Source organism: Gluconacetobacter tumulisoli (assembly GCF_014174155.1).
Classification (GTDB): Bacteria; Pseudomonadota; Alphaproteobacteria; order Acetobacterales; family Acetobacteraceae; genus Gluconacetobacter; species Gluconacetobacter tumulisoli.
In genome coordinates, this window is record NZ_JABEQM010000012.1 from 1 (window position 1) to 100,344 (window position 100,344).

At 67.4% G+C, this 100,344-nt stretch carries 99 protein-coding genes, 2 tRNA genes, 1 other RNA gene and 3 pseudogenes; 66 read left to right on the forward strand and 39 right to left on the reverse strand.

Going from position 1 to position 100,344, the window contains the following annotated elements; translation table 11 throughout:
• Positions 1-146 (reverse strand): annotated as a pseudogene (gene glyA, locus HLH28_RS18165) (serine hydroxymethyltransferase); the annotation flags it as partial.
• Positions 147-903: 757 nt separating this feature from the next.
• On the opposite strand from glyA, the gene HLH28_RS13785 reads away from it, so the two are divergent.
• From HLH28_RS13785 to HLH28_RS13820, 8 genes are all read left to right on the forward strand, one after another.
• The gene (locus HLH28_RS13785) at positions 904-1,623 is read left to right on the forward strand and encodes a GntR family transcriptional regulator (protein ID WP_182960189.1); all 720 of its coding nucleotides are present in this window, start codon (positions 904-906) and stop codon (positions 1,621-1,623) included.
• A complete protein-coding gene (locus HLH28_RS13790) occupies positions 1,620-2,531 on the forward strand; it encodes a dihydrodipicolinate synthase family protein (protein WP_182960191.1) in 912 nt (303 codons plus the stop codon). Before HLH28_RS13785 ends, HLH28_RS13790 begins: the two co-directional genes overlap by 4 nt.
• Positions 2,524-4,017: an aldehyde dehydrogenase family protein gene (locus HLH28_RS13795; RefSeq protein ID WP_182960193.1), complete on the forward strand. Its 1,494-nt coding sequence runs from the start codon at positions 2,524-2,526 to the stop codon at positions 4,015-4,017. The genes HLH28_RS13790 and HLH28_RS13795 overlap by 8 nt, the downstream gene beginning before the upstream one ends.
• A 20-nt stretch (positions 4,018-4,037) precedes the next feature.
• Entirely contained in the window at positions 4,038-5,384 is a 1,347-nt protein-coding gene (locus tag HLH28_RS13800; RefSeq protein WP_182960195.1) for an NAD(P)/FAD-dependent oxidoreductase, read from the forward strand.
• A gap of 213 nt (positions 5,385-5,597) precedes the next feature.
• Positions 5,598-6,929, forward strand: coding sequence for an MFS transporter (locus HLH28_RS13805; RefSeq protein WP_182960197.1), 1,332 nt, complete (start codon positions 5,598-5,600; stop codon positions 6,927-6,929).
• 286 nt (positions 6,930-7,215) lie between these two features.
• Positions 7,216-7,833 (forward strand): dimethylsulfonioproprionate lyase family protein, encoded by a 618-nt coding sequence (locus HLH28_RS13810; protein WP_182960200.1) that lies wholly within the window; start codon positions 7,216-7,218, stop codon positions 7,831-7,833.
• Between the two features lie 480 nt (positions 7,834-8,313).
• On the forward strand, positions 8,314-8,790 hold the full coding sequence (locus HLH28_RS13815) for a low molecular weight protein-tyrosine-phosphatase (protein ID WP_182960202.1): 477 nt from the start codon (positions 8,314-8,316) through the stop codon (positions 8,788-8,790).
• 45 nt (positions 8,791-8,835) lie between these two features.
• Entirely contained in the window at positions 8,836-9,954 is a 1,119-nt protein-coding gene (locus HLH28_RS13820) for a PQQ-dependent sugar dehydrogenase (RefSeq protein ID WP_182960204.1), read from the forward strand.
• A 107-nt stretch (positions 9,955-10,061) separates the two neighbouring features.
• Here the strand turns inward: HLH28_RS13820 and HLH28_RS13825 are convergent, their stop codons facing one another.
• Complete coding sequence (locus tag HLH28_RS13825) at positions 10,062-11,159, reverse strand: NADH:flavin oxidoreductase/NADH oxidase (RefSeq protein WP_182960206.1); 1,098 nt, start codon at positions 11,157-11,159, stop codon at positions 10,062-10,064.
• 218 nt (positions 11,160-11,377) lie between these two features.
• On the opposite strand from HLH28_RS13825, the gene HLH28_RS13830 reads away from it, so the two are divergent.
• Positions 11,378-12,226, forward strand: coding sequence for an ABC transporter permease (locus HLH28_RS13830; protein WP_246396199.1), 849 nt, complete (start codon positions 11,378-11,380; stop codon positions 12,224-12,226).
• 4 nt (positions 12,227-12,230) lie between these two features.
• Positions 12,231-12,986: an ABC transporter ATP-binding protein gene (locus HLH28_RS13835; protein WP_182960209.1), complete on the forward strand. Its 756-nt coding sequence runs from the start codon at positions 12,231-12,233 to the stop codon at positions 12,984-12,986.
• 211 nt (positions 12,987-13,197) lie between these two features.
• Here the strand turns inward: HLH28_RS13835 and HLH28_RS13840 are convergent.
• The 3 genes from HLH28_RS13840 to HLH28_RS13850 all read right to left on the reverse strand — a co-directional run bounded on the left by HLH28_RS13840 (position 13,198) and on the right by HLH28_RS13850 (position 14,617).
• Positions 13,198-13,274: transfer RNA gene (locus HLH28_RS13840), tRNA-Asp, on the reverse strand.
• A 155-nt stretch (positions 13,275-13,429) separates the two neighbouring features.
• Positions 13,430-13,972, reverse strand: coding sequence for a carboxymuconolactone decarboxylase family protein (locus HLH28_RS13845; protein WP_182960212.1), 543 nt, complete (start codon positions 13,970-13,972; stop codon positions 13,430-13,432).
• A 102-nt stretch (positions 13,973-14,074) separates the two neighbouring features.
• A complete protein-coding gene (locus HLH28_RS13850) occupies positions 14,075-14,617 on the reverse strand; it encodes a peroxiredoxin (RefSeq protein ID WP_182960214.1) in 543 nt (180 codons plus the stop codon).
• Between the two features lie 132 nt (positions 14,618-14,749).
• On the opposite strand from HLH28_RS13850, the gene HLH28_RS13855 reads away from it, so the two are divergent.
• The 3 genes from HLH28_RS13855 (at position 14,750) to HLH28_RS13865 (ending at position 16,639) form a co-directional block, all read left to right on the forward strand.
• Positions 14,750-15,682 carry a hydrogen peroxide-inducible genes activator gene (locus HLH28_RS13855; protein ID WP_182960217.1) on the forward strand — a complete coding sequence of 311 codons (933 nt, stop codon included), beginning with the start codon at positions 14,750-14,752 and terminating at the stop codon, positions 15,680-15,682.
• 121 nt (positions 15,683-15,803) lie between these two features.
• Positions 15,804-15,929, forward strand: a complete 126-nt coding sequence (gene ykgO / locus HLH28_RS13860) for a type B 50S ribosomal protein L36 (protein WP_012223099.1) — start codon at positions 15,804-15,806, stop codon at positions 15,927-15,929.
• 32 nt (positions 15,930-15,961) lie between these two features.
• Complete coding sequence (locus HLH28_RS13865; RefSeq protein WP_246396201.1) at positions 15,962-16,639, forward strand: tetratricopeptide repeat protein; 678 nt, start codon at positions 15,962-15,964, stop codon at positions 16,637-16,639.
• Between the two features lie 225 nt (positions 16,640-16,864).
• On the opposite strand, the gene HLH28_RS13870 is transcribed toward HLH28_RS13865, so the two are convergent.
• From HLH28_RS13870 to HLH28_RS13895, 6 genes are all read right to left on the reverse strand, one after another.
• Positions 16,865-17,845 carry a peptidoglycan -binding protein gene (locus tag HLH28_RS13870; protein ID WP_182960219.1) on the reverse strand — a complete coding sequence of 327 codons (981 nt, stop codon included), beginning with the start codon at positions 17,843-17,845 and terminating at the stop codon, positions 16,865-16,867.
• Positions 17,846-17,972: 127 nt separating this feature from the next.
• Positions 17,973-19,061, reverse strand: coding sequence for a flagellar motor protein MotA (locus HLH28_RS13875; protein WP_182960221.1), 1,089 nt, complete (start codon positions 19,059-19,061; stop codon positions 17,973-17,975).
• Positions 19,058-19,873 (reverse strand): OmpA family protein, encoded by an 816-nt coding sequence (locus tag HLH28_RS13880; RefSeq protein WP_182960223.1) that lies wholly within the window; start codon positions 19,871-19,873, stop codon positions 19,058-19,060. Before HLH28_RS13880 ends, HLH28_RS13875 begins: the two co-directional genes overlap by 4 nt.
• 256 nt (positions 19,874-20,129) lie before the next feature.
• The gene (locus HLH28_RS13885) at positions 20,130-20,960 is read right to left on the reverse strand and encodes an inositol monophosphatase family protein (protein ID WP_182960226.1); all 831 of its coding nucleotides are present in this window, start codon (positions 20,958-20,960) and stop codon (positions 20,130-20,132) included.
• A gap of 163 nt (positions 20,961-21,123) precedes the next feature.
• The gene (gene efp, locus HLH28_RS13890) at positions 21,124-21,690 is read right to left on the reverse strand and encodes an elongation factor P (RefSeq protein WP_182943617.1); all 567 of its coding nucleotides are present in this window, start codon (positions 21,688-21,690) and stop codon (positions 21,124-21,126) included.
• Between the two features lie 40 nt (positions 21,691-21,730).
• Positions 21,731-22,849 (reverse strand): lysine-2,3-aminomutase-like protein, encoded by a 1,119-nt coding sequence (locus tag HLH28_RS13895; RefSeq protein WP_182960228.1) that lies wholly within the window; start codon positions 22,847-22,849, stop codon positions 21,731-21,733.
• A gap of 47 nt (positions 22,850-22,896) precedes the next feature.
• On the opposite strand from HLH28_RS13895, the gene epmA reads away from it, so the two are divergent.
• The 3 genes from epmA (at position 22,897) to HLH28_RS13910 (ending at position 25,382) form a co-directional block, all read left to right on the forward strand.
• Positions 22,897-23,925: an EF-P lysine aminoacylase EpmA gene (gene epmA, locus HLH28_RS13900; protein WP_182960230.1), complete on the forward strand. Its 1,029-nt coding sequence runs from the start codon at positions 22,897-22,899 to the stop codon at positions 23,923-23,925.
• A 95-nt stretch (positions 23,926-24,020) separates the two neighbouring features.
• On the forward strand, positions 24,021-24,452 hold the full coding sequence (locus HLH28_RS13905) for a hypothetical protein (RefSeq protein WP_182960347.1): 432 nt from the start codon (positions 24,021-24,023) through the stop codon (positions 24,450-24,452).
• Positions 24,453-24,500: 48 nt separating this feature from the next.
• Complete coding sequence (locus tag HLH28_RS13910) at positions 24,501-25,382, forward strand: fasciclin domain-containing protein (protein ID WP_182960232.1); 882 nt, start codon at positions 24,501-24,503, stop codon at positions 25,380-25,382.
• Here the strand turns inward: HLH28_RS13910 and HLH28_RS13915 are convergent.
• Positions 25,311-26,291 carry a LysR family transcriptional regulator gene (locus HLH28_RS13915; RefSeq protein ID WP_182960234.1) on the reverse strand — a complete coding sequence of 327 codons (981 nt, stop codon included), beginning with the start codon at positions 26,289-26,291 and terminating at the stop codon, positions 25,311-25,313. The two genes, HLH28_RS13910 and HLH28_RS13915, sit on opposite strands and share 72 nt — an antisense overlap.
• 87 nt (positions 26,292-26,378) lie before the next feature.
• On the opposite strand from HLH28_RS13915, the gene HLH28_RS13920 reads away from it, so the two are divergent.
• The 4 genes from HLH28_RS13920 to HLH28_RS13935 are packed head-to-tail and all read left to right on the forward strand — an operon-like array spanning position 26,379 to position 29,579.
• Positions 26,379-26,816, forward strand: a complete 438-nt coding sequence (locus HLH28_RS13920) for a hypothetical protein (RefSeq protein WP_182960236.1) — start codon at positions 26,379-26,381, stop codon at positions 26,814-26,816.
• Positions 26,816-27,727: a sterol desaturase family protein gene (locus tag HLH28_RS13925; protein ID WP_220790100.1), complete on the forward strand. Its 912-nt coding sequence runs from the start codon at positions 26,816-26,818 to the stop codon at positions 27,725-27,727. Before HLH28_RS13920 ends, HLH28_RS13925 begins: the two co-directional genes overlap by 1 nt.
• The gene (locus HLH28_RS13930) at positions 27,724-28,269 is read left to right on the forward strand and encodes an NADPH-dependent FMN reductase (protein ID WP_182960238.1); all 546 of its coding nucleotides are present in this window, start codon (positions 27,724-27,726) and stop codon (positions 28,267-28,269) included. The genes HLH28_RS13925 and HLH28_RS13930 overlap by 4 nt, the downstream gene beginning before the upstream one ends.
• Positions 28,266-29,579: an alpha/beta hydrolase family protein gene (locus tag HLH28_RS13935; protein WP_182960240.1), complete on the forward strand. Its 1,314-nt coding sequence runs from the start codon at positions 28,266-28,268 to the stop codon at positions 29,577-29,579. Before HLH28_RS13930 ends, HLH28_RS13935 begins: the two co-directional genes overlap by 4 nt.
• A gap of 25 nt (positions 29,580-29,604) precedes the next feature.
• Here the strand turns inward: HLH28_RS13935 and thiE are convergent, their stop codons facing one another.
• Both thiE and HLH28_RS13945 read right to left on the reverse strand, forming a co-directional pair.
• On the reverse strand, positions 29,605-30,231 hold the full coding sequence (gene thiE, locus HLH28_RS13940; protein WP_182960242.1) for a thiamine phosphate synthase: 627 nt from the start codon (positions 30,229-30,231) through the stop codon (positions 29,605-29,607).
• A gap of 10 nt (positions 30,232-30,241) precedes the next feature.
• A complete protein-coding gene (locus HLH28_RS13945; RefSeq protein WP_182960245.1) occupies positions 30,242-30,730 on the reverse strand; it encodes a hypothetical protein in 489 nt (162 codons plus the stop codon).
• 108 nt (positions 30,731-30,838) lie between these two features.
• Between HLH28_RS13945 and HLH28_RS13950 the strand changes: the two genes are divergently transcribed.
• The 5 genes from HLH28_RS13950 to HLH28_RS13970 all read left to right on the forward strand — a co-directional run bounded on the left by HLH28_RS13950 (position 30,839) and on the right by HLH28_RS13970 (position 33,002).
• Positions 30,839-31,051, forward strand: a complete 213-nt coding sequence (locus HLH28_RS13950; RefSeq protein ID WP_182960247.1) for a hypothetical protein — start codon at positions 30,839-30,841, stop codon at positions 31,049-31,051.
• A gap of 3 nt (positions 31,052-31,054) precedes the next feature.
• Positions 31,055-31,396: a cell division protein ZapA gene (locus tag HLH28_RS13955; RefSeq protein WP_182960249.1), complete on the forward strand. Its 342-nt coding sequence runs from the start codon at positions 31,055-31,057 to the stop codon at positions 31,394-31,396.
• Between the two features lie 9 nt (positions 31,397-31,405).
• Positions 31,406-31,562: non-coding RNA, 6S RNA (gene ssrS, locus HLH28_RS13960), on the forward strand.
• The gene (locus tag HLH28_RS13965; RefSeq protein WP_182960251.1) at positions 31,549-32,148 is read left to right on the forward strand and encodes a 5-formyltetrahydrofolate cyclo-ligase; all 600 of its coding nucleotides are present in this window, start codon (positions 31,549-31,551) and stop codon (positions 32,146-32,148) included. The genes ssrS and HLH28_RS13965 overlap by 14 nt, the downstream gene beginning before the upstream one ends.
• Before the next feature lie 38 nt (positions 32,149-32,186).
• A complete protein-coding gene (locus HLH28_RS13970; RefSeq protein ID WP_182960252.1) occupies positions 32,187-33,002 on the forward strand; it encodes a TIGR00282 family metallophosphoesterase in 816 nt (271 codons plus the stop codon).
• A gap of 85 nt (positions 33,003-33,087) precedes the next feature.
• On the opposite strand, the gene HLH28_RS13975 is transcribed toward HLH28_RS13970, so the two are convergent.
• Positions 33,088-34,194, reverse strand: coding sequence for an Mrp/NBP35 family ATP-binding protein (locus HLH28_RS13975; protein WP_182960253.1), 1,107 nt, complete (start codon positions 34,192-34,194; stop codon positions 33,088-33,090).
• A 246-nt stretch (positions 34,195-34,440) separates the two neighbouring features.
• Here HLH28_RS13975 and HLH28_RS13980 point away from each other — a divergent pair, with 246 nt between their 5' ends.
• From HLH28_RS13980 to HLH28_RS14000, 5 genes are all read left to right on the forward strand, one after another.
• The gene (locus HLH28_RS13980; protein ID WP_182960254.1) at positions 34,441-35,691 is read left to right on the forward strand and encodes an OpgC family protein; all 1,251 of its coding nucleotides are present in this window, start codon (positions 34,441-34,443) and stop codon (positions 35,689-35,691) included.
• Positions 35,688-36,353 (forward strand): SGNH/GDSL hydrolase family protein, encoded by a 666-nt coding sequence (locus HLH28_RS13985; protein ID WP_182960255.1) that lies wholly within the window; start codon positions 35,688-35,690, stop codon positions 36,351-36,353. The genes HLH28_RS13980 and HLH28_RS13985 overlap by 4 nt, the downstream gene beginning before the upstream one ends.
• 125 nt (positions 36,354-36,478) lie before the next feature.
• Positions 36,479-38,074 carry a DegQ family serine endoprotease gene (locus tag HLH28_RS13990; RefSeq protein WP_182960256.1) on the forward strand — a complete coding sequence of 532 codons (1,596 nt, stop codon included), beginning with the start codon at positions 36,479-36,481 and terminating at the stop codon, positions 38,072-38,074.
• Between the two features lie 4 nt (positions 38,075-38,078).
• A complete protein-coding gene (locus tag HLH28_RS13995; RefSeq protein ID WP_182960257.1) occupies positions 38,079-39,242 on the forward strand; it encodes an FUSC family protein in 1,164 nt (387 codons plus the stop codon).
• A 100-nt stretch (positions 39,243-39,342) separates the two neighbouring features.
• Complete coding sequence (locus tag HLH28_RS14000) at positions 39,343-40,806, forward strand: mannitol dehydrogenase family protein (RefSeq protein WP_182960258.1); 1,464 nt, start codon at positions 39,343-39,345, stop codon at positions 40,804-40,806.
• 136 nt (positions 40,807-40,942) lie between these two features.
• Here HLH28_RS14000 and HLH28_RS14005 read toward each other — a convergent pair whose 3' ends face one another.
• Positions 40,943-41,464, reverse strand: a complete 522-nt coding sequence (locus tag HLH28_RS14005; RefSeq protein WP_182960259.1) for a GNAT family N-acetyltransferase — start codon at positions 41,462-41,464, stop codon at positions 40,943-40,945.
• 91 nt (positions 41,465-41,555) lie between these two features.
• On the opposite strand from HLH28_RS14005, the gene HLH28_RS14010 reads away from it, so the two are divergent.
• From HLH28_RS14010 to mdoH, 3 genes are all read left to right on the forward strand, one after another.
• Positions 41,556-41,906 carry a winged helix-turn-helix domain-containing protein gene (locus HLH28_RS14010; protein ID WP_182960351.1) on the forward strand — a complete coding sequence of 117 codons (351 nt, stop codon included), beginning with the start codon at positions 41,556-41,558 and terminating at the stop codon, positions 41,904-41,906.
• Positions 41,907-42,026: 120 nt separating this feature from the next.
• Positions 42,027-43,559 carry a glucan biosynthesis protein gene (locus HLH28_RS14015; protein WP_182960260.1) on the forward strand — a complete coding sequence of 511 codons (1,533 nt, stop codon included), beginning with the start codon at positions 42,027-42,029 and terminating at the stop codon, positions 43,557-43,559.
• A complete protein-coding gene (gene mdoH, locus HLH28_RS14020) occupies positions 43,547-45,712 on the forward strand; it encodes a glucans biosynthesis glucosyltransferase MdoH (protein ID WP_182960261.1) in 2,166 nt (721 codons plus the stop codon). Before HLH28_RS14015 ends, mdoH begins: the two co-directional genes overlap by 13 nt.
• Before the next feature lie 62 nt (positions 45,713-45,774).
• Here the strand turns inward: mdoH and HLH28_RS14025 are convergent, their stop codons facing one another.
• Together HLH28_RS14025 and HLH28_RS14030 are read right to left on the reverse strand one after the other, a co-directional pair.
• A complete protein-coding gene (locus HLH28_RS14025; RefSeq protein ID WP_182960262.1) occupies positions 45,775-46,260 on the reverse strand; it encodes a hypothetical protein in 486 nt (161 codons plus the stop codon).
• Positions 46,261-46,517: 257 nt separating this feature from the next.
• The gene (locus HLH28_RS14030; RefSeq protein ID WP_182960263.1) at positions 46,518-46,958 is read right to left on the reverse strand and encodes an Ivy family c-type lysozyme inhibitor; all 441 of its coding nucleotides are present in this window, start codon (positions 46,956-46,958) and stop codon (positions 46,518-46,520) included.
• 130 nt (positions 46,959-47,088) lie between these two features.
• On the opposite strand from HLH28_RS14030, the gene HLH28_RS14035 reads away from it, so the two are divergent.
• A complete protein-coding gene (locus HLH28_RS14035; protein ID WP_246396203.1) occupies positions 47,089-47,364 on the forward strand; it encodes a hypothetical protein in 276 nt (91 codons plus the stop codon).
• 26 nt (positions 47,365-47,390) lie between these two features.
• Here the strand turns inward: HLH28_RS14035 and HLH28_RS14040 are convergent, their stop codons facing one another.
• Together HLH28_RS14040 and HLH28_RS14045 are read right to left on the reverse strand one after the other, a co-directional pair.
• The gene (locus HLH28_RS14040) at positions 47,391-47,858 is read right to left on the reverse strand and encodes a YbaK/EbsC family protein (RefSeq protein ID WP_182960264.1); all 468 of its coding nucleotides are present in this window, start codon (positions 47,856-47,858) and stop codon (positions 47,391-47,393) included.
• A 172-nt stretch (positions 47,859-48,030) separates the two neighbouring features.
• Positions 48,031-49,242: a cation:proton antiporter gene (locus HLH28_RS14045; RefSeq protein WP_182960265.1), complete on the reverse strand. Its 1,212-nt coding sequence runs from the start codon at positions 49,240-49,242 to the stop codon at positions 48,031-48,033.
• A 221-nt stretch (positions 49,243-49,463) separates the two neighbouring features.
• Here HLH28_RS14045 and HLH28_RS14050 point away from each other — a divergent pair, with 221 nt between their 5' ends.
• Both HLH28_RS14050 and HLH28_RS14055 read left to right on the forward strand, forming a co-directional pair.
• On the forward strand, positions 49,464-50,195 hold the full coding sequence (locus tag HLH28_RS14050) for an SDR family NAD(P)-dependent oxidoreductase (protein ID WP_182960267.1): 732 nt from the start codon (positions 49,464-49,466) through the stop codon (positions 50,193-50,195).
• A 289-nt stretch (positions 50,196-50,484) separates the two neighbouring features.
• A complete protein-coding gene (locus HLH28_RS14055; protein WP_182960269.1) occupies positions 50,485-50,889 on the forward strand; it encodes a hypothetical protein in 405 nt (134 codons plus the stop codon).
• Between the two features lie 122 nt (positions 50,890-51,011).
• On the opposite strand, the gene HLH28_RS14060 is transcribed toward HLH28_RS14055, so the two are convergent.
• The 3 genes from HLH28_RS14060 to HLH28_RS14070 form a co-directional block, all read right to left on the reverse strand.
• Positions 51,012-52,805, reverse strand: a complete 1,794-nt coding sequence (locus tag HLH28_RS14060) for a DEAD/DEAH box helicase (RefSeq protein ID WP_182960271.1) — start codon at positions 52,803-52,805, stop codon at positions 51,012-51,014.
• Between the two features lie 150 nt (positions 52,806-52,955).
• On the reverse strand, positions 52,956-53,942 hold the full coding sequence (locus HLH28_RS14065) for a zinc-dependent alcohol dehydrogenase family protein (RefSeq protein WP_182960273.1): 987 nt from the start codon (positions 53,940-53,942) through the stop codon (positions 52,956-52,958).
• An 89-nt stretch (positions 53,943-54,031) separates the two neighbouring features.
• The gene (locus HLH28_RS14070; RefSeq protein WP_182960275.1) at positions 54,032-54,280 is read right to left on the reverse strand and encodes a hypothetical protein; all 249 of its coding nucleotides are present in this window, start codon (positions 54,278-54,280) and stop codon (positions 54,032-54,034) included.
• Positions 54,281-54,495: 215 nt separating this feature from the next.
• On the opposite strand from HLH28_RS14070, the gene HLH28_RS14075 reads away from it, so the two are divergent.
• Complete coding sequence (locus HLH28_RS14075) at positions 54,496-55,719, forward strand: NADP-dependent isocitrate dehydrogenase (RefSeq protein ID WP_182960277.1); 1,224 nt, start codon at positions 54,496-54,498, stop codon at positions 55,717-55,719.
• Between the two features lie 72 nt (positions 55,720-55,791).
• Here the strand turns inward: HLH28_RS14075 and HLH28_RS14080 are convergent, their stop codons facing one another.
• The 3 genes from HLH28_RS14080 to HLH28_RS14090 form a co-directional block, all read right to left on the reverse strand.
• Positions 55,792-56,955 (reverse strand): GNAT family N-acetyltransferase, encoded by a 1,164-nt coding sequence (locus HLH28_RS14080; RefSeq protein ID WP_182960279.1) that lies wholly within the window; start codon positions 56,953-56,955, stop codon positions 55,792-55,794.
• 68 nt (positions 56,956-57,023) lie between these two features.
• Positions 57,024-57,491: a RidA family protein gene (locus HLH28_RS14085; RefSeq protein WP_182960283.1), complete on the reverse strand. Its 468-nt coding sequence runs from the start codon at positions 57,489-57,491 to the stop codon at positions 57,024-57,026.
• A gap of 45 nt (positions 57,492-57,536) precedes the next feature.
• Positions 57,537-59,102 (reverse strand): TSCPD domain-containing protein, encoded by a 1,566-nt coding sequence (locus HLH28_RS14090; RefSeq protein WP_220790101.1) that lies wholly within the window; start codon positions 59,100-59,102, stop codon positions 57,537-57,539.
• 199 nt (positions 59,103-59,301) lie between these two features.
• Here HLH28_RS14090 and HLH28_RS14095 point away from each other — a divergent pair, with 199 nt between their 5' ends.
• From HLH28_RS14095 to HLH28_RS14125, 7 genes are all read left to right on the forward strand, one after another.
• On the forward strand, positions 59,302-59,670 hold the full coding sequence (locus HLH28_RS14095; protein WP_182960287.1) for an NADH-ubiquinone oxidoreductase subunit NDUFA12 family protein: 369 nt from the start codon (positions 59,302-59,304) through the stop codon (positions 59,668-59,670).
• A gap of 130 nt (positions 59,671-59,800) precedes the next feature.
• Positions 59,801-60,373, forward strand: a complete 573-nt coding sequence (gene mlaD / locus HLH28_RS14100) for an outer membrane lipid asymmetry maintenance protein MlaD (RefSeq protein ID WP_182960289.1) — start codon at positions 59,801-59,803, stop codon at positions 60,371-60,373.
• Complete coding sequence (locus HLH28_RS14105; RefSeq protein WP_182960291.1) at positions 60,370-60,591, forward strand: hypothetical protein; 222 nt, start codon at positions 60,370-60,372, stop codon at positions 60,589-60,591. The genes mlaD and HLH28_RS14105 overlap by 4 nt, the downstream gene beginning before the upstream one ends.
• The gene (locus HLH28_RS14110; RefSeq protein WP_338029745.1) at positions 60,588-61,490 is read left to right on the forward strand and encodes a DUF2155 domain-containing protein; all 903 of its coding nucleotides are present in this window, start codon (positions 60,588-60,590) and stop codon (positions 61,488-61,490) included. Before HLH28_RS14105 ends, HLH28_RS14110 begins: the two co-directional genes overlap by 4 nt.
• Before the next feature lie 73 nt (positions 61,491-61,563).
• On the forward strand, positions 61,564-62,322 hold the full coding sequence (otsB, locus tag HLH28_RS14115) for a trehalose-phosphatase (RefSeq protein WP_182960293.1): 759 nt from the start codon (positions 61,564-61,566) through the stop codon (positions 62,320-62,322).
• A complete protein-coding gene (locus HLH28_RS14120; protein WP_182960295.1) occupies positions 62,310-63,668 on the forward strand; it encodes an alpha,alpha-trehalose-phosphate synthase (UDP-forming) in 1,359 nt (452 codons plus the stop codon). Before otsB ends, HLH28_RS14120 begins: the two co-directional genes overlap by 13 nt.
• On the forward strand, positions 63,665-64,192 hold the full coding sequence (locus HLH28_RS14125) for a disulfide bond formation protein B (protein ID WP_246396208.1): 528 nt from the start codon (positions 63,665-63,667) through the stop codon (positions 64,190-64,192). The genes HLH28_RS14120 and HLH28_RS14125 overlap by 4 nt, the downstream gene beginning before the upstream one ends.
• Here HLH28_RS14125 and HLH28_RS14130 read toward each other — a convergent pair.
• Positions 64,146-64,322 (reverse strand): DUF1328 domain-containing protein, encoded by a 177-nt coding sequence (locus tag HLH28_RS14130; protein ID WP_182960297.1) that lies wholly within the window; start codon positions 64,320-64,322, stop codon positions 64,146-64,148. The genes HLH28_RS14125 and HLH28_RS14130 overlap by 47 nt on opposite strands.
• Positions 64,323-64,503: 181 nt before the next feature.
• On the opposite strand from HLH28_RS14130, the gene HLH28_RS14135 reads away from it, so the two are divergent.
• Complete coding sequence (locus HLH28_RS14135; protein WP_182960299.1) at positions 64,504-66,561, forward strand: NAD(+) synthase; 2,058 nt, start codon at positions 64,504-64,506, stop codon at positions 66,559-66,561.
• A 254-nt stretch (positions 66,562-66,815) separates the two neighbouring features.
• Entirely contained in the window at positions 66,816-68,999 is a 2,184-nt protein-coding gene (locus tag HLH28_RS14140) for a beta-glucosidase family protein (protein WP_182960301.1), read from the forward strand.
• Positions 69,000-69,153: 154 nt separating this feature from the next.
• Here the strand turns inward: HLH28_RS14140 and HLH28_RS14145 are convergent, their stop codons facing one another.
• Positions 69,154-72,063, reverse strand: coding sequence for a glycosyltransferase (locus tag HLH28_RS14145; RefSeq protein WP_182960303.1), 2,910 nt, complete (start codon positions 72,061-72,063; stop codon positions 69,154-69,156).
• A gap of 188 nt (positions 72,064-72,251) precedes the next feature.
• Here HLH28_RS14145 and HLH28_RS14150 point away from each other — a divergent pair, with 188 nt between their 5' ends.
• Both HLH28_RS14150 and HLH28_RS14155 read left to right on the forward strand, forming a co-directional pair.
• Complete coding sequence (locus tag HLH28_RS14150) at positions 72,252-73,604, forward strand: calcium-binding protein (protein WP_182960305.1); 1,353 nt, start codon at positions 72,252-72,254, stop codon at positions 73,602-73,604.
• 23 nt (positions 73,605-73,627) lie between these two features.
• Positions 73,628-76,381, forward strand: coding sequence for a glycosyltransferase (locus HLH28_RS14155; RefSeq protein ID WP_338029746.1), 2,754 nt, complete (start codon positions 73,628-73,630; stop codon positions 76,379-76,381).
• A 25-nt stretch (positions 76,382-76,406) separates the two neighbouring features.
• Here the strand turns inward: HLH28_RS14155 and HLH28_RS14160 are convergent, their stop codons facing one another.
• Complete coding sequence (locus HLH28_RS14160) at positions 76,407-77,309, reverse strand: rhamnan synthesis F family protein (protein WP_182960307.1); 903 nt, start codon at positions 77,307-77,309, stop codon at positions 76,407-76,409.
• 256 nt (positions 77,310-77,565) lie between these two features.
• On the opposite strand from HLH28_RS14160, the gene HLH28_RS14165 reads away from it, so the two are divergent.
• Positions 77,566-77,835 carry an HU family DNA-binding protein gene (locus HLH28_RS14165; protein ID WP_182944817.1) on the forward strand — a complete coding sequence of 90 codons (270 nt, stop codon included), beginning with the start codon at positions 77,566-77,568 and terminating at the stop codon, positions 77,833-77,835.
• A gap of 333 nt (positions 77,836-78,168) precedes the next feature.
• On the opposite strand, the gene HLH28_RS14170 is transcribed toward HLH28_RS14165, so the two are convergent.
• The 5 genes from HLH28_RS14170 to HLH28_RS14190 form a co-directional block, all read right to left on the reverse strand.
• A tRNA-Gln gene (locus HLH28_RS14170) sits at positions 78,169-78,243 on the reverse strand.
• Positions 78,244-78,330: 87 nt separating this feature from the next.
• A complete protein-coding gene (locus tag HLH28_RS14175) occupies positions 78,331-78,993 on the reverse strand; it encodes a TetR family transcriptional regulator (RefSeq protein ID WP_182960309.1) in 663 nt (220 codons plus the stop codon).
• Positions 78,994-79,140: 147 nt separating this feature from the next.
• Positions 79,141-79,974: a pyrroline-5-carboxylate reductase gene (proC, locus tag HLH28_RS14180; RefSeq protein WP_182960311.1), complete on the reverse strand. Its 834-nt coding sequence runs from the start codon at positions 79,972-79,974 to the stop codon at positions 79,141-79,143.
• Complete coding sequence (locus HLH28_RS14185) at positions 79,971-80,474, reverse strand: type III secretion system chaperone family protein (protein WP_182960313.1); 504 nt, start codon at positions 80,472-80,474, stop codon at positions 79,971-79,973. Before HLH28_RS14185 ends, proC begins: the two co-directional genes overlap by 4 nt.
• 200 nt (positions 80,475-80,674) lie before the next feature.
• The gene (locus HLH28_RS14190; protein WP_182960315.1) at positions 80,675-80,998 is read right to left on the reverse strand and encodes an accessory factor UbiK family protein; all 324 of its coding nucleotides are present in this window, start codon (positions 80,996-80,998) and stop codon (positions 80,675-80,677) included.
• A gap of 163 nt (positions 80,999-81,161) precedes the next feature.
• Here HLH28_RS14190 and rfaD point away from each other — a divergent pair, with 163 nt between their 5' ends.
• The 14 genes and pseudogenes from rfaD to HLH28_RS14260 all read left to right on the forward strand — a co-directional run bounded on the left by rfaD (position 81,162) and on the right by HLH28_RS14260 (position 93,533).
• Entirely contained in the window at positions 81,162-82,142 is a 981-nt protein-coding gene (rfaD, locus tag HLH28_RS14195; protein WP_182960317.1) for an ADP-glyceromanno-heptose 6-epimerase, read from the forward strand.
• Between the two features lie 57 nt (positions 82,143-82,199).
• Entirely contained in the window at positions 82,200-83,045 is an 846-nt protein-coding gene (lgt, locus tag HLH28_RS14200) for a prolipoprotein diacylglyceryl transferase (protein WP_182960319.1), read from the forward strand.
• Between the two features lie 32 nt (positions 83,046-83,077).
• A complete protein-coding gene (locus tag HLH28_RS14205; RefSeq protein ID WP_182960360.1) occupies positions 83,078-84,085 on the forward strand; it encodes a class I SAM-dependent methyltransferase in 1,008 nt (335 codons plus the stop codon).
• Positions 84,082-84,894, forward strand: a complete 813-nt coding sequence (pgeF, locus tag HLH28_RS14210) for a peptidoglycan editing factor PgeF (RefSeq protein ID WP_182960321.1) — start codon at positions 84,082-84,084, stop codon at positions 84,892-84,894. Before HLH28_RS14205 ends, pgeF begins: the two co-directional genes overlap by 4 nt.
• The gene (locus tag HLH28_RS14215; protein ID WP_182960323.1) at positions 84,891-85,838 is read left to right on the forward strand and encodes a hypothetical protein; all 948 of its coding nucleotides are present in this window, start codon (positions 84,891-84,893) and stop codon (positions 85,836-85,838) included. The genes pgeF and HLH28_RS14215 overlap by 4 nt, the downstream gene beginning before the upstream one ends.
• Before the next feature lie 126 nt (positions 85,839-85,964).
• Complete coding sequence (locus tag HLH28_RS14220; RefSeq protein ID WP_182960325.1) at positions 85,965-86,945, forward strand: ribose-phosphate pyrophosphokinase; 981 nt, start codon at positions 85,965-85,967, stop codon at positions 86,943-86,945.
• A gap of 174 nt (positions 86,946-87,119) precedes the next feature.
• A complete protein-coding gene (locus tag HLH28_RS14225) occupies positions 87,120-87,728 on the forward strand; it encodes a histidine phosphatase family protein (protein ID WP_182960327.1) in 609 nt (202 codons plus the stop codon).
• A gap of 152 nt (positions 87,729-87,880) precedes the next feature.
• Positions 87,881-88,495: a 50S ribosomal protein L25/general stress protein Ctc gene (locus HLH28_RS14230; protein ID WP_182960362.1), complete on the forward strand. Its 615-nt coding sequence runs from the start codon at positions 87,881-87,883 to the stop codon at positions 88,493-88,495.
• A 39-nt stretch (positions 88,496-88,534) separates the two neighbouring features.
• Positions 88,535-89,113 carry an aminoacyl-tRNA hydrolase gene (pth, locus tag HLH28_RS14235; RefSeq protein WP_182960329.1) on the forward strand — a complete coding sequence of 193 codons (579 nt, stop codon included), beginning with the start codon at positions 88,535-88,537 and terminating at the stop codon, positions 89,111-89,113.
• Entirely contained in the window at positions 89,113-90,207 is a 1,095-nt protein-coding gene (gene ychF / locus HLH28_RS14240) for a redox-regulated ATPase YchF (protein WP_182960331.1), read from the forward strand. Before pth ends, ychF begins: the two co-directional genes overlap by 1 nt.
• Positions 90,208-90,478: 271 nt before the next feature.
• Positions 90,479-91,744: a glutamate-5-semialdehyde dehydrogenase gene (locus tag HLH28_RS14245; protein ID WP_182960364.1), complete on the forward strand. Its 1,266-nt coding sequence runs from the start codon at positions 90,479-90,481 to the stop codon at positions 91,742-91,744.
• Between the two features lies 1 nt (position 91,745).
• A pseudogene (locus HLH28_RS14250) lies at positions 91,746-92,339 on the forward strand (nicotinate-nucleotide adenylyltransferase); the annotation flags it as partial.
• Positions 92,340-92,399: 60 nt separating this feature from the next.
• A complete protein-coding gene (gene rsfS / locus HLH28_RS14255) occupies positions 92,400-92,954 on the forward strand; it encodes a ribosome silencing factor (RefSeq protein WP_408869853.1) in 555 nt (184 codons plus the stop codon).
• A gap of 120 nt (positions 92,955-93,074) precedes the next feature.
• On the forward strand, positions 93,075-93,533 hold the full coding sequence (locus HLH28_RS14260; RefSeq protein ID WP_182960333.1) for a 23S rRNA (pseudouridine(1915)-N(3))-methyltransferase RlmH: 459 nt from the start codon (positions 93,075-93,077) through the stop codon (positions 93,531-93,533).
• Positions 93,534-93,674: 141 nt separating this feature from the next.
• Here the strand turns inward: HLH28_RS14260 and HLH28_RS14265 are convergent, their stop codons facing one another.
• The 4 genes and pseudogenes from HLH28_RS14265 to HLH28_RS14280 all read right to left on the reverse strand — a co-directional run bounded on the left by HLH28_RS14265 (position 93,675) and on the right by HLH28_RS14280 (position 96,860).
• Positions 93,675-94,400 carry a CHAP domain-containing protein gene (locus HLH28_RS14265; protein WP_182960335.1) on the reverse strand — a complete coding sequence of 242 codons (726 nt, stop codon included), beginning with the start codon at positions 94,398-94,400 and terminating at the stop codon, positions 93,675-93,677.
• 307 nt (positions 94,401-94,707) lie between these two features.
• Positions 94,708-95,058, reverse strand: a complete 351-nt coding sequence (locus HLH28_RS14270; RefSeq protein WP_182960368.1) for a RidA family protein — start codon at positions 95,056-95,058, stop codon at positions 94,708-94,710.
• A 198-nt stretch (positions 95,059-95,256) separates the two neighbouring features.
• A pseudogene (locus HLH28_RS14275) lies at positions 95,257-95,787 on the reverse strand (nucleotidyltransferase family protein); the annotation flags it as partial.
• Entirely contained in the window at positions 95,784-96,860 is a 1,077-nt protein-coding gene (locus HLH28_RS14280) for an XdhC family protein (RefSeq protein WP_182960337.1), read from the reverse strand. The gene HLH28_RS14280 and the pseudogene HLH28_RS14275, both read right to left, overlap by 4 nt.
• 121 nt (positions 96,861-96,981) lie before the next feature.
• Here HLH28_RS14280 and HLH28_RS14285 point away from each other — a divergent pair, with 121 nt between their 5' ends.
• From HLH28_RS14285 to HLH28_RS14295, 3 genes are all read left to right on the forward strand, one after another.
• Complete coding sequence (locus HLH28_RS14285; protein ID WP_182960339.1) at positions 96,982-97,344, forward strand: host attachment protein; 363 nt, start codon at positions 96,982-96,984, stop codon at positions 97,342-97,344.
• 133 nt (positions 97,345-97,477) lie between these two features.
• Positions 97,478-98,143, forward strand: a complete 666-nt coding sequence (locus HLH28_RS14290) for an MBL fold metallo-hydrolase (protein WP_275943736.1) — start codon at positions 97,478-97,480, stop codon at positions 98,141-98,143.
• Between the two features lie 46 nt (positions 98,144-98,189).
• Positions 98,190-98,693 carry a DUF192 domain-containing protein gene (locus tag HLH28_RS14295; protein WP_182960372.1) on the forward strand — a complete coding sequence of 168 codons (504 nt, stop codon included), beginning with the start codon at positions 98,190-98,192 and terminating at the stop codon, positions 98,691-98,693.
• A 28-nt stretch (positions 98,694-98,721) separates the two neighbouring features.
• Here the strand turns inward: HLH28_RS14295 and HLH28_RS14300 are convergent, their stop codons facing one another.
• A complete protein-coding gene (locus tag HLH28_RS14300; RefSeq protein ID WP_182960341.1) occupies positions 98,722-99,873 on the reverse strand; it encodes a patatin-like phospholipase family protein in 1,152 nt (383 codons plus the stop codon).
• Positions 99,874-100,344 lie beyond the last annotated feature (471 nt).

Consider the following 100,344-nt stretch of genomic DNA (forward strand, 5'->3'; position numbering starts at 1 on the left):
ACCATGTTCTCGCTCGCGATCAGCTCGATCCCCTCGCGCTGGCGCACAAGCTCCCCGCCGATCATCGCCGCAACATCGGGATCGCGCTCGGCAAGCGTCGATCGGAAAAAGTCGGTTCTCTGGGGGTCGATGGGGGCAATTGACATTCTGGTCTTCCTACTGGGAGCAATGAGTCCCGCCACGCTGAAGTGATGTGCCGGTTATCCTGATCGTCGATGCAACAGGGGTATCAAAGTGGTGTGTCGAGAACCGATCTACCGAACAGGCAAATGAGCCATCTTCAAAAAACTGGAATTATCCCACACTGATACAGTGTCCTCCTGAGTCCGAACGCCATTGTTTTGGCGAATTTGTCAGACATTGGTCGGCAGGCGGCACACCTTCTCTGGATCAGCAATCGCCATCGTTTCGAATCTTGCACAGATCCAAGTCAAGAAAACGATTTCGCGATTGGATTCATGGCGTGATGATAACGGCCCTCCTGCGTCAAGCACCGCACATTTCTCGTGCAAGCTGACTAAGGAGATTGGCGTTTCTTTGATTGGATGCTGTCGTCCGTGCCTTGTTCGAATGCGACATCCCGTCGAACTTTGTCGCTCCCCTTTTGCTGCAGCGTTTCCGCAGGGCGCCTGGCAGGCCTGCTGTCGTCCGAAGCCATGCGCATCTTTCCGCCGAATAACATGGACACCGGCAAGCCCTGCGGACGACGGTCCATATGGATCTTGCCGTGGTCGGTGATGCCCGGATGAGAGGCTGTGGCCGTCCCTCTCCTGGGCGCGGATTCCGTCGCCCGGCACATTGTGCACATAAAAAATACAATATGGTTGACTCCTTCCATGACGTATGCCACGGATTGAGCGTAATGATGCGGAAGCAGGCATCTCAGTCGGCAATGCGGGAGTAATGCGATTGAAGGTCGGCAAAGGTAATCTGTACGATGATCTCAGGCGTCAGATCCTCACGATGGAGCTCGATCCCGATCAAGACCTCGATGAGGTGATCCTCAGCGAACGTTACGGCTTGTCGAGAACCCCTGTCCGAGACGTATTTCGTCGTCTGGCGGGAGAAGGCTATCTGGACATCAAGGAAAATAAGGGAGCCCGCGTCGCCCCGATGAATCACGCGACGCTGCGCAACTTCTTTCTTGTGGCACCGATGATTTACGCCGCGGTTGGACGTCTGGCCGTTCAGAACTTCAAGGCAGATCAACTCGAAGAGTTGGCCAGGTGTCAGGAGCGCTTCCGCGCGGCGAGCGAGGATGCAGACGTTACCGCGATGGTTCTGGAAAATAATCGTTTCCATGAAATCATCGGAGAGATGTCGGGGAACGTCTATCTACGCCCCAGCCTGAACCGTCTCTTGATCGATCATGCCCGTATAGGAAACACGTTCTATCGTCCGCAGAGTAAGGAAATGACGCTGAGACTCCGGCAGTCGGTGGAACATCATGATGGCTTTATCTCGGCCATCGCCGCAAGGGACGAGCAGACTGTCGTCGACCTGGTGTTCGACCATTGGGAACTCTCACGCGATACTATGGAAATGTACATTGCCCCGCAGGCAATGCAGGCCGACGCCTTGGTTGACGGACCAACAAGCCTCTTGGTGGAGAAGATATCGTGAAATTCGAAGGTATTTATACCCCGGCCATAACGCCGCTGACGCCTGGCGGCGAGATCGATAAAAGCGCGTTCGCCGAGGTGCTGGAATCGTTGATCGACGCGAAGGTGCATGGAATCATTATCGGAGGTTCTACAGGCGAATACTACGCTCATACACCGCAGGAGCGGCTGGATCTCGCCGCCTGCGCGAAGGACGTGATTGGCTCCCGCACTGCGCTGGTCGTTGGAACAGGCGCAACGCGCACGGAGGATTCTGTCGCATATGCGAAAAGTGCCAAGGAGATTGGTGCGGATGCGATCCTGGTGACATCGCCCCCTTACGCGCTTCCGACCCAAAGTGAAAATGCTGCCCACGCGTTGAAGATCGATCGGGCAGCCGGGCTGCCCATCATGCTGTACAACTACCCGGCCCGCATGGGTGTCTGCATGGAGACGGAATATTTTGATATCGTCGGACAATCCCGCAACGTCGTTGCGATCAAGGAGAGTTCAGGCGACATGAGCCGCGTTCACCTGCTGGCCTGCAAATATCCCGGCATCGGGCTTTCCTGCGGGTGGGACGACCAGGCGCTCGAGTTCTTTGCCTGGGGTGCCAGGAGCTGGGTGTGTGCCGGATCGAACTTCATCCCGCATGAGCATATCGCCCTTTATGAAGCGTGCGTTGTCGAAAAGAACTTCGACAAGGGCAGGAAGATCATGGGCGCGATGATGCCGCTCATGAATTTCCTGGACGCCGGAAAATTCGTGCAATCGATCAAATTCGGATGTGAGGTGGCGGGATTGCCGGCAGGACCGGTACGGGCCCCCTTGGGGCCCCTCGACGCCGAGGAGCAGGATGCCCTCCGTACCATCATAGCGGACCTCAAGCACGCAGTGGCCAAGATTACCGCAGGGTCGGCAAGTGAGTGAGCTCCTCACCGGCCCGGAATATGCCGCAATTGCCCGGGTAATGTCGTATCCGGCCGGCGCCTTCATCGATGGTGCCTTCCGGCCTGCCAGGTCGGGCAACGTCTTCGATACCATCAACCCGGCGACAGGCCAGGTTGTCGCTGCGGTGGCGGCGTGCGACAGCCACGATGTGGATGACGCCGTCGAGGCGGCGAAGGCCGCTTTTGAAGGGGGGGAATGGCGCCTCCGGGCACCGGCGGAGCGGAAGGCCGTTCTGCTGAAGTTCGCCGATCTTCTGCATGAGAATCGGCATCAACTGGCGGTTCTGGAAAGTCTCGAAAGCGGGAAACCGGTTCGGGAATGTCAAACCATAGATGTGCCGGAAGCCATCAATACAATTCGGTGGCATGCCGAACTGATCGACAAGATTTACGACAGCACCGCTCCGGTCGGGGGCGCCGCGCTGGCGTTGGTCGTGCGCGAACCAATCGGCGTTGTGGGCTGCGTGCTGCCCTGGAATTTCCCGCTGCTGATGCTGGCCTGGAAGGCTGGACCAGCCCTCGCCGCGGGGTGTTCCGTTGTCCTGAAGCCGGCAGAGCAAACGTCACTGACCAGCCTGCGTGCGGCAGAACTCGCATTTGAAGCCGGGGTGCCGGCAGGCGTCTTCAATGTTGTTACCGGCACCGGTCGTGAGGTGGGCGAACCGATAGGTCTCCATCAGCATATCGCAATGGTGAGCTTCACCGGTTCGACAACCACCGGACGACGCTTTTTACGCTATGCCGCGGATTCAAATTTGAAGCGTGTGGTGCTGGAGTGCGGCGGCAAGAACCCGGCGGTCGTTCTCGAGGATGCCGACGATTTACGGGGCGTGGCAGAGCATGTGGTCAATGGCGCGTTCTGGAACATGGGCGAAAATTGCTCGGCCACCTCGCGGCTGATTGTCCATCATTCACTCAAGGATGAAATTTTGCGGCATGTCGGCGCAGCCCTGCGCGAGTGGAAGATGGGGGATCCGCTCGATCCCGAAAACCGCCTTGGCGCCCTGGTGAGCAAGGATCATTTTTCGAAGGTGGAATCCTATCTCGATCATATTGCCCGGGAAAATTTCGCCGTCGTATACGGTGGCCACGCCGTGGACGGAATCTATGTCGAGCCAACGGTCGTCGATGGCGTAGACAGTGCAGATCGGCTTTTCCAGGAGGAAATATTCGGGCCGATATTATCCGTAACAACGTTCGACACGCCAGAGGAGGCAGTGGCTCTGGCGAATGACACTGTTTATGGCTTGGCTGCCTCCGTCTATACGGGAAATATTCGAAACGCGATAATGGTCGCTCGCGAGATTCGGGCCGGAATCGTAACAGTGAATTGCTACGGGGAAGGTGACGTGACGACCCCGTTCGGAGGGTATAAGGAATCCGGATTCGGTGGCCGTGACAAGTCAATTCACGCTCATGACCAATATACCGAGCTAAAGACCATCTGGTTTGACGTTTCGAAGTGACGGATTGACGGCCCGCGCGAATGGCAACTCATCGTATTCAAAAACTCCCGGTTGATACGGGCGTGTCGGGCTGGGAAGCACTCAGCGCGAGAACCTTTCCGGTGCGGCCGCTTTCGGGTGACGTAAATGCGGACTGGTTGATCATTGGCGCGGGCTTCGCCGGCCTGTCGGCAGCGAGGCGTCTGACCCAACTTCGTCCCCATGACAAGATTGTCGTTCTCGAGGCAGGCGAAGTGGCTAAGGGGCCTGCGGGCCGGAACTCCGGCTTCATGATTGATGTGCCGCACAATCTGTCGTCCGGTCAGTACTCGGTGGCTGACGCTGCGGCCACTCGGCAGGAGATCCGGCAGAATCGTTTCGCGATTCAATTCGCTGCCGATTCCGCGCTCGAATATGGGATGAGTTCGGAGACATTCGACCCGAGCGGCAAGATCAATGCGGCTGCAACCAGGCGGGGCTTTGCTCTCAACGAGGATTACGCGCGTTCATTGGGTGGCATCGGCGAGCACTACGAGATGCTGGATGCCAAGCAGATGCGTGACATAACAGGAACGGATTATTACGATTCCGGTCTATATACGCCAGGATGCACGGTGATACAGCCTGCGGATTATATTCACGCGCTCGCAGGTGGCCTCAGTGAAAAGATTTCTCTTTTCGAGCATTCGCCGGTCATCGAACTTGGCCGCACGGGCCAAATCTGGCGGGCGCGTTCTACACGTGGAACCGTGTCTGCGCCTAAAGTTATCGTTGCCGTCAACGGGTTTATTCAGGAGTTTGGATTTTTTCGCGGTCGTCTGATGCATATTTTTACCTATGCGTCCATGACCGCGCCCTTTACGGCGGATGAGGCTGGGCGGCATGGTACCGGTCGTCCACGATGGGCATTGCTGCCCGCCGATCCTATGGGTGCGACCGTCCGAAAGATTACGAGCCAGGGGCAATCGCGGATCGTGATCCGTACGCGTTTTACTTACGATCCGAAAATGCAGGTGTCGGACGACAGGGTGATGCGAATTGCGCGGCAGCAGAAACGATCATTCGCCGCCCGTTTTAAGGAGTTGGGTGATATACCAGTCGAATATAGCTGGGCTGGGCGTCTGTGCCTTAGCCGAAATCACGTGCCCGCATTCGGGGAAGTCGAAGAAAATCTCTATTCAGCCTGCTGCGAGAATGGTCTCGGTACGGTGAAAAGTACCTTGGCGGGAGTCATGGCGGCCGACCTGGCGGCCGGTGTGGCGTCACCTCAGCTGAACGCCTTCGAAGACCAGCCGATGCCTAGTCGGCTGCCTCCGGAACCCATGGGGTGGCTCGGCGCCAGCGTCGTGATCAAATGGCAGGAATGGCGGGCGGGCCGGGAAAGATAGACATCCTCGCACCCTCTCCTGATAGGATTGCTGCCTGTTCGAGGAATGTGATGGTGTGACGGTCGGATCGCCTCCATGCACGTGGGCTCGATGGCCTGGGGCTGAAGTTGAAGAAGGCCGGAAGCCAACACGCATAACTAATCGTATCGATATCGTTATTAAACCTGCTTAATCGCCCTCTCTATCTGCCTGTGACTTCGGAGAACTGATTGCATGAATGAAGTGTCCGGTCATGAAGGTGCGGAAGTATCCTGCTCTTTCGAACATCTGCCCGCAGGACGTCTACACTATCTCGCCGCCATAAGCGTCTTCGGGGGGGTCGTAAGCGACGGATATGCCATCGGCAGCATCGGGGCTGTCTTGCCAACTGCGACGACGGCACTGGGGGCAAGCGTCTGGGACGTTGGAGCCATGGGAAGCGGCACTCTGTTTGGCCTCTTTTCCGGCAGTGTGATCATCGGCGCCGCTGCGGATCGTTTTGGGCGGAAGCCATTGCTCTGTCTTGGAATGGCGTTGGCGATGCTGGTCTCGCTTTTGCAGGGCATGGTGACGTCCAGCTTTGAATTGGTCATTTTGCGATATCTTTTGGGGGTCTCGCTCGCGGCAGACTATGTCGCGGGCAGTTGCTACCAGATTGAATTCGCGCGTGCTTCGAATCGCGGGCATTTGCTGGGCGCCATGATGTTGTTCTGGAGCTTCGGTTTTGCGTTCGCATTCCAGGCCGGTTATCTTCTGTGTTCAGGCGGTCCGGATGGTTGGCGTTGGTGCCTCATGTTGGGGGCGCTGCCCGCCGGCGCCACGTGCGCGCTGCGGGCCTGGTTGCCGGAGTCCCCTGTGTGGCTACATGCCCGTGCGAGGACGGAAGCTGCTCTGCGGATCGTGAAACGTCATTTTCCCCGGCATGATGTGATTTTTCCCGCGATGCCGCGCCCTGATGAGGGCATCGTGGTGAACAATTCCCTTTTGTCGCCGAAGATCAGACGCAGACTTATGGTGGCGATTGTCATTCTCCTGGGGCAGTTGGTTCCCTACTTTCTTGTGGGTACGTTTCTTCTGAACATACTGGCCGAGTTGGGAATTCGAAGCCCGTACATAGGAGGATTGATTTATACCTTTTTCGTGGTCGTGGGTTCCGTCCTCGGTTTCTTCATTGTCGAACGCATGTCGCGGCGTAGGTTCCTCATCCTGACATTTCTTGTTTGTGGGATGAGTTTATGTCTGATGTCCTCCGGTATTCCGTTTACACCGGTCGTGTTGCTTGCTCTATTCAGCGTGTTCGCGCTTACTCTCTCCGCAGCCAGCTGCATGCAGTATGTTTATTTTGCGGAATTGTTTCCTGTTGTGATCCGGGCATCCGCGCAGGGAATGGCGCAGTCCACCAGCCGTATATGTGTTTCCCTTACGACTTTTGGTATTCCCTATATAAGCCAATTGGTTGGTATAAACCACGTGTTGCAGATGACAGCGGTATGGCTTACGGCCGCCGGCCTCATATGCTGGGCTTATGCGCCGGAAACGCGGGATGCTACCCTCCGGGCATCATAGCAATGCAAGAGGATTTCATTGAGGGATGAACATCGGCTCATTTTGAATTCGGCGTGATCTCTTGCAACCATGATGTGGCGGCGATCGGTAAAACGCCGATGCATATTCTTTCGTCGTTGCCGCCAAATTCAATGGTCCGGATCCCCATGCACGGTTCGCCGAAGCTTTCGCGCTTCGAGGGGTTGCTTTTGCGGAATTGGACATTCAGGCGGCCGACATATTATGGTCCTTGATTTCACCCGTTATGGTGGCTGGATACTTCCTTTGAACAACACGGTAAAAGAAGATGTCATTACGATCTTCAGATATTGCGGCCGTTCTGACCGCAGCCGAGGCCTCGGTCCACGCCGGAGGTGGTTCCGCCGCGGCATTGGCTGCGGCTGATCGGATATTCACAGGGTCGAGGACAGGATCCGGCCTGTCCGTATCCGTGGACCCGGCTCGCTTACCTGTGTGTCGTTATTTCGACGCAGCAATTGCACGTGCAGGCGCGCATCCCGGTATCAGCGGCCGCCTTGCGGAAGCCGTTGCCGCAGTTGAGCCGCGTCTGAACTGGAGAACCCGCCCGGGCGCGCAAGGGGCTGCGTTTCTCGAAGGCCATGCAAATGCGATTATTGTTGGCCCAGGTGGACTTGAAGAAAGGAACGACATTTTAATCGGCGTGAGCCTTGTGGCGCCAGGCACGCTCTATCCGGATCATCACCATCCGCCCGAAGAAGTCTATGTCGTACTGTCGGACGGCGAGTGGCGGCAGGGAACCGGACCATGGCATGCCCCAGGGACGGGAGGGATCGTGTATAATCCGCCCAATATCGTCCATGCGATGCGGTCCGGGCAGGATCCGCTGCTTGCGCTATGGTGTTTGTGGATCGCATCGAATGACGCCGCATTGGCGGCACCATGACGGTCATGGATGGAGTTCGGATTTCCAGCACCCCTGTGCGATCTGCGCAGATCATTCAATGCGCCAGGATGGGGCTGACGCGATAAACGCCGTATCGCATCCGCTCGTTTGTCCGATCAAAGTAATCGTTTATTCACATCTATGAGATTCGTGTGAAGAATCTGGTTTAAAATTCGCCCCGTTGGCGATCCGATGTGCTTTTGCAGCGTCGATAGAAGCCCACGCAGTCTGCTCTGGCTCATCTGGTTCGATATTGTATGCGTTATTCCTGTGCAACGCGGACGCTGTCGGCGGCGTTTGTTTGCATATGCAAGGCAGGGATCGAAAACCGCACCGCGTCGGAGCGATCCGGCGGCCCGAGCGTCACACGGTACGTCGCCGGGCGGCATATGCTTGTGGATTTGCAACGGCTCGACAGATTTGTCTGTTCCCCGTCATCATGCCTGTCGTACCGCGTCGTTCCGGAGGGAAGAAATCGTCATGCCCGGCCGTCCCGCCATCCTGTTCGTCTGCATGGGCAATATCTGCCGCTCCCCCCTGGCCGAGGCGGCATTTCGCGCCGCCGCCATGCGCCACGGCCTGGACGTCATCGTCGAATCGGCGGGAACCGGCGACTGGCATGCCGGCGAGCCCCCGGATCGCAGAGCGCAGGAGGTTGCCCGACGGCACGGACTCGACATCACCGGATATCGCGCCCGCATGGTGACGGTCGAGGATTTCCGGATTTTCAGCCATATCGTGGCGCTGGACCACACCAATCTGGCGCATTTGCGGGCCCGTCGTCCGGCCGATGCGACGGCCCGCCTGTCGCTGCTGCTGGACCACGTTCCCGGCCGTCAGGGGCAGGGGGTCGCCGATCCCTATTTCGGGCATGTCAAGGATTTCGACACCACCTGGACCGACGTCTCGGCGGGGGCCGAAGCCCTGGCGCGGTTGCTGGCGTCGGCAGCACGATAAATCGAGGGCGATCGCCCGTCACGTCCGGCGAAAGGAGGAGCAAGGATGCCATCATGGAAGGGCCCGACGTCCGCGGTGCTGCTGGTGCTGTTGTCGAGCTTCGGCGCCGCACAGGCCGCGCCGCCGATCGACAGGTTGCGCCTGCCGTCGGGATTTCATATCGCGGTCTATACCGACCAGGTGCCCTCGGCGCGGGAAATGGCGGTCGGTGCCCGGGGCACGATCTTCGTGGGATCGATGACGGCCGGCGCGGTCTATGCCGTGACCGACAGCGATGGCGACGGCAAGGCCGACAGGGTGCGCGTCGTGGCCCGTGGGCTGACGATGCCGGTGGGCGTCGCGTTCCGCAACGGCGATTTATATGTATCCGACGTCCGTAGCATCGTGGTCCTGCGCGGGATCGAGGACCGGCTGGACGATCCGCCGGCCGCCCAGGTCGTCGTCGCCGACCTGCCCTGGCGGGTGGGGGATCACGGCTGGAAATTCATTGCCTTCGGTCCGGACGGCAAGCTGTACGTCCCGATCGGCGCACCCTGCAATATCTGCGATGTCGGGCATCAGTTCGGCCGCCTGATGCGCATGAACCCGGACGGCACCGGGCGGCAGGACGTGGCGTTCGGCATCCGCAACACGGTCGGATTCACCTGGCAACCCGGCACCGGGACGCTGTGGTTCACCGACAACGGCCGCGACCTGCTGGGCGATGACGTGCCCAGCGACGAATTGAACCGGGTGGATCATGTGGGGCAATCGTTCGGCTACCCCTATTGCCATCAGGGGGATGTGCCCGATCCGGTGTTCGGGCGCGGGCATCCCTGTTCGGATTTCACCCCGCCGGTGCTGAAACTGGGGGCGCATGTCGCGGCCCTGGGCCTGCGGTTCTATGACGGCGCCATGTTCCCCTCGTCCTACAAGGGCGGCCTGATCATTGCCGAGCACGGGTCGTGGAACCGCAGCCGCCTGTCGGGCTACCGGGTCATGGCCGTGCGGTTCGGTCCGGATGGGGCGGTGGCGTCCTATACGCCGCTGGTCGACGGCTTCCAGGACAACGAAACCCCGTGGGGACGCCCCGCGGACGTGCAGCCCCTGTCCGACGGCAGCGTCCTGATCAGCGACGATGAGGCCGGGACGATCTATCGTCTGACCTATGATGGGCCGACATAGGGTCGTGCCGCGAAGACAAAGGTCGTTGCCCTGTGGAAACCCAGGGTTTTTGAACGAACGGATGCAAGGGCCGAGGCCCTTGCCGGGTTCGGGCGGCGCCCGACCTTTCATGCGGGACGATAGCGCGCCAGCCAGTGCGCATAGGGCGCCGGCAGGGTCCAGGCCGCGTCCGCCCGCCCCAGCGCCCGGGCCGCCGCATAGGGCCAGTGGGGGTTTTCCAGCAGCGGACGGCCCAGCGTCACCATGTCCAGCGCCCCGTCGCGGATCAGCGCGTCGGCCTGGTCGGGCCGGTCGATATACCAGCTGGTGCTGGCCGGCAGGCCGCCTTCCGCCCGGACGCGGCGTGCGACGGGGGCCAGGAAGGCCGGCCCCCACGGGATATGGGTGTCCGGGGTCGAGAACCCGACGCTGACATCGATGAAATCCAGCCCGGCCGCGCGGAAGCGGCGGACCAGCTCGATGGATTCATCCAGCGTCTCGGCGTCCCGGCCGTCATATTCGATGACGCCCAGTCGCGCGCTCAGCGGCCGGTCCTCGGGCCAGATCTCACGCACCGCCGCCAGCGTTTCCAGCAGGAAGCGGCCCCGGTTGTCGAAGCTGCCGCCATAGGAATCGTCGCGGCGGTTGGAATGGGGCGACAGGAAGTTCTGCGCCAGATAGCCATGGGCAAAATGCAGCATCAGCCAGCCGAACCCGGCATCGCGGGCGCGGCGGGCGGCGGCCACGAAATCCGTCCGGACGCGCACGATGTCGTCCTGCGTCATCGCCTGCGGGATCTTCGGCAGGTTCGCGCCGAAGGCGATGGCCGAGGGCGCGATCGTGGGCCAGCCGCGCGGATCGTCCGCCGCGATATGGTCGTCGCCCTCCCACGGGCGGTTGGCGCTGGCCTTGCGCCCGGCATGACCGATCTGGATGCCCGGCACCGCGCCGGCGTCCTCGATCGACCGGGCGATGGCGGCGAAGGCGTCCGCCTGCGCGTCGTTCCACAGGCCGGCGCAGCCTGGCGTGATCCGCCCCTCGGGCGAAACGGCGGTGGCCTCGATCACCACCAGTCCTGCGCCGCCGCGTGCCAGGCCGGCGTAATGCACGGCATGCCAGTCGCCCGGAACCCCGTCGGTCGCGACATACTGGCACATCGGCGACACCGCGATGCGGTTGCGCAGGGTACGGCCCTTCAGGGCCATGGGGGTGAACAGGTCAGGCATCGGACGCTCCATGGCTTGTATCGCTGTTGCGTGTCCTGCGCCGGCGGTTCCGCCTCGGGGCCGGGCAGCGGAGACGCATGTTCGGCCAGACGGCGCGCGCGGGAAAGGGGGCATCGCCGGGGAGCCGCCTTGCGCCGCCCGAACGCCTTGCCTAAGAGGCTTGGGCCGCCCCCATGCACCGCCGGATGCCAGCGGGACGGCGCGTGTAAGGAGCGATCATGGCGGACATCGACGGGACCATGCCGGCGGAACCGGTGCTGGACCTGACGCCCGAAACCGGGCTGCGCCATTTGTGGCGCGCGCTGGCGGATGTCGCCGGCGGATGCCGCATGTGGCGGCTGGGTTGCACGCTGGGCTGGCTGGACATCAAGCTGCGCTATCGTGGGTCGATCCTGGGGCCGCTGTGGCTGACATTGTCGACGGCGGTCATGGTCGCGGCGATCGGCTCGGTCTACGGCGCGCTGTTCCACATGGACCTGCATCACTACCTGCCGTTCCTGTCGATTTCGCTGGTCCTGTGGGGATATGTCAGCGGCATCGCCGGCGACGGGTGCCAGGTCTTTACCCGCGCCGCGAGCCTGATCCAGGCGGCGCGCCTTCCCTTCACGGTACACGCCATCCGCTCGGTAGTACGCAATACCCTGATCCTGCTGCATAATCTGGCGGTCATCATCGTCGTCTTCGCAATCTTCCGCCTGATGCCCGCGCATCTGCTGGCGGAAATACCGGTCCTGGCGCTATGGGCGGTCGACAGCCTGGCGCTTTCTCTGGCCCTGGGCGTGCTGGGCACGCGGTTTCGCGACATCCCGCCCATCGTCGCCAGCGTGGTGCAGATCGCCTTCTTCGTCACCCCGATCATGTGGGAGCCGGGTCTGATCCTGGCCGGGCGGCAATATATGCTGCTCAACCCGTTCTATCCGCTGTTCGAGATCCTGCGCGGACCGGTGATGGGCGAGGTGCCGCGCCTGTCCGTCTGGATCGCGGCGGGGGGCTACAGCATCCTGCTGTGGGTCATCACGCTTCTTCTGTTCTCGCGCCTGCGGTCGCGGCTGGCATACTGGGTCTGAGACGATGGCTGGAATCGACGTTCGTGATCTGCGCATCGCCTTTCCCCTCTACCACGGCAATGCCCGCAGCCTGAAAAAACGGCTGGGCCGCGCCATTTCAGGCCGGTTCGAACATGACGCACGCGATCGCGTGGTCGTGCGCGCGCTCAACGGGCTGTCCTTCACGCTGCACCCGGGGGAACGGCTGGGCCTGATCGGCCGGAACGGCGCGGGCAAGACGACGCTGCTGCGCGCACTGGCGGGGATCTACGAACCGGTGGAGGGGCGGGTGACGGTCCGGGGGCGGGTCGGGGCGCTGCTGGACACGAACCTGGGCATGATGGGCGACCTGACGGGACGGGAGAATATCCGCCTGCGCTGCCTGTTCACCGGCCTGGATGCGGACGCCATCGCGCGGGTGGAACGCGACGTCCAGGATTTTGCCGAACTGGGGCCGTTCCTCGACCTGCCGATCCGGACCTACAGTTCGGGCATGCAGATCCGGCTGGCCTTCGGCCTGGCGACGGCCAGCCGGCCGCAGGTCCTGCTGATGGACGAATGGTTCATGGCCGGCGATGCCGCCTTCATAGGCCGGGCGAAGGCGCGGCTGGAGGATCTGGTATCGCGGGCCGAGATCCTGGTGATCTCGACGCACCAGCCCGATATCCTGGCGACATGGTGCACGCGCGTGCTGTGGATGGACCAGGGCCATATCCGCATGGACGGGCCGCCCGACGCTGTGCTGCCGGCCTATCTGGGTCTCGAAAAGGCAGCAACCTGAGAGGCGGCTTTACACGCCGGTCTGCCGGAGACCCGGCGCGTGTTTCCTGTGCTTTGGTGCTCTCATAGCCGATAAGGTCGCTCCGTTCCGACAGGCGGAAACGTACGCCGGGCTTTCTGCGCAGGACGCGCTCGGCAGACCGGCGTGTAAAGCCGCTCCACAGGATTGCCGTGACGAATCGCGGCGATGCAATCGTGGGGATGGGAAGGGGTGGCGCGAGTGACGGGGCTCGAACCCGCGACCTCCGGCGTGACAGGCCGGCGCTCTAACCAACTGAGCTACACCCGCATCGGCTTGGGGAGGAAGACCTCCCGTCCGTTCGTGGAGCGCGAATTAACAAAGGCCGGCGAGTCTGGCAACCGGGTTCGCGCGAAAAAACGCATTATCGGACGAAAAGCGGTGAGGCGGGCGCCGGAACGGTCCCCCGTTCCGGCGCCGGACGGTCAGTTCGCCGGGGAATCGCCCAGGGCGAACGCGGCCTCCAGCGTCGCGGCGACGGCGTGGACCGTGGCCGCGATTCGGACGGCGGTCTGGACCTGCTCGGTCGACAGGCCGCCCTCGCGCACCACCTTCTCGTGGCTTTCGACGCACATGCCGCAGCCATTGACCGCGGACACCGCGAGCGACCACAGCTCGAAATCCAGCTTGTCCACCCCCGGGCGGCCGATAACGCTCATGCGCAGCCGGGCGGGCATCTGGGCGTAGTCGCCGCCGACCATGTGCACGAAGCGGTAATAGATATTGTTCATCCCCATGATCGCGGCGGCGGACTTGGCGGCGGCCAGGACCTCGGGCGACAGGACTGACTCGTATTCGGCCACGATGGCGCGGGTCACGTCGGCATTGCGCGACGCGATCGCCGTGGCGACGAACGTCCCGGCCAGCTGCTGCGGCGACAGGGTGATATCGTTCGCAAGGGAGCCCAGATTGAGCCTCAGGTCCTTCGCATAGTCCGGAAGGCGCTCCTTGAGCGATTCGATCGACATGACGGATGTACCTGCTGTGGAATTGGGCCGCCGGCCAGCGCCCTGGGGCTGGCCAGCCGGCGGTTGGCAACGATGGGTCCGGCGTGGGCCGGACCCGCCCGATCAGGGCTTCAGGAAGGCTTCGCCCTGCTTCCAGTTGCAGGGGCACAGCTCGTCGCTCTGCAGCGCGTCGAGGATGCGCAGGACTTCCTGCGGATTGCGGCCGACCGACAGGTCGTTGACGCTGACGTGGCGGATGATGCCCTCGGGGTCGACCAGGAAGGTCGCGCGGTAGGCGACGCCCGCCGTCGGCGACAGCACGCCGCAGGCCTCGGACAGCTCGCGCTTGATGTCGGCCAGCATCGGGATCTGCAGGCCCTTCAGGTCCTCGTGATGCAGGCGCCAGTTCAGATGCACGAATTCGCTGTCGATCGACACGCCGTAGACGACGGTGTCACGATCCTTGAATTCCCCGGCCAGCTTGCCGAAGGCCACGATCTCGGTCGGGCAGACAAAGGTGAAATCCTTCGGCCAGAAGAACACGAGCTTCCACTTGCCCGCGTCGGTCTTGTCCGAGATCTGGACGAAATCGCCCTTCAGCCCCTCGGGGCCGCCGGGGACGGAGGTCAGATCGAAACTCGGAAATGTGTCACCGACTGTCAGCATCGGTTTGCTCCCTTGCATGTGTGGTCCATGGCGCGGCGCCGCAGGTGCGCTCGGGCCTCGGCGCATATTTTATGGCGCTGATGCCGATATCATGCCAATGAATAATTTATATCCGGATGATCGAAAGATTCGATGACGCCCCTGCCATCCGCGCAGCAGTTGCGCTATCTGATCGCCCTGGCCGACCTGCGCCATTTCGGCCGGGCCGCACAGGCCTGCGCGGTCACGCAATCGACGCTCTCGGCCGGGATCCTGGCGCTGGAACGGCAACTGGACATCCAACTGCTGGACCGCAAGGTCGGCAAGCGCGTGGTCTTCACCCCGATCGGGGACGAGGTCGCGGCGCGGGCCCGCCACGCCCTGGACGCGCTGCAGACGGTGCAGGCCGTCGCCGATGCGTCGCGCGCGCCTATGACGGGCCTGTTGCGGATCGGGGTCATCCCCACCATCGGTCCCTTCGTGCTTCCCGGCCTGGTGTCGCGCCTGCACGCGCAGTTTCCCCATATCCGCCTGTCGGTGAACGAGGATCTGACCGGCAACGTGATGGACAAGCTGGTGCTGGGACGGCTGGACCTGGTCCTGCTGGCCATGCCTTGCGCCTGCGAGGGGACGGAGACGCTGCCGCTGTGGCGGGACGATTTCATGCTGGTCCTGCCGGCCCGCCACCCGCTGGCGGCTCTGGAAGCGATTTCCGTCGAACGGATCGGCACGGAACGCATGATCCTGCTGGAAGACGGGCATTGCCTGCGTGACCAGACGCTGGCGGTGTGTCGCCAGGAACGCGGCTGGAGCACGCCCGACAGCGAGGAGGAGTTCGTGGTGACCTCGCTCTATACCCTTGTGGACATGGTGGCCGACGGGCTGGGGCTTGCGTTGTTGCCGCGCCTGGCGGTCGAATCGGGAATCCTGCGCGACCTGCCGGTCGTGGTCCGGCCGGTGACGGGATGCCAGGCCTGGCGCACGATCGGCCTGGCGTGGCGTCCACGCTCGCCCCGGGCCGCAGATTTCCGCCTGTTGGCCCCGCATATTCGCCCCCCGTCGGTCACGGCGCCCCCAGCGGACTGAAAAACCGCGCGTTTGTTCCCCGAAAACCGGTGGTTCCGGGTCCGGTGCGGTTGACTCTGTCGCGCGGGGCCGGTATTCGGCCCGTCTTTGCGGTGTCCTGCCGCCAGATGAGGGTCGGATCATGAAGATCAGAAACAGCCTGAAGTCGGCCAAGGTTCGTGACAAGGACTGCCGTGTGGTCCGTCGTCACGGCAAGGTCTATGTCATCAACAAGAAGAACCCCCGGATGAAGGCCCGCCAGGGCTGATCGTCCGGACGGCCCCGGCCGTACGGTCTTCCATGCATGACGCACGTGCCCGCTTCGCTGTCCGGATTTCCGGACGGGGATGCGGGTTTTCGTGTTTCTACACGCTGATGGCGGCCCTGTCGCTGGGCATCTGCGCTCCCGCCTTCGGCGCACCGGCCCCGGCTGCCCCGCCACCGGTGGCCAGCCCGCCGTCCCGGCCGTCCACCCCGGCGGGTTCCGGCCCCCCCGGGGCGCCGAACATCCAGATGTTGACCGCCCAGCTGGCGCATGCCTCCTCGCGCCCCGCAGCTGCCGACCTGGAGGCGCGGATCGAGCAGATGCGCCAGCATCCCCTGTCGCCCACGACGCGCCTGCTGCTGCGCCGGGCGCAGGCCGACCTGGCCGACCGCAAGTCCCTGGACGCGGTTGCGGACCTGGATGACGCGCTGGTATTGCAGCCGGAGGTCGGAATCCTGTGGCGCGATCGCGCGCAGGCGCGTCTCGCGGCACAGGACCTGGACGGCGCGGTGGCCGATCTGGGCGTGGCCCTGCATCGCGACGACAGCGACGCGGTCGCATGGCAGATCCTGTCGAGCGTCGAGGAACAGCGTGGGGACTGGAAGGCCGCCTACCAGGCCTGGCAGCGCGTCCTGGCGCTGGACCCGATGGCGGCCGATGGACGCCGGCAGGCCGAGCGGCTGAGACTGAAGGCCTTCGGCCAACCCACCTGAAATTTGCATTGGGACGCGGTCTGCCGGCGATCCGGGGCAGTTGTCCTGCGCTTCGGTGCACGGCCCACAAGATGCTCTGATCTTGACCGGCACGTCGGGTCTCAAGGAAAAATTTGCGGCAGCCTCCGGGAGGCAGTTCGGGCTTTTGCCCGAACCCACCAGGGCCTGAGGCCCTGAACCCCGATCCCCCGACCATGGATCGACGGATCGGTTTCCGGGGGGATGCTACCGGTCGGTCAGGCGGAATTCGATCCGGCGGTTGCGGGCGAAGGCGGCCTGGCTGCTGCCGGCGTCCAGCGGCTGGAAGTCGGCGAAGCCGGTGGCGGCCAGGTGGTGCGGGCTGATGCCTTCGGCGATCAGCAGCTTGACCACGGTGATCGCGCGGGCGGACGACAGTTCCCAGTTGCTGGCGAAGGCGCTGTGGATCGGCTGGCGGTCGGCGTGGCCGTCTACGCGCATGATCCAGGGGATCGAAGCCGGGATCTGTGCCGAGACCTGATGGAAGGTGCGGGCCAGAGTACGGATCTCGGCCACGCCCTTGGGGGAGAGGTCGGCGCTACCGGGCGGGAACAGGACCTCGCTCTGGAACACGAAGCGGTCGCCGACGACCTGCACGCCTTCCTGGTTCTTAAGGATGTCGCGCAGGCGGCCGAAGAATTCCGAGCGGTAGCGTTGCAACTGCTCGACCTTGTCAGCCAGCGCCACGTTCAGCTTCAGCCCCAGATCGTCGATCTTGCGCTGCCGGTCCTGGATTTCGGTCTGCGAGATTTCCAGCGCCGCCATCGCGGCCGAGAGCTGCTGGCGGATCTGTTCCAGCTGCGATCCCAGGTCCGCGACCTGCTGCTGGCTGGCCTGAGCCAGCCTGGTCTGGTTGTCGCGTTCCGCCGTGCTCTGCGCCACCTGGGCAGTCAGCGACGTTTCCATCGCCTCGTCCTTCTCATGCGCGGCGCGCAGCGAGGCGACCGAGAGTTCCAGCGCGTGGGCATGGCCGCGTTCCAGCGACAGCATGTCGTTCAACTGGGCGACCTGCTGGGCCAGTTGTTCCATCGCGCGTTGCCGCTTGTTCAGGGCCACGGACAGGAAGGCCTGCCCCAGCACGAAAACCAGCAGCACGAAGATGATGACCATCAGCAGGGTGGACAGGGCGTCCACATATCCCGGCCAGGCGTCGAGCCCTGCATGGGTCTGGCGGCGGCGGCGTGCCATGGGTGTCGGTCCCGTCCGTTGGATCGTCATCCGACGAGAGGGGGCCACCTCATCGGACAAGGATGATCGTCAAAACACAAATCTGGAAGCCCCGAGCCTGCGGCAGCTACGGGGCAGCCGGCTGCCGTCAGGGCGTGCCGCGCGCCCCGGCGGGCGAAGATGCGGCGACGGTCCGCGCCAGCAGCCGCAAATCGTTGCGGATATCGGTCGAAATCTGGTTCCGGCCCTGTTCCATGTCCGACAGCACGCGGGTCAGCAGCATTTCGATCCCGCGAAGATGGCCCTGGGCGGATTCGTCGGCCATGCGCTGCATCAGGGCATGGCTGGCACGCATCGTGTCGGTCATCGTCCCGATCCGCTCGTTCAGGCTGCCCAGCAGGGCCTGTTGCTGGATACGGCCGTCCTCGCCGCGGGCGATCAGGTTCTGCAGCTTTTCCAGGTTCTCGGCCGTCTGTTCCAGCAGCGCCTGGACATAGGCCGGCACGCCGGCCTCCGCGCCGTCGGCGCCGGCCAGGCCCGGCGAGATACGGGTTAGGCCGGCCAGCCATTCCTCCAGCTCGTTGAAGAAGCGGTTCTGCGCCTGGCCGGCCGTCAGGTCCAGGAAGCCCAGAACCAGCGCCCCGGCCAGACCGAACATCGAGCCAGAGAATGCGGTGCCCATGCCATGCAGCGGCTGCGCAAGGCCCGTCTTGAGCTGGTCGAACATGACATTGAGGTCGGCCGAACCGACGGACAGGCCGCCGATCACGTCGGCGATCGACCCCACGGTCAGCAGCAGGCCGTAGAACGTCCCCAGCAGGCCGAGGAAGATCAGAAGCCCGGTCATGTAGCGGGACAGCTCGCGCCCTTCGTCCAGGCGCGACGACAGGCTGTCCAGCATCGACTGCATTGCCGGCGTGGACAGCACCAGGCGATCGGTGCGGTTGCGCGTGGCCAGCATCGAGGCCATCGGCGCCAGCAGCTTCGGCGGCGTGGGCGGGGCCAGCCCGGCTCGCGGCTGGCGCAGCGTCTCGACCCACCGGACCTCGGGGATCAGGCGCAGGACCATCATGACGTTCCACGCGATTCCGAACGCGAGGATGCCGAGGATCAGGCCATCGAGGACCGGGTTGTTGAAGAAGGCGGAATAAAGCGTCCGCCACAATGTCGCGGCGACCAGCAGGACGGCGGCCAGGAACAGGACAATGCGCAGGATATAGGTCGTGGGGTGGGTCACGGTTTGGGCCGGGGCTCCGTAGGGGCGGAAGGGGCAGAGGCGATCACATTCGAGAGGGTCACGTCAACATGATCCGGATCCGTTCCATCCTGCGGCGATCCGGACAGGCCGATGGCCCGGACATAGATGCGGGTCGAGGCGACGCCGGCATGGATCAGGATCGACCGGATCGCGAGCCCGCGCGACAGCGAGACCCGTCGCGGCGTCGAGGCGTCGTCCTGGGTGCCCGAGGCATAGGCGTCGATTTCACCCCGCGCGTCGGGCGAGGCCAGCAGGGCGCCCGCAAAGGTCTTCACCCGGTCGATCATCGCCGCGTTCATGTCGGCGCTGCCGGGGGCGAAGGTCAGGCGCGTGCCGCCCGGCAGGTCCAGAACCGTGCCCTGCGCGGTGGGAACGACCGGTGTGTCCGGCGGGGGCGGCGACGGATGCAGGGGCACGTTCACTTCGGGCGGGCGGATGATGGGCGGCGGGGGCGGGGCTGCCGGAATGGTGGGGGCCGGCGGCGGATGCGCGGGGGTGGTCGGGGCCGGCGTGCTGCTGGCGGGGACGGTCGCGCCGGCATGGGCCTGCGGCGCGCGCGGCCCGTGCGACCGGGAGGCAGGCGCCGGATGGCCCGTCGCAGGATGGGACGTTGCCGGATGGGCGGCCGGGGCAGGGCCTAGGCCGGACAGGGCGCTGTCGTTGGTGACGACCTGCGCCCGGGCCGGGCTTCCGGCAGGCGCCCCCGCCAGCGTCCCGGTCAGGGCGACGAGCAGGCAGGTCGGGACAAGGCGCGAAATGCGGGGACGTGCGGAAGGAAAGGGATCGGACATGGCCGGCGCAGCCTAAAGCAGATCGCGCCCGGGTCGAAGACCTGAACGCGCGAGGAATTCCCTAAAATATCGGTCCGACATCGATCCGCTGATTCGCGGCCGGAGGCCCGAGCCGCCAAGGTTGGTTTGAACAGGGCTCTGATGGATGACGCCAGGCGTGGGTTTCCAAGCAATGGAGCGGTCTTCATGGCCGGAAGCACCGAAACACAGGAAACGCCCGTCGGATCGCCAGCCGGGCCCGGTTCAAACCCGCCTTTCAGGGACGGGTGGTCAGGCTGTCCGCCACCAGTTCGCGCAGCGGGGCGTGCAGGTGGCTGTTCCCGGCCACGACGTTGACGACGTCACCCAGATCGTCCAGGTCCGCGCCGTCGGGATCGGTCGCGTAGCCGCCGGCTTCGCGCACCAGCAGCAGACCGGCCGCGCAATCCCAGGGCTTCAGGCCCAGTTCCCAGAATCCCTCGTACCGCCCGGCGGCCACCCAGGCCAGGTCCAGCGCCGCGGCGCCGAAGCGGCGGACGCCCGCGACCTGCGGCATCAGCGCCCCCAGGGTCCGCGCGAACGGCAGGCGGCGTTGCGCCGGGATCTTGGCGAAGGGAATGCCGGTGGCGAACAGCGCTTCCAGCATGTCGCGCCGGGCGGACACGCGGATCCGACGATCGTTCAGGAACGCGCCTACGCCCTTCTCGGCCCAGAACATCTCGTTCGCGGCGGGGTTGTAGACCAGGCCGGCCACCAGTTCGACGCTGCCGTCGGGCAGGCGGCGCTGCAGGCCGATGGAAATCGCCCAGTGGGGAATGCCGTGCAGGAAGTTGGTGGTGCCGTCCAGCGGATCGACGATCCAGCGCCAGGTCCAGTTGTCGCCACCCGACTCGCCGCTTTCCTCCATCAGGAAGCCATAGCCGGGGCGGGCGCGGACCAGTTCCTCGCGGATCGCCGACTCGGCGCGCAGGTCCGCCTGGGACACGAAGTCGCCCGGCCCCTTGATGCTGACCTGAAGCTGCTCGACCTCGCTGAAATCGCGCAGCAGGCGACGTGCGGCCTTGTGGGCCGCGTTCTGCATCACCGTCATGTGGGGAGAGAGTCGCATGGCCACGTCGGTCGGTCCTGTCTGGTTCGTCTGGGAGGAAAGGGGGAAGGGAGGCGGAAAATCGCTGGCGTGGCCGGATGAACCGCCGCGCCGGCCCCAGAAGGTCTAAAGCATCAGGCGGGCGGTTGGAACGATCCCGTCGCCCCCCGCCCGCGTCCGGGCCTCAGCCCTTCGCGCGTTCCACGTAGGTGGAATCCTCGGTGCGGACGACGATGCGCTCGCCTGCCTCGATGAACGGCGGCACCATGGTCTTCACGCCGTTGGACAGCTTGGCGGGCTTGTAGGACGAACTGGCCGTCTGGCCCTTCACGACCGGATCGGCCTCGACCACTTCCAGCGTGACCTGGGCGGGCAGCTGCACGCCGACCGGGTCGCCTTCGACCAGGTTGATGACCAGCGTCATGTTGTCCTGCAGGAACGGGGCCTGGTCGCCCAGCAGTTCCAGCGGCAGCAGGGTCTGCTCGAACGTCTCGGGATCCATCAGGACGATATTGTCACCGTCCATGTAGGAGTAGGTATATTCCCGCTCCTCGGTCAGCAGGCGCTCGACGGTGTCGGCGGTGCGCCACCGTTCGTTCGTCTTGTTGCCGGTCTTCAGGTCGCGCATCTCCACCTGGATGAAGGCGCCGCCTTTGCCGGGGGTGATGATCTGCTGCTTCAGGACTGTCCAGCGACGGCCGTCATGCTCGATGACCTGTCCGGCACGGATCAGGTTCGCCTGCTGTTTCATGGGGGGCCCTGTCTGACGTGTGGGGATGAAAGGCGGGCTTCTAACCCTCTCGCGCGCCGAGGGCAAGGTTGGGGGCCGATTCAGCGTCCAGTTTGTGCAGTCCCCCCGCTGGATCGCGGACCGCCAGCCCCTCCGCGCCTGGCTCCAGATAGTCCGGACCCAGCGGGACCTTGCCGTGGCCGCCGGGGATATCCAGCGTGTAGGTGGGCCATGCCAGACCGGTGACGCGGCCGCGCAGGCCTGCCAGCAGGCGCTGGCCTTCGGCGATCGGGACATGGAAACGCGCGGTGCCGGGCGCCGGGTCCAGCTGATGAAGATAGTACGGCTTGACCCGGGCCTCGACCATGGCGCGGAACAGGCCTTCCAGCGCCTCGGTGCTGTCATTGACGCCCCGCAGCAGCACGGACTGGCCCAGGACCGGGATCGCCCTGGCCTGGATCCGGCGCAGGGATGCGCGGGCGGCGGGGGTGAATTCGCGCGCATGGTTGGCGTGGACGACCAGCCACATCGCACGGTCGGTCTCCAGCGCGTCGGCCAGTTCGTCGGTGATCCGGTCCGGATCGGCGACCGGCACGCGGCTGTGCACGCGGATGGTGGTGACGTGGGGCATGTCGCCCAGCGCCCGCACGATCCCGCCCAGCCGCCGGGGCGAGAGCATCAGCGGGTCGCCCCCGGTCAGGATGACCTCGCGGATCGCGTCGTGGGCGCGCAGCCAGTCCAGAGCGCGGGCCAGGGCGTCGTCGTCCAGCACCCCGCCGTCGGGACCGACATGTTCGCGCCGGAAGCAGAACCGGCAGTAAAGCGGGCAGATCAGCAGGGGCTTGAGCAGCGCGCGGTCGGCATAACGGTGCACGATGCCCGGCACGGGCGACAGCGCGTCGTCGCCGATCGGATCGGCAAGTTCGTGCGGCGCGGTCAGCAATTCCGAGGCGTCGGGGATGACCTGCAGGCCGATCGGGTCGTCGGAGGCCTGGATCAGGTCATGGAAGGCGGGGGGGATCGCGGTGGCGTAGCGCCGGGCCACCTCCTCCAGCGCCGGGGCGGCGTCCGGCGGGGCCAGGCCGGCGTCCAGCAGGTCGGGCACGCGGCGCAGCGTCCGCCGCGTGCTGGCGGGAACCCTGTCGGAAACAATCTGGGGAAGGTTGACCGATCGTGTCATCGGCTGGCTCTACTCTGCCGGTTTTCGTCCTGCAACAGGAGTCGCGCATGACCGACAGGATCCGCCCTGGCCGACCCGGCCGCCCCCGCGATCCCGATCGGATCGCCGAGCGTCTGGCGCTGCTGCGGCGCCGCGCGCTGGTGGCGCGGGGGGTGCGGGCGTTCTTCGATGCGCGCGGCTATCTGGAAGTCGAAACCCCCTGCGCCGTGCCCTCGCCGGGCGAGGAGGTGCATCTGCAGGTCTTCCGGACCGAGCGCGAACATCCCGACGGGACGCGGCAGGCGCTGTTCCTGCAGACCAGCCCCGAATTCGCGATGAAGCGCATCGTCGCGGCGACGGGCCTGCCGGTGTTCCAGTTGGCCCGCGTCTGGCGCAATGCCGAGGGCAGCAATCTGCATGCCCCTGAATTCACCATGCTGGAATGGTACCGTCCCGGCGCCGACCTGGCCGCCCTGATGGACGAGACCGAGGATCTGCTGCGCGCCGTCCTGCCACCGGTCGTACAGCGCGCAGGCCGGGACATCCGGATCGACGGACCGTTCGAACGCCTGACGATGGCCGAGGCGTTCGCCCGCCATGCCGGGCTCGACCTGCTGCCGACCGAAGGCGATGCCCAGGCCCTGGCTCATGCCGCCGGATGCGCGCTGCGCGAGGGGGAGGAGTGGGAAGACCTGTTCTTCCGCCTGCTGATGGAACGGGTGGAACCCGCGATCGGCCGCGACCGGCCGACCTTCCTGACCCACTGGCCCGCCAGCCAGGCGGCCCTGGCGCGGCGTGATCCGTCCGATCCGCGCGTCGCCTTGCGATTCGAACTCTATGCCGGGGGGATGGAACTGGCGAACGCGTTCGAGGAACTGACCGACCCGGTGGAGCAGCGGCGGCGGTTCGAGGCCGACCGGGCCCGGCGCGCGACGCTGTACGGTGCCGATCCAGACAGGGAATGGCCGATGGACGAGGCGCTGCTGTCGGCCCTGGACGACCTGCCGGCCTGCGCGGGCATCGCGCTGGGTTTCGACCGTCTGGTCATGATGGCTGCCGGTACGTTACGGATAGGCGACATTTTGTGGATGGGGTGAATCTTTTGTAATCTTCCCGTCCACGCCGCCTCAAGGCAGGTTATGTCAGCTTAACGCCGTTGCAATCTTTCTCTCCTACGTTCGGTATCGCAGTCATGAAATACGCGTCGATCTTGCCATTGGCCGCCCTGCTCGCCCTGACGGCGTGCGAGGTTCCGTCACCTCAGCAGAAGAGGCTGCTCAACTCGATGGTCGGACGCGACGAGGTGGATGTGATCCGCACGTTCGGCGTACCGACCCGTTCCTACCAGGCGGAGGGCCATGTCTTCCTCGCCTACATCGATAACCAGACCAACTACTCGCCCGGCACCATGGGCTGGGGCTGGGGTTGGGGCGGCGGTGGCTGGGGTGGCGGCTGGGGCGGTCCCGGTTGGGGCGGTGGCTGGGGTGGCTGGGGTGGTCCCGGCTGGGGCGGCGGCTGGGGCGGAGGATTCCCGGGCAGCTACTATACCAGCAGCTGCCAGACGACCTTCGAGATCGTCACCGGCAAGGTAGCGGCCTGGACGATGCGCGGCGACGGCTGCTGACACAGGGGCGCCCGCGCTGACGGCCGCCCGCCACGGAAGGAAGCGGGCATGGACGGATGGGGCGCCGGACAAGGGAAGCGGATCGGAACGGCACGGGGACGGGGGACCGTCCCTGGCCTGATCCTCGTGGCTCCGCTTCTCCTGGGGCTGGGGGGCTGCGGCGGGGATCGGGTCCAGGATCCGCTGCTGGTGCGCGGCAGCACCGAATCGGTGAACATTCCGACCGTTTCGGTGGAACGGACCTACGCCCCGGCGCAGGCCAACGGCCGTCCCGACAGTATCGTGGCCTACGGCGCGCCGGACACCCCAGTCTATCGCGACCGCCCGCTGGAGGAAAACCTGCGGGGCAGCGTAGAACTGGCGGATTATGTCCGGGGACTCGATCGGTCGGGCCTGCTGCCCCTGCTGCGGCAGACGGGGCCGTTTACGGTCTTCGCCGTGCCCAACGACCCGATGGAGAATTTCGCGCGCGGCCTGTCCGGCGGCGCGCCGGTTCTGCCGCCGGCGGGGCCGGTCCTGCGCCGCACTCTGGCCTATACCCTCGTGCGGGGCGCTTATCCCGAGCCGACGCTGCGCGGGATGATCGCGGCGGCGCCGGGCCGTCGGGTGGGTCTGCGGACGATCGATGGCGGGGTCCTGCTGCTCTGGATCGACCCGGCGAGCGGGCAACTGGTCCTGGGCAACGGTGCGGGGCAGGTCAACCGGATCTGGGTGACCGGCGTGCCTCAATCCAATGGCGTGCTGTACCTGACGCAATCGGTGCTGTCGCCGCCGACGGGCCTGGCGTCCGTCTCATCCGGCGGCTGCCCCCTTGGTCGCGGCTGGTTTTCCGGGGCGCCTGCGGAAAGCAGCCGTTCCTCATGGCGTGTACAGTGTCGTCCCGCGCTGGCGGCCGCGAAATTCCGCCACGCGCGCATGGGACGCGGCTGACCGGGCGGCCTGGGCCAGCGCCTCGGCAAAGGCGTGGGCGGCCGGGCTGAGCGACCTGTTCCGGAGGCGGAGGATGGCGTACCCGGTTTCGGCGATGAAGGGGAAGGTGACCATGTCGATCCCTCCCGCTTCCTGTGCCGCGAGCCCGAATGATAGCGGCGCGCCCATCACCACGTCGGACCGGCGGACAAGGTCGAGGCAGGCGCCGAAACTTTCGAGAATGATCGTGGGAAAGCCGCGCCGTACCATTTCGCTGCGATAAGGTTCGGGCACGCGCAGGAAATTGTTGCCCGGGAAAGCGGGCAGCACCCAGGGATAGTCGATATAGGCCATGGGCGGGGCGGCGCCCGCGATCAGCGGGTGATCGCGGCGGGTCAGGATGACGGAGGGCTCGGACGCCAGGCGCTGGATGGTGATCGAATCCTCGAACGGAATCGCGCTGAAATCGAGCCCGCCCAGCACGACAAGATCGATGGTGCGCAGAAGCAACCGGTCGACGAGGCCGCGTTCGTCGCCGACCTGGACGGTCGGGCGCACTCCTTCGTGCGCGCTGCCATGCAGCCCGGCGGCAAGGGTGGCGAGCGCACGCGGCACCAGCGTATCCATGGAGACGGGCTCGGCGCCCACGACCAGTGCGCCCATCGACGCCCCGCGCAGCATCCTGGCCTCGCGCGTCAGCAGGTCGGCCTCGTGAATCATGCGGACGATCTGCCCGGCCAGCTGGTCGGCGGCGCGTGTGGGTACGACCGAGCGCGTAGTCCGGTCGAACAGCGTGAGATCGAGCTCCTCTTCCAGTTTTCTCAGGCTTTTGCTGAGGGCGCTGTGGGTCAGGGACAGTTCGTCGGCCGCCAGGCGGAATGATTTCAGCCTGTAGAGAGTCTCGAAATGCCGCAGGCGCCGGAAATCCATTCTCGACCCTCCTTCCGCCATTGGGTCCTGACTTTCATCTATTCCGATAAAAAAATGAAATAGGATTTTCCGCGAAAGGGACATGCGATGAATGCGGTCTTGTTCGTTCTGGCGGTCAATCTTGCGGTCATTCTGGCGTGCGCGGGCCTGTTTTTCCTCCTGCGCGCGCCCCCGCCGGATGCGATGCCCGATCCGCCCGCGCTGCTGGCGGTCTTTCATGCGGAATATCCCGATGCCAGGCCATGCGACAGCGTGTTGGCGGATGACGGTCGCGCCGGGCTGATCTGGCTGGCCGATGGCGCGGTCGGGCTTGTCGCGGGCGCCGGTCGGCACTGGCGCGTCCGGCGGCTGGACAGCGTGGCGCAGTGCGCGACGCGGATAGCGGGCGAGGCGCTCGTCCTGCGTTTTCGGGATTTCGCCTGGCCGTCAGCCCGCCTCGTCCTGTGCGACGCGGCGGTGCGGCGCCGATGGTGCGAGCGGATCGCACAGACAACCACGCCCGATCGTTTCCAAGAGGAATGCTGATGATGTCTCCCTCCTCCCTGCCTGATCCGACCCTATTGGCGGCACCGTTTTTCATCCTGTTCATGATGCTCGAGATGGGGCTTGCGGTGCGTTCCCGCGTGCGTGCCGATTACGAGATCCGCGATACGCTCTCCAACCTTGCCGTCAGCGCCGGCAGTATTCTCATGGTGGGGCTGATCGGCGGCCTGTTCATGGGCGGCGTCATGTTCGCCTGGCACCACCGGGTGGCGGATGTGCCGACCACATGGTGGTCATTCCTGCTCTGCTTCGTGCTCGACGACCTGCGCTATTACTGGTTCCACCGGCTCAGCCACTGCTCGCGCTGGTTCTGGGCGGCACATGTGGTTCATCACTCCAGCCGGCACTACAATCTTTCGGTCGCCTTCCGCCAGAGCTGGACCACCGGCATCACAGGTACGGCGCTGATGAATATCCCTCTGGCCGCGCTGGGTTTCCATCCTGCCCTGATCGCGTTCGCGGCCTCCGTCAACCTGATCTATCAGTTCTGGGTGCATACCGAAACGATCGCACGCCTGCCGCGCTGGTTCGAATATCTGTTCAACACGCCGTCCCACCATCGCGTCCATCATGGACGCAATCCGCGCTATCTCGACGCCAACTATGCGGGCGTGCTGATGATCTGGGACCGTATGTTCGGGTCCTTCGTGCCCGAAGCAGCGGAGGAACCCGTGCGCTACGGGCTGGTCCATAACATCGGCACCTTCAATCCGCTGCGCATCGCCTTTCACGAATATGTCGCCTTGCTGGCCGACCTGCGGCAACGCGGCCTGTCCCTGCGCCAGAGGCTCGGCTATCTGCTGGGCGCGCCGGGATGGAGCCACGACGGGCGCTATTCCACTTCGGCCGTGCTCAAGGCGGCCGACCGGCGGACGCGGGAGCAGGCACGATGAACCGCCCGGTTCTGCTGGGGATCGCGGGCAGCCTGCGCCAGGGGTCCGTTACGCGCGGCATTCTCGACGCCCTGGCGGAAGCGGCGCGCGTGCAGGTCGACCTGCGTATCGCCCCGCTTGATGCCCTGCCGCTCTATAATCAGGATCTGGACCAGGACCGGCCTCCGCCGGCGGTCGCCGCGCTGCGGCACGCGATCATCGCGGCGGACGGGCTCGTCATCGGTTCTCCGGAATATAATCATGGCATGCCGGGCGTCTTGAAAAACGCGCTCGACTGGGTGTCGCGCCCCTATGGCCACTCGGCGCTGAAGGACAAGCCGGTCCTGACGTTCACCGCCTCGCCCGCGTCCACGGGCGGGGTGCGGGCGCACGCGCAACTGAACGAGACGCTGGCCGCCAATGCCGCGCGGATCGTGCGCCGCCCGCAGATCGCGGTGGCGTTCGCGGATGCGAAATATCGCGACGGACATTTTGCAGATCGGGAATCGTTCGATTTTCTGCTGGACGGCCTGGGGGATCTGCTGCGGGAGATCGCCAGATGAAGAAAGTCGCAGGCCAGGTCCTGTCCGTCCTTCTGGCGTCCTGCCTTCTGGTGCTCTGCCACCTGGGGGGCGCCGTCGCCGCCGCCCCGGACACGCCCGAACTGGCACGCACGGCCCCGTACCAGGCCGGGGTGCGTACGCTGACCCTCGTGCCCCCAAAGGGCGAGACGCCGCTGCCCGGTGGCATGGCACGCAGTCGGACGCTGGCGGTCACGCTCTGGTATCCGGCGGCGCCCGATGCCCGTGGGCACCGTGCGGTCTATCGTGGGGCGCTGCCGTCGATGCCGCCCGCGCCGCCGGCACGCTTTTCCATCGCGGGCGACGCGATCGCCAACGCCGCGCCCGCCAGGGGCATGTGGCCCCTGGTCATTCTCTCGCATGGCTACAGCAACGTGCCCGCCGCGATGAGCTGGCTGGGGGAAGGGCTGGCGGCACGCGGCTATGTCGTGGCCGCGATCGATCATGACGATCCGCCGATCACCGACCTGTCGAAGATCGGGCAGCTGCTGCTCTACCGACCGCTGGACATCGCATTTGCCGCGCGTGCGCTGCGGGCGCGCGCGGCACAGGGGGGGCTGGACGGCGCCGACACCCGGCGCGTGGCGCTGTTGGGCTATTCCATGGGGGGCTATGGCGTGCTCACGGCGGGTGGCGCACGGCTGGCGCCGGAGGGACTGGCGCTGAAGATGACGCCGCCGGGCGCGCTGGCATCGTTTCAGGATGGCAGCGCCACAATCGCCAACCTACGCGCGATCGTGGCGATTTCGCCGGCCGGCGAGGCGCCGGTCATGAACGTATGGGGTACGAACGGGCTGGAAGGCGTGAAGGCCCCCCTGTTCCTCAGCGTGGGCGACCAGGATCGCACGGTCGGTTATTGCGGCAGCGTGGCGCGCATTTTCGAGCAGACGCGCGGGACCGACCGTATCATGCTGGTCTTCGCCAATGCCGGCCATGGCATCGGGCTGGGGCCGACGCCGGCGGATATGCGCGGGTCGCTATGGAATTACGACTGGTTCGAAGATCCGGTATGGCGCCGCGACAGGCTGCTGCCGATCCAGCTTCATTTCATCACGGCTTTTCTGGATCGCTATGTAAAGGGCGATGTCGACCGCGATGCCTATCTCCATCCCGCGCTCGTGCGGTCCAATGACGGAACATGGAACGCGCCCCCCGGCACGCCTTATGACGCCCCCAGCCCGGGAGGTGCTGGTGTCACCCTGTGGAAGGGCTTTGCCCGCAATCATGCGATCGGCATGTCGCTCTATGGTGCCGCGGCCGGGCAGGCAGATCAGCCATGTGGGACGAAATAGGCCGGTACGCGCGCTGCCGGTCGGGTCAGGCGGCGGCGATGGCGGCATTCATGGCGCGCACGCCGGCCGCCGGACCTTCGGGATGTGACCAGACCGCGCCGATCACCGCCAGGAAATCCGCACCCGCCCGGACCAGCGGGCCGCAATTGTCCGCATTGATGCCCCCGATCGCCACGACCGGCAGTTCCATCATCGTCGTCCACCACGACAGCAGGTCGATATCGGCCCGGACATCGGTGTCCTTCGAGGATGAGGGGAAGAACGCGCCGAAGGCAACGTAATCCGCCCCGTCCTCGCCGGCGCGCATCGCCATGTCGCGGCTGTCGTAGCACGATACCCCCAATTGCAGGGTATCGCCCAGTTCGGCGCGGGCGCGGGCGGCCGGCATGTCATCCATGCCGACATGCGCGCCGTCGCATCCGCTGCGGCGGGCCAGGTCGGGGCGGTCGTTCAGGATGAAGGCGACGTCGCGCTCCTGCGCCACGGGGCGCAGGCTGTCGATGGCGCGCAGGATCGCATCGTCCGACGCGTCCTTCAGCCGCAACTGCACGGCGGCGACCGGGCCGGCATCCAGGGCACGGGCCAGGTCGGCCGCGAAGGCGGCCGGATCGAGCGCGGGAGGGGTGACGAGATAGAGCTGGCAGTCGGTCATCGTGTGCCGATCATAGGGCGGGACGCGGCGTTGCGACAGGTGCATTCGCCGAAGCGGGATCAGAGGGCGCGTCGGGCAAGATATCCGGCGGGGCGATGCCGCCCAGGATGTCCCGCAGCCGGTCGGGCGACGGGACGGGATCGAGCATCAGGCTGTCCGGCCGGCCGACCAGGCATGTGGCGCCGACCGATTGCGCCAGAAGGCGCACCGTCGCCAGTTGGGGGCAGGCGGGGGACATGACGATATGGCGCAGCCCCAGGCGCAGGGCCTCGGCCGCGCGACCCGCCGCCGGCCCGCAATCGAGGAACGCGGGCAGGTTCGCCCCGGTGCCGGCGATCAGGGCCCGCCACCAGGCCGGCCCCATGACGCAGCCCGCGTCGGGTGGCGACAGCAGTACCCAGTGCCGCGCGGTCCCGCCGTCCAGGGCGGCCAGGACGGCGTTTACCTGGGTAGCGGAGCCGACGGTCACGGCGCACAGCTTGGGCATCGCGTGGATCATTGCTTGACGTTGAACCGCGCGCGCGCGATCTGTTCAAGAAGATCATGAAGGGCGGGAAGCACGAAGGTGGCGCATTCTGAAAGGGCGAACGGTCTGGGCGTCGGGGCCATGGAGCCCGCCGACCGGCTGGAAAACGCGCTGAACCGTATTGCCTTCGCGCTCGATCGCCGGCGCACCGATCCTGCGGGCGCGGCGGCCGGCCCCCAGGCCAGCGATCAGCAGGCGATCGACCTGCACGCTCTGGCCGCCAATATCGATATCCTCATCGCCCGCATCCGCGACGTGGTGGGCGATGCCCCCGAGCATGACGAAGGTCGGTGACGCATGGCGCAGGTGACGGTTCGGATCAACGGCTATTCCTACGTCGTAGGCTGCAAGGACGGGCAGGAACGCCACCTGCAGGCCATGGCGCAGGAGGTCGAGCGCCGGATCGAGCGCATCCGCGCGATTGGCGGCCAGAGCGGCGAATCCCGGATCCTGGCCCTCGCGGCCCTGTTGATGGCGGACGAGATCCACGATCTGTCGGCCGAGAAGATGCCCGAGGACACGTCCCGGCAACTGATCGAGGCCCGTCAGGCCCGCGTCGAGAACGATCGCCGGCGCGAACAGCTCTCACTTCTGGTCGAACGTGCCGAAAGCATTGCGGCGGCGCTGGAACGCGACTAAATTACAGGGGCGGGGCTGCTCGGCTTGTCAGGCAACTCAACCCCTGGGCCGATAAGCACTTCCTTAGGGAGCTGGCTCTGACGTGATCCTGGTCATGTTACCTGGCGCCCACCTGCACTTGCAGGTCCGGGAGGGCTGAAAGACCAACGGCCATGGCGGCTCCGCACACTTCTCCCCCCGATTCCGATTCCCCCCTTCTGGCGGCGGCAAAGGCCGACCTGCGCCGGCGGCTGATGGCGGCCCGCGCCCGTCCGGCGGCGGACCACGTGACCGAGGCCCTGTGCCGCCGGATGCTGGCCAGCGTCCATGATGCCGTCCCGGCGGGGGCGGCCGTCGCCGCCGTCTGGCCGCTTCCCGGCGAAATCGACCTGCGCGCGCTGTGCGCACGCCTGCACGGGCATGGCTATCGGGTCCTGCTGCCCGAGACGCCGCCGCGGGGGCATCCCCTGCGCTTTCGCCTCTGGCAGCCCGGCGGCCGGATGGTGCCGGGCCGATTCGGCACCGCCCATCCCGACGGGCCGGCCGGCCGGCCCGATTTCGTGTTCGTTCCCCTGCTGGCCTTTGACAGGCGGGGCTTCCGGCTGGGATACGGGGGCGGGTACTACGACCGCACGCTGGCCGGTCTCGGGCCGGTACCGGCGACGGGGTACGGGCTGGCGGCGCAGGAAGTGCCGGAGGTGCCGACAGGGCGCCACGACATCCCGCTGCCGGTCGTGGTGACCGAACGGGAAACGATCCGCTGCGGCACCTGACGCCCGCGCGGGCGTCAGGACAAGGAAAGGCCGGGTTCTTGCGGATTCTGTTTCTGGGCGACATCGTCGGGCGCACGGGGCGCGATGCCGTCATGGCGCACCTGCCCGATTTGCGCCGCACGCTGCGCCTCGACCTGGTGGTGGTGAACGGCGAGAACGCCAGCCACGGTTTCGGCCTGTCGCCGTCCATCGCCCGCGACCTGATGGAGGCCGGGGCCGACGTCATCACCCTGGGCAATCACAGCTGGGACCGCAAGGACCTGATCGGCCATATCGATCAGGAGCCCCGGATCGTCCGGCCGGCCAACTATCCGCCCGGCACGCCCGGCCAGGGCAGCGTGGTGGTCACGCTGGTGGACGGGCGCAAGGCGCTGGTGATCAACGTCATGGGCCGCCAGTTCATGGAGGCGCTGGACGATCCGTTCCGCGCCGTGGCGGACGTCCTGTCGCGCCATCGGCTGGGAGTCACGGTGCAGGCCGCCGTGGTCGATATCCACGCCGAGGCGTCGAGCGAGAAATGGGCGATGGGCCACGTGCTGGACGGGCGGGTCTCGCTGGTCATCGGCACCCATACCCATACCCCCACCGCCGATCACCGGATCCTGTCCGGCGGTACCGCGTACCAGACCGATGCGGGGATGTGCGGCGATTACGACAGCGTGATCGGCATGGCCAAGGATGCCGCGATCGCGCGCTTCCTGCGCCGGATGCCCGGCGAGCGCCTGCAGCCGGCCGAGGGCGAGGCCAGTCTGGCGGGAATGATGGTGGAAACCGACGACACGACCGGACTGGCACGCCGGATGGCGCCGCTGCGTCTGGGGGGGCTGCTTGCCCCCACTACACCCGACTTCTGAGCAGCCGGTCTGCAAACGCGCGCTGGTGGCCATCCGACGCGCGTTTCCTGCGCGCCGGTGCCCTCGGCTCCCCCTTCGGGGGCCTTTATTTGGCCAGGCGGCGTACGGTCGCGGCGATGGTGTGGGCCAGGGCGCGATAGGCGCTGCCGCCGGGGCTGTCCGGGGCGCTGATGACGATCGGCGCGCCGCTGTCGGCGCTGGCGCGGATGTCGGCCAGCAGCGGGATCTCGCCCAGGAAGGGCACGCCCATCGTCGCGGCCTCGGCCCGGGCGCCGCCATGGCCGAACAGGTCGGTCCGGTGGCCGCAGTTCGGGCAGCAGAAATAGGACATGTTCTCGACGACCCCCAGGACGGGGACGTTCATCTTCGCGAACATCGTCACCCCGCGCCGCGCGTCCAGCAGGGCGATGTCCTGCGGCGTCGACACGACGATCGCCCCGGCCAGCGACACTTTCTGCGCCAGCGTCAGCTGCGCGTCGCCGGTGCCCGGCGGCATGTCGACCACCAGCACGTCCAGCGTGCCCCAATCGACATCGCCCAGCAGCTGGCCCAGGGCGCCCATCACCATCGGGCCGCGCCAGATCATGGCCTGCTTCTCGTCCACCAGCAGGCCGATGGACATGGCGCGGATACCCCAGGCGTCCAGCGGCGCCATGCGTCCGTCATGGACCTCCGGCGGGCGGTCGATCCCCATCATCCGGGGCAGCGAAGGGCCATGGATGTCGGCATCCAGCAGGCCGACCCGCAGGCCCTCCATGCCCAGCCCGACCGCCAGGTTGACGGCGGTGGTCGATTTGCCGACCCCGCCCTTGCCCGAGGCCACGGCGATCACCACCCCCACGCCGGGCAGCAGCGGTCCCCCGGCCGCCCGTCCCGCCGGGCCGCCCAGGTTCAGCGGCCGGTGGCCGGGCGCCTGCGGCGGCGGGGCGGCGGGCGCGGCGGCCCGATGGGCGGTCAGGATGACGGTGGCCGCGGCGATGCCGGGCAGGGCGCGCAGGGCGCGCTCGGCCTCGGGCAGCAGCGGCTGGATGCGGGCCGCTGCCGCGCGGTCGGTCGCCAGGGCCACGTGCAGCGTGCCGTCGCGCACCATCGCGCCGTCCAGGGTCGCGGCGTCCAGCAGGCCGGCGCCCGTCGCCGGGTCGCGGACCTGCCGCAGGGCCTGCTCGATCGCGGCGCGTGCGGGTTCAGCCATGGTGGTGTCCTTCCTGTGGGCCGTTACGGCGTGGGGCCGCCGGTCCTTGGGTGTACGCGGGGCGGGGATGTCCGAGGGGACATAAGCGAAAAAATCCGCGCCGCAAATCCGCCGGGTTCGGCATCATGGTGGCATGGCGCCCGCGCCCGTGTAAGGAATCGCAACGGGGCTGGAGTCAGCCGATATTCTGCCCCATGTGTGTAGCAATGCGGGAACGCGGTGTCCCGCTGGAAGGAACCGGTTTCGATGACGTCATCCGCGTCTCGTTCGCCTGGGGATCCGGTGGCAGCGCCCGCCAGGCCCGCGGGGACGCGCGACCATCGCGTCGACGCGCTGCGCGGCGTGGCCCTGCTGATGATGTTCGTGGACCATATCCCGCAGAACGTCCTGAACCGCTTCACGTTGCGCAATGTCGGATTCGCCGACGCGGCCGAGATTTTCGTGCTGCTGGCGGGCTACGCCTCGTGGCTGGCCTACGGGCGGAATTTCGACCGGGTGGGGCTGCGCGCGGGCATCGGACGGGTGCTGCGCCGCTGCGCGCGCCTGTACGTGTTCCAGGCCGTCATGGTGGTGGTCACCACGGCGACGATCCGCCAGTGGCGGCATTTCTGGCCGGTCCCGGTCGATTTCCTGGAACCCGAGCTGGCGCACGGGCTGAGTTCGTTCTGGCGGGTCATGTTCCTCGACGCCCTGCCCAGCAACCTGAATATCCTGCCGCTCTACATCGTCCTGCTGCTCTGCTTCCCGCTGATCTACCTGCTGATCCGGTGGGGGCTGGTGCCGACCCTGGTCCTTAGCGGCGGGCTGTGGGTGCTGATCAACGTCGATCCGACGATCAATTTCCCGAACTGGCTGGACCCGGACGGGTGGTATTTCGACCCCCTGGCCTGGCAGTTCCTGTTCACGCTGGGGGCCTGCGGCGCCGTGCTGGCGGGGCGTCACGGCGGCTGCCTGCCGCGCGTGGGCTGGCTGCGCCTGCTGTGCTGCGCCTATCTGGCGGTCTCGGCGCTGGAGGCGTTTCCCTGGTCGCAATGGGGTCTGCCCGACCTGCGGCCCTTTGCCCTGGCCGCCCCGGACAAGAGCGTGCTGGCCCCCCTGCGGCTGCTGGACGTGATGTCGATATTCTACCTCGTGCAATCGTCGGTCGCGGCCCGGCGCGGGGCGGAAGGCCGGCTGGGGCAGGTGATGGCGCTGTTCGGCCGCCATTCGCTGGAGGTCTTTTCGGTCGGCACGGTCATCGACCTGTATGCGCGGCTAGTCTTCACCACCTTCGGCGACGGGTGGGGATTGCAGATCGCGGTGAATGTGATCGGTTTCGCGGTCCTGTGGGGGCTGGCGACGGTTCTCGATCGCCGCCGGGTCAGGCAGAAAGAAGCAGCGGCCCGGGCGAAGCAGGCGGCCACCGAGCGTCTTCGGGACAGCCAGCGGCCCGGGGCGCACGGCGGCCCGTCCGTGTCCTCGCCGCCGACGCCAGCCGTTCTGGAGAAAGCGCATTGACGACCGACAGCCTTGCCTCCCCCATCCTGCCTCGCCTGACCGAGCTGTTGCGCCGCGAGAAGCCGGTGCGGGTTACCCTGTTCGGGTCCTCGACCATCGAGGGGATCGGTGCCAGCAGCCCCGAACACGGGTTCGGTCCCCTGTTCGAACGCGCCCTGGCGCCCTTCGTCACCGGCGGCCTGACGGTGATCAATCGCGGGATCGGGGGCAACGGGGCACGGGAAATGCACGACCGCCTGCCCGACGTCCTGGCGGACGGAGCCGACCTGGTCCTGTGGCAGACCGGAAGCAACGACCCCTGGCAGGGCGTGCCCGTCGCGACGTACGGCACGCTGACGCGGCAGGACCTGCTGGCGACACGCGCGGCAGGCGCCGATCTGGTGCTGATGGACCCGCAATATTGCCGGATGCTGGAAGAATGCGCGGCCTTTCCGCCCTTCGTCGAGGAGGTTCATCGGATCGGCGCCGAACTGGGCATCCCGGTCTTCCACCGCTATGCGCGAATGAAATCCTGGTGCGCCGAACTGGACCTGTCGCGGGAGGATCTGTCGCCCGACGGGCTGCACATGGGCGACATGGGATATCGCATGCTGGGCCAGGCGGTCGCCGCATGGCTGGTGGAACTGACCGGTGCGCCGGCCGGGGCCTTCGCCCGGACCTGACCGCCTGTATCCGCCCCGTGCCGGGGGGCGGCGACAAAGCGGGGAAAACGGGATTGGGCGGCCGCGGGGGATGGTCTAGGATACAGCCATCGCGACGTTCCCCGTTCCAGGAAGCTGCCTGCCCGATGCCCCTGTCCGTTCCGGCTTTTCCCCGTCCGTTCGCCGCCCTCGGGCTGGCGTCGGTCCTGTCCCTGGTCGCAGGGGGCGCCGTCCGGGCGGAACCGGCGGTGCTGCCGCATCCCGCCGCGACCGCGCCCGTGGCGCCCGTGCCGGGGGCGTCCGCCCCGGCCCGCCTGCCCGCGCCGGGGCGGGGCGCGCCCGACAGCTTCGCCGACCTGGCGGCCCGGCTGCTGCCGGCGGTGGTCAATGTCTCGACCACCGAGACGGTGAAACCCGGCGACGGTGACGGTGGGGACGAGGATGGCGGCGGCGAGGATGCGCCGCAGATCCCGAATTTCCCGCAGGGTTCGCCGTTCGAGAAATTCTTCCACGATTTCATGAACCGCCAGCACGGCCCCGATGCGGCCCCGCGCAAGATGCAGGCGCTGGGATCGGGCTTCATCGTCGACCCGTCGGGGATCATCGTCACCAACAACCACGTCATCCGCCATGCCGACCAGATCACGGTGACGTTGCAGGACAACACCGTGCTCAAGGCGCGGCTGCTGGGCCATGACGACCGGACCGACCTGGCGGTGCTGAGGGTCGACAGCCCGCATCCCCTGCCGTCGGTGACGTTCGGCGACAGCGATCGCGCGCGGGTGGGCGACTGGGTGCTGGCGATCGGCAATCCGTTCGGCCTGTCCGGCACGGTGACGGCGGGGATCGTGTCGTCGCGCGGCCGCAATATCGACCAGGGACCGTACGACGATTTCATCCAGACCGACGCCCCGATCAACAAGGGCAACTCGGGTGGTCCGCTGTTCGACATGCAGGGCGAGGTGATCGGCATCAACACCGCCATCTTCTCGCCGTCCGGCGGGTCGATCGGCATCGGCTTTTCCATCCCCTCGGCCGAGGCGCGGGGGATCATCGACCAGTTGCGCCGCACCGGAAAGGTGTCGCGCGGATGGATCGGCGTGCGGATCCAGGACGTGACGCAGGATATCGCGGACGGGTTGGGCTTGAAGGCCGCGCATGGCGCCCTGATCGCCGGCGTGGAGCCCAAGGGGCCGGCAGCGAATGCGAAGCTGCAGACCGGCGATGTGATCCAGAGCCTGGGCGGCAAGGACATCGACGGTCGCGCCCTGCCGCGCCTGATGGCCGACGTGCCGGCCGGGCAGGTGGTGACGCTGGGCATCTGGCGCCATGGCCGGACCCTGGCGGTGCCGGTGACGGTCGGCGCGCTGCCCGAGGACATGTCCGACCAGCCGGCGCCCAAGCCCGAGGCCAAGCCGCAGGGCAGCGTGCAGCTCAAGGGGCTGGGCTTCACCGTCGGGGCGATCGACGACGTCGCCCGCCAGAAATACAACCTGACCGAAGGGCAGAAGGGCGTGGTCATCACCGCGACGGCAGAGGACGGCCCGGCCGCCGACCGGGGCCTGCACCCCGGCGACGTGATCACCGAGGTCCAGCAATCCGAGGTCGCGGCGCCGGCCGACCTGCGACGCCTGGTCGACGCCGCGCGGGCGCAGCATCGCCGGTCGGTCCTGTTCCTGGTGCAGAATGGCGACGGCCTGCGCTGGGTGCCGTTCCCGCTGGGCGAGGAGAACGGGAAATAGCGTGATGACGGCCCCCATGTCGTTTCATGCCGGCCGATGGCTGACCGCGCTGCGCGCGATCGTGCCGCGCGGGCCCGAAGTCCGGCAGGCGGTCCGCCTGCTGGCCTCGGTGCTGCTGTCCGAAGTGCTGGCCAAGGCCGTCCATCTGCACGAACCGGTCTGGTCGCTGATCACTTCGGTCATCGTGACGCAGAGCCGCATTACCCAGACCCTGACCACCGGCCGGGACCAGATCGTCGGTACCCTGATCGGGGCAGGGGCCGGGGTGTCGGCCATCGTCCTGATCCTGGTGACGCCGCTGCCGACATCGGTGGTGTTCTGGATGTCGCTGACGCCGCTGGCGCTGCTGGCGGCCGCGCGGCCGAACATGCGTTTCGCCGCCGTCACGCTGATGATCGTGCTGCTATTTCCCGCACAGGCGGGCGATCCGTTCCTGCGGCCTCTGGACCGCATCGCCTCGATCATGATCGGCGTGCTGACGTCGCTGGCGGTCTCGTTCTTCGTGCTGCATGACGAGGCCCGGCGCGACGTGCTGCGGACCGCCGCCCTGCTGGTGGGCGACATTGCCGACGTGCTGGACCGCGCCCTGCGCGGACAGCTGGACCACGATGCGATCGAGGCGGCGGACGAGGCCTGCCGCGCGCATATTCAGGATATCTATTCCGCGGTGGCCGAGGCGCAGGTCGAACGGCTGGACGTTCTGCATCCCCGGCGCGACCCGTTGCTGGATCAGCTGCCGGGGCTGCTGCGCCGGTTGCGCGGCAACGCGGTGTTCGCGGCCCGCGCGGCCAGCGAGGGCGAGACATTGGCCACCGGCGCCGTGCTGGACACGGAACGGCACGCGCTGGGCCGCGTTCTGGCACAATTGGCCCGCCGGTGCGAACGTGAAGCCCGCACCCGCCGGCGCCGCCGGCCCCCGTCCAGCGAAGGCGCCGAGGCGATCCTCGGCGTGCTGCACGATCCGGGCCCGGAGTGGAGTCCGGTCATGCAGTTCACGCTGGCGGTCCTGCATGCCGACATGGCGCGTGCCGTACGGGCGGTCTGGTCCGACGGCACCGCCCCGGACACCGCCGACGCCGTCCAGGCCCCGGCTGCGCCGGCGTCCACATTGCCCGCATCGTCCGCCGGTCCCGTTGGCCTGGCGGCGGGCAGCCGTCCGCGCGCCTGATCGCGCGGCGCGGGGGGACGGCCCGGCCGTCCCGACAGCGGGGGAACGACGCGCGTTTCCCCGGTATTGAGAACAGGACCCAGAAGGAGAATGAGGCGACATGATGAACCGGACAATTCTGGAAGATCTGCCTGCCGGCGTTTCCGCACCGGGCTATGACCCGACCGCGATCGGGACCGGAATCGTGCATTTCGGCGTAGGCAATTTCTTTCGCGCGCATGAGGCGTTCTATGTCGATCGCTGCCTGGCCCTGCCGGGCCAGCAGGGGTGGGGCATCGTGGGGGTCGGCCTGACCGACGGCGCGCGCTCGGCGGCCAAGGCCGACAGTTTCCGCGCGCAGGACTGCCTCTATTCCCTGACCGAGGCGGCGCCGGACGGCGGCCGGACGGTACGGGTGGTCGGGGCGCTGCGCGACTACCTGCTGGCGCCGGCCGATCCGGCCGCCGTGCTGGACCGGCTGTCGGATCCCGCGACCCGGATCGTCACCATGACGATTACCGAGGGCGGGTACAATATCGACGAAACCAGCGGGCAGTTCCGCCTGGACACGCCGGCCGTGCGCGCGGACCTGGCGGGCGACGCCCCGCCGACCACCATCTTCGGCTTCGTGGTCGAGGCCCTGGCCCGTCGCCGGGCGTCGGGGGCGGGACCGTTCACCATCGTGTCCTGCGACAACCTGCGCCATAACGGCGACGTCGCCCGGACCGCGTTCCTGGGCTACGCCCAGGCGCGCGACACCGGGCTTGCGGCATGGATGGCGGAAAACGTCACCTTCCCCAACGGCATGGTCGATCGCATCACGCCCACGGTGGACCAGGCGATCGCAGCCGGCCTGAACGCGGCCAGCGGGCTGGACGACGCGCTGCCGCTGGTGGCCGAGGATTTCACCCAATGGGTGCTGGAGGACAAGTTCTGCGCCGGCCGTCCGGCGCTGGAGCAGGTCGGCGTTCAGTTCGTCGAGGACGTGACCGGCTACGAACAGGTGAAGGTGCGGATGCTCAACGCCTCGCACATCATGCTGGCGTTTACGGGCATCCTGCTGGGCTATCGCCTTGTCCATGACACGCTGACCGATCCGGACCTGTCCCGGTTCGTCAATGCCTACCTGGAGCAGGACGTGATCCCGCGCCTGACCGCGCCCGCCGGCCTGGACCCCGAGGAGTACCGGCGCAGCGTGCTCAGTCGTTTCTCGAACCCGGCGATGGCGGACCAACTGCTGCGGATCGGCGGCGACGGGTCGTCCAAGGTGCAGGTCTACTGGACCGAAACCGTACGGCGCGCCATCGCGGCGGGGGGGGATATCTCGCGGATCGCGTTCGGCATCGCCGCCTATCTGGAAATGCTGCGCGGCGTGGACGAGGCCGGCGACAGCTACACACCGTTCGAGCCGACGCTGGATGCGGCGCGGATCGCGCTGGTGCGCGACGATGACCTGGCGGCGGCGCTGGCGCTTCCGGCCTTCGATGGCTGGCGCGACGTCCAGACGCCGGAGCTTGCGGATGCCATCGTCGCCGCCCGGCGCGCCATCCGCGAAAGGGGCGTGCGCGGCGCCCTGCCGGCCTGACCCATCAGGCCGGCAGGACACCTCCGAACCCGCCAAAAGGGCGTTGTTCCCTGGCAACTGGTGGTTTTCCACGATCGGGGTCCAGGGCCTCAGGTCCAGGCGGGTCCGGGCAAAGCCCGCCCTGTCTGCCCGCGGATCAGACCGGGCGCGTCATCAGTCGCGCGTCCGGGTCGTAGGTGGCCAGGATCGCGGCGGCGGCCGGTTCGTCCAGGGCAGCGAAGCCCGCCCGGGTCCAGTATGCGGCAGCGGACCCGGTGGCGACCAGCACCACGCGGTCCAGCCCCGACCGGGCGGCCAGTTCGGCAACCCGTGCCAGTGCCGCCCCCGCCGCCCCTTGTCCCCGTGCCCCGGGCAGCAGCGCGATATCATGCAGGTACCAGCAATCGGGCCGGGCGGGCAGCGCCCCCAGTGCCGCGTTCAGGGCCGGGGGGGCCGCGCTGCGCCACGGGTGGCTCAGGACATAGCCGTGCAGGGTATCCCCGCCGTCCCCCAGCACCAGGCACCCGGCGGGACACAGCGCCAGGCGCTCGGCGAAGACCGCTTCGTCCTCGGGATAGGCGGGATGCACCTGCGCGGCGATCGCCATGATCCGGGGCAGGTCGCGCCGGGCCATGGCGCGCCAGTGCGCGGCGGCCGCCCGGGGTGGGGCAGGGGGCATGTGAAAGAACGCTCTCGACAGGCGGACGGGCCGTCACGCATAGCATCCCCCGCGCCGCGAGGGCAGGGGCGCGCAAATCAGGGGGGAAATGATGGCGGACCTGCGCCTGACCTTACGGATCGACGCGAACGACCAGCCGCTGCTGGGCCACGGCAAGATCCGGCTGCTGGAGGCGATCGGGGAGACGGGGTCGATTTCGGCTGCCGCCCGGGCGATGGGCATGTCCTATCGCCGGGCGTGGCTGCTGGTCGAAGCCCTGAACGGCGCCTTCGCCAGCCCGCTGGTGGCGGCGCGTCCGGGCGGCGGCGGTGGGGCCGCGCTGTCCGATTTCGGGGTCGAGATCCTGCGCCTGTATCGCGAGATCGAACGCCGCGCGACCGAGGGCGCGTCCCCCGACCTGACGGCCCTGGCGGCCCTGTTGGCGGGCGCGGCACCGCCGTAAAAAGGCCACGGGGCGTCCTCAGGATAGCATGATTGTCCGTCCCGTGGGATGGGCCTATTGTCATGACAAGACATTGAAACGACAGCACGGACCGCATGGCGCGGCGACCGGGGAGCCAGGATGTTTAGACGCGATCTCGTGAAAGCCGGTGCGGGCGTATCCCTGTTTTCGCTGCTGGGGGGCGTCGCCCGCGCGGCGGACGCACCTGTCGCAGCGTCCGCCGTCGGGTCATTCGATGACAGCACGGTGCGGCAGATCGCCGAGCATCTGTCCCAGCATCCCTATCGCGCGCCCGACCAGACCCTGCCGGCAGCGATCGACAATCTTAATTTCGACCAGTACCGCGCGATCGCCTATCGGCCGGAACAGGCGCTGTGGCACGGACAGAACCTGGAATTCGATGTCGAGTTCTTTCCGCGCGGCTTCCTCTATCGCCCGCGCATCGAAATCTACGAGGTCGTGGACGGCAAGTCGGCGGCGGTGCCGTATACGCCCGACCTGTTCACCTTCGGCGACCCCAAATTGCGGGTGACGGACGATGTGGGCTTTGCCGGGCTGCGCCTGCGCTACGCCATCAACACCCCCGGGGTGATGGAGGAATTCTGCGTCTTCCTCGGGGCATCCTATTTCCGCGCGGTGGCCAAGGGCCAGAATTACGGCCTGTCCGCGCGCGGCTTCGCCGACGGCACCGGCAACCCGAAGGGCGAGGAATTCGCGCTGTTCCGCGCATACTGGCTGGAAAAGCCGCAGCCGGGTGTCGATTCCGTGGTGGTGCACGCGCTGCTGGACAGCCCGTCGGTGGCCGGCGCCTTCCGCTTCACCATCCGGCCGGGCGACATGACCACCTTCGACGTGCAGTCCTACCTGTATCCGCGCACCGCGATCGCCGAGTCCGGCATCGCACCGCTGACCGGCATGTTCTATTTCGACGCCAACGACCGCAACCATGTCGATGACTGGCGCCCCGCCGCCCATGACAGCGAAGCCCTGTCGATCTGGACCGGCAGCGACCAGCAATTGTGGCGGCCCCTGCGCAATCCGCAGGACCTGCAATTCTCGGCCTTTTCGGACACGTCGGTCCGCGGGTTCGGCCTGATGCAGCGCAAGCGCGCCTTCGCCGATTTCGAGGATCTGGCGCTGAACTACGAAAAGCGGCCGTCATTGTGGATCGAACCGATCGGCGACTGGGGCTCCGGCTCGGTCGACCTGGTGGAAATCCCGACGCCGAACGAGGTCAACGACAACATCGTGTCGTTCTGGCGCCCCAAGGGCGGCCTGGCCGCCGGGCGGGAATATGCCTTCACCTATCGCATGTACTGGGGATGGGACACGCCCTGGCCGACCAAGCTGGCCCGTGTCGCGGCCACCCGCGTCGGCGCGGTGACGGACGACAAGAGCGCGCGATTCTTCGACATCGATTTCACCGGCGCGCCGTTCGACAACCTGCCTGCGGATGCCAAATTCCACCTGGTGCCCAACAGTTCGGCGGGAACGATCCGCAATGTCGTGGTCGAGCCCAACCCCAACATCCATGGCTGGCGCACGACGTTCGAATTCGCCCCCGGCGACGCCAAGATCGCTGAATTGACCTGCGTCCTCGCCAACGATGCCGGACCTGTTTCCGAGCAATGGACCTATCGATGGACGCCGTAGAGCACGGCGCGCCGGACACCGTGCGGCCCCCCGGAGCGGGCGTTTTTCGCGCCCTGCCGGACGAATCGCCCATGAGCATGGAGGTCCAGTCGCTGTCCGCCATGCCGGACACGCACGGGCGCGGCCGCGTGCCGGCCACCGAACCGCCGATGATCGCGCTGCGGCGGCTGGCGGTCATTGGCTCGGCATGCCTGTTGACCGCCTATGGCGCGTACGAAATGAACCGCGTGCTGAACTCGATGGGCGTGTCGATCCTGGGCGTGGTCCTGCTGGTGCTGTTCGTGCTGCTGTTCCAATGGATCGCGCTGGCCTTCACCTCGGCGGTGGGCGGGTTCGTCTCACTGCTGCGGCAGGGGGGGCTGGGGCTGGGGGTCTCGCGCGACGGGACCCTGCCTGCGCTGTCCACCCGCACCGCCCTGTTGATGCCGACCTATAACGAAAGTCCGGGCCGCGTGATGGCCGGCGTGCGGGCGATGTATGACAGCCTGGCGGCGACCGGGCAGCTGGACGCGTTCGATGTCTTCATTCTGTCGGACACCACCAACCCGGACATCTGGGTGGAGGAAGAGGCCGCGTTCCTCGCCCTGCGCGACGCCACGGGGGGGCACGACCGGATCTTCTACCGTCGCCGCCCGGTCAACACCGAACGCAAGGCCGGCAACATCGCCGAATGGGTGCGGCGTTTCGGCGGGGCCTATCCGCAGATGGTGACGCTGGATGCCGACAGCCTGATGGCGGGCGAGGCCGTGGTCCGCATCGCCGCCGCCATGGAACGCCATCCCGGCGTGGCGCTGATCCAGACCCTGCCGGAAATCGTCAATGGCACCACCCTGTTCGCCCGGATGCAGCAATTTGCCGGTCGCGTCTACGGCCCGCTGATCGCGCACGGCATCGCCTGGTGGCATGGGGCGGAGGGCAATTACTGGGGCCATAACGCCATCATCCGCACCCGCGCCTTCGCCGAGCAGGCCGGCCTGCCGCATCTGCCGGGTCGCAAGCCGTTCGGCGGCCACATCCTCAGCCATGATTTCGTCGAGGCCGCCCTGATGCGGCGCGGGGGCTGGGCGATCCACATGGTGCCGGGCCTGGCCGGATCCTATGAGGAAAGCCCGCCGTCGCTGACCGATATCGCGATTCGCGACCGGCGCTGGTGCCAGGGCAATCTGCAGCATGCCAAGGTGGTGCCGACGCGTGGCCTGCACTGGGTCAGCCGCATGCACATGCTGATGGGAATCGGGTCTTACGTCACCTCGCCAATGTGGCTGGTGTTCCTGCTGGCCGGCATCCTGATCTCGCTGCAATCTCGGTTCGAGAAGCCCGAATATTTCGGCGATACCAAATCGCTGTATCCCCATTGGCCGCATGTCGATCCCGAACAGGCGAAATATGTGTTCATCGGCACGATGGCGATCCTGCTGGCGCCCAAGCTGATGGCGTATGTCGCCCTGCTGTTCGATCGCGCCGCCAGGCAAGGATGCGGGGGCGCCGCGCGGGCGGCGGCGTCGATCCTGGTGGAAACGCTGATCGGCGGGCTGATCGCCCCGGTGGCGATGCTGATCCAGACCTCGGGCGTACTGTCGATCCTGATGGGCCAGGATTCCGGCTGGAACGCGCAGCGGCGCGACGATGGCGGGGTCCCGTTCGGCAGCATCGTGCGGTCCTACTGGCGCTATACGCTGTTCGGCCTGGTGCTGGGCGGCTGCGCGTGGAGCGTCTCCATCCCGCTGTTCCTGTGGATGACGCCGGTGCTGCTGGGGCTGGCATTCGCCATTCCCCTGGCGGCCCTGACCGGCAGCCGCGACGTGGGCCAGGCCTTCCGCCGTGCCGGCCTTCTGCTGATCCCCGAGGAAACGTCGCCCCCCGACATCCTGCGCCGCGCGGCGGCGGCCGTCGCCGCATTGCCGCCGGTCGCGCCCGTGGGGGACGCCGCGCATATGCTGCTGGCCGACCCGGCGCTGATGGCGGCGCATCGCGCCATGCTGCCGCCGCCACGGCGACGGGGGGACCCGATCAATCCGGACCTGCTGGTCGGGTTGGTGAAGCTGGAAGAAGGCACGGCGCGCGAGGCCGCGATCCAGTCGCTCAGCCGAAGCGAGAAGGCGGCAATCCTGGCCAGCCGCGACGGGCTTGACCGCCTGCGCGCGCTGACCTGACCAACGGGAGACTCCGCCGCAGGGGCGGAAGACCGGGAAAGGCCCCCCGGTACGGCGTGCCGTCAGTTCCCGTCGTCGGAACCGCCACGGTGCCGGCCATGCCTGCCGCCTTCATCATCGCCCTCCTCGTCGTCGGCCCTGGATCCGGGGGCCGCGGTGCGCAGCACGGCGCAGGCCTTGGCCAGGGCTGGGGAAGGCGACGTGCCCGCCTTGTCGCACAGGGATTCGGCGTCGGGGGCGCAGGCCTGTCCCGCCGTTTCGAAATCCGTTTCCAGCACGTCGCGGGCGACTTCCAGATCCTGGTCCTTGGTGCGGGATTCCTCGGCGGCAACCAGGTCCTGCGTCTTGTGCAGTTCCTTCAGCGCATCCAGGCACGAAGGGCTGGTCGCGTTGGGGTCGGTCTGCAGGACCCCGACTTCCCTCTGCAACAGGACGGCGCTGGCACGGCTGCCGCCCTCTCCCCCTTCGTCCTGCGCCATCGCCCCGACCGGGACCAGGCAGCAGGACAGGAACAGGGCGGCAAGGCGGCTGGGATGTGTAATCGTCACTCTGGGCATTCCACTGGCGCGAAAGCCCCGGGGGCCGGTCGGACGGATCATTGGATCCCGGACCATCCCCGGGGAGGCGTCGGGTCCATGTGGGGCGACGCCGCGGGTTCTGCCGGACTATGGCAGGAACCGGCCAGCCGGGAAAGGGCGCCCGGCGCCGGGGTGGGTCGCGCGGGACGAATCGTTACACTTCTTGACGGATGCGCGGTGTTTGCAATGCCGTTCGTGTTCCTGGCGGGGTTCATGGCGCCTCGGCATCAAGGGGCGTCGGGATTGTTTGCGGTATAGGACCGGTTCAGCAGGGCCTGGATCCTGACGTCGGGCGTGCCCAGCCAGCTTTGCACGAACGGCTGCCGCTCATCGGGGCGGACATGCAGCAGGCCCCATGCCGCCGCGCCCCCTGGGGCGAAGACGATGTCCAGCTGGTTGTTCGCGCAATCATGCGGCTTGCACAGATGGCCGATCGTGTAGGTCTGCCCATCCATCGTGACCTGCGTGCTGGGGGCCGACGTGGCGTGTCCCCGTCGGATCCAGTCCGGATAGCGCACCATGGCGGCGTACGCCTGCCGATAGGGCGCCGACAGCAGAAGGTCCGACGTCTGGGGTTCGGCGGCGCCGGCCACCGCCGGAAGGGACATTCCCAGAAGCGCCAGCAGGGATGGCAGGGCGGACAGGCAGCGGGCAGGCGGACGGGTCATGGCGTTTTCATTTCCTCTCCTGTTTCCGGGGGGGGGCGCCGGCAGGGACGGGCAGCCCGCGGACCGGACCCGGCCCGCGTGATGGAATCGGCTCTTCGTCATGAAACCGATCTGGTCTAGAACGGCCGACATGCAGTTTCGTCCCAACGCTCGGTCCGGCATGCCGGATCTGCCGAAGCCCCGTGCGCTGAAGCTCGGCATCCTTGCCGGCCTCGCGGTTCTGTACGTCGTCCTGTTCTGGGGGCTGACGCGGCCTGCCCCCGTTCATCACGCGACGGGACTGACGGCCATTCCGGTCGCCGTCGTGAAGACCGTACGGCCAACGCCGCCCGCGCCCCCCATCAACGTTCCGCTGGTCACTCCCCAACCGGTGGTGATCCCGCCGCCGACGCTGGTGGTCCGATAGGGCGGCCGCGGGACAATCGCCATCCGTCAATCCGGTGTCTGGCAGACATCCACCCATTCGGCGCCGGTCAGGCTGGCCAGGCGTTCGGGCGACAGGCGAACCGCGCTGTTGATGGCGCCGGCGGCGGGAATCACCTCGTCGAAGGCGCGCAGCGAGATGTCGCAATAGACCGGCAGGGCGCTCTTCAGCCCGAACGGACAGACCCCGCCGACCGGATGACCGGTCAGTTCCTCGACATCCCCACGATCCAGCATGCGGGGCTTCTGTCCGAACACCGCCTTGCTCTTGCGATTGTCCAGCCGCGCGGTGCCAGCCGCGACGACCAGCACCACCTGGTCGCCCAGGCGCAGGGAAATCGTCTTGGCGATCTGATCCGGCGCGGTGCCGTGCGCGGCGGCGGCCTCGGTCACCGTGGCGGTGGATACCGGCAATTCGACGATCGCGAGGTCGGGCGCATGCGTGCCCAGGAAGGCACGGACCGAATCCAGGCTCATCGGCCGGCGTGTGGGCAAAGGGCGGACGAACGGGCGGGCATGGCGGTCTCCTGGATCCTGCGGGGACGAGCCGGACCACGGCCCGGTCGGGGCATCATGGCCGCGTGGGCGATCGGTGTCACGACCGAGGGTGACACGACCCCGGTGTCACCCGGGCCGGGCACGAACGGCGTCACCCCGCGCGCGCGGGTGCCCTTCCGCCGAACAGGCGGAACATCGGCCCGGTCAACAGGGTGGAGATCACTGCCAGCAGCATCAACGACGCATAGGCGAAGTCCGAGACCATGCCCCGCTGGTGCAGGATGGTCGCCGCGACGATTTCCATCAGCCCCTTGCATTGCAGCAGCGCGCCGACTGCCAGTTTCTGCCGTCCCGTCAGGTGTGGCGCCGGGGGATACAGCGCCGCGGCCGCCAGTTTGGTCGTGATCGACACCACCACCAGCAGCAGGGACGCCAGCACCGACGGGAAGGTCAGGGCGTGGCCGTTGATATGCATGCCGCTATGGCCGAAGAACAGCGGTGCCAGCCAGATCAGCGACAAGGTGCCTACCTGTTCCACCGGCAGGCGGCGTACCCATCGCGGCGGCATCAACGCGCCGGCGACATAGGCGCCGATCAGTTCGTGCAGGCCCAGCTGCATGCTGGCCCACGATCCCGCCGCCAGCCACACCGGCAGGACCATCCAGATCAGCCACAGGGACGGATGCCGCACCCTTCGCGTCGCCCAGCCGCTGATCGCCACCATCGCGCCCAGCAGGATGACCGCCCCGAACTGCGCGGCATGCCAGCCGTGCAGGGCGGACGCCCCGTCCGCCGCGAATTGCAGTGTCGCCAGGCCGGTCCAGAGCGCCAGGTCGTCCACCACCGCCAGCCGCAGCGCCAATTGCCCGATGGGCCGGTCGGCGGGGGTGAGTTCGCGGACGATGCCGATCAGCACCGGCAGGGCGCTGACCGCGATGCACAGCCCGACGGACATGGCGCCGATCCAGTCATGGCCATCGGGCGTCCGCCACTCCGGCAGAGGCATCAGCACGGCATGCACCAGTAGGGTACCCACGGTGAACGGGATGGCCAGGGCCACCAGCGCGCTGCCCAGCAGGCGCGGCAGCGTGGTGGCCGGAAGGACGGGGACCTCATTCGGGTCTTCGCCGGGGTGCTGCCACATTTCCAGGCCGGCGGTGAAGGCCAGGATCAGGACCGCGATCCAGCCGATCGCATCGCCGGTGGCCGAGGGGATACCCAGCCGGGCGACGGGCCACTGCGTAAGGGCCAGCAGGATGCCGACGATGATCGGCAGAACCGCGATCGGAATGACCCGTCCCAGCAGGCGCCAGGCCAGCCACGGCACCAGGACGAACAGGCCCACATCCGCGATCAATCCCATGCTGTTCTCTGTCCTTCTGCTCTGTCGTCGGTCGGATGTAATATATACATAATTTGGATATATGAAATTTTTCACGAGGACAAAAACTAATGAGCTGATTTTACTCCATTATTATTGGAAAAGAATCTGGTGGCGATTTGTCCTGGAGCCGTCGCGCGGCTACCCCGGAAACCGGAATGGCGTCGCGGGCGTCGTCCGGCAACAACCCGAGGGAGAATAGCATGACACAGCGCGTGGCCATCGTTACCGGAGGCAGCCGGGGCATCGGGGCGGGAATCGCCGTGAAACTGGCGGCGGACGGGTTTGATGTCGTCATCAGCTATGCCCGGGATGCCGATGCGGCGGCCCGGGTCGTCGCCGACATTGCGGCCCAGGGACGGCGGGGTATCGCAGTCCAGGCGGACAGTGGCCGGGTCGAGGATAATTGCGCCCTGATCGCGCGGGCCGTTGCCGAATTCGGGCGGCTCGACGTGCTGGTCTGCAATGCCGGCACCTACCCCTATGCAGGGGTCGAGGCGATGACGGTCGAGCAGGTATCCCGCACATTGGACCTGAACGTGCGCGGCGTGATGCTGGAGGCGATCGAGGCCGCGCGCCATATGGGGACGGGGGGCCGGATGATCTTCATCGGATCCGCCTTCGCCGAGCGTGTGCCCTTCGCCAATATCTCGCTCTACGCCGCGACGAAGGCCGCGCTGGCCGGGTTCGCGCGGGGCCTGGCCCGGGATCTGGGACCCCGGGGCATCACCGTCAACGTGGTCAATCCCGGCCCCATCGACACCGACCTGAACCCGGCGGATGGCGCGGGCGCGGACCTGATCCGTGGTTTCATGGCCCTGCCGCATTACGGGACGACCGGCGACATCGCGGATTTCGTGTCGTATCTGGCCAGCGAGAAGGCGGGCTTCATCACCGGAACGGCGCTGACCGTCGATGGCGGCCTGACGGCCTGAATGCATCTGGGATGCAGTTTGCCGGCGATCCGGCGCGCGTGTCCTGTGCTTCGGTAATGGGAAGCACACGCCGGACATGCCGCGCGGCATGCACGCTCGCTGGGTAAGCGGCGGTTCGAACGCGCCCGGTTTTCAGGCTGGTTCCATCGGGGCGAGACGCTTTCGATCTGTGCGCCTGACCGGCCGGGGCGACCCATGCGGCTGGCCCGGTTCTGCCATACGGTGGACCTATTGTCGCCACGACGGCATGGTCCGATCCGATATCGACACTGAACGGAAGCCTTATACGATGACGTCCCGGACCTCTCTTTTTGCCCTGACCCTGGCCGGCCTTATTGCCGGCGCGTCCTTCGTGACGGCCGGCGCGCGCGCCGCGTCGGCGGATGCGACCTGCGCCCGGAACAGCACGACGCCCAGCTGGGACGTCGCCGGTCGCCTGTCCCAGCGCGAGAACTGCCTGAACAACCGGGCGCAGGCCTATCGCGACGGGGCGACCCAAGGCGCGCAGCAGCGTGTCCAGGGCGTGCAGCAGCAGGTTCGCAATGGCCGCGAGGCGGTCAGCGACGCCCGCGCCCTGCCGGGCCAGCAGCTGAACCGCCTGCAGGACGCCGGTACTGCCGGACGCAGCCAGCTGAACGCGCTGGGTCAGACCAGCCGCGCCAATGCCGCCAACATGCTGACCGGCGGTCTCTGACGCCAGCCGGCGTTTTGAAACGGCAGTGATCGGGAGACGGGGCCCCAGGCCCGGTGGGTTCGGACAACGCCCGACCAACTGTCCTCTCATCGGGCCGGGGTAACCCCGGCCCGATGAGAGGATCAGGACGCGCGCGAGGGCGCGCGCTTGCGTGACGAGGGCGTGCTGCGGGCCGGCGGGCGGCCGGTGCGCGGCCCCGGTGCATAGCCGCCCTTGCCGCCAGCCGGCTTGCGGTCGCGGAAGCCGCCGCGCCCGCGTTCACCGGTGCGCTCACCGCCGCCGGCAGGGGCCTGTGCGGGGCTGACCTGCACCTCGTCCGCGTCGGTCGCCGCGACGCAGGAGGTGAAGCGGTCGGCTATGCCTTCCGAAATCTCGAACAGCGTATGGTCGTCGGCGATGCGGATGGCGCCGATATCGGTCTTGCGCACGCCGCCCAGGCGGCAGATCAGCGGCACAAGCCATTTCGGATCGGCCTTGTCCTGGCGTCCGACGCTCAGGGAAAACCAGGAGCCGGGGCCGCCGCGCGGCGCATGGTCCTCGCGCGCGGGGCGTTCCCGGCGCGCGGCATAGTCACCCTCGGCGCGCGGCGCGCGGGGGGCTTCGACGCGGACCGGGCGGATGTCTTCCGGGTCCGGCAGGCGGGCGCGGTACATCTGCAGCAGGGCGGCGGCCAGCTGCTCGGCGGTGCGGCCCTCGGCCAGACGGGCAACCATCTCCTCGTCACCCGGGGCGGCGCCCTCGGTCAGGGCGGGATCGGTCAGCAGGCGTTCGGCGTCCTGGGCGCGGATGGCGTCGGCGGTGGGCACGCCGGTCCATTCGGCCGACACCTTGGCCATGGTCAGCAGCCGCTCGGCCCGGCGGCGCATCGACGCCGGCACGATCAGGGCGCACACGCCCTTGCGCCCGGCGCGGCCCGTCCGGCCCGAACGATGCAGCAGGGTGGCGCTGTCGGTCGGCAGGCTGGCGTGGATCACCAGGCTCAGGGCCGGGATGTCGATACCGCGCGCAGCCACGTCGGTGGCGACGCAGACGCGCGCCTGACCGGTACGCAGGCTGTCGATGGCGCGCGTGCGCTCGTTCTGGCCCAGCTCGCCCGACAGGGCGACCGACGAAAAGCCGCGTTCCAGCAGCGCGCCCTGCATGTGGCGCACCAGTTCGCGCGTAGCGCAGAACACCATGGCGGTCGGGCTGTCGGAATAGCGCAGCACGTTGACGACGGCGGGCACGATCTCGCGCGGGTCGGTCACCATGGCGCGGTAGGTGATGTCGGCGTGCTGGCGCGCGCCCGTCACCGTGTCGATCCGCAGCGCGTCGCGCTGGTACCGGCGGGCCAGGGTCGCGATCTCCTTGGCGATGGTGGCGGAGAACAGCAGCGTGCGCCGCGTGTCGGGCATCGCATCCAGCAACTGCTCCAGCTCCTCGCGGAACCCCAGGTCCAGCATTTCATCCGCCTCGTCCAGCACGACGACGCGCAGGTCGGACATGTCGAGGCGGCCGCGCGACTGGTGGTCGCACAGCCGGCCCGGCGTGCCGACGACGATATGCGCGCCCAGCTGCAGGGCCCGGGCTTCACGCCGGGCATCCATGCCGCCGATGCATGACACGATGCGCGCGCCGGCAGGGGCGTACAGCCATGTCAGTTCCCGCTGGACCTGCATCGCCAGTTCGCGCGTGGGGGCAATGATCACCGCCAGCGGCGCCCCGGCCGGGCCCATGCGTTCGGCCCCGCCCAGCAGGGTGTCGGCCATTGCCAGGCCGAAGGCGACCGTCTTGCCCGACCCGGTCTGGGCCGATACCAGCAGGTCCCTTCCATCGGCCGCGACGTCCAGGACGGCATTCTGGACGGGGGTCGGCTCTTCGTAGCCGCGCGCGTCAAGGGCGCGCCGAAGGGCGGGGTGGGTCTCGGGAAACGGCATCGATCAGGTCATCCGGGCAGGGGGGCGCGGGACAGCGGCCCGCGGGGCGTGGCATCCGCGCAACGCGGGGGAGGGCGCTCCTTATAGAAACGCGGCCGAAAAGGCCAGCAATAAAGCGGGTCGGGCAATGGCGCGATGCCTGGCCTGGGTTCAAGGTACCAGGACCGCCGCCCCCTCGAACCGGCCGGCGCGCAGGTCGGCCAGTGCCTGGTTGGCGTCGCGCAGGGCATAGCGCGTGGTCCGCGTGCGGATGCCCGCCTTCGGTGCCAGCGACAGGAAATCGATCCCGTCCTGCCGTGTCAGGTTGGCGACCGATACCAGTTGCCGTTCCTCCCACAGCAGATCGTAGGGGAAAGTGGGGATATCGCTCATGTGGATGCCGGCGCAGACGACGCGGCCGCCCTTGCGCACTGCGCGTAGCGCGGCGGGGACCAGTGCGCCGACCGGGGCGAAGATGATGGCGGCGTCCAGCGCTGCGGGCGGGGGCTCGTCCGACCCGCCGGCCCAGACTGCCCCCAGCGACCGCGCGAAATCCTGCGTCGCACGGTCGCCCGGCCGGGTGAAACCGCAGACCGAACGCCCCTGCCAGATCGCGACCTGGGCGATGATATGCGCCGCGGCCCCGAACCCGTAAAGCCCGACGGACCGGGCCTCGTCCCCCGCCATCACAAGGGACCGCCAGCCGATCAGCCCGGCGCACAGCAGGGGGGCCAGGGACACGTCGTCGCCTTCCTCGCCCAGCGGGAACGCATAGCGCGCATCGGCGATGGCGGCGGTGGCGTAGCCGCCGTCGCGGGTGTAGCCCGTGAACAGCGGATGGTCGCACAGGTTTTCATGCCCCGAATGACAATAGCGGCAGACCCCGCAGGTATGGCCCAGCCACGGCACGCCGACCCGCTGGCCCAGCGCCAGCCCGTCGACGCCCGGGCCCAGCGCATCGATGTGGCCGACGATCTCATGCCCCGGAATGACCGGATGGCCGGGAAAGGGCAGCTCGCCGTCGACGACATGCAGGTCGGTGCGGCAGACCCCGCACGCCCCGACCCGGACCCGGATCTCGCCGGGGCCCGGAAGGCGATCGGGCAATTCCACCCATTCCAGTGGCGTGTGCGGGGCGGTCAGTCTCATCGCGTGCATCGTGCGGGATCTCCGGCATCGGTGGGGGCGGGAAGCGGGAACGACAGGATTACCTGCATCACGATACCGCCTTGGCACCATGATATGGATCAGGACGGCGGGGTGCCGAATGCGCGAACACTGGTCCTGACCGGATCGTGACCGGTGCGTCGCGCCTGACGCTTGGGAACCGGGCGCTTGGGAAAAGGCAGCAGGGGGAACGATGCGGCCGCAAGCATGCCGTCCATATCCTGCCCTGCGGCACCGGTGCCGGGGGATGCGCCAGGGGTCGGGGTATGGCGGTGAAGGGCCAGCAGGGCGGCGATCAGGGCGGGACCGGTCGAAAGGTGACGCTGCATCCGGGACTCCATCGGAAGGACCATGCCGGCGAGTTTAGGATAATGATAATCATTCGCAAGTAAAATGTCATAACAGGGCCGCGAGACCGCTAGGCAGCGCCGTTTGGCGCGGCTAATCACATCGGGTGGCTTGCCCCGGAACGCTGCGACCAGGTGGGGCCAACAAGCGTTCGGCATTCATAATGCCGTCGAAAACAATCAAGCGGAGTGGGACAATGGCAAAAATCAAGGTCAAGGAGCCGGTGGTCGAACTCGACGGCGACGAGATGACCCGGATCATCTGGAGCTTCATCAAGGAGAAGCTGATCCTTCCGTACCTCGACATCGACCTGAAATATTACGATCTGGGGATCGAGCACCGCGACGCGACCGACGACCGCGTGACGGTCGAGGCTGCCGAGGCCATCAAGACCTACCGGGTCGGCGTCAAATGCGCGACCATCACCCCGGACGAGGCCCGGGTGGCGGAGTTCGGCCTGAAGAAGATGTGGCGCTCGCCCAACGGCACGATCCGCAACATCCTGGACGGCACCATCTTCCGCGAGCCGATCGTCTGCTCCAACGTGCCGCGCCTGGTTCCGCACTGGACGCAGCCCATCGTGATCGGCCGCCATGCCTATGGCGACATCTACCGCGCGGCGGAAACCAGGATCCCTGGCCCCGGCAAGGTCTCCCTGCTGTATACGCCGGCCGACGGCAGCGCGCCGCTGGAACTGGACGTGCATGATTTCAAGGGCCCGGGCGTGGCACTGGGCATGCACAACACCCGCGCGTCGATCGAGGGCTTCGCCCGCGCGTCGCTGACCTATGGGCGCGACCGCAAGCTGCCGGTCTATCTGTCGACCAAGAATACGATCCTGAAGGCCTATGACGGCATGTTCAAGGACGTGTTCCAGGAGGTCTACGAGGCCGAGTTCAAGGCCGATTTCGACCGGCTGGGCCTGACCTATGAGCATCGCCTGATCGACGACATGGTGGCCTCTGCCCTGAAATGGAGCGGCGGGTACGTCTGGGCGTGCAAGAACTATGACGGCGACGTCGAAAGCGACATCGTGGCGCAGGGCTTCGGCAGCCTGGGCCTGATGACGTCGGTACTGCTGAACCCGACCGGCGACGTGGTGGAATCCGAGGCCGCGCACGGCACGGTGACCCGCCATTATCGCGAGCACCAGAAGGGCCGGGCGACCAGCACCAACCCGATCGCCTCGATCTTCGCGTGGACGCGCGGGCTGGCCTATCGCGGCCGCTTCGACAACACGCCCGACGTCACGCATTTTGCCGAGACGCTGGAGAAAGTGTGCGTCGAAACGGTCGAGGCCGGCCAGATGACCAAGGATCTGGCGTCTCTGATCGGTCCGGATGCCAAATGGCTGACGACGCAGGACTTCCTGGCGGCGCTGGACAGCAACTTGCGCAAGGCCATCGCGGCGCAGGCCTGAGCTGAAGGAAAGGTCGGGCGCTGCCCGAACCCGGCAAGGGCCTCGGCCCTTGCCTCTCCCCCACGCCCGCTGTCATGCGGGCGTGGCGTCGTCCTCGCGATAGGGCGACTGCGCATCCAGCTCGGCGATTTCCGCCAGCATGTGGATACGTTCCTCGGCCACGAAATCGGCGACCGCGCCGCGCAAGCCGGGATGCTGGATCCAATGGGCCGAATAGGTCGGGCAGGGGCGATAGCCGCGCTGGATCTTGTGATGGCCCTGTGCGCCGGCCTCGACCCGCTGCAGCCCGTGGGCGATGGCGAAATCGATGGCGCGGTAATAGCACAGCTCGAAATGCAGGAACGGCCAGTCGCCGTCGCAGCCCCAGTTGCGGCCGTACAGCGTGTCGGCGCCCATCAGGTTCAGCGCCCCCGCCACCGGCGCACCGTCGCGTTCGGCCAGCATCAGCACCACCCGGTCGCCCAGCCGGTCGGACAGCAGCGGGAAGAAATCGGGCGTCAGGTAGGCGCTGCCCCATTTGCGGTCCACGGTCGAAGTATAGAATCGATAGAAATGGCTCCACAGATCGGGCGTGATGTCGGTGCCGCGCAGGGTGCGGAAGGTCAGGCCGCACTGGTTGGCGTCCCGGCGTTCGCGCTTGATGATCTTGCGCTTGCGTGACGACAGGGCGCCCAGGAAATCGTCGAAGCCGGCATAGCCACGATTGTCCCAGTGGAACTGCACGCCCAGGCGCTGCTGCCATCCCGCGGCGCCGAACGCTTCATACTCGTCCTCAGTGCAGAAGGTGGCGTGGACCGACGACAGGCCCAGCTCGCCGCACGCCTGGCGCAGCGCACCGATCAGCATGCGGCGCAGGGCGGCCGGATCCTCGGCGTCGGGCCGGACCAGCAGGCGCGGCCCAGGTACCGGGGAAAAGGGGACCGCGACCTGCAATTTGGGATAGTAATCGCCGCCCGCCTGTTCCAGCGCGCGGGCCCAGCTCTGGTCGAAGACATATTCGCCGTAGGAATGCGACTTGGCGTAGGTTGGCGCCACGGCGACGATTCGTCCCCCGGCGTCGCGGATAGCGGCATGCTGCGGCAGCCAGCCGGTGCGGGGGCCGGTCGATCCACTGTCTTCCAGCGCCGACAGGAAGGCGTGGCCGACGAACGGATTGCCCGGTCCGGCGCAGGCATCCCACGCCGCCGCCGGGATCTCGGCGATGGCGCGATGCAGGCTCAATGTCAGGGCGCTCATGACCCGGACATGGGGGCGTGGCGGGCCCCACGCCAGAGGGAACGGGCGTGCATGCGCGGTGCCCCGGGTCAGGCGATCTCGAACAGGCCTTCGACCTCGACCGCCGCGTCCAGCGGCAGGGACGGGACCCCGACGGTCGAGCGCGCATGCCGCCCGGCGTCGCCGAACACCATGACCGCCAGGTCCGACGCCCCATTCATCACCACCGCGTGCTGGGTGAAGGTGGGGACGCAGGAAATGAATCCGCCCAGCCGCACCACGCGTTGCACCCGCGACAGGTCGCCCATCGCGGCGCGGACCTGCGCGATGACGTTGATCATGCAATAGCGTGCGGCCTCGACGCCGACTTCGACGGCGACGTCCTCGCCCAGCTTGCCACTGGCGAACAGCTTGCCGTCGACCAGGGGCAGCTGGCCGGAGACGACCAGAGTGGAGCCGGTCAGGACGGTGGCGACGTAATTCGCGACCGGCACCGCCGGGGTCGGCAGGACGATGCCGTGCTGGGCCAGGCGGGCTTCGGGGGTGCTGTCGGTCATCGGAGGTACTCCTGTGTCAATCGGGCGGTGCCAGTCCGGGCGGTATCAGCCGACCAGCCGCAGCCGGCCCGCCCGTCGCGGTGGCGCCCCGCCGGAACCATCGGGAAAATCGAGCGGCAACATGGGGGACGGGGCATCCTCCATGTCGTCCTGGTGCGGCGCGTCCGGCAGCCTGCGCCCCAGATACGCATCCGACAACGCCCGGAACGCATAGTCCAGCAGCGATGTGGCATAGGACGCCACCGGATCGCCCTCGACGGTGCCGGCGGGACCGAAACGGGTATAGGCGAAGGCGTCGACATAGGCTTCGAGCGGCGCGCCGTATTGCAGGCCGATGCTGACCGCCTGGCCCAGCGTGTCCAGCAGGCCGCGAGTCATCGGGCTCTCGCGTGCCGGGGTCAGCGTGACCTCGCCCAGCGTTCCGTCCTCATATTCGCCGGTACGCAGGAACAGCCGGTGGCCGCCGACGCTGGCCTTCTGGGTAAAGCCGCCATGGCGGGCCGGAAGGGATCGCCGCACCCCGCGTTCCAGTGCCAGCAGCGACCGCAGCGGCAGCTCCGCCGGATCGGGGCGGGCGGGCATCCGGTCGACGAAACCGGCCAGCGCGCGGTGCATGGCCTGATGAGCCTGTGCGTCCGGCAGCGACAGCACGGTCTCGCCCGCCAGGGCGGCGGCGAAGGCGGCCTCGGGCGATAGGCGCCGGTGGGCCAGGCGCGCCAGGGTGCTGGCGGCCAGCCGTCCGTCGGCCCGCAGGGGCGAGAAGATCGGGGCCAGGCCGCAGGCCTCGACCCCCAGCAGCGCGTCGATTGGGCCTGGGGCGGAAAAACCGGTTTCGATTCGCGGCAGCGGCGCGTCGGTTTCCACCGCCGCCTCGCGCCATACGGCACGGGCGGTTTCCGCCAGGCCGGGCACGACGCTGCGCGCCGGCGGCAGCAGCAGTGCGTCCGCCCCCGCGCCGGCATGCGCGACCAGGGTCGCCAGCGAGGCCAGGTCGCACGCGACGTCCCGCGCTATGTCGCTGTCGTAATCCAGGCCCAGCGTCGCCAGGCAGGCATCCAGGTTGGTCAGCAGCAGGTCGCCCGCCACGGCCACCTGCCGCAGCAGGGGGGTATCGTCCTCGACCGGCCGGACCTTCCGTCCCTTGCGCGGGGCGGGGTCGGGGAAGGGCAGTTCGCCGTTGCGCAACGCGGCCTTCCGGTCCGCCGCGTCGCGCAGCATGGCGCACACCAGCCGCAGCGCGGCCACGAAATCGTCGGCGACGAAACCCGCACCCGGCTGCACGAAACCGGCCAGGTTCACCACGAAGCCCGGACGGCGGTCGTACTGGCCGGTCCACAGCGATTCGGTCGGTGCGGCCTGGCGCAGCATCAGCAGGCAGGACAGCGATCGTGCCTGGGCCGCGTGGGGGCCGGCCGCGATATCGTCGACCCAGCGCGCGGCCTCGGTTGCCAGGCGGACCGGACCCCGGCCGGGCGTCATGCGCGCCAGGGCAGCCGCGGCCTCGTCGTCCCAGTCGACGGGCAGGGTGACGGCGCGGGGGGCGTCGTCCGGATCCGCGGCGGCCTGCGTGGTACGCATGCGTACGCCGTTCCAATGGCTTCGGGCTGTCATGACCACCAGTCTAGGCGCGCTTCGTCGCGGGGCGAAAGCCGGATATGGTAGGCCTCCGACTATACAGACCACTGTATATTGTGGATATGGGGGATAAGTGGCCGGTGGAAGCAGCAGGCTGCCCGATCCCGGATATGTGAGGTCGCGGGCCGCTTGCGCGGGATGGACCGGCAGCGGAAAACGGGGCTAGTCTCGGGCCATGGCAAATCTCGGCACCCGGATCTACACCAAATTCAAGGGCCGTCTGGTCGGCAAGGATGCCGACGGTCGTTGCTATTACGAATCGCGCACCGCCAATCGCACCGGCGGCGGTCTGACGCGGCACGAACGCTGGGTGATCTACCATAAGGGTGAGGACGCATCGGCGGTGCCGCCCGAATGGTGGGGCTGGCTGCATCACGTCGACGCCGCCCCGCTGCCTGAAAGCGCCCGCCAGCCGTGGCAGGCGCCGTATCAGCCGAATCGGACCGGCACGGCCGAGGCCTATCGTCCCCCCGGCAGCGACTATCGCGGCGGCCGGCGCGCGCCCTCGACCAGCGATTACGAGGCATGGTTTCCCGAAGGGTGAAACGGCGGGCGTAACCTGTTAGAGTCCATTTTGAAAACACATTTTGCTGGGCAACATGGTGCCACAGGCGAAATGCACTTTCGAACGGACTCTCAGGGTTGGCTAGCCGTCACAGGGGAAGCGATACATCATGGTAACTGCGGTTCCAGTCAGGGGGGGCCGAAATCCGGTCGAACTCACCGCGGGGTGCGCGGTCCTGGCCTTGCTGGGCGGATTGCTGACCTATGCCGTGATCGACAAGGGCCACAGGCACGAAAACGGGTATCGGCTGGCCGCGTCCTTCGCGCATGTCGACGGGTTGTCCGTGGGTTCGGACGTGCGTCTGGCCGGGGTGACGGTCGGGCAAGTGGTGGACGAACAGGTCGATCCCGCCAGCTTCAAGGCCAATGTGACCTTCACCGTCCGCCCGGACATCCATCTGCCGACCGACAGCGCCGCGATCATCACCAGCGACAGCCTGCTGGGCGGTAAATATATCGCCCTGTCGCCGGGCGGGAACGATGCGATGCTGCATCCGGGCGCCACGATTGCCGAGACCCAGGGATCGATCAGCCTGGAACAATTGCTCAGCCGCTTCATCTTCTCGGTCACCGATTCGATGACCCGGACGAACCAGCAGCGCGCCAACCAGGGCCAGGGCGCGGGGGGGCAGGCCCAGCCCGCGCCCTCTGCCGCTCCGGCAGGCCCGGGCGGCCAGCCATGAGCCAGGCGCTTCCGGCCCCGCCGGCGATGTGGCGGCAGGCAGACGGCAGCCCGGTGTCCTGCCAGGACAAGATCCGGGTCCTGGCCGAGAATTACGCCGAATTGTGCGACGTCATGCGCGACACGTTCGAGGACGCGGTGCTGATCGGCGTCGACGAGGCGGAAATGAAGCGCATCATCATGGAGGTCGCGGCCGCATTGCGAAGCCCGAAATCGTGACGCGCCGCGCGATGCGGCGCGCGGTCCTGAGCCTGTCCGCGATCCTGCCGGTGGGCCTGCCGTTGTCCCCGGCCCGGGCCGCCGAAATCGTGACGCCGCCGCCGGCCTATCCCGCCGACACCTGGCAAGGACGGTCGGTCGCGACGCTGCGCGTGCTGGACCGGCTGGATTCCCATGTCCAGATCCTGACGGTCCCGGTCGGGCAGGATGCGACGTTCAAGGCGCTGTCGATCCATGTCGGGGCGTGCCGCGACCGTCCGCCCACCCTGGTGCCGGATTCGGCGGGGTGGCTGTCGGTCCGCGACACCCATGTGGGCGGGGCTGGCTTCAACGGCTGGATGCTGTCAGGCGAACCGTTTCTGGGCGTCTTTGAAAACCCGCTCTATGACGTGCGGATGCTGGGGTGCGCGGGTGACACGGTCGCCCCGGTGCCGCCGCCGCTGACCTTGCCCGGCGCGGCCGATGGGACCGGGGCGGCGGTACCCGGGACTTCCGGGCCGGAAACGACGCCCGCGGGGACCGGCCCGACGCCTTCGACCGTGCCGGCGGCCGGTTCCACGACGGGGACGCCGATCCCCGTATCGCCGTCGCCGGTGCCGACGTCGCCCGTGCCGCCCTCGCCCACGCCGTTGATGCCGCCGCCGTCCGTCCCGCTGCCTGCGTCGCCGCCGGTTGCATCCGGGGGCGTTGCGGGCCAGCATGTTCCCCTGCCGCCGCCCGTGCCGACCATGACGGACGGGGGCGGGGCGGCGCCGCTGTCGCTGCTGCCGCCGCCGTTGCCGGCACCCGTTCCGTCAGCGGGACAGGCGCCGGGGGCGGTGCCTGCGTCGGTCCCGCCCGGGCAATCCCGGCCGGATCAGGCGCAACCGGGGCAACCCCAGTCGCTTTTGCCCCCTTAAGGGAAGAGGGCGGCTCCGTGCCCGGCGCGGACAACAGCACGCGCCTATCGACTTCAAGGAGGTGAGGATGGCCATGACCCCGACAGAATATGCCGGCCCGGCCGGCCGGTTCATGCCGCCGCCGCACGAGGCGGCGCTGCTGCTGGATTTCGACGGGACCCTGGTGGACATCGCGCCCACGCCGGACTCGGTGGTCGTGCCGCCGGGCCTGCCGGATGTGCTGAGGCGGCTGCGCGCCAAGTGTGGCGACGCGCTGGCCGTGATCTCGGGCCGGGGGGTCGACCAGATCGATCATTTCCTGGGCGACGTGCCCTTCGCCGTCGCGGGCGAGCACGGGATCGCCGTGCGGCACCGGCCGGACGGGCCGGTCGTGCGTGCCGACCTGCCCGCTGTCCCGTCCGAATGGGTGCAGCGCGCCGAAACCCTGGCGGCCGAGCATCCCGGCGTACGGATCGAACGCAAGGTGGCGGGCTTCGTCCTGCATTACCGCGCGGCGCCCGAGGCCGCGGATGCCCTGCTGGACGCGGCCCAGGCCTGGGTCGGGGCCAGCGGCGGCGCCTTCCATATCCAGGCGGCCAAGATGGCCTGGGAAATCCGGCCCGACGGGGTGGACAAGGGCCATGCGGTGGCGGCCCTGATGCAGTCGCCGCCCTTCGCCGGGCGGCATCCGATCTTCGTCGGCGACGACGTCACGGACGAGGACGGGATCCGCGCCGCGGTGTCGCTGGGTGGCGCCGGCTTTCGCATTCCGGTGGATTTTCCCGATCCGGCCGCCTTCCGGGCCTGGCTGGCAACCCTCGCGGCTGGAGGAGAAGACGTATGGGGCGTCTGATCATCGTATCCAATCGCGTGCCTTCGCCGCGCGAACGTACGCAGCCGGCCGGGGGCCTTGCCGTCGGCCTGCGTGACGCGGTGCGGGGCGGATCGTCGATGTGGTTCGGCTGGTCGGGCAACCAGGCGGAGGGCGAGGGCGATCCGGAGCCCAGCTTCGACACCGTCGACGGCGTGACCTACGCCACCATCGACCTGACCGAGAGCCAGCACGAAGGATTCTACCAGAATTTTTCCAACGGCATCCTCTGGCCGCTGTTCCACTATCGGGTGGGGCTGATGAATTATTCCCGCCGCGACTGGCAGATCTATCTGGAGGTCAATGCCCTGTTCGCGCGGACGCTGGTGCCGCTGCTGAAGCCGGACGACGTGGTCTGGGTCCATGATTATCACCTGTTCCCGCTGGGGCAGGCGCTGCGCGACCTGGGGGTGACGACGCGGATCGGCTTCTTCCTGCATATCCCCGTCCCGCCCTGGAGCCTCGTGCGGTCTCTGCCGGGCGCAGAACTGCTGCTGGAGGACCTGCAGGCCTACGACCTGATCGGCGTGCAGACGGACGAGGACGCGGACAATCTGAACCAGTCCTTTCGCGTGAACGGGCTGACGGAACGGGCGCGGGCCTTCCCGATCGGCATCGACCCGCATGAATTCCGTGCCCAGGCCGAGGCCGGGGTCGGCAGTGACGAGGCCGAACGCCTGCGTGCCAGCCTGCGGGGGGCGGCCCTGGTCCTGGGGGTCGACCGCCTGGATTATTCAAAAGGCCTGCCGGAACGGTTCCGGGGGTACGAGGCCCTGATCGCGCGCTATCCCGAACATCGCGGCAAGGTCACCTTCCTGCAGGTCGCCCCGGTATCGCGTGGCGACGTCGAGGAATATCGCCTGCTGCGCCGGCAGCTCGACGAACTGACGGGGCGGATCAACGGGGCCTATGCCGAATTCGACTGGACGCCGATCCGTTACATTACCCGGCCGATCGCGCGCGATATCCTGGCCGGATTCTACCGCATGGCCGACGTCGCGCTGATCACGCCCCTGCGCGACGGCATGAACCTGGTGGCGAAGGAATATATCGCGGCCCAGGACGGCGAATCGCCTGGCGTGCTGGTCCTGTCGCATTTTGCGGGCGCCGCCCCCGAACTGGACGAGGCCGTCCTGGTCAACCCCTATGACGCGGACGAGATCGCGGACGCCCTGCACCAGGCGCTGACGATGGGGCTGGACGAACGCAAGGCCCGGTGGCGCAAGCTGGATGCCGAGGTCCGCCGGACCACGGCCGGAAGCTGGGCCCGCGATTTCCTCCAGGCCCTCGACGAGGCCCAGGCCACCCCGGCGACGCCTGCGGCATGAGGCGTCGCAGGTCCAGGATGCGCGGCCGGGCGGGAAGGGGGGCCGGGCCGGGCCTGGTCCTGGCCGGCGGCGGCGCGCTGGCGCTGGCTGTGGCCGAATGGGCGGAACATGGGCTGGGGATGGTGCCCTGCGGTCTGTGCCTGTGGGAACGATGGCCGTATCGGTTCCTGCTGGTGCTGGGCCTGCTGGCGGCGGCGTTCCCGCCGGCGCGGCGGTGGCCGCTGCGCCTGTGCGTGCCCGTCCTGCTGGCGGCCTGTGTGCTGTCGGGTGTGCATGTGGGGGTGGAACAAGGCTGGTGGCCCAGCCCGCTGGCGGAATGCCAGGCCCCGGTCTTCCATGGCGGCACGTTCGCCGAGCGGCTGGCCGCCATGCCCGCCCGCCCGGCCAAACCCTGCGACGCGCCGGCCTATCTGCTCGACGCGCTGCCGCTGTCCATGACCGCGCTGGGCGGGCTTTACGCGCTGGTGCTGCTGACGGTCACAATGTTCGTCCTCGCCCGCGACCGAAGAACAGGCCCACGATGAACAGTACCAGGAAGATGAAGAACAGAATCTTGCCGATATAGGCAAAATTCGCGGCGACGCCGCCGAAGCCGAACACGGCCGCGACCAGCGCGAGGACGAGGAAGATCAACGTCCAGCGTAAGAGGTCCATGGGAAATCCTTCCGTTTGCATACCGGGCGCGCACGATCGCGCCGCCGCGACGAGGGCCGCCCGCTATCACGGTTTCAATGCGTGGCGGCCCACAGGGTTGCTTCCGGCGCCCGGGCGCGTCATGTCATCATAGGGTTCCGTCCCCGGTGACGGCCCAGAAACAGCAGGCGAGTGGCGCATCGTGTCGGATTTCCGGTCCCTCTATCGTCATGGCTTCGCGCGGATCGCGGGCTGCACCCTGCCGGTGGCGCTGGCCGATCCGCAGACCAATGTCGCGCGGATGGGCGACATGGTGCATGCCTGCCACACCGACGGGGTGGCGCTGGCGGTGTTTCCCGAACTGGGCGTGTCCGGATACGCCATCGAGGACCTGCGCCAGCAGGATGTTCTGCTGGACGAGGTCGGGCGCGCGCTGGCCCGCCTGGCCGAGATCACGGCGGACCTGACGCCGGTGGTGGTGGCGGGCGCGCCGCTGCGCCATGGCGATTCGCTGTATAACTGCGCCGTCGTGCTGCATCGCGGCACCGTGCTGGGCGTGGTGCCCAAGAGCTACCTGCCCAATTACCGCGAATTCTACGAGGCCCGTCATTTCACCCCCGGCGTCGGGCAGCGGGGCGGGATGATCCATGTCGCCGGCCAGACCGCCCCGTTCGGCACCGACCTGCTGTTCGAGGCCGAGGACGTGCCCGGCCTGGTGATCGGGGTGGAGATCTGCGAGGATCTGTGGGTTCCCGCCCCGCCGAGCATCGACGCCGCCCTGGCGGGTGCGACGGTCGTCGCCAACCTGTCGGCCAGCGACATCACGGTGGGCAAGGCCGACACGCGGCATCTGCTCTGCCGGTCGCAATCGGCGCGCTGTCTGTGTGCTTATGTCTATGCCGCCGCCGGCGAGGGCGAGTCGACGACCGACCTGGCCTGGGACGGGCAGGTCTCGATCTTCGAGAACGGCGAACTGCTGGCCCAGACCGTGCGCTTTCCCCAGGGACCCCATCGGGCCGTGGCGGATGTCGACCTGGACCTGCTGCGGCAGGAACGTGCGCGGATGGGCACCTTCGCCGACAACCGGGCCGCCCGGTCGAGGGATGCCGGATCGGGCGGGGGCTGGCGGCGGATCGGCTTCGCGCTTTCGCCGCCACCGGGCGATCTGGGCCTGCGGCGGCGGATCGAGCGCTTTCCCTTCGTGCCCGCCGACCCCGCGCGGCTGGAACAGGATTGCTACGAGGCATGGACGATCCAGGTCTCGGCGCTCAAGCAGCGGCTGGCCGAGACGGGGACGCGCCGGATGGTGATCGGCGTGTCCGGCGGCCTGGATTCGACGCAGGCGCTTCTGGTGGCGGTCCGCGCGGCCGACGAACTCGGCCTCGGGCGGGAGGCGGTGCTGGGCTACACCATGCCGGGATTCGGGACCAGCGCCGGCACGCAATCGAACGCCATGGCCCTGATGCGCGCGCTGGGCGTATCGGCCACGGAGCTGGACATCCGTCCCACGGCGCGCCTGATGCTGGAGGAGATGTGCCATCCCTTCGCCAGCGGCGCCGCGCAGTACGACGTGACGTTCGAGAACGTGCAGGCCGGCCTGCGAACCGATTTCCTGTTCCGGCTGGCCAACCAGCACGGAGGCATCGTGATTGGCACCGGCGATCTGTCGGAACTGGCGCTGGGCTGGTGCACCTACGGTGTCGGCGACCAGATGTCGCACTACAACGTCAATGCCGGCCTGCCCAAGACGCTGATCCAGCACCTGATCCGCTGGGTCATCGCCGCGCGCCGGGTGGATGAGGCGGCATGCGACATCCTGACCGCGATCCTGGACACCGAGATTTCCCCCGAACTGATCCCTGCGGGCGAGAACCAGGCGTTGCAGAGCACCGAGGCCAGGATCGGCCCCTATGCCTTGCAGGATTTCACGCTGTTCTATGTCCTGCGCTACGGCTTCCGCCCGTCGCGCATCGCCTTCATGGCCGAAATCGCCTGGAAGGACGCAGCGGCGGGCGTCTGGCCGCCGGGCTTCCCCGAAGACCGGCGGGTGGCCTACGACCTGCCGACCATCCGCCACTGGCTGTCGGTGTTCCTGGCGCGCTTCTTCGGCTTCAGCCAGTTCAAGCGCTCGGCGGTGCCCAACGGGCCGAAGGTGGTGGCTGGTGGGGCACTGTCACCCCGCGGCGACTGGCGCGCGCCATCGGATGGCAATGCGCGGATCTGGCTGACCGAACTGGAACGTAACGTGCCGCGGGCGTAGGGCGGAGCAAAGGAAGGTCGGGCGCTGCCCGAACCCGGCAAGGGCCTTGGCCCTTGCATCCCGCTCGTTTTGTGAAGGCCTGTGCGCGAATGAAATGCTGTTTCTATCGGGCATGAAATTTCAATAGCCAGGTGCTTCGGCTTTTTTCGCCTCTCGTTCTTCTTTCGAATGGCCTGAAGCTCTGAATTGACAGCTTGTTTGTTCCGAATTCAAAATAGGTTGACCTCTTCAACGCGTTTCAAACAGGGCAGGTGATGACGCTATTTTTAGTGAAAGCTCGTTTTATTCTTGCTATCGCCATGACCTTCCTGTCCGTACAATCTGCATTTGCTCAAAGCCCGACCGAGCGGAGCAGCCAACTCGTCAAATCGATGTCGCTGGACGAGCAACTGGCCATTGTTTACAGCCGCGACGGCGGCGGATTTGGCGCGGCTGCCATTCCTGAGGGGGCCCTCGGATCAGCCGCCTTCCTCAAATTTCCCGCGCGCCTTGGACTGCCCAATCTGGAATATTCGGACGCAGGATTAGGCGTCGGAGATCCGCGTCGCGTGCGTGCCCACGGCGTTGCCGTTTCGCTTCCCGCAGGTCTGGCAACCGCCAGTACCTGGGACCCCGACATGGCGCGCGAAGGCGGGCGCATGATCGGTTCGGAAGCGTGGCGCACCGGGTTCAACGTCCTTCTTGCGGGAGGCGCGGATTTGACCCGCGACCCGCGCAACGGCCGCAATTTTGAATACGCAGGCGAAGACCCCCTGCTTACCGGCCTCATCGTCGGCGCGACGATTGCTGGTATTCAGTCCCGCCATGTCATTTCCACCCTCAAACATTTCGCGATGAATGATCTTGAAACATCGCGGATGACGATGAGCGCCAATATCAGCCCCGGCGCCATGAGGGAAAGCGACCTGCTCGGTTTCGAAATCGCCATCGAGAGTGGACATCCAGGCTCGGTGATGTGTTCCTACAATCGGGTGAACGATCTCTACGCCTGTGAGAATTCATATCTCCTGACGCAAACCCTCAAGCATGACTGGAACTATCCCGGTTTCGTCATGTCAGACTGGGGGGCGGACCACACGACCGTGCGCGCCGCGCTTGCCGGTCTCGATCAGGAATCTTCAGGAAATACCATCGATTCGCGGCTCTTTTTCGGGAACGCGCTGGCGGATGCCGTCCACAGGGGACAGGTTCCCCAGGGGCGCGTAGCCGATATGGCCCGGCGCATCCTGTATGCCGTGTATGACGTCGGGCTCCCCGATCATCCTCCGGTGATCGGCCCGATCGATGTCGCCGCAGACATGGCTGTCGCACAAAAGGATGAGGAAGAAGGAGCCGTCCTGCTGAGGAACGCGCACGACATCCTTCCGCTGCGCCGGGACATGCGTGTTCTGGTCGTTGGCGGTCACGCGGATGCAGGCGTTCTCTCCGGCGGCGGTTCGGCACAGGTTCCGGCAATCGGCGGAAACGCTGTTCCGGTAGATGAGACCCGTCTCCCGTGGCCCGGAGCGCCTGTCTATTTTCGCTCGTCTCCGCTCAAGGCCATGCAGGCGCTTGGGTTGGGACCCGTGACGTATGAGTCCGGTACGGATATCGCGCGCGCAGGCAATGCGGCACGCCATGCCGATGCCGTCGTGGTCTTTGCAACCAAATGGTCGGTGGAATCCATCGATTCTTCCGATTTGGCGCTGCCGGGCAAACAGAATGACCTGATCGCCGCTCTGGCGAGAGCCAACCGGCATGTCATCGTGGTTCTGGAAACGGGTAATCCGGTCGAAATGCCGTGGGTAAACGACGTCGCAGGCGTCCTGGAAGCCTGGTATCCCGGTGCCGCAGGCGGACAGGCCATCGCCCGTCTTCTCTATGGCCTGGCAAATCCTTCAGGCCATCTTCCCATGACGTTCCCCTCCGCAACAACGCAGCTGGCCCATCCGGATATTGCGGGTGTCGATGCGAGAACCGCCTTTGATGTGCAGTTCCATACCGATCAGGAGCTTTTCTATGACGAAGGAAGCGAGGTCGGCTATCGCTGGTTCGATCGCCAGCGTCAGACGCCGCTTTTTCCGTTCGGTTTTGGGCTCTCCTACGCGAATTTCCAATTGGGCGGTCTCCAGCTTCATCCCGGCGCGAAAAGCCTGTCGGCCAGCTTCACCGTCAGGAATATCAGCCGGCGTCAAGGCGTGGCGGTGCCCCAGATCTACGTGACCCTTCCCGATGGGGGGGGACGCAGACTGGCCGGGTGGCAACGCATCGTTCTGGCTGCCGGGGAAAGCAGAACTGCGACTGTGACAATCGATCCGCGTATTCTCGCGCATTTCGATGCCGCGCACGATTGCTGGCGCATTCCGAAAGGCGATTTCACCGTGCGCCTTGCCAGAAGCGCTTCGGACAACGGATCCACATTGGTCATCAGCATGCCGGAGTGGATCATGGCACCGTAGACATGCGTTGCGAGTGGAATTTCAGCGAACGGTTCCGTCGTGTCACTCTCACGGAACCGGACCGGTTTTCAAAGACCGATGACTTTTGAAATCCGGTTATAATAATAGGGGGCCAGGGCCTCAGGCCCTGGTGGGTTCGGGCGAGGCCCGAAAATCAGCCTCGGTTCCGGACGTCCGGTGCCGTCAGGCGGACCCAGGGGTGGCGGGCGCGCAGCAGGGCGACGACTGCCGGTTTATGGCCGGCCTGTTCCGTCAGAGTGTCGGTCATGGCGGCGTCGTGGACGCGGTATTCGGCCAGGATCTGGGGCACGTGGGTGCCGGCGATGCCGTATTCGGCCAGCGTGCACCACAAATCGTAATCCTCCCACCCCATGGCGTCGCGCTGGACGTAGTAGCCGCCGACCGCGGCCCAGGCCCATTTCGCCACCAACGCCATGGCGTCGACGCTGTTGCCGCCCACCAGCCGGCCGGGGTGGAACGGGACGTCGCCCAGCAGGCCCTGGGCGCGACCGAATCGGCGAATGACGGGATAGGCGTATCCGGCGTCGCCGATGGCCGCCAGCAGCGCGGCGCAGGCCTCGGGCAGCAGCCGGTTGTCGGCGTCCAGTTGCAGGACATGGGGTGTTTCCGCCGCCGCCATGCCGATATTGCGCGCGCCGCCCAGCCCGGCATTGTGTGTCGCGCGCAGGACCAGCAGCCGGTTGAAGCGCGCCGCATGCCGTTCGGCCCACGACAGCAGCAGCGCCGCCGTATCGTCGGACGAGGCGTCGTCCACCACGATGAGATCCAGCGGGTCCAGCGTCTGGTGACGCACCGACTCCAACGCCTCGATGATATGGTCGGCGTAATTATAGGCGGTGACGACCACCGTGACGGCGGCGTCGCGTAGCCGGTCGCAGGCGAACAGAATGTCGCTGTCCGGGATGTCGGGCACCTCGCGGATGCGCCATGCACCGCGCGCCAGGGCGATCTCGCCCGCCCGCGCGGCCTCCGCGTCGCCGGCCAGCCCCGCGATCGCAGGGGCCAGCAGGGCGGCCTGGCGGTACGGCCCGTAGTCCCACAGCACAGTGTGGAACGCATCGCGGGCCATGCGATGGCGCAGGGCGCGGTCGTCGACCAGCGCCAGCAGGGCGTCCTCCCATTCTGCTGTGCCATCGGCCAGCAGGCCGGTGACGCCGTGGCGTACCGCGTCACGGAACGGCGCGGTGGGCGAGACGACGGAACACACGCCGGCCAGTGCGGCCTCGAAGAATTTCAGCTCGCTCTTGGCTTCGCAGAACGGATTGCCGATCTCCAGCGGGGCGATGGAAATATCCAGGCGCGCCAGTTCGCCGGGCAAGGCCTCCAATGGCACCATGTCGCGCCATTCGATCCGTGCGGCGTGGGGACGCAATTCCGGGAATTCGTCGGTCAGCAGCAGGGGACGGCCGCCGCCGGCCTCGCGAAACAGGACCAGCCGCACGGCGGGACGGCGTTCCAAGACGCGCAGCAGGCCGGGCAGCGCCTGGCGGAAGTCGCGCTGGTGCGTGCGCGATCCGGTAGCGTAGCCGATCCGTACCAGCCCGTCCGGAAGGCAGGCCGCCCGTCGCCGCACGGCCTGGCGTGACCGGCGCAGCGTCTCCGCGTCGTAGGTGTTCGGCCACACGAATGTCAGCGGCGCGAAGGGGCGCATCCGCGTGGCCAGGGCTTCGGTAGGCGCCACTCCCACGTCGCAGGCCCGCAAGGTGCGCTGCATGTCCGTGAACATGCGTTCGATCCGCGCCACCGGTGCGTATCCGGTGCGGATGCCGTCGATCAGGTCAGTGCGCGCCAGGGACGGTTCGAACACGATGTCGTCGGCATCGAAAGCCAGGACCGTGCCGCGAGCCCGCGCCAGGGCCAGCAGCGTGTCGACATGGCCGCTGAATTCGACCCGCCACAGCACGATCAGGTCGGCCCAGTTCACGTCGTCGGGTCCGACGGCGGCGCAATCCCGGCATCGCGCGTCAAATCCGGCCGTCCGGCATGCGGCGGCGTTGCGCGCCACGCGATACAGCGTACCGGGCGTTTCCGGCTCGCCCGACACGAAAAGGACGTGGCGGATCGGACGCTTTCGCGGCGCGGGCGCAGGCGGCGCGTCCGGCATTGGACCGCTCAGGCGATGGGCGAGGGCGCCGGCGATCCGGCGCAATGGACCGAGCATCGGGCCGGTGGCCGCCTCCTGCGGGGGCGGGGTGGGCTGCAGAGGGGTGCTATATCCCTCCGGCGGTGGGACGACGTCCCGCCGGTTCAGGGCCAGTCGCATTTCCATGGCGTCCAGGCGCAGGCGGCTCATCTCCTGCCGGATCCGCGTGAGATCGGCCTGCGCGTCGGCCAGTTGGCACCGCGCCGCCCAGTGCGCGCCGATGGCGGCGAAGCGTTCCACGATATTGGCCTGCGCATGATCGTCCCCGTCCAGCAGCGCGCACAGCGCGGCGATGGGGGCGGGGCAGCACCCCGCCGCCGCCAGCAGCAGTCCGTCGCCCAGCGGCAGGCGTGCGGACGGATCGTTCGGCCAGTTCCGTCCGGGCCAGCAGGCCTGTGGCCCGTCCTTGTTTATGCCGTGTACAACGACAACCCCCCGGTCCGTCAGAAACGAGGGCAGATGGTCGAGCGCCGGCGCGCCGCTCATGCGGGCATCCAGGTACAGCAGGTCGAACCGGTCATGCGGTGGATGGGCGCCGTCCGGCGCCAGGATGCGGATGTCGGTGGTCAGCCGCCGGCGCCGGGCGACATCGCGCAGCAGGACCGGGATCGCGGACCGTCCTGGGGCGTCGCCACCGCCGACGCCGATGCGGCGCGGCCGGGCCAGTGTCGTCACCCAGGCCAGGAACGGCAGGATCGCGCAGGTCGCGCGGTCGGGATCGAGGACCGGCGGCATGCAGAAGAACGGGTCGAGGGCATCACGGCCCAGCAGCGCCAGATCGTCGGCCCAGTCAGTCCGGTCGGCGGCCCGATCGTCGTTCCGGCCTACGCTCCGCTTGCCGGACAGGACCGGGTCGCCACGCGTGATCGGGAACGAGGGGGAGCGTTCGTCAGGGTCCATCGGAATGTCGTCGTCCGTGATCGGAGGGGCAGTTTCTTCATCCCTTCCGGCTAGACGTTAATATTTTGGGAACATCTATCGTGTTTCATGTCCGTGTCGTTCTGGAGACGGAAGTGTCCGGTTGAGGTGCGTGCCGGCCGCCCCAGGATCCTGGGATGGTCGGAAAACATGGGTGGGGAGCACGACAGGTGGCGATTGTAACCGTAATGGGTGCCTCGGGCGCCACGGTGAATGTGACCGTCGATGGCGGCGACACGCTGTCGTTGGCCAGGGCCTATGCCAAGACCTTGCAGGACACGGCCGCGGGCAAGACATTTTCCAACCTGCGCAGCGGCGGCAACATGTCCACCGCGAACAATGCGGTGGGCGTCATCACCGTTGGCGGGGCCTATGCGCTGGACGGCGCGTATGTGAACATCGTCGCCGGCGCATTGCCGACGGATGTCACCCCGGCGTCCGTGCTGACGGCGCCGGTGGACATCAACGCGCGCGGCGTGACGACGCCCGTCGATGTCATCGCCGGAACGCTGGGCGGGACCACCTTCCTGGGCGGCGCCGGCGGGGGGTCCTTCCTGGCGACGGCCGGGGACAATGTCTTCGTTGGCGGAACTGGGAATTTTACGATCGATACCGGGACGGGCGACGATATCGTCGTGACGGGCAGCGGAAATGACACGGTGAATGCCGGTTCCGGCGACAACCAGATCTATCTGGGTACCGGGTCGAACGCCGTGGCCTCGTGGGGCCAGGATACGATCATCGGCGCGGCGGGCATCCAGTCGGTCACGATCTATGGCGGCAGTTCCTCGGTCTCGCTGGGGTCGAATGCCTGGGTTGCGGACACCGCCGCCGGCAGCGCGATCTCGGTCGGGGGCGGCAGCACGGTGTCCGGCGGAACGCAGGACATGGTGTCCTTCACCGGTAACACCGGCACGATCGCCGGTGCGACGGCCGACACGATTTCCGCCGCCGGGGACCTGGTCGTCAGCCAGGGCATCGGCAACAGCATCAGCGTGACCGGCAGCCTGACTTTCCTGAACGGCACGGGCATGACCACCGTGACGGCGGGCCAGTCCACGATCTTCGGCGCGGCCGGACTGGACATGTCGGTGACCGGTTCCGGCGACACGCTGTTCGTCGCCAATGAAGGCAACGAAACGCTGGACGGGTCGATGTCCGGCACCCCGCTGCATGCGTTCGCCAATTCGGGTGCGGCGACCTTCATCGGCGGCAGCGGTGCGGATACGCTGGTCGGCGGAACGGGCAGCACCACGATGACGGGCGGCATGGGCGACAATCTGTTCGCCTTTACCAAGGGACCCAGCAGCGGCGGCGACAATGTCATCACCGATTTCGGTAGCTCGGCCGGCAATATCGTCGCACTGTATCAATATGGGTACCAGAACAATAACGGGCTTCAGTCCATTCTGGACTCGGCCACCGTGTCCGGGGGCAATACCACCATCCAATTGTCCGACAGCACGAAGATCACGTTCCTGGGCGTCAGCGACCTGAAGGCCAGCGACTTCAACCTCAGCTGACGAACCGGGTGGATCCCATCGCCGTGCAGACCGGAACCGGACCGTCAGGGCCCGGTTTCGCGCATCCCGGCGGAGAAGCTGCCCATCCGTCCGATCGACCGGCCGACGCGCAGCCCGACGATCTTCTGGATGTCTACCGGGCCAGCGTGCGATTGCAGGACATGCGTGCCATCGCCCTGCGTGACGATCTCGACCGGTTGACGCATCTGGCCTGGCTGCGGGATCGGTCCGCATCGGGCCGCCTGCTGCATCTGCTGCGCGGTGTGCGTGCGCTGACGCTGGGGCGCACGCCTTCGGGCCGGCCGCTGCGGCAGGCGATCGCACGCCTGCGCCAGCATCTGCGGCAGGAGGGCGCGATCCGGACAACCCTGCGGGTGACGCGCCGTATACGGCATGCCCTTCGTTCTCCGCCCTCGGACGGTGACCCCACACCCGTCGCCCCGCGTGACGCCTATGCGCTGACCGTCCGTCCGGGCGGGCTGGCGCCCCGGATCCTGATCGTCGCGGAACTCAGCCTGGGGCAATGCGCGAAATATCGTGTCTGGCAAAGGGTGGATCAGCTTCGGTTCCTGGGCTGGACATGCCAGGTCGTGGATTGGCGCGATACCGGACCGGTGCTGACGGCCCTGCAATTCTGCACGCTGGTCGTCTTCTATCGCGTGCCGGCCTTCGACTCGGTGCAGATCCTGCTGGCCGAGGCCAGGCGCCTGTCGCTGCCATGCTGGTGGGAGGTCGACGACCTGATCTTCGACCGAGACCTGTATCTGCGCAACGGCAACCTCGCCACGCTGCCTGATGCCGAGCGTGCGCAATTGCTGTTCGGGGTCGAATTGTTTCGGAACTGCATGCTGGCCTGCGACCGGGGCATCGCCTCCACCCCGGTCCTGGCCGAAGCGATGCGTACCGCCGGCCTGCGCGACGTCTCGGTGATCGAAAACGCGCTGGATGCCGACACCCTGGCCATTGCCGCCGGGCTGGAGGCCGGAACGGTGCGGGATGCGGACGACAGGTCGGTCGTGGTAGCCTACGGGTCGGGGACGCGGACCCACGATGCCGATTTTCGCGTGGCCGTGCCTGGGCTGGTCGCGGCGATGGCGGCGGATACGCGCCTGCGGTTGCTGATCGTCGGCGACCTGGTGGTGCCCGGGGAACTGGCGCCGTTCGGCGACCGGGTGGAGATCCTGCCCGCTCGCCCCTATCGCGACTATCTGGCGCTGCTGGCCCAGGCGGATGTCGCCATCGCCCCGCTGGTGGATTGCGTCTTCAACGATGCCAAGAGCAACATCAAATATCTGGAGGCCGCGGTCCTGGGCCTGCCGTCGGTCTGTTCCCCCCGCCGCGCGTTCGCCGATGCGATCGTCGACGGTCAGGACGGCTGTCTGGCCGCCACCGATGACGACTGGACACGCGCGCTGCTGCAATTGGCGGATGATGCCGGCCTGCGTCGTCGGATCGGCGGGTGCGCCCGGGCCGCTGTCATGGACCGTTACGCGCCCGACCACGTGGCACCGCGGCAGGTTGCCCCGGTTTTCGGCAGGCCCGCCCCGTTTCCTCGGGACGGGCGGCTGCGGGTGTTGTGTGTAAATGTCTATTACCCGCCCCGCGCCTTTGGCGGCGCGACCCGGGTGGTGGAGGAAATGGTCCGGCGCCTGCGCGCGACCGGCGTGGAGGTCGCGGTCCTGACCTCGCATCCCGCGATCGCCGGACGGCCGCCTTCCGCCCTGCGCTACCAGGATCGCGGCGTGCCGGTCCTGTCGATCGACCTGCCGCCGGACGCCGACGGGATCGCGGCGTTCGACAATCCCGCCGTGGCCCCGGTCTTCGCCGATCTGGTGACCGCCTTTCGGCCCGATATCGTGCATGTCCACGCGCCGCAGGGGCTGGGGATCGGCATGCTGCGGGTCTGTCGCGAACGCGGTATTCCCTATGTCGTGACCTTGCACGATGCCTGGTGGCTGTGCGACCGGCAGTTCATGGTGCGTGCCGACGGCCGCTTCTGCGGGCAGGCGCGGATCGACCCGCGCGTGTGCCAGCGCTGCCGTCCGCAGGCCCGCTATCTGGACGACCGGGCGTTGCTGCTGGGCCAGGGATTGCGCGACGCGGCGCTGCTGCTGAGTCCCAGCGCCGCACACCGCGACCTGTATATCGCGAACGGCGTCGATCCGGCACGGATCGTGGTGAACCGCAACGGTTTCACCTGGCCGCCGCGTCCGCGCCCGCTGCGTCCGCCGGGTCTTGCGCCGAGATTCGGCTATGTAGGCGGGACCGAGACGGTGAAGGGCTTCCCGCTGATCCGCGCGGCGTTCGAAGGGCTGGACAGGTCGGACTGGGTGCTGCGCCTGGTGGACAACAAGCTGAATCTGGGACTCCGCTCGATCGACGTGGCGGATTGGCGGGTGCGGGGGCAATTGGACATCGTTGCCGCCTATGATGCCGGGACGATGGATGCGTTCTTCGACTCCATCGACGTGCTGCTGTTTCCCTCGCGCTGGCCGGAAAGCTATGGCCTGACGGTGCGCGAGGCCCTGGCCCGCGACGTCTGGGTGGTGGCCTCGGCGCCTGGCGGCCAGGCCGAGGATATCGTCGACGGGGTGAACGGCACGCTGATCGGGCTCGACGCCACGCCCGGCGATCTTGCGGCGGCGGTGGCCGCATTGCTCGATCCAGGTCTGTTCGACGGCTACGTCAATCCCTTCAAGGACCAACTGGCGACGTGGAACGTCCAGGCCCGCGAATTGCTGGACCTGTTGCACGGGGTGGTGGGGGCGGGGGTCTGACAAGGGGCATTGCCCCTGGACCCCGTCAAGGGCGTCGTCTTTGAAATCCGGCAATTGACGGCAGCAGGGCGGACAGAGCCGCGCCCCGATCGCGGCTGAGGAACAGGTAGAGCAGGCGCATCTTCCATCCCGCGCGCCGGGACGCGGTCCGGCGGGGCTGGTCGCGCAGGCAGGTTTCGATCCATTCCGCCCGGAAATGCGGGCTGCAGGCCACCAGCGCGCGCCAATGGCCGGTCCAGGAGATCCCGCAGGGATTGTCGCGCAGCAGTTCCACCTTGATGAACGGCACGCCGTCCGATCGTGCGACCGAGAGCCAGTCCGCGTGCATCGGGTTGGTGGAGATCAGCCGGCGCAGGCCCGTCCTGCGGTCCGTCCATGCCGCGGCGGTGCGCAGGCCGGCGCTACGGATCGCCATCCCCAGCCCCACCTCGCCATGTAGGACGATTTCCGGCTTGCCCATCGCGGCAAAGGGCTGGGCAAGGACCCGACGGATCGCCGGATGGTCCAGGGCCTGCGCGGTGAAGCAGAGGAACCATGATTGCAGGTGCCAGGCGACGTCATGGGACTCGACCAGCCCCCAGACATCCGCCGGCCTGTCCATCATGGCGCGCAGGATGGGGGCCAGGTGGCGCAGCGGGCCGAATACACTGTCGTTGGCCAGCACGATCCGGTCCGCCCCCTCGGCGCATCCGGCCGCCAGCAGATCCTGCCAGGCGCCGAAATCCAGCCCGCCGTTGGGGCGCGGATGGGGGACGATGCCGTGGCGGGCGCAGAACTGCGCGGTTTCGGCATCTGGCCTGCGTACGCCCGACAGCGCCAGATGGATCGTCATCCCGCAGGCCGTCAGTTCCGCCAGGTAATGGCGCACATGGGGCGCCAGTCGGCCGGCCGGGTCGTAATGGGCGAACAGGCAGACGATGCGGGTCATGGACCCGTCGCCCGAAATGGTCCGAAATCGTTATGACAAAAACGGGCTTGGCCAGATGCCGCTGAAAATCGACCCTTTCGGCAAGGGATGCGGCTTTTGCAGTTCATGTCAGCAAGAATGTCCATGCGGCAAAAATTTTTCTGGCATAAGATTCAGGTGCGCGCTACAAGCCGCGTCCTCTGACGCACGACGTCGTGAACCATAGCCCGGTTGCGGCGTTGTCCCATGGTATCCTGACAAGGAGCAGATAGTCTCAATGAGCAAGGCCTTCATCGCCGCGGTTATCCAGGATTCGATCGACTGCACCGGCGTCGCCGCCAACCAGGCAGCATCCGACCTGATTTCCGCAATCGTCAAGGAACTGAAGAAAGAGGGCGGCTTCACGCTGCCGTCGTTCGGGACGTTCACGGTCAAGAAAACCAAGGCGCGCAAGGCGCTTAACCCCCGCACCGGCGACCCGGTGAAGGTCAAGGCCGGCAAGACGGTGCGCTTCAAGGCCAGCCCGAACCTGAAGAAAGCGGTCTGAGGCTACTTTCCCGCGTCGCATGACGCCGTCACGGCCAGCCCGCTGGCCGTGACGGCGTCATGCCGGCCTGAACCCGATTTCAGGCCATCGGCATATCGTTCCCGATCCTGGCGATGCGATCGCCACCGCGCCCTCCTCGAGCGAAGCCGAAATGAAATGGGGCTGGATGTGACCGGACTATGGTCATGACGCCAGCGCACCCGTCATGATCGATTGATGTATCGATCGTGAATTTTATGGCTTCGTCCCGAAACCGTACATGGCCGTCGCCAGGACGAGACGTCTTCGTCCCTGCGCCGCATCGGATTTCAAAGTTTCCGGGATGTCCAGCGCTGGCTGGGGCGGGAGGGATCGAACCTCCGAATGGCGGAATCAAAATCCGCTGCCTTACCGCTTGGCTACGCCCCAACATGCCGATTCCGCTCGGTCCCGCCCTTCTAATGTGTTCTTCCCGGTGGCGTAAAGGGGGCAGATGCCCCTTTGGCCGGATAGGGATCAGAACGGGTCGGGCGACGGCTCCAGCGGCAGGTCCACCAACGGATCGATGTCGGTCGAATGCGCCATCGCCTCCTCGGGGGCGGCGGCGCGGGACGCCGAGCGGCGTTCCAGCAGGTTGCCCAGGCGGGCCGCACGGTCCAGCGCCTGATCCAGGGCGGCCATGGTGTGCGACAGGTCCTCGCTGTCATCGCGGTCCCAGGCCCGCAGGGCGTATGTCCATACGCCGACCAGCCCCTTGACCCGCAGCGCACCCGCCACGCCCGAGATGTCCAGGCCGGCTGCGCTGGCCATCCAGCGCATGCTCTCCAGCGTCGCGCCGCCCAGCAGCAGCGCCAGCGCCGGGTCGAAGGGCAGGGCGCGCAGCACCGCGCGCACGCCGGCACGATATTGCTGCAGCACGTCGAACCGCCGCATCAGCAGGTCGAACAGCTTTTCGCGCGGGGTGCCGGTGCTGCCGTCGTCGACCAGGGCGGATTCGTCCGCCAGGCGCCCGAGTTTCAGCAGGATGCAGGGCTTCAGCGGAAAGCGCCGCCGTGCGTCGTCCAGCGGAATGCCCGCGTCACGCGCGGCGTCGACGACGGTCAGCCGCCGCCATCCGTAGATCGCGGCACGTTCCATCGCGGAGCGGAGCAGGGCATCGTCGAACTGGTCGTTGTCCATGAGGTCTTCTGACGTATCTTCTGGTCTGTGCCTGCGGTCCGGCCGATCCGGGCAGGCTCGGTCCGTATTGCGGTTAAATTACGGCGGGGCAGGGCGCAAGTTCGCCCGCGTTCCCCTGAAATGCGTCAGCCGGCGATCCGCCGCGCTTCAGGACGCGAGTTCGCGCGCACGGACGGCGGCGGCGCGAATGGCGGTGTCCACCGCGGCAGGCCAGGCATCCGGGTCCATCAGGACCGACAGGGCCTGTTGCGTGGTGCCGCCGGGGCTGGTGACGCGGCGGCGCAGTTCGTCGGCGTCCACGCCGGTTTGTTCCATCAGGGCGCCGGCGCCCGAAACCGTGCGCCGGGCGATCCTTCGCGCCAGTGCGGGCGGCAGGCCCTGGGCGATGGCCGCGCGTTCCATCAGCTCGGCCAGCAGGAAAACATAGGCCGGTCCGCTGCCGGACACCGCCGTCACCGCATCCATCTGCTCCTCGGCCTCGACCCAGGCCGTGTCGCCGACCGCCGACAGCACCCGTTCGCACAGCGCGCGCTGGGCGGGGGTGGCCGTCGGCGGGGCATAGCAGACCGTCATGCCCTGCCCGATGGCCGACGGCGTGTTGGGCATCGCCCGGATGACGATTGCGCCCGGCGCCCCCGCTGCCGCGAAGGCGTCGGCCAGGCCATCGACCGTCTTGCCGGCCATGACCGACAGGACCGGGGCCTGGCGTGCGAAGCGCGCCAGGTCGGGAATGACGGTGGCGGCCTTCTGCGGCTTGGTGGCCAGCACGATCAGCGACGGGACGAAGTCCGCCGGCAGGTCGGCCGCCAGGGGCACGACACGGTGCGGCGGCGGAACCGCGCCGCGATGCCGGTCGAGGATGACGGAGGGCGCCAGCCCTTCCGCCAGCCAGCCGGCCAGCATGGCGCCGCCCATCTGCCCGCAGCCGACCAGCAGCAGCGGCGGAATGGGATCGCGCGCGGTCCCGGCGTCGTCCGTCATGCTTCGCCGGCGCAGTCGAGCATGGCGGCCTCCAGGGCCTCGGTCGGGGTCTTGCCGCCCCACAGGACGAACTGGAACGCGGGATAGAAACGTTCGCATTCGGTGATCGCGATGTCGATCATGTCTTCCAGGCTTTCCATCGACGCCCCCGGTGCGCCGCGCAGCAGCACCGCGTGGCGGAACAGCGGCATGCCGCTTTCCAGATCCATGCCGAAATGGCCGATCCACAGGCGTTCGTTCGCCAGGGCGACCAGTTCGAACAGGGCGCGGCGTTGCTGGGACGGAACCTTCAGGTCGAACGTGCAGGTGAAATGCATCGCGCTGACTTCGCGCGACCAGGAGAAATACAGGCCGTAATCGCACCATTTCCCGGGGGCCTCGGCGGCCATCTCGGAATCGTTGCGGCGTTCGAACGCCCATTCATATCCGCCGACGATCTGTTCCATGAGATCGAGCGGGTTGGAGTCCTGGGAGGATGAGGAGAGCGTGAGGGCAGGCATGTGGGACTCCCCGAAGCCGTGGAGGGAGGCCGGCGTCGCGCGCCGGACCCCGAACGTCTGCGAACCGGGCCGTCTGCTGTCCCGACCCGGGGTCGGGACGCGGCCACACGTTAACCCTATGGGCGGTTCAGGCAGGCTGGCAAGCGTTGCGCGCGCGCGACACTTGCCCCGTGTGGATTTTTTGGTCGTTCCGTTCGTTTTCAGAACGAGTTGAATGGCGCCGGCGGCTGATCCGTCGGCGGAACATAGTCCTGGGACCGGCCGCTGTCGGCCTCCAGCGTCGCGATTCGCGATTCGAGGGCGGACAGCCGCGCCTCGGCATCTTCCTGTGCCATGCGGGCACGGCTGGCCAGTTCGCGCACCACCTCGAACTCGTCCCGGCGGACCAGATTCAGCGACGACAGCGCCTCGTCCACGCGGGCGCGGACGATGGCGCCGATTTCCTCGCGCACGCCGGCCAGGGCGGAAAACGCACCACCGGCGACACCGGCGAGATCATCGAAAAAGCGTGGCCTGTCGGTCATTGCGGGACCTCCTGTTCCAGGGCGGGTTCTGCGGGCCGGCCGCGCGACATGCGACCGGCCGAATGGATATGGTGCCGACGATATAGACATTCCACGCCGCCAAGGCCATCCGCCATTCGTGCCGGCTTGGAGGACGGGCGGCGGATCCCTATAAACCGGGGTCATGATCATCATCACCGGTGGGGCCGGGTTCATCGGCTCATGTCTGCAGGCGGCGCTTCGGGCGCGGGGCGAGGAAACGATCGTCGTCGACTGGCTGGGCGTCGGCGACAAATGGCGCAACGTCGCCCGTCACGCGCCCGACCGGTTGCTGGCGCCCGAGGCGCTGGACGATTTCCTGGCCACCCGGCCCTATGTCACCGCGATCTTTCATCTCGGGGCGATCAGCGAGACGACGGCCCGCGACGGCGATCTGGTCTGGCGGACCAATATCGACCTGTCGACGCGGCTGTGGGACTGGTGCGCACGGAACGGCGCGCGGTTCATCTATGCCTCGTCGGCGGCCACCTATGGCGCGGCCGACCAGCCGGAGCAGTTTTCCGACGACCCGGCGGGGCTAGACGCTCTGCACCCGCTGAACCTGTACGGCTGGTCCAAGCACGTGTTCGACCGGCAGGTGACGGCGCGCGTGGCGCGCGGGGAGGTGGCCCCGCCGCAATGGGCGGGGTTGAAGTTCTTCAACGTCTACGGACCGAACGAGTATCACAAGGGCAAGATGATCTCGGTCGTGAAGGTGAAGTACGACGAGGTCAGCCAGGGCCTGCCGGCTCGGCTGTTCCGGTCGGAGGTCGCGGGGATGGCCGACGGGGCCCAGGCCCGGGATTTCATCTGGGTCGGCGACGTGGTGAACGTCCTGCTGTGGCTGCTGGACAGGCCGGATGTCAGCGGGCTGTTCAATTGCGGCACCGGGGTCGCGCGGACCTATCTGGACCTGGCGCATGCGGTGTGCGACGCCGCCGGCCAGTCGCGACGGGTGGATTTCATCGATATGCCTGACGCCCTGCGCGGCCAGTACCAGTCCTATACCCGGGCCGACATGACGCGTCTGCGCGCGGCGGGCTACACCCGGCCGTTCACGTCGCTGGAAGACGGGGTCCGACGCTATGTGCAGGATTATCTTGCCGCCGCGGACCCGTATCTCTGACGCGACGGACTACCTCCGACCGATCTCCCCCGACCTGATCCAGCAGAAAGACGCCGCATGCTGCCCGTGCTGATATTCCCGCAATTCGATCCGGTCATGGTGCATGTCGGCCCGCTGGCGATCCGCTGGTACGCCGTGGCGTATATTGCCGCCCTGCTGATCGGCTGGCGGCTGGTGCGTCATCTGGTGGCGCTGGCGCCCCGGGCGGCGACGGCCCTGCAGGTCGACGATTTCCTGACCTGGGCAACGCTGGGCGTCGTGCTGGGCGGCCGGCTGGGCTATATCCTGTTCTACCAGCCGGGCGTCTATCTGGCGCATCCGCTGGCGGCCTTGCAGGTCTGGCATGGCGGCATGTCGTTCCATGGCGGGGCGCTGGGCGTCGTTATTGCCCTGGCATTGTTCAGCTGGCGCAACGGGCTCAGTTTCCTCGGCTTTTCCGACCGGGTGACCGTGGTGGTGCCGATGGGGCTGGGGCTGGGGCGGCTGGCCAATTTCATCAACGGCGAATTATGGGGGCGTCCGGCGCCGGCCAGCCTGCCCTGGGCGATGATCTTTCCCCAGGCGGGGCCGGAACCCCGCCATCCCTCCGAACTGTACGAGGCACTGCTGGAGGGCGCGGTCCTGTTCACCGTGATGTGGCTGGTGTCGCGCCGGACGGCGGTCCGCGAACGGCCGGGCTTCCTGTCGGGCCTGTTCCTGTTCGGCTACGCCGTGGCACGCAGCATCTGCGAATTCTTCCGCGAGCCGGATTCGTTCATCGGCTTTCTGCCCTTCGGTACCACGATGGGGCAGGTGCTGTGCGTTCCCATGGCGATCGCAGGCGTGGCGCTGATGGCGCAGGCGATGACGCGCCCGCCCCGCCCGGTCCTGATGCCGGCCGACGCCGAGGCGGATGTCGCGTGACGGCAAGCGGGGGAGAACGTCTGGACCGCTTCATGGCGCGGGCCAACGCGGCCTATTACGCGCGGCGCGACCCGTTCGCCGATTTCGCGACCGCGCCCGAGATCTCGCAGATGTTCGGCGAAATCCTGGGCGCGTGGGTCGCGGTCACCTGGCAGGGGATGGGCCGTCCCGACCCCTTCCTGCTGGTCGAGGCCGGGCCGGGGCGCGGCACCCTGATGGCCGATATGCAGCGCCTGCTGGCCCGCGTGGCGCCCGATTGCCATGCGGCCGCGGCGATCCATCTGGTGGAAACCTCGCCGCGCCTGCGCGCCGTGCAGGCCGGGGCGCTGGACGGGCGGGGCGTGCGGCCAGTCGCCTGGCACGACCGGATCGAGGACGTGCCGGACGGTCCGACGATCCTGCTGGCCAACGAATTTCTCGATGCCCTGCCGATCCGCCAGTTCGTGCGGACCGCGGAGGGCTGGGACGAACGGTTCGTCCAGGGCATGGCCTTCGTGACACGGCCGGCGTCCGACCTGCCGCCGGGCGCACCGCTCGATCGCCCCCTGCCGCGGGGCGAGGTGCTGGAAGTCTGCGCCGATGCGCTGGGGGTGGCGCGCACGATCGCGGCCCGCCTCCGCCGCGCGCCCGGCGTCGCGCTGTTCGTCGATTACGGCTATGACGGCGCGCTGTGGGGGGACACGCTGCAGGCCCTGCGCGATCGAGAGCCCGCCTGGCCGCTGGCCGATCCCGGCCAGGCCGACCTGACCGCCCATGTCGATTTCGCGTGTTTCGCCGCCGCCGCCCGTGCCGCCGGGGCCGATATCCATGGCAGCGTGACGCAGGGCGCGCTGCTGACCGGACTGGGCCTGTTCGTCCGGGCCGAACAACTGGCCCGCGGCCGCCCGCCGGTCGAGGCCCATGCCATTCGCGATGCGGCGCAGCGCCTGGCCGCGCCGGATCGCATGGGGCGGCTATTCAAGGCGCTGGTCGTCGCCTCGCCCGGCCTGCCGCCCCCGCCGGGTTTCGCGCCGGCGTCGCATCAGGGAGCCATGCCATGACCGATAACGGGATTCCGGACGAGTCGATCCTGCGCCACGCCCTGCTGGGCGACGCGCGGCATGGGTTTTTCACCCGGCGGGGCGGCGTGTCGCAGGGACCGTACGCCAGCCTGAACTGTTCTACCCGCTCGGGCGACGAAGCCGGGGCCCTGGCGGAGAATCGGCGGCGGGTCGCCGCGACGATGGGGGTTGCGCCGGACAGGTTGCTGGGTGTGACGCAGGTCCATGGCGACGGCGTCGCGGTCATCGGGGCGGAGGACGCGGTCTGGAGGCCGGGGGCCGGACCCGCGGCCGATGCGCTGGTCACCGATCGCGCGGACGTGGCGCTGGGGGTCATCACGGCCGATTGCGGGCCGGTGCTGTTCGCTGGCCCGGACGGCCGGGTGGTGGGCGCGGCCCATGCCGGCTGGCGTGGCGCGGTCGGCGGCGTGCTGGAGGCCACGGTGGCGGCGATGGCGGCTCTGGGGGCCGATCCCGCGGGCATCCGCGCCGTGGTCGGTCCCTGCATCGGGCAGGCCAGTTACGAGGTCGGACCGGACATGTGCGAGCAGGCGCTGGCCGCCGACGCCGGGGCCGCGCCGTTCTTCGCGCCGGGCCGCCGGGCAGCGCATTACCAGTTCGACCTGGCGGCCTATTGCGTCGCGCGGTTGCGACGGGCGGGGGTCGGCCATGCCACGGCGCTGGGCGTCGATACGCTGGCCGATCCCGACCGGTTCTTCAGCCATCGGCGGCGGACCCTGGCGGGGGGCGGCCCGATCGGACATCAGATTTCTGTCATCGCCCGACCCGGTGCTACAAGCGGCGCATGAAACGCGCGCCTCTGCTCCATCGCACGGCCGGCCTGATCGGCGCGGCCGGCCTGTGCCTCCTGTCCGGATGTCTCGACGTGCCGCATCCTTTCCGCGATCCGGGGCGGGAAGGGCGGTCGCTGGCCCTGAATCCGCCGCCGTCGCGCCTGGCGGTGCCGGTGCCGCCCGTTGCCCTGCTGGGTGACGCCGCCGCCCGGGAATGGAGCCGGGACATTGTCGCCGCCCTGCTGGACCAGTCCGTGCCCGCCGTGGCGCAGCCGGCGCGCAAGGGTGACTGGTGGTTGCGGCTGGGGGCCGTGACTCGCGGCGGGCAGGTGGTGCCGATCTACAGCGTGATCACGCCCGCCGGAATCGTCCGCAGCACGGACGAGGGGGCGGGCATTCCCGCCGCGGCCTGGGCCGGCGGCGATCCTGAGATGCTGAAGAGCGTGGCGCAGCAGGCGGCATCGGGCATCGCACGCGCGTTGACCGGGATCCAGGCCGACCAGATGGACCACGATCCGCACAGCCTGAAGCACCGGGCGGCACGGATCTATTTCGCCGGGGTGACCGGCGCGCCGGGCGATGGCGACGTCGCGCTGGCGCAGGCCTTCAGCGCGTCGCTCCGCGATGCCGAGGACGCCATCCAGAATACGCCGCGCGATGCCGATTTTTCCGTGTCCTGCAAGGTGACGGTGACGGACGGGCTGCCCGGAACCACCGGCCATCCGCAGCAGCATCTCCAGCTTGTCTGGCGGGTGGTGGACGCGGCGGGCAAGGAGGCCGGGGCGGCGACGCAACTGCATGATATCGATGCCCATGCGCTGGACGGGCATTGGGGCGACGTCGCCGTCGCCGCGGCGCAGGAGGCCGCGGGCGGCGTTCGACAGGTGGTCTCGCGCTATTCCGGACGCGATAACGTGCCGTTGCCCCCGGGCGCGCCTGTGGCGGTTCCGCCACGTTAGGCCGACGCAAATGCGGCCGTCGCCGCCGACATGGCCGGCCATTGCGCGAGATGGATGACAGGGCCGGGCGCGATTGCTAGAACCCGCGCGCTATCCCACGAGATCGCCGCCCGGGAGCGTCACCAGATGAAGATCGTCGCCTGCAACAGCAACCTGCCTCTGGCCGAGAAGGTTGCGTCCGAGTTGCGCATGCCGCTGTGCAACGTTTCGGTTCGCCGCTTTGCCGATATGGAGGTCTTCGTCGAAATCCACGAGAACGTCCGCGGCGAGGACATATTCGTAATCCAGAGCACCTGCTCGCCCACCAACGACAATCTGATGGAACTGCTGATCATGCTGGACGCGCTGCGGCGCGCTTCGGCACGGCGCGTCACGGCGGTGATGCCCTATTTCGGCTATGCGCGGCAGGATCGCAAGTCCGGCTCCCGTACGCCCATCAGCGCCAAGCTGGTCGCCAACCTGCTGGTCGAAGCCGGGGCGAACCGGATCCTGACGATGGACCTGCATGCGATGCAGATCCAGGGCTTCTTCGACATTCCGGTCGACAATCTCTATGCCGCGCCGCTGTTCACCCGCGATATCAAGGGGCGCATGGGCCAGGGCGGATTGTCGTACGCCGCGCCGCCGATGTCGATTCCCGGAGGGGATCAGAACCTGATGATCGTCTCGCCCGACGTCGGGGGCGTGGTGCGCGCCCGTCAACTGGCGCAGCGGCTGAACGTCGACCTGGCGATCATCGACAAGCGGCGCGAACGCGCGGGCGTGTCCGAGGTCATGAACGTCATCGGCGACGTGCGCGGCCGCTATTGCGTCATGGTCGACGACATCGTCGACAGCGGCGGGTCGCTGTGCAACGCGGCGACCGCGCTGATGAAGGAAGGGGCCACGGCGGTCGAGGCCTACGTCACCCACGGTGTGCTGACCGGCGGCGCGGTGAAGCGGATCGCGGATTCGCCGATCGGCATGCTGACCCTGACCGACAGCATCGCGGCGACCGACGCCGTGGCCAACGCCACCAATATCCGCCAGATCAGCACCGCGAACCTGCTCTCGCGCGCGATGCGCGCGGTCTCGGACGAAAGTTCGGTCTCCTCGCTGTTCGATTGACGCGTCCTGTTCCCCGTCCAGGGGCGTCGTCCCTGGATCCCATCAAAACCATTTTCTTTGAAATCCGGTCGCTAGCCGGCCGGGGCGCGGAACAATATCCGCGACCCTGGGCAGGCGGCTTTTCAAACGGGCAGAAAACAGTTTCCTTAAGGCGAACCGGAAAGGAACCGCCCCATGACCGACCTGATCGCCCGCCCGTACTGGTATCTTCGCCATGGCGAGACGGACTGGAACGCCGAGGGGCGGTCCCAGGGCCGGTCGGACATTCCCCTGAACGCGCGCGGTATCGCACAGGCCGAAGCCGCCGGTGCCCTGTTGTCCGGGCATGAGGATGTGCACATGCCGGTGGCCCGCATCGTGTCCTCGCCTCTGATCCGGGCGCTGCGCACCGCGCAGATCGTGGCCCAGGCAATGACCGCCCCTGGTGCGGCCCCCTTGCCGGTGGCGGTGGACGAGGGCTTGCAGGAGGTCTGCTTCGGCGAGCAGGAAGGCCAGCCGATGGGTCATTGGTATGACAGCTGGATCGCGGGGGAATACACCCCGAAGGGAGCCGAACCGTTCGCCGAACTGCGCGCGCGCGCAGTCGCCGCCGTCAACCGCGCCCTGGACGGAAACGGCGTGGCGCTGATCGTGTGCCACGGCGCGATGTTCCGCGCCCTGCGGTCGGCGATGGGGCTGCCGCCGAACGTGCGCCTGCCCAATGCGGTGCCGCTCTGGGTCGCGCCGCGCGCGGGGGGGGCGGACGGCGACGGGGCGGAATGGGGCCTGTCCCCGCTAGGCTGATTCCCGTCAGTCGGGGCCTGCCCGAACCCGGCAAGGGCCTCGCCCCACGCCGGGCGGCCGAAAAATTTGCGTCGGAACCGGTTTTCCATTAAAGGCCCCCGCACGCGCGGGCACCCCTGGAGGCCCGCGTGCTTGGTTTTCAGGAGCAGACAGTGACCCAATTCACGAAACTTGAGGCTTCTTCGCGCGCGAAGGCTGGTAAGGGGGCAGCGCGTGCGACGAGGCGTGACGGTCAGGTACCGGCCGTTATCTATGGTGCGAAGCAGGAACCGACCCTGATCGCGCTGGACCCCCGCCTGGTGGTGCGCGAAATGCACAAGGCCGGCTGGCGTTCGCGGGTGTACGACATCACCGTCGACGGTGCGTCGTCCCACGCCCTGATGCGCGAGATACAGTTGCATCCGGTCACCGACCAGCCGATCCATGTCGATTTCCAGCGCCTTGCCGCCGGCGAGCGCATGCATGTCGAAGTGCAGATCGTCTTCACGGGCGAGGACAAGTCCCCCGGCATCAAGCGCGGCGGCGTGCTGAACATCGTTCGCCATACGGTGGATGTCAGCGTCGATCCGGCCAACATGCCTTCTTCGTTCACGGTCGACCTGTCGCAGCTGGACATTCACGACAACGTCCGCTGGAACGACCTGCAGGGCACGGAAAACGTGACGCCGATCCTGCAGATCCCGAACTTCGTGATCGCTACCGTTGCCGCGCCGAGCGTCGACGAAGCGGCCGAGGCCCCGGCGGCTGCGGCCCCGGCGAAGAAGTAATCCCGAGACCGGATACGGCCATACGACAGGGAATACGGCATGCTGCTCTGGACCGGGCTCGGAAATCCTGAGCCGGGGATGAGCCGGCACCGGCACAATGTCGGTTTCATGGCCGTCGACCGGATTGCCGCCCGCCATGGCTTCGCGCCATGGCGGAAGCGGTTCCGGGGCGAGGTGGCCGAAGGACGGGTAGGGCGGCACAAGGTGCTGCTGCTCAAGCCCATGACCTACATGAACCTCTCGGGTGAGAGCGTTCAGCAAGCCGCCGCCTTCTACAAGATTCCCATCGAATCCATTACCGCCTTCCACGACGAGCTCGACCTGGCGCCCGGTCGGGTGCGAGTGAAGCGGGGCGGGGGCGCCGCCGGCCATAACGGCCTGCGTTCGATGGACCGGATGCTGGGCGGCCAGGATTACTGGCGCGTCCGTATCGGAATCGGGCACCCTGGCGCGCGCGACCGCGTGACGGGCCACGTGCTGGGCGATTTCGCGAAAAGCGACCAGGACTGGCTGGAGCGCATGCTCGATGCCATGTCCGACACGGCGCCGGTCCTGGCGGACGGGCAGCCCGAACTGTTCATGACGAAAATGGCCTTGCTGGCCGGGGAGAAGGGCTGATGGGGTTCAATTGCGGCATCGTGGGCCTGCCGAATGTCGGCAAGTCGACCCTGTTCAACGCCCTGACCGAAACCGCGTCGGCCCAGGCCGCGAACTATCCGTTCTGCACCATAGAGCCGAACGTGGGCCGGGTCGCGGTGCCCGACCCCCGGTTGGAGGCGCTGGCTGCGATCGGCAAGTCGCAGAAGATCCTGCCGACCAGCCTGGAGTTCGTCGATATCGCGGGCCTTGTGCGCGGTGCATCGCGCGGCGAGGGGCTGGGCAACCAGTTCCTGGCCAACATCCGCGAGGTCGATGCGATTATCCACGTCCTGCGCTGCTTCGAGGATGACGACATCACCCATGTCGAGGGCGGGATCGACCCGATCCGCGATGCGGAGATCATCGAGACCGAACTGATGCTGGCCGACCTGGAATCGCTGGAAAAGCGGATCGTGGCCCTGCAGAAGAAGGCCAAGGGCAACGACCGCGACGCCGCCGCCCAGGTCGCGCTGATGGAGCCGCTGATCGAGGTCCTGCGCGAGGGGCGACCCGCCCGCCAGGCGATTCCGGCGGGGCAGGAAGAGGCCGTGCGCCGCCTGCAGCTGATGACCAGCAAGCCGGTCCTGTATGTCTGCAATGTCGAGGAGGCGTCGGCCGCCAAAGGCAATGCGTGGTCCGAGCGCGTGCGCGCCCGCGCCGAGGCCGAGGGCGCCATCGCCGTCGTCGTGTCAGCGGCGATCGAGGCAGAGGTCAGCCAGCTGGGTCCCGACGACCGCAAGGAATTCCTCGACGGGCTGGGTCTTGCCGACAGCGGCCTCGATCGCGTGATCGCGGCGGGCTATCGCCTGTTGGGCCTGCGGACCTATTTCACCGTCGGGCCGAAGGAAACCCGTGCCTGGACGATCACGGCCGGCACCCGCGCGCCCCAGGCCGCGGCGGTGATCCATAACGATTTCGAGCGCGGATTCATCGCTTGCGAGACCGTCGCCTATGACGATTACGTCCGCTACCAGGGCGAGGCCGGCGCCAAGGAGGCCGGCAAGCTGCGGATCGAAGGCCGCGACTATGTCGTGCAGGATGGTGACGTTCTCCTCTTCCGTTTCAACGTCTGAAAGAGGGGCTGGACCGGCGTCCCGTTGGCGATCCGACGCGAGTTTCCAGCGCTCCGGTGCTCGGAACAACAGGCCACCTGTCCAGTCCCTTTTCGGTGACTTCGATGCCCGGGGTTTGCAAAGGGCGACCGCCCTTTGCCGGGGATTGGGACAGCGTCCCAATCCTGGTCCTTTCCCATGACTTGCATCCGATCCCGACAGAACCGACAATAATCCGGCGGCATATCCACACAGGGGCAGGGAGTCGATCATGAACACAGTCGCGCCCGTTATGGACGACACGGACCGGACCGATTGGGTCCCGGCCATGCCGCGCCTGGCCGCCGCTGCGCGTGACGCCGCGCGCGCCCTGGCGCGCAGTCCGTCGGCGGTGCGCGATGCGGCCCTGCGGCAGGCGGCGCAGGCCCTGCGCGACCGGCAGGACGACATCCTGGCGGCCAATGCGCGTGATCTTGCCACATCGACGGCGACGGCGTCCTTCCGCGACCGGCTGACCCTGACCCCGGCGCGGGTCGAGGCGATGGCCCGGGGGCTGGAGGACGTGGCGGGCCTGCCGGATCCGGTCGGGCGGGTCATGGCGGAATGGACGCGGCCCAACGGGCTGAGGTTCCGACGGGTGGCGACGCCGGTGGGCGTGATCGGCATGATCTATGAAAGCCGTCCCAATGTCGGTGCCGACGCGGCTGGCCTGTGCATCAAGTCGGGCAACGCGGTCATCCTGCGGGGCGGGTCCGAAAGCCTGCACAGCGCGCGGGCGATCCATGCGGCGATGGCGGCGGGCCTGCGCGCCGCCGGCCTGCCGGAGACGGCGGTACAGATCGCGCCCGATACCGACCGGCGTCATGTGGCGGACATGCTGACGGCGTCCGGCCTGATCGACCTGATCATCCCGCGTGGCGGCAAGTCGCTGGTCGAACGGGTGCAGCGCGAGGCCCGGGTGCCCGTGCTCGCCCATGCCGAAGGGTTGTGCCACACCTATGTCCACGCGGCCGCCGATCCGGCGATGGCCCGGGGATTGGTAGTCAACGCCAAGATGCGGCGCACTGGTATCTGCGGCGCGACCGAAACGCTGCTGATCGACGCGGTCATTGCGCCGACCCTGTTGCCGGATATTGTGGCCGACCTTGCCGCGCGCGGCTGTACCTTCCGCGCGGACGCCCGCGCCCGCGCCATCCTGCCCGACCTGCCTGCGGCGACCGAGGCCGATTTCGCGACCGAATGGCTGGATTCCATCCTGTCGATCGCCGTGGTGGACGGGGTCGAAGGCGCGCTGGCGCATATCGCCCGCTACGGCAGCGAACATACCGAGGCGATCGTGACCGAGGATGCGGATGCCGCGGCACGGTTCCTGAACGGCACGGATAGCGCCGTGGTGATGTGGAACGCCTCGACCCAGTTCTGTGACGGTGGCGAATTCGGCTTTGGCGCCGAAATCGGCATCGCCACCGGTCGCTTTCATGCCCGTGGCCCGGTAGGGCTGGAGCAGCTGACGACCTTCCGGTACGAAGTGATCGGGACAGGGCAGCAGCGTCCCTGACATGGTGTCGATTCCCACGTGGGGCGACGGACGGCGGGTCCGGATCGGCCTGCTGGGCGGCTCGTTCAATCCCGTCCATGCCGGTCACCTGCAACTCGCCCAACGGGCCTTGCGGCAATTGCGGCTGGATCAGGTCTGGCTGATGGTGTCCCCGGGTAACCCGCTGAAGCCGATCGACGGCATGGCGCCGTTCGATGACCGGATGGCCGCCGTCGCGGCCCGCGTCGACGGCCGGCGGATCGTGGCCACCGACATCGAACGACGGATGGGCACCCGCTTTACCGTCGATACGCTGGTGCAGTTGCGCCGGCGTTTCCCGCGGGCGGAATTCGTCTGGCTTATGGGGGCGGACGGGCTGGCCCAGCTACCCAAATGGCGGTGCTGGCGGCGGATCGTCTCGCTGGTGCCCTTCGCGGTTTTGCCGCGTCCGTCCTATAACCCGGCGGCGCTGCGCGGACGGGCGGCGGTGGCGTTGGCGCGCTGGCGCCGCCCGGAGCGCGAGGCCCCGATCCTTGCATTGCGCGCGCCATGTGCTTGGGCCTTTCTTCCGGCTCCCCAGACCGGTATATCAGCAACGGCATTACGTGCGTCGGGCATGGGTGGGGCGATGTCGCCGCCCGGCGCACCTCATCACCACCCTGCAGGAGTTACAGTCATCGCCAGGAAGCCTCCGGCCGATACGGGGACCACTCGTCGCACGGCACCCAAGAAAACGTCAGGTACGACCGGCAGCCGCGTCGGCGCCGTCAGTACGGTTGCCGGCACGGCGAAGGCGCCGGGCACCCCGCGCAAGAAGGCAGCCGTTGCCGGCCCGGGCAAGGCGGTTCGTCGCGAACCCGTCGAAACCGCCCTGCTGGACAAGTACCTGGCCATCATCACCGAAAGTTTGGCCGACGATAAGGGCGAGGACATCGTTGTGCTGGACCTGACCGGCCGTGCCGCGTTCGCCGACCGGATGGTGATCGCGACCGGCCTCGCCGACCGCCAGATCGCGGCAATGGCGATGCATGTCGAACGCAAGCTGGGCGAGGCCGGGCTGAAGCGCGTGCTGATCGAAGGCGCGAACGGATCGGACTGGGTGCTGATCGATGCCGGCGATATCGTCGTGCATCTGTTCAAGGCCGAGGCCCGGGCCCTGTACGGGCTGGAGCGGATGTGGGGCGCGGACCTCGACGTTCTGCCGGTAGGCGAGCCGGACGGCACGGCCTGAGAGGTTGTTTTGCAAATGCGCCGGTGGCGATCCAGCGCGTGCATCCTGCATCTCCGCCGATATGCGACCTGCAAGGCCGATTGGCCCGATGCTCGTTTTTAACCGAATGTTGAGAAATCCATGCGCCTGATCGCCGTCGGACGCATGAAGGATGGGGTCGAACGCGATCTCTTCCGTCGTTATGCCGACCGGCTGACGCCACGCCTCGACCTCGTGGAGGTGCCTGAAGGGCGGGGGGCAGCGGCCGAAATCAAGCGGCGCGAGGGCCAGTCCCTGCTGGCGGCCCTGCCGGACCGTGCCTTTGTCGTGGCGATGGACGAGGGGGGCTGCTCCTACGGCAGCCTGGCGTTCGCACAGCGTGTCGAGCGCTGGCTTGGCCTGTCGCGGCCCCTCTGTTTCCTGATTGGCGGTGCCGAGGGGCTGGACGGACCGGTTCTGGCCCGTGCCGATGACAGCTTGTCGCTGGGGCCGATGACCTGGCCGCACATGCTGGTCCGGGGACTGCTGGCCGAGCAGCTTTATCGTGCCCGGGCGATCGCAACCGGCCATCCTTACCACCGGGCAGGCCGGCCGAACTGAACGATCGTAATACAAGAGCGCATTGCGATGGGATGACCCCGATCACGCTTCGACGCTCTATTTGGCGGGCATCTTCATGCGTTGAGGTCCAGGACCCGGACGCGATCTGTTTCAGGCAGAGGCCGAAACGTCCGCCAGCGGTCAGCGGATCGAACGGTTCGGCGCGTCGTCGCGGAAGGCATGGCCATAGGTCACGACCGGCAGGCTCTCGGGCGCTTCGGCCACTTCGGTCGAGGCCATCGGGCGGCGCAGGTCGCTCGGTGCGGTGTTGATCGTGCTGGGCACCGACCGCTCGCTGCTGGCGGTCATGATGCGGCCGGTCGAATCCGAACGCGGATAGATGAAGCCATAGGTCGGATAGATGCTGCCATACGCGCCCTCGTGACCCAGGGCCACGCGCACGGCCGACCAGTCATTGTTGGGGGACACGTCGATGACCGACACATGGCGGCTGATGCCGCGCTGCGCCCAATGGGACTGGTCGATGACGATCGTGCGGCTGTCGACCACGTCCGTCACGACGGCGACGTGACCCAGCGGCATGCGACGGTTGGCGCGAAAATTCAGGACGCTGCCGGCTTCGGGCGCGGATCCCCGGGCGTAGACCCCGGCGGCGTTGTACCACCAGTTGACGGCATTGCCGTGCAGCGCGACCTCGGACGCGGACTGGGCGAAGGCCACGCACTGGATGACATGGCCGGCGTCGCGATAATGGCCAACGCGCCGCGCGCTGATATGATGGCCGTGGACGACAGGGGCCGCGCGATGCGACGCCTGCCGCGCCTGGGCGGTGTGGGGGAGCATGAAACCGAGGGAAGCGGCCGCCATAGAAAGAAGGACTGAACGTCCCAAACCGCCTGCCCGCATTCCCGAAAGCCCCACCTGCGTTGTCGCTGCGAAGACAGGGGTAGCAAGGGGTTTGCAACCCTGACAAGACGCCGGAGCATTTCTTGGCGACGGCACGATCATTTTCATCAAATCATGCCGCTTGCGGTGAATAAATAGGAATATAGTCCTATTTCATTTTCACAGATTGCGGTTTTTCAAGGAAAAAACCCGGTTTCCCGGAACGAGTGATCGAAGGGCGGTGGATTGGACGCGGCAGAATCGGAATCGGGATCCGTGGCCTAAATGCGACAGGTTGTCGCCAGGCCGCGGATCCCGGGCCGGCGTCTTATTTCGTGCAGATGATCATGATTTCGACCAGTATCGCCGGATTGGCGAGGACCGCCTGGACGCAGGCGCGCGCCGGCGCGCCGTCCTTCGGCAGCCAGGCCGACCACACGCCGTTCAGCGCGTCGCGATCGGCGATATCCTTCAGCCAGACCTGGGCCTGCAGCAGGCGGGTCTTGTCGGTGCCGTGCAGTTCCAGCGCCTCGTCGATCTGCTCCAGGATGTCGCGGGTCTGGGCGGTGGCGTCGCCGGTCAGGTCGCGCGCGACGAAGCCTTGGGTAAAGAGGAAGCCGTGATATTCCACGACCTTCGACAGGATCGCGTTCGGTTCGGTGCGGATGATCTTGCTCATGGGCCCAGTCCTTGGTGAGGGCGGCCGATCGGGCCGCGCGCCCTCTTCTCCGACACGGGGGCGGGGCGGGTCAACAGGGCCGTCGCCCTGGGCCGCGCCGATCGTGCCGAAGTGGTCCAGCCGCTCCGGCGTGTCGAAATCGGCGTGGATCGCGGCATCGGCCGGGATCATGGCCAGCCGTCCGGCATGCGCTCGGATCAGCGCGCGGCCGCCGACATCGCCATCCAGCCCCATCAGCGCCGGAAATATGACCCGGTCCCACAGGACGGGATGCCCGGTCCGCCCGTCATGGACCGGCACGGTCGCCGGGGCACGGTCCCGCCGGTGCCGGGCGATCAGCCGATCGATCAGCGTCCTGTCGACCAGCGGCATGTCGCCCAGGCAGACCAGCACGCCGGATGGCGCGTGCGGGCCCACTGCCGCCAGCCCGGCCCGCAGACTGGCCGACAGGCCGTCCCCATGGTCTTCGGCAATGGTGAAGATCAGGTCGGGGTGCCCGGCATGTTGGATGATTGCCGCGCGGATTTCTGCCGCGCGGTGGCCGAGCACGACGATCACCGGCCTGGCGGTGCTGGCACATGCGGCACGGACAACGCGGGCGATCATCGGGACACCCCCGGCATCCGGGGTCAGCAATTTGTGGCGCGGCGCGGTGCGCGACGATCGCCCGGCGGCCAGAATCAGGGCGGCGACGGGGGGCGTCATGTGCGGCGGCGTGCCGCTTGTCATGTCCAGCCGGGACGACGGCCCAGCGGGGCGTCGCGCCGCACGGCCACGATCTCCGCCAGGATCGACAGGGCGATTTCCGGCGCCCCGATCGCCCCGATCGCCAGGCCGACAGGGCCGTGGATCCGGGCCGCGCGTCCGTCGTCATATCCGGCCTCGCGCAGGCGTCCCAGCCGGGAGGTCTGCGTCTTTCGTGACCCCAGCGCGCCGATATAGAAGGCCGGGCTGTCCAGCGCCGCGCGCAGGGTCGGATCGTCCAGCTTCGCATCATGTGTCAGGGTGACGATGGCGGTATGGTCGTCGACATTCAGGGCCGCCAGGGCCTCGTCCGGCCATTCGGTCACCAGCGGAATGCCCGGAAAACGCTCGGGGGTCGCCAGTTGGGTGCGCGGGTCGATGACCGTGACCGCAAAACCCGTTGCGGCCGCCATCGGCGCCAGGACCTGCGCAATATGGACCGCCCCGACGATCAGCAACCGGTGCGGCGGGGTCAGCAGATGCAGGAACCACGCCTCGCCGTCCGGGGCTTCATGCCGCATGCTGCGGCCACCGCGAAATGCCATGTCCAATGCCGGCAGCATGTGGTCGGGCAAATCGGCGCCCCCATGGGCCGCCATGCTTCCTCCGGCCGTCCGTTCCACCAGGATATGACGCATGTCCGTCAGGCGGGTGGCCAGCAGGGCCGGCCGCCGCTCACGCCGCAGGGCCATCGCATGGCGCAGCAGTGCGGGATCCAGCGTTCCCTCAGGGCCGACCGACTCCACCAGAATATCCAGCTCTCCGCCGCAGGCCAGGCCGACTGCCCAGGCCTGTTCCGACGTCACGCCATAGGACAGCACTTCAGGCGCGCCGCCCTGCATGACGGTCTCGGCGGCATCGACGACCGACGCCTCGACGCAGCCTCCGCTGACCGATCCCTCGATCCGTCCGGTGGCGTCGATCGCCATCATGCTGCCCGGCGGCCGCGGGGAACTGCCCCATGTCGCGACCACCGTCGCCAGGGCAGCGGCATGTCCGGCCTCCGCCCAGGCAAGGACAAGGTCGAGCGGATCGCGGGGCAGGGGATGGGGTGTCATGGCGGGGGCACTCTATCAGGCGGAATATAGACATGCCAGATTGCGAGGCCCCCTTCGTGATCCCATTCTCAGAAATGGGCGCGCCTGGATCGGACGCGCCTTGATGCAGGAGGTACGGTTCATGACTTATCTCGATTCCGCCTGGTACATGGTGGCTGACGGTGCACGGGCGCGGGTGCTGAAACATGCCGGCGGCACATTTCATCCGCTGACGACCCTGACGGCGGACGACGGGGATGAGGAGGCATTTGCCCGTAGGCTCGCCACCTACCTGAACGATGCGGCGGAAAGGGGCGACATCGACGGCCTCGCGCTGGCGGCGCCACCCCGGACCTTGCATGTGCTGCGCACCCATCTGTCGGCCATTGCGCGGGGCCGGGTGGTCAGCGAACAGCCGCACGACCTGACCGGGATTGCCGACCACGATCTGCCGTCGCATTTCGATATTCCCGCCACCGGCTGGCCGCGACCGCTCCCGGAGTGACGGGGGGCGGTCTTGCCGGGCACGCGACCTGCCCCTAGAAACTGTGCCAGAGACTGCCTGGAAACCTGCCCGGTAGTCATGCTTGAAACAATCTCTGACCGGTCGCGAACGCGATCGGGTTCAGGAGGCGCCTATGCCGTTTTCGCCCGCGCTGGAACTGGAAATCATTCCGGTTACCGCTTTCGGACAGAATTGTTCGATCCTGTGGGACCTGGCGACCCGGCATGCCGTGGTGGTGGATCCTGGCGGCGATGTCCCCCTTCTGTTGCGTGAACTGGCGGTTCGCGACCTGACGGTGGATACGATCCTGCTGACGCACGGGCATCTGGACCATGCCGGCGGGGCGGATGAATTGCGCGATGAACTCTCCCGCCGGCAGGGCGCGCCGGTACCGGTGGTCGGGCCGGATGCGCGTGACGCGTTCCTGCTCTCCGATATCGCATCCCAGGCCGCCCGGTTCGGGCTGGAGGGAATGCGGAACGTGACGGTGGATCGTTACGTCACGGATGGCGAAACCCTGTCATTGCTGGGCCGGACGTTTCACGTCCTGCACGTGCCGGGCCATACGCCCGGCCACGTCGTGTTCCATGATCCGCAGGCGCGCTTCGCCTTCGTCGGCGACACGCTGTTCCGTGGTTCGGTCGGACGCACCGATTTTCCGTACGGGAATGGCCCCCAGTTGATCGAGGCCATTACGGCCCGCCTGCTGCCGCTGGGCGACGACGTGACGATCCTGCCCGGCCATGGCGGGACCTCGACGATCGGGGCGGAACGTCATAGCAACCCGTTCCTGCGATAATCGCAGACACGCACTGGCTGGGCGGACAGGAGAAGTCGAGGATATGATGGACATGCGCAAGATCGCCGGGGCCTGCGCTCTGGGCCTGATACTGGCGGCGACGACCGCGGCCCGGGCGCAGGACGCGGGCGGCACGCCGACCCAGGCGCAGCCGGAACTGCCGCGTGAAAACCTGACGATTATCGGCCATGACGGAACGAAACACGCGTTCTCGGTCGAACTGGCCCTGACACCGCGCCAGCAACAGGTGGGCGAGATGTTTCGGACCTCGGTGCCAGCGGATCGCGGAATGATCTTCGTCTGGCCCTATCCGCAGCAGAGTGACATGTGGATGGAAAACACGCTGGTCTCGCTGGATATCGTGTTCATCGGTGCCGACAACCGGATTTCCGCCATCAGCGAGAATGCGGTGCCGCAGAGTCTGGCGCGGATCAGCAGTCAGGGCCCGGTTCGCGCCACGTTGGAACTGCAAGGCGGCCTGACCGAAAAGCTGGGCATCGTCGTCGGCGACAAGGTCGACAGCAAGGCATTGGCTGCCAGCCCGACCTGATCGACCGACCTGCCCGGCCCGGGGAGAATTACCGGTCCGGGCGATGCGCGTCGTGGACGATCAGCCCGGCATCGTCCGGCGCGGGGCGCAGCCAGTCCTGGTGGCAGAGGGTCATGCGGGTATCGCGTGCGCCTGCATCCCAGTGCTCCTCCATCGATGCGGCTGAAAACTCGAAATCCCGGGTCTGCCCTTCATAGGCTTCTTCCTGGTAGATCAATTGCAGGATGGTGATTGCGGGCAGCGAAGACAGCTGCTGGCGCAGGGCGCGGTCCCGGGGCGTCAGATCCTGTTCGGGGATGCGGTCCAGAAGGGCGCGGATCTCCAGCTTCTGCCGATGCAGGGCACGGTAATGGTCGGTGATCAGGCGCGTGCGGGATGAATATTGGATGTCCTTGGTCCGGGCCTGGACATCGAACATGTCCCGCGGGATCGGCCCCCGCGCGGAAAACAGATCGACCTGGAAGATCAGCATGCTGTCCTGGTCCGCATTGTCCAGCAGATGCTGCAGCGGCGTGTTCGACACCATGCCGCCATCCCAGTAATAATCCTGCCCGATCCGCACCATCGGCATGGCCGGCGGCAGGGCGGCGCTGGCCATGACATGGTCGATGGTCAGGCGCGTGCGGGCATTGTCGAAATAGATGAAATTGCCGCTGCCGACGCTGACGGCCCCGCAGGCCAGCCGGATGCCGGATGTATTGAGCCGATCGAAATCGATCAGGGACTCCAGCGTCTCGCGCAGGGGCGCGCTGTCGTAATAGCTGGTGGCGGCGTGGATATCCCGCCCCGCAAGCCAGGGGTTGGCCAGGCGCGGGCGAAAGAACCCCGGCTGGCCGAAGGTGCTGGTGACGAAGGACGACCACGCGTTGTGCATCTTGCGGATCGAATCGCCGGCCGGCGTGTCGCCGATCCAGATCTTGCGTGACGTCACGCGTTCCCAGAATTGACGCAGACGTGGCACGCGCAGTTCCGGCGGGTTGCCGGCGATCAGGGCGGCGTTGATGCCACCGATGGACACGCCGGAAATCCAGTCCGGCTCCAGCCCTGCCTCATGCAGGACCTGATAGACGCCCGCCTGATAGGCGCCCAGCGCGCCGCCACCCTGCAGGACCAGGCCGATGCGATTGCCTTGCGCAACGTCGGGGGAAGTATGGGGGGGCTTCGGGGTGTCTGGGGCCATGCCGTTCTGTTTTCCCTTTGGGCGACGGCGCCGATGACCGGCCGCCCCATGTCCGAAGGATAAAGGGGCCGCATCCCGAATCAAGGATCGCCCCGCAGGGGGCGGGTGTCCCGATATCGGGCGGGCAGGAAGCATGAATTTTTTTTGGTCTGAAATTTCCCGGTTTTCTCCCGTATCGGACGCATGGGCCGATCGACCTCCCATTTTTTTGCCAAACGATCCTTCCTCCGCAGTTGACGGTGGTGTGGGTGGGGTGTAGATCGCTGTTCACCGCAGGGGCGGGGCCGAAAGGCACTTGCCTGGTGGGGTTGGGTTTGCTAATGTCTTTGGCCCGGTTGGGCTGGACTGAGTAAGTTCAGGGATCTTTGACAATAGAATAGAGAGAGTTTGGAAGGGATATGTTGGCGGCGTTCTGACGACCTGGCTTAGGTTGGGTTGTTGAGGAGGATTGGGCATCTGGTTTGTTCTGGG

Excerpts from the sequence above, each read along its gene's own strand:
- HLH28_RS13865 (WP_246396201.1), top strand. The coding sequence starts at position 15,962 with ATGCATGACGCACGTGCCCGCTTCGCTGTCCGGATTTCCGGACGGGGA.
- HLH28_RS14245 (WP_182960364.1), top strand. The coding sequence starts at position 90,479 with ATGGACGACACGGACCGGACCGATTGGGTCCCGGCCATGCCGCGCCTG.
- HLH28_RS13785 (WP_182960189.1), top strand. The coding sequence starts at position 904 with ATGCGATTGAAGGTCGGCAAAGGTAATCTGTACGATGATCTCAGGCGT.
- efp (WP_182943617.1), bottom strand. The coding sequence starts at position 21,690 with ATGAAACAGCAGGCGAACCTGATCCGTGCCGGACAGGTCATCGAGCAT.
- HLH28_RS14265 (WP_182960335.1), bottom strand. The coding sequence starts at position 94,400 with ATGCGGGCAGGCGGTTTGGGACGTTCAGTCCTTCTTTCTATGGCGGCC.
- mlaD (WP_182960289.1), top strand. The coding sequence starts at position 59,801 with ATGGTAACTGCGGTTCCAGTCAGGGGGGGCCGAAATCCGGTCGAACTC.
- HLH28_RS14070 (WP_182960275.1), bottom strand. The coding sequence starts at position 54,280 with ATGCAGCGTCACCTTTCGACCGGTCCCGCCCTGATCGCCGCCCTGCTG.
- HLH28_RS14140 (WP_182960301.1), top strand. The coding sequence starts at position 66,816 with ATGACGCTATTTTTAGTGAAAGCTCGTTTTATTCTTGCTATCGCCATG.
- mdoH (WP_182960261.1), top strand. The coding sequence starts at position 43,547 with ATGGACGCCGTAGAGCACGGCGCGCCGGACACCGTGCGGCCCCCCGGA.
- HLH28_RS13895 (WP_182960228.1), bottom strand. The coding sequence starts at position 22,849 with ATGACACGATCGGTCAACCTTCCCCAGATTGTTTCCGACAGGGTTCCC.
- HLH28_RS14190 (WP_182960315.1), bottom strand. The coding sequence starts at position 80,998 with ATGACCGACAGGCCACGCTTTTTCGATGATCTCGCCGGTGTCGCCGGT.
- HLH28_RS13920 (WP_182960236.1), top strand. The coding sequence starts at position 26,379 with ATGAATGCGGTCTTGTTCGTTCTGGCGGTCAATCTTGCGGTCATTCTG.
- HLH28_RS13805 (WP_182960197.1), top strand. The coding sequence starts at position 5,598 with ATGAATGAAGTGTCCGGTCATGAAGGTGCGGAAGTATCCTGCTCTTTC.
- HLH28_RS14105 (WP_182960291.1), top strand. The coding sequence starts at position 60,370 with ATGAGCCAGGCGCTTCCGGCCCCGCCGGCGATGTGGCGGCAGGCAGAC.
- HLH28_RS14030 (WP_182960263.1), bottom strand. The coding sequence starts at position 46,958 with ATGACCCGTCCGCCTGCCCGCTGCCTGTCCGCCCTGCCATCCCTGCTG.
- HLH28_RS14080 (WP_182960279.1), bottom strand. The coding sequence starts at position 56,955 with ATGAGCGCCCTGACATTGAGCCTGCATCGCGCCATCGCCGAGATCCCG.
- HLH28_RS13950 (WP_182960247.1), top strand. The coding sequence starts at position 30,839 with ATGGAGCCCGCCGACCGGCTGGAAAACGCGCTGAACCGTATTGCCTTC.
- HLH28_RS13980 (WP_182960254.1), top strand. The coding sequence starts at position 34,441 with ATGACGTCATCCGCGTCTCGTTCGCCTGGGGATCCGGTGGCAGCGCCC.
- pgeF (WP_182960321.1), top strand. The coding sequence starts at position 84,082 with ATGACCGATAACGGGATTCCGGACGAGTCGATCCTGCGCCACGCCCTG.
- HLH28_RS14145 (WP_182960303.1), bottom strand. The coding sequence starts at position 72,063 with ATGGACCCTGACGAACGCTCCCCCTCGTTCCCGATCACGCGTGGCGAC.
- HLH28_RS13990 (WP_182960256.1), top strand. The coding sequence starts at position 36,479 with ATGCCCCTGTCCGTTCCGGCTTTTCCCCGTCCGTTCGCCGCCCTCGGG.
- HLH28_RS14040 (WP_182960264.1), bottom strand. The coding sequence starts at position 47,858 with ATGAGCCTGGATTCGGTCCGTGCCTTCCTGGGCACGCATGCGCCCGAC.
- HLH28_RS14290 (WP_275943736.1), top strand. The coding sequence starts at position 97,478 with ATGCCGTTTTCGCCCGCGCTGGAACTGGAAATCATTCCGGTTACCGCT.
- HLH28_RS14085 (WP_182960283.1), bottom strand. The coding sequence starts at position 57,491 with ATGACCGACAGCACCCCCGAAGCCCGCCTGGCCCAGCACGGCATCGTC.
- otsB (WP_182960293.1), top strand. The coding sequence starts at position 61,564 with ATGACCCCGACAGAATATGCCGGCCCGGCCGGCCGGTTCATGCCGCCG.
- HLH28_RS13885 (WP_182960226.1), bottom strand. The coding sequence starts at position 20,960 with ATGCGACTCTCTCCCCACATGACGGTGATGCAGAACGCGGCCCACAAG.
- HLH28_RS14035 (WP_246396203.1), top strand. The coding sequence starts at position 47,089 with ATGCAGTTTCGTCCCAACGCTCGGTCCGGCATGCCGGATCTGCCGAAG.
- HLH28_RS14270 (WP_182960368.1), bottom strand. The coding sequence starts at position 95,058 with ATGAGCAAGATCATCCGCACCGAACCGAACGCGATCCTGTCGAAGGTC.
- HLH28_RS14280 (WP_182960337.1), bottom strand. The coding sequence starts at position 96,860 with ATGACACCCCATCCCCTGCCCCGCGATCCGCTCGACCTTGTCCTTGCC.
- HLH28_RS13995 (WP_182960257.1), top strand. The coding sequence starts at position 38,079 with ATGACGGCCCCCATGTCGTTTCATGCCGGCCGATGGCTGACCGCGCTG.
- HLH28_RS14185 (WP_182960313.1), bottom strand. The coding sequence starts at position 80,474 with ATGCCTGCCCTCACGCTCTCCTCATCCTCCCAGGACTCCAACCCGCTC.
- HLH28_RS14175 (WP_182960309.1), bottom strand. The coding sequence starts at position 78,993 with ATGGACAACGACCAGTTCGACGATGCCCTGCTCCGCTCCGCGATGGAA.
- HLH28_RS13880 (WP_182960223.1), bottom strand. The coding sequence starts at position 19,873 with ATGTCCGATCCCTTTCCTTCCGCACGTCCCCGCATTTCGCGCCTTGTC.
- HLH28_RS14205 (WP_182960360.1), top strand. The coding sequence starts at position 83,078 with ATGGCGCGGGCCAACGCGGCCTATTACGCGCGGCGCGACCCGTTCGCC.
- HLH28_RS13825 (WP_182960206.1), bottom strand. The coding sequence starts at position 11,159 with ATGCCTGACCTGTTCACCCCCATGGCCCTGAAGGGCCGTACCCTGCGC.
- HLH28_RS13975 (WP_182960253.1), bottom strand. The coding sequence starts at position 34,194 with ATGGCTGAACCCGCACGCGCCGCGATCGAGCAGGCCCTGCGGCAGGTC.
- HLH28_RS14160 (WP_182960307.1), bottom strand. The coding sequence starts at position 77,309 with ATGACCCGCATCGTCTGCCTGTTCGCCCATTACGACCCGGCCGGCCGA.
- thiE (WP_182960242.1), bottom strand. The coding sequence starts at position 30,231 with ATGACCGACTGCCAGCTCTATCTCGTCACCCCTCCCGCGCTCGATCCG.
- HLH28_RS14090 (WP_220790101.1), bottom strand. The coding sequence starts at position 59,102 with ATGACAGCCCGAAGCCATTGGAACGGCGTACGCATGCGTACCACGCAG.
- HLH28_RS14285 (WP_182960339.1), top strand. The coding sequence starts at position 96,982 with ATGACTTATCTCGATTCCGCCTGGTACATGGTGGCTGACGGTGCACGG.
- HLH28_RS14000 (WP_182960258.1), top strand. The coding sequence starts at position 39,343 with ATGATGAACCGGACAATTCTGGAAGATCTGCCTGCCGGCGTTTCCGCA.
- proC (WP_182960311.1), bottom strand. The coding sequence starts at position 79,974 with ATGACGGACGACGCCGGGACCGCGCGCGATCCCATTCCGCCGCTGCTG.
- HLH28_RS14045 (WP_182960265.1), bottom strand. The coding sequence starts at position 49,242 with ATGGGATTGATCGCGGATGTGGGCCTGTTCGTCCTGGTGCCGTGGCTG.
- HLH28_RS14015 (WP_182960260.1), top strand. The coding sequence starts at position 42,027 with ATGTTTAGACGCGATCTCGTGAAAGCCGGTGCGGGCGTATCCCTGTTT.
- HLH28_RS13810 (WP_182960200.1), top strand. The coding sequence starts at position 7,216 with ATGTCATTACGATCTTCAGATATTGCGGCCGTTCTGACCGCAGCCGAG.
- HLH28_RS14095 (WP_182960287.1), top strand. The coding sequence starts at position 59,302 with ATGGCAAATCTCGGCACCCGGATCTACACCAAATTCAAGGGCCGTCTG.
- HLH28_RS14215 (WP_182960323.1), top strand. The coding sequence starts at position 84,891 with ATGAAACGCGCGCCTCTGCTCCATCGCACGGCCGGCCTGATCGGCGCG.
- HLH28_RS13965 (WP_182960251.1), top strand. The coding sequence starts at position 31,549 with ATGGCGGCTCCGCACACTTCTCCCCCCGATTCCGATTCCCCCCTTCTG.
- HLH28_RS13935 (WP_182960240.1), top strand. The coding sequence starts at position 28,266 with ATGAAGAAAGTCGCAGGCCAGGTCCTGTCCGTCCTTCTGGCGTCCTGC.
- HLH28_RS14225 (WP_182960327.1), top strand. The coding sequence starts at position 87,120 with ATGACCGACCTGATCGCCCGCCCGTACTGGTATCTTCGCCATGGCGAG.
- pth (WP_182960329.1), top strand. The coding sequence starts at position 88,535 with ATGCTGCTCTGGACCGGGCTCGGAAATCCTGAGCCGGGGATGAGCCGG.
- HLH28_RS14300 (WP_182960341.1), bottom strand. The coding sequence starts at position 99,873 with ATGGCCCCAGACACCCCGAAGCCCCCCCATACTTCCCCCGACGTTGCG.
- HLH28_RS14120 (WP_182960295.1), top strand. The coding sequence starts at position 62,310 with ATGGGGCGTCTGATCATCGTATCCAATCGCGTGCCTTCGCCGCGCGAA.
- HLH28_RS13820 (WP_182960204.1), top strand. The coding sequence starts at position 8,836 with ATGCCATCATGGAAGGGCCCGACGTCCGCGGTGCTGCTGGTGCTGTTG.
- HLH28_RS14065 (WP_182960273.1), bottom strand. The coding sequence starts at position 53,942 with ATGCACGCGATGAGACTGACCGCCCCGCACACGCCACTGGAATGGGTG.
- epmA (WP_182960230.1), top strand. The coding sequence starts at position 22,897 with ATGACCGACAGGATCCGCCCTGGCCGACCCGGCCGCCCCCGCGATCCC.
- HLH28_RS13845 (WP_182960212.1), bottom strand. The coding sequence starts at position 13,972 with ATGTCGATCGAATCGCTCAAGGAGCGCCTTCCGGACTATGCGAAGGAC.
- HLH28_RS13905 (WP_182960347.1), top strand. The coding sequence starts at position 24,021 with ATGAAATACGCGTCGATCTTGCCATTGGCCGCCCTGCTCGCCCTGACG.
- HLH28_RS14125 (WP_246396208.1), top strand. The coding sequence starts at position 63,665 with ATGAGGCGTCGCAGGTCCAGGATGCGCGGCCGGGCGGGAAGGGGGGCC.
- HLH28_RS13925 (WP_220790100.1), top strand. The coding sequence starts at position 26,816 with ATGATGTCTCCCTCCTCCCTGCCTGATCCGACCCTATTGGCGGCACCG.
- HLH28_RS13850 (WP_182960214.1), bottom strand. The coding sequence starts at position 14,617 with ATGCTGACAGTCGGTGACACATTTCCGAGTTTCGATCTGACCTCCGTC.
- HLH28_RS14060 (WP_182960271.1), bottom strand. The coding sequence starts at position 52,805 with ATGCCGTTTCCCGAGACCCACCCCGCCCTTCGGCGCGCCCTTGACGCG.
- HLH28_RS14050 (WP_182960267.1), top strand. The coding sequence starts at position 49,464 with ATGACACAGCGCGTGGCCATCGTTACCGGAGGCAGCCGGGGCATCGGG.
- ychF (WP_182960331.1), top strand. The coding sequence starts at position 89,113 with ATGGGGTTCAATTGCGGCATCGTGGGCCTGCCGAATGTCGGCAAGTCG.
- HLH28_RS14005 (WP_182960259.1), bottom strand. The coding sequence starts at position 41,464 with ATGCCCCCTGCCCCACCCCGGGCGGCCGCCGCGCACTGGCGCGCCATG.
- HLH28_RS14010 (WP_182960351.1), top strand. The coding sequence starts at position 41,556 with ATGGCGGACCTGCGCCTGACCTTACGGATCGACGCGAACGACCAGCCG.
- HLH28_RS14130 (WP_182960297.1), bottom strand. The coding sequence starts at position 64,322 with ATGGACCTCTTACGCTGGACGTTGATCTTCCTCGTCCTCGCGCTGGTC.
- HLH28_RS13800 (WP_182960195.1), top strand. The coding sequence starts at position 4,038 with ATGGCAACTCATCGTATTCAAAAACTCCCGGTTGATACGGGCGTGTCG.
- HLH28_RS13815 (WP_182960202.1), top strand. The coding sequence starts at position 8,314 with ATGCCCGGCCGTCCCGCCATCCTGTTCGTCTGCATGGGCAATATCTGC.
- HLH28_RS13830 (WP_246396199.1), top strand. The coding sequence starts at position 11,378 with ATGGCGGACATCGACGGGACCATGCCGGCGGAACCGGTGCTGGACCTG.
- HLH28_RS13915 (WP_182960234.1), bottom strand. The coding sequence starts at position 26,291 with ATGGATTTCCGGCGCCTGCGGCATTTCGAGACTCTCTACAGGCTGAAA.
- HLH28_RS13870 (WP_182960219.1), bottom strand. The coding sequence starts at position 17,845 with ATGGCACGCCGCCGCCGCCAGACCCATGCAGGGCTCGACGCCTGGCCG.
- lgt (WP_182960319.1), top strand. The coding sequence starts at position 82,200 with ATGCTGCCCGTGCTGATATTCCCGCAATTCGATCCGGTCATGGTGCAT.
- HLH28_RS13855 (WP_182960217.1), top strand. The coding sequence starts at position 14,750 with ATGACGCCCCTGCCATCCGCGCAGCAGTTGCGCTATCTGATCGCCCTG.
- HLH28_RS13930 (WP_182960238.1), top strand. The coding sequence starts at position 27,724 with ATGAACCGCCCGGTTCTGCTGGGGATCGCGGGCAGCCTGCGCCAGGGG.
- HLH28_RS13835 (WP_182960209.1), top strand. The coding sequence starts at position 12,231 with ATGGCTGGAATCGACGTTCGTGATCTGCGCATCGCCTTTCCCCTCTAC.
- HLH28_RS14220 (WP_182960325.1), top strand. The coding sequence starts at position 85,965 with ATGAAGATCGTCGCCTGCAACAGCAACCTGCCTCTGGCCGAGAAGGTT.
- HLH28_RS13945 (WP_182960245.1), bottom strand. The coding sequence starts at position 30,730 with ATGATCCACGCGATGCCCAAGCTGTGCGCCGTGACCGTCGGCTCCGCT.
- HLH28_RS14075 (WP_182960277.1), top strand. The coding sequence starts at position 54,496 with ATGGCAAAAATCAAGGTCAAGGAGCCGGTGGTCGAACTCGACGGCGAC.
- HLH28_RS14295 (WP_182960372.1), top strand. The coding sequence starts at position 98,190 with ATGGACATGCGCAAGATCGCCGGGGCCTGCGCTCTGGGCCTGATACTG.
- HLH28_RS13910 (WP_182960232.1), top strand. The coding sequence starts at position 24,501 with ATGGACGGATGGGGCGCCGGACAAGGGAAGCGGATCGGAACGGCACGG.
- ykgO (WP_012223099.1), top strand. The coding sequence starts at position 15,804 with ATGAAGATCAGAAACAGCCTGAAGTCGGCCAAGGTTCGTGACAAGGAC.
- HLH28_RS14055 (WP_182960269.1), top strand. The coding sequence starts at position 50,485 with ATGACGTCCCGGACCTCTCTTTTTGCCCTGACCCTGGCCGGCCTTATT.
- HLH28_RS13955 (WP_182960249.1), top strand. The coding sequence starts at position 31,055 with ATGGCGCAGGTGACGGTTCGGATCAACGGCTATTCCTACGTCGTAGGC.
- rfaD (WP_182960317.1), top strand. The coding sequence starts at position 81,162 with ATGATCATCATCACCGGTGGGGCCGGGTTCATCGGCTCATGTCTGCAG.
- HLH28_RS14165 (WP_182944817.1), top strand. The coding sequence starts at position 77,566 with ATGAGCAAGGCCTTCATCGCCGCGGTTATCCAGGATTCGATCGACTGC.
- HLH28_RS14260 (WP_182960333.1), top strand. The coding sequence starts at position 93,075 with ATGCGCCTGATCGCCGTCGGACGCATGAAGGATGGGGTCGAACGCGAT.